Raw genomic sequence first — 115,343 nt, 5'->3', positions numbered from 1 at the left:
ATTATCCCATTGTTTTCACACAAATTTCACAAAAAGGGAAAACTAGTAGTTAAAAGTGGTTCACTTGTTCACCTATTCCGGTTCATCCCCACAGCTCGGGTATGGATTATTCCTGGGTTAAAAAGCGTTTTCACGTATTTCTTTTAAACTGACTGGCCCGCCACAGGATCTTGCTATGGTTAATTATCGTTTGTACCAGCCCAAAGTGCATCACAAGCACTTTAAAGCGGTCAATGAGCGATTGCCTGTGCTGCTGCACCGATAAGCCACCCACTAAATACCGGCATAGCGTGAAGGGGCTGAATTGAACTTTGGAAGCTGCTTTCAAACAGCGAATCTCCCAATCCAGATCGGCGCTGAGGTTGTTGATAGGATAGGCTGGAGCAATGGCCCGTCGGGCTACAAATGCCTGATGACATACTTTCATGCCGAGGGCCATATCGCACCACGTAAGGGTGTGGGGTAAGGTGTGCGGAGTAATCTGGCTTCGCAACCCAACCGGGCTGCCATCTTCCCGAACGAACAGCGCATCGCTGTAATAAACATCAGCGTCTGTTGACTTGATCTGGGCCAGCAGCTTTTGCAGCGTGTCCCGATCATATAATTCATCCCCGGCATTCATGAACCACACATACTCGCCCGTTGCCCGCTGCCGCCCTTTGTTCATGGCATCGTACAGGCCTCGGTCGGGTTCAGAAATCCAACTGGTAACGTGGCGCTCGTAACGCTTAATAATGTCCAGCGTACCATCTTTGGAGGCACCATCAACCACAATATATTCAAAGTCGGTAGCCTGCTGCGCCACAATGCTCTGAATCGTGCGTTCCAGAAACCGCTCAGCATTGTAGGTAATGGTGATGATGGAGATGGTTGGGGGCATGAGTAGAAGCGAGGAATGAGGAGTAAGGAGTTGCTGACGCGAGGGTATTACTGGCATCAGCAACTCCTTACTCCTAACTTCACTAATTGGCTATATAATTCCACATGTTGCCGTGCCACTACGTCTTCTGAGAAACTGGCTTCGGCGGATTGCCGGGCGTTTTGTCGAAGGGTATTGGAATGAGCATGCGTCAGAATGAACGCCAGGCCATCCGCCAGTTGCTGAGCGGAACCAACATCGGCGAGGTAGCCGTTTGTTTCGTGATCGATCATTTCCGGAATGCCACCCGTTCGGAAGCCGACGACGGGTGTTCCGCAGGCCATGGCTTCGACAACGGTGTTGGGCAGGTTGTCTTCCAGCGAAGGCACAACCAGCGCATCGGCGGCATTATAGGCGGCTACAATGTCGTCTTCTGTTGTCAACAAACCCAGATGCCGTACCGGGTAGGGAAGTTCGTTGAGCAAATACGAACGTCCTTTTCCAAAAACCAGAACTTCGGGCGTTAGGGCAGGGTGTTGCTGATGAAGGAGCGTGAGGGCTTCGGCAAAATAGCGGAAGCCTTTGCGGGTGTCGGTTATGTTCGCGCTTCCGAACAACAGGCGCGGCTTACCGGTATCGGGTAAGTCGAATCGATTGGCGGCCTCCGTCCGGTCGATGGGTCGATACAGGTTCTGATCGACGGTATTCGGGATGACGGTAAACGGAGAATTGCCCAACAAGGTGCTGCTCCGTCCTTCATCGGCCAGCCAGTGGCTCGGCGAGACGAAGTGAATGTTCGAGTCTGCAAACAATCGCAATTTCTTCTCGAAAATTTGGTAGGATAAATCCTGCGCCCCCGGCTTTTTCAGGTAGGGGCAGTGATGGCAGTGAGTTTGGAAATTAGGGCAACCGTGGGTATAGTGACAGCCGCCCGTAAAGGTCCACTGGTCGTGCAGTGTCCAGACAATGGGTTTACCCAGATCAATCAGTGCCCGAAGCCCGTTAAGCGACAAAAACCCGAAGTTGATCCAGTGCAAGTGGATGACATCGGTTTGCTGAATAGCCGGGTGGAAGGTTAGCCCGGCACCGAAACGGGCGGGCGAAAACTGAAACCGTACGGAGGGGTCTCGTTCGTAGGGCAGAAACGCCAGCCGCTCGGCCACAAATCGGCCAAAGGCGGTTTGTTCTGCCAGAAAGTTATTCGCTAAGAAAGAAACACCGGGGGCGGGTTTGTGCGTATCCAGCCGATTGGGTGTGCCAATCAGCATTGTGCTTTCTACCACTTCATTCGGCTGCGCTGCCAATGACGTCGGGTATTTCTGCAACGCACGATGCAGCCGGGTTGCCGCTACTGCAGCCCCCCCGAAGGATTGATAGGTACTGAGCAGGGTAACTCTCACCGACCGAGGAGTTTATCGAATTTCTTAACGACCTCGGGCCAGAATCCAATTTCGAGAATGCGCCCCCAAACCCGCCGACGGGAGTATTTTTCCATCTCGTCGAAAATAGGGTCTGCAAAACGGCTTTTGGCTTTTTGGGTCAGGATGAGCGCAAAGCCGTGCTGTTTGAGGGTTGTGGCAAAAACCCAGCCCAGCAGCAGGTTCCGTTGTGTGAGGGCAGCTTCGTCGGCAAAGCGGTTCAAGTACGTCATTTCGCCCCATGCCGCGCTGCTTTTCAGCGAAAACAAAACGAACTTCTTGAGGAGCGGATTGGTCGTAAAACTGTCAAGTAGGGCCGGGGTGATGCGGGGCGAGCCTTTCGGAATCAACTCCACCAGCCAATGGCTGTTCTGCTCTTCCATAAAGCGCAACACCTCATGGAGCTTGTCTTCACCATCGTAAACGGATAAAATGCCCGGCTCGAACTCGGCCGTCAGCACCCGTTTGGACCGGGCCTCACCGAGATTTCGGAATAGCCGGAGATCGGTGCCCTGCGAATCGGTTTTAAACCAGTCTACCCGATCGATATTCAGGCTATCGAGGGTGGAGCGGAGACTGCGCGTTTTCAGTTGAACGACCTTTGATAGTTCAAATTTCGGCGCGAAGGCGTACTCTTGAATCAGGTCGGGGCGAGGAGGCAGCAGGCTGGAACAGTGGGGCGATGCCGTCAGGTAAAAGTTGGAGCTTTCTTTATCCTCTTCCGCCGATTGCGGCCCGGTAACGATATTGTTGAACGTATATAGCTTCCTGAAATGCTTCGATTCACTTTCAACGTACCCAAAGTCGCGGTCGTCGGCGTCGAAGGCGATGCAAACGGCGTATTTGGCGAACGCCTTCCAGCGGCCATGCAATTGCCCCGATGCCCCAATGTCGACCAACACAGGCGGCTCAGTCTGGAACTCAGGGCGGGAAAGTATTTTGTCGATCATTTTACTGCTTAGTTGCGATAGGCAAAGATATTCAATTGCAGGTCCATGCTGTCGCTGCCTTTGTATCGATGGTTGGCGAGGGGCGCATGGCGGTGCTGACTGGTGTTGATGTAATATCGAAAACCGCTGTCTTCCAGTACTTTCATGACCGGGGCCAGGGTTTGGGGATGATCCAGGTAAGCGTGGAATTCAACGAATAGACTCTGAACATGAGCGAGTGCATCGTGGCAGTCGGTGAGCACGGCCGTTTCGGCCCCTTCGATGTCCATCTTGAGCATGTCTATTCGGGTTTCGCGCAGGAGATAGTCCCGCAGCCGGACCGACGGCACCAGCTTCCGGTCGGTCTGCGAGAAAATAGACGCCGAATCGGCCTGATCGCTGCCGAACCAGATGCCTTCGTCGTTGGTCCAGACGGCTTTGGTAATGACCTCAACGCCCGAAATCTGGTTTTGCCGGAGATTTTCCTGCAAGGTGACGCTGATCTGCTCGTCGGCCTCAAAGGCAATAATCCGGGCGTTGGGGTACGTCTGCCGGAAATACGCGATGCTCGTGCCGATGTTGGTGCCGCAGTCGAAAATGACCGGATTCGCACTGGTCGTATTGAACCGGTAAAATTCATCAACGAATATCTCCCGAAACTGCCAGACAAACGACAGAGCATCGGGCACACGAAACCGGTATCGGCCAAAGGAAACATCAACCGTTTTGTTGCGCGGCTTACTGCCGTAGCGGAACGCGAGCCCCAGCAACCGGCGACCTTCTGCCGAACGCAGAAGCCGGGCAGCCTCGGTAAATAAGAATCTAAAAACCCACATAAGATTGTTACGTAGAGCTACACAAAGAAAAACTCAGTGTAGCTCTGTGGCAAAGTTTTCATTTAGTTATAAATCGTTTTTTCAGCCCGTCTACCATTTGGTTAATGTCAGGCGATAGTTTTAAGGCCAGCACAGCCCCTCCAAACAGCCCGGTAATCAACGCCGACCGCCAGCCTACATCCAGCATAAAACGCCACTTGGCAGCTCGTGCATTAGAATACGGAAGTTGAACCGATAGCCACCACACCGCTAAGCCAAGCCCGATAACTACCAGATTTCGCCAGGTAAACGGCTGCATCTTAAATGCAAACCCCACAAACAGCGTCCGGGCGAGGTTAAAGAGCAGGGTAACGAAGGCGGCCCCTATCGCGGCACCGTTGATCCCGAAACGCGGTATCAGGTACAGATTGGCACCAATGGTAATAAAAATGAGTATCACCACAAAAAATGAGTCGTAGGTATAATAGCGCGACGTGTTGAGGATGGTGCCGTTGATACCCGTTGCCATATCGAACAGTTTACCTAAACCCAGCCATAGAATTACGTAATAACCCGCCGAATAGCTCGCGGGCAGAAACTGGAAAACGTTAGGCAGATTAGCGGCCACACCCACAAAGACAAGGCAACCTGCAATTAATTGATTAAGACAGCTTTTTCGATAAATATTGGCAATATTCTCCAGGTCATTGACTTTCCACGACTCGGCAATGAGCGTACCGGACACTTTGTACAGGGCCGTAGCCGGAATGGCAATGACGGCGGCAAAATAAGAGGCTGTTCCGTAAATACCCGTATCGCCCAGCCCCTGCTTGCTGTTGATCATCATCTTGTCGATGGTAATGACAACCTGAGACGACAGGGCCGAAGTAAAGGTCAGGCTGGCGTAACGGATCAAGTTTCGCCGTAAGTCCGGGTTGACGGATACAAAGTTTCGGCTGAAAAATAAGGCTTCGTCGCGGGCTACGCTGATAATCATGAACAGCAGCGGCAGCAGGAAAGCCAGCAGCCAGACGCCCAGAAATTGTGGAAACGTAACCCAGCCGAGCCAGTACAACCCACCGGCCAGCGTGACCAGCAACCGCTGAACGAACTGTTGCAACAGCGTTCCGGTAACGGGGTCGTAGAGTAAGCGCGAATAGTTATCGAAAACGGTAAAATAAACCGTACAAAACGTCAGCGGAATGAGCAGATAGTAGTATTCGACAAACAGCGCTGACTGATCCTGGTACAGGTAGACGATCCAGGGCCGCGCCAGCCACAACGCAAGCACACACAGACAGAAACCCACGAAAGTAGCCAGACTGGCAATGAGCAGGAAGCCATTATGCTGCCGTTCTGCATCACGGAAATAGGGAAAGAACCGCCCGCCTGCGCCGTTGATGCCTACGTTCGACGCCTGCGCCAGAATCAGAGACAACGAAATCAGAAGGGTTAGCAAGCCAACCTGTTGCTCACTGAATAGATTCGGAAACCAGATTCCCTGCGTCAGAAAACCGACAACCACACCCGCATAGGCGTAAATTGAGCTCTGGATGGTTTGCCGTTTTATAATACCCACGTAGTGAATTGTGAATGAGCGAATGAGCGAATGAGTGAATAAAGAACGACCAGCCGGTATTCAGTAATTCGCTCATTCAGAATTAATGTATTAAATCCCACGCCAAAGCTGTTCCGGCGGGGATGTTGGTGGTAGCGGTTTTGCCGAGGATGTCGTCGTAGTAGCGGGTGTGAAGGCCGTTGGCCGGGCGGATACTGCGTACGTTGTCGGGGGTGAAAGGTTCGCCCGCGCTCATGTCGCGTACCACATAGAGGGAGCGCTTGAATTGCAGGCTTTTTTCTTCTTTGGGAGTTAGTGTGTAGCTCACCTGCCCCATGGACAGTTTGGCCCGCTCGGTTTCAATCACGAGGCTTTTCAGTTCTTCGGGCTCTAACGAAAACGCCGAATCGACACCGCCATCGGCCCGGCGCAGGGTCACGTGTTTTTCCAGCACCACGGCTCCTAACGCAACAGCCGCAACAGCCGCACCGATACCCATGGTATGGTCTGACAGGCCAACGGGCACGTCGAACAACTGGCTCATGTGCGGGATGGTAAGCAGATTCGTGCTTTCGGGCGTGGCGGGGTAGGTGCTGGTACACTTGAGCAGTACAAGCTCCGTACAGCCGTTGGCCCGCAGCACCTTCACCGACTCGTCGAGGTCGGCAACGGACGCGACACCGGTGCTCATAATGACCGGCTTCCCCGTTTGCGCTACTTTTTTGAGCAGAATATGGTCGGTATTTTCAAAGGATGCAATCTTGTACAGCGGCACGTCCAGCGATTCCAGAAAGTCGACGGCCGTGGTGTCGAACGGAGAGCTGAACGCGATCATGCCGCGTTTTTTGGCATGGTCGAAAATCGGTTTGTGCCATTCCCAGGGCGTATACGCATCCTGATAAAGTTTATACAGGTTTTTATCAGCCCAAAGCGATTTGGCATCCCGAATATAAAACTCCTCCGATGCTCCGTTGAACGTGATAGTATCCGGTGTATACGTCTGGAGTTTCAGCGCGTGGGCACCGGCATCCGCCACGGCGTCCACGATTTCCAGCGCCCGTTCCAGTGACTGGTTATGGTTGCCCGACATCTCGGCAATAACAAAGGGACGATGTGCCGATCCGATGGTAAACTGGGCAACCTGAATGGGTTGAATCATTAGTAAGTTGAGGTTTTTGCTGGGTAGTCGGGCATTGGCCTGCAAATTCCTACCTGGTTTCAGCACCCCAAATTTACCACTTTTCGGGAAGAATTGCCTAATTGGCACTAAGGACTAGTTGGCCGCCAAGCCCATAGGTTACTTGAGCGGCTCCATTAATGTAAACTCGCAACGCGTTAGCAAGGTATGAACTCGGTACACGTACAACATGCCGTACCTGCACCGCGTCGGTAGCTTTGGGTATGCAGCCACACGACCAAACGGCAGGGTCGTTCCAATCACCGTTCCGAAGCGAAACAAATGGCTGAGCCGTAATCGGATTAAGGGTAAAGTCGGTCTGGCAAGTGGTAGCCTGGTATAAAACACGCACCTCGGCATCGGATAATATGCCCCTGTAAACCCGCACGTCATCTATATCGCCGTGAAACGGTTGAATGAGAGTGCCCTGCGTTGGTCGTATGCCGATGCAAGCCTGTAAGGGACATGTATAGCTCAAGGGAGCTGTGGGGTTAATTGGGACCGTTTGCGCCCGCTCGCCATTGATGTAAAAAATCAAGGCATTCTCGGCCCGAATAGCCGTCAAGTGCGTCCAGGTATTCGTTTGCACTGATTGAGTGGTAATAACAGAACCCGTTGTATTGTACGAAAAGAAGTTCCAGACATTTCCGCCATAAACAGGCTGATTGGTCAATGTCAGGCACTGGTTGGGCTCACTAAACGAGAAGATTGTGAACGCATCCGCCTGAGCCGGAAACGAGGCCAGTCGCACCCAGGCAGACAGGGTATAGGTTGGGTTGGTAAATGGAGCAGCCGGTAAATTGATGTAAGCGTTTTTATTGAAAAAATACGCACTGTTAGGCTTTCCGAACCGGTCGGTAGTCAGCGTTGCGTTGACAACCATACCATTATTTGGGCCAAAGCCGTCCTGCGCATTACCCGAGAAAGAATAGCAGGCGACCAGCTGGTTAGCGGCCTGACCAAAGCAAAGGACGGTACTTAGCAAGCACAAAAGTGTTACTGGTAGTATACGGCAAAGCATAGAGAATAGGGTAGGAGTTGACTAATAAGTAGCTTGGATTAGTTCAATTCATATACCCGTTTGGCTTCGGCATCAGACAGGGCACGGTTGTAGATCCGTACATCGTCGATAGCTCCTCTGAACGAGTAAGTTCCGTCGAAACGCTGACCAATAAGTGTCCGGACAGTACCCTCGTAGAATGGTTTGCCGGTCATGGTCTGTGAAGAACTTAAGGCCCCGTTTACATAGATATTCAGCTGATTTTTACTACGGCTGGCCAGGATGTGATACCACTGATTGGTGTTAGTTGGCAAGCTCCCGGAGTAGGCGAAATTGAAGTTGGCCCGGTCTTCGGTGTAGGACCACATGCCCCATCCTAACACGGTTGTATTGGCCAGTACCATAGCATGGTCGCCCCGGTAGTTGCCGGTGTCCATAATCGTGAGCACATCGTAGGTCTGCGGAACATACGCCAGTTTAACCCAGGCGGCATAGGTAAATTCATCCGTAGCAAATTTGTTGGGAGGAAGTTCAATGTAACTGCTGCCGTCGAAGGCGTAGGCTGATTCTGTGGTGCCGAATCGGTCGGTTGTAGGTGTAGCACCAACAATCTGAGCGGTATTATTATTGCCGCTCAAATCTTTAACACCTTTTGTAAAATCATAATAAGCAACCAGTCCTGCAACCGGCTCGGGGTCAATCGGCTTTTTGCAGGCAACAAAGACAAAACATAAACCCGTTAAAAGAAAAGCAAGGTAGACTTGTTTCATTCTTATAAATGAAGGTGTGTTGATTTATGTAAATATATGAAATGACTTTGTTTAGTGTGCAGGGAATTGTAGGGGACCGCATGGTCCTTTCGGCAAACAGGATTAGCTGCCGTAAATCTTCACCCGCATAATGGTCCGGTAGGCTTCCCACTCTGGTTTTAAGAGGGCTAAACCAACGACATCCTGCCAGGCACCGTCTTTTTTGACGTGTTGCCGATAATAGGCTTCCCGGCGAAAACCGAACTTCTCGTGCATCGAAATGACCTTGTCGTTAAAGGTTATGACTTCGCACCGAAGTTTATTGAGCTTCAGTTCGTTAAAGACGTATTCGAGTACGTTGAATTCGATTTTAGCTCCTAAACCACCGCCCCGAATGCTGGTATCGCCTAAATAAAACGCCCAGTAGCAACTACTAAGCGTTTGGCTGATACCCGTTAGCGAGGCCAGGCCTATTTTTTTGTCATTGTACTCGATCAACCAGTACCGGGAAGACGAGTCCTGCTGAATGCGGTCGAACCAGGCCTTTTGCTGCTCGGCGGTTATAGGCTCGCTGGTATACATGTATTGGGCAACTTCGGGCGAGTTGCGCCAGGTTCGTACCAGTTCAATGTCGGTTTCCGTTAACGGCGTGAGGGTAATATCCATAAGTTGACTAATTAAGTTAGCAGCAATGTTCGGAAAAAAGCCGCGATTCGCTCGCCTGACCGACCATCAAAATAGCGTTGCTGATTAATCAGCGTATTATTGACCGTCGAAACAGGCAAGGATAGAGCCGCCCGGAGTTCATAACCGGTGAAGGCTTTTTCGAGTACCGCCAGGGCAATGTGGTTATCCTTGTAAAAGGTTCGGAGAATGGCCTGGTTGTCGGCCGTTAGTATACCGACAAACGGTTTGCTCACGGTGGCAACTTCGTACGAAATGGTACTGCACGAGACCACAGCCACATCGCAGGATTGAATGACCTCCACCATCTCCACGGGCGATAGATTTCGCCGAATCTGCACCCGATCTTCTGCGTAGTTGGCAAAGCTGTTCCTGTGCGGATTGGCGGCACCCAGTACGACAACGATCTGCTGAACGAGCGGTTCGTTCAGCAACGTTTCGACAACCCGATGGCTTATGTTGTCGGGATCGGCCCCGCCCAGATTGACCAGTACTCGCCGGGGTTGAAATGTGGTTAGCGTATGAGTAGAGCGCTGAATACCCGCTTCCAGAAACGGCTTTCGGAGCAGGGCGTAGGCTGTTCCGGTCAGGAATTGGGTGTAGCTTTCTGCCTGGTAATCCACTGCCTGTATAGTGCCGCCATGATTAATGACAACATCGGCGTATTGGTGCCAGGCTATCAGGTCATCAACGACAATGAGTTTTTTGCAGTGCTGTTTGACGGTTTGTTGATAGTCAGCGCCAAAGGAATAGCCATCGAGCAACACGAATTCATGGCCCGTCAGATGGCTGCTGAGGTTTTGGGCATCGGCTGCATAATCGGTTGTTTGGGGTAAACTAATTATGTCGAAGGATGCCTGTGTCAGTAAATCCCGAACCGCGTCCGACGGCTGTTGAATGGCAAAGGAGAGGCTGAACGCATCGTTCATCATCTCGGCAATGGCCAGGCAGCGCATGATGTGGCCCAGCCCAATTTGAGCGCCACCATCGGCCCGAAAAACCAGCCTTGGTGCGTTGACGTCAGTCATTCGGCAGTAAATCGTTTAGCAGTCGATACTTGAATTCGGCTACTTTCCAGTCCGATTCGGTATCGATGTCGTGCGCGTGCATTTCGTCGATTTCAATTCCCCCGGCCGTTAAACCCGGCAGTTGCCGATGCGTCCGCAGCCGGTCAACGTTGAACCAATAAAACTGTCCGGCGTCGTGGTACATGGGTTCCAGGTCCTGCGAACGCAGCAGAAAAGCATCCGGCTGTGCCCAGCTTAACAGGCCGTCATTCAGCTTAAAAGCCCGTTGAATTGGAAACGAAAACGCCTGAATGGGATATACAATATCGACTTTTTTATCGAGCAGTAACCGATGCGATGCCGTCAGTAAATCAGCCGTAACGAAGGGAGCCGTGGGATACAGGCAGCAAAGCGAGGTAAATGTTTGCCCAATGTGTTCATATTCGTCCAGCACCTCCAGCAACACATCGATGGTCGACGCATAATCGCCCGAGGTTTCCGGCTTTCGCAGAAACGGTACGGATGCGCCGTGCTGCCGGGCAATGTCCGCAATTTCGGCATCGTCGGTCGACACCATCACCTCGTCGAACAAGCCGGACTGCAAGGCCGCGTCGATGACATACGCTATGATGGGTTTACCCAGAAACGGACGGATGTTTTTGCGGGGAATCCGCTTGCTGCCGCCCCGAGCGGTAATGATGGCTACGTTGCTCATACGCCTGTGAATTCCTTCACCGAATCAATGACATACGTCTGTTCGTCGTCTGTCAGGGTTGGGAACATGGGCAGACTCAGGCAACGGGCGTAGTACCGTTCAGCATTGGGGAAGTCGCCCGGCTTCCAGCCGAACTGCCGATAGTAAGGCATCAGATGCACCGGTATGTAATGCACCTGCGCCATGATGTTCCGGGTTCGCAGAAAGTCGTACAGCCCCTTGCGGTCGTCAACCTGAACGACGTACAGGTGATAAGCATGGCTGACGCTGGCGGTCGGAACGATGGTGACCACCGGTGTTTCGGCAAAAGCGTCGTCGTATCGTTTCGCAATTTCCTGCCGACGGACCAGCATGGCATCAGCGCGCACCAACTGGCTGTTTCCCAAAGCGGCCTGCATGTCGGTCAGGCGGTAATTATAGCCGAGCTCCTGCAATTCCATGTACCAGCCCCCGCGTTCGGGTTCGCCGGGATAGGGTTCGGTAAACTCGTTGGGCTTGTTGGTAATACCGTGCGTCCGGAGCCGCATCAGGTGTTTATAAAGTGCTTCGTCGTTGGTCGTAATCATGCCGCCCTCACCGGCCGCAATGTGCTTGACGGGGTGAAAACTGAAGATAGCAAGGTCGGCCAGTGAACCGTCTCCACAGCGGTGATTGACGCCCTGGCTATCGGTAAAGGAACCACCCGGCGAGTGGCAGCTATCTTCCAGAATCCAGAGCCCATGTTCATCGGCCAGTTCGCGGAAAGCGGCCAAATCGACCGGGTACCCGGCAAAATCAACCGGAATTATACCCGAAAAATAGCCTTTTGGATGCTGTTCAATGAGCATCCGTACGGCATTTATATCCAGCAGGGCGGTTTCGGAGTCAACATCGGCAAAGACGACTTCGCCCCCGCAGTAGCGAACGCAGTTGGCCGAAGCTGAGAAGGTAATGGGCGTGGTAATAATGCGGGTTCCTTCGGTTACGCCGAGGGCCATGCAGCAGAGGTGGAGCGCGGCTGTTCCATTCGCTACCGCCACAGCGTACTGGCAGCCGATGTAGCTGGCAAAAGCCGTTTCAAACGCACCGATATGCGGGCCCTGCGTAAGAAAAGGGCCACGCAGGACGTCGGCAACGGCTGTAATATCCTCGTCCGTAATATGCTGCCGACCGTAGGGGATTGGTTGATTCATGGTTAGTATAATGGGATGCTACACCGAAAATTCAGGGTCAACATGTTCCCGAATCTGCTCACGCAGTTGGTCGACGTTGAGCCATTCGGTGTTGGTGCCGGAGTTGTATTTGAAGCCCATTTCTACCGGCCGCCCGTTAAACGCTTTCATATAATCGTCAATGCTCCATGTGGGTGTTGAGGGCGTAATGACGTAGTATTTATCCGTTTCGACCGTATTGAGCGAATCGGTTTCGGTAATCATTTCTTCATGGAGTTTCTCGCCGGGGCGAATACCAACCAGTTTCTGTTCGCAGTTGGGGCCAATGGCCGTGGCAACGTCGGTGATACGGTAGGAAGGGATTTTCGGGACAAATATCTCACCGCCCCAGGCGTGTTCGAGCGCATGAAATACCATTTCGACCCCTTCTTCGAGTGAGATGTTAAAACGGGTCATGTCGGCGTGCGTGATGGGCAGCACGCCTTCTTTACGCTTGTCCAGAAAAAACGGAACGACGGACCCCCGCGACCCGATTACGTTGCCGTACCGGACGACCGAGAACTGCAAATTGCGGCTGCCTTTCATGTTGTTGGCGGCTACAAACAGTTTATCGGAACATAGTTTGGTCGCTCCGTAGAGATTGATCGGCGCGGCTGCTTTATCGGTCGAAAGGGCCACGACGCGCTGTACGCCATTATCCATGGCAGCATTGATGACATTTTCGGCCCCGAACACATTGGTTTTAATGCATTCCATCGGGTTGTACTCAGCCGCCGGAACCTGCTTCATGGCAGCCGCATGCACAATGATATCGATCCCCTCACAGGCCCGCTTGAGCCGTTCGCCGTCGCGTACATCGCCAATGAAAAACCGGATGGATTTGTATTTCGATTGCGGGTAATACTGCGACATTTCGAACTGCTTCAGTTCATCCCGCGAATACACGACCAGGCGTTTAATATTGGGGTGGCGCTGGTACACCATCTCGACAAATTTCTTGCCGAAAGAGCCCGTACCACCCGTAATCAAAATGGATTTGTTCGTTAAATCAAGCATCGTTTTAGGTACTCAGTTGACCGCCGTGGGTCAGTTAAAAAGCTGTCTAATTGGTGTTTCCTTTTTCGCGGACGGTTTTCAATAACGCGGCCAGTTCAGTGGTTAGCTGCGGGTTGCTCCCGGCCAAATTTTTTGTTTCGCCAAGATCGGTTTGCAGATTATACAACTGCGGTCGTGGTGAATACCCGGTTTCGATATTGGTGTCACGGTTGAGTACCGGGCCGCCGGAGGGTTCAATGTACTTCCAGTTGCCGCGTATCAGTGATAGCGTACCATTGATCGCATGTTCTATAACGTATTCGCGACTCTTTTTAGTTGTTCCTAAGAGCGTCGTCAGGCTATTAAAGCTGTCGGGAGCTTCGCCTTTGGCCAATGGCTGGCCTACCAGTGCGGCAAAAGAAGCGGCCAGGTCGACCTGGCTAAACAGCGCATCGGAGGTGCCGGGTTTCACTTTCCCGGGCCAACGCACGATAAACGGCACGCGGGTTCCGGCATCGAACGCGCTGTATTTGCCTCCACGCAGAGGTCCGGCGGGTTTGTGACCGTTCAGTTTTTCCACCGCCTGATCTTTGTAGCCGTCGTCGACAACCGGGCCGTTATCGCTGCTGATAATTACCATCGTGTTGTTTGTTAAACCCAGCCGGTCAAGGGTTTGCATGACTTCGCCCACGCACCAGTCCAGCTGCAAAATAGCATCTCCACGCGGCCCCATGCCACTTTTACCCGCAAAACGAGAGTGGGGCATACGCGGCACGTGAATGTCATGTGTGGAGAAATAAACGAAGAACGGATTGCCCTTACTGGTCTCGATAAACTGATTGACCTTTCCGGTCAGCACATCCGCCATTTCTTCGTCGACCCACCGGGCCGACTTTCCCCCGCTCATGTAGCCAATTCGACTAACGCCATTAATGATCGTTTGATCATGACCGTGCGAGAACAGCATTTTGAGCAGTTCGGGATGCTCTTTGCCGGTTGGCTCGCTTCCAACCGACTCTTTATAACTCACCTGAACCGGGTCGGCCGGGTCCAGGTTGACAATGCGATGATTTTCTACGTACACGCAGGGCACACGGTCGCCGGTGGCGGGCAGAAGATAGGAGTACGTAAAACCAATTTCCAGCGGGCCGGGCTTTATGTCGCCATTCCAGTCGGGACCTCCTTTGGGGCCAAGTCCCAGATGCCATTTGCCCACGACGCCCGTTTTATAGCCCGCTCTTTGTAAGATACCGGGCATCGTGACGCGGTCGGTGGGAATGAGCAGAGCGGCATCGCCGGGCGCAATGCCGGTGCCTGTTTTCCGCCAGGCATAAGCACCAGTCAAGAGGGTGTAGCGCGAGGGTGTACAGGTCGACGACGACGCATGGGCGTTAGTGAAGTTCAGCCCTGCTTTGGCTACCCGATCGATGTTTGGCGTGCGAACTTTTGTTGCGCCATTGCTGCTGATGTCGCCGTAGCCCAGATCATCGGCATAGATGAGCACGATATTGGGCTTCTGCTGCGCTACCACGGCCGATTGGCCGAGCAGACATAAGCTACTGAATAAGAGGAGAATGGCTGGTTTCATGATGGGTTTAGGGACTGGACTACTCGTTCGTGATCGACTCGCTGGTGGCTTGCCGCTCAAAGGCGTCAATATAACTTTTGGCACTGGCATTTATAATCTGAACACCCTGGTAATCGGCGTAGTCACGCAGTACTTCATAGCCGCGAAAGGCTTTATGTAGCGAGAGAAACTGCGCGGCCATAGAAAACGTGCGCTGCCGCTGGGCATCCAGATACACCGGCTGGTGCGTAAGGTCTTTCGGCTTGTCGTAAAAATGGATCTGCTTGATCAAGAGCTGGTTTTGATCGTTTAGCCGGATTTGTTCATGCCAGGACGTATCCGCACCGAACAGGTAAATTGTCTTGAACTTTCGGTTTATCATCAGGGCCAAAGCCGCGATGATAACGGTTTGGGCCTGCGGCATACCAAACCCTTTGGCATAAAGCCAGTAGATTAACCTCTTGAATCCACGGAGAACCGTGTAGTTGAAGTAAACGACGGTGATCAGCGGGTTACCCTGCTCAATTTTACCGAGCAGATACGTCCCTTTGGCAAAATGCGGAACGAATAACGTCATGGGCCAGTCGACTTTTTCCAGAAAGACCGAAAGCGTTTTCCGGATATCGTCGCGGTCGGTGGTATGTTCGTTGAAAACGAAATAGTTAGGGTCTAAAATAACGTAATCCTGCGGTCGAAGCTGGGTAAAAGCCTCGGCATGGGCGAAGTTATTGACGCAGACAATCTCGGTTTGCCGGATAAAATCGAATTGTGTCGCCAGCGACTCCGTCAGGGAAGGGCCGTTCCCCAGCACCGAGCAAACCGGCAGCTGAGGATTAGGCAGACGAGTAGCGTGCCGAATACGGATAGCAACCTTTGCCAGCGACACCAGCGATGCGACAAGGTTGCTCAGAAATTGACTTATAGAATTAAACGCAGCTTCGACCATGCAAACGGCACCGAGGACGTACCTTTTTTCTACAAAACAACGAAAAAAACACCAGACCGGCAGATGTTTAACTGGATTACCAGATTACAGCTTTTTTGATGGCGTATGCTGTAAGTAGGGTAAATCATACTGATCAATTCTTCGTTCGAGGGTATATTTTGGTGATTCCTGAGCACCCAGATTACGTTTAAAGCGTAACAGACTGGGCTTGGGTTGGCGGCTGGCGTCGAGCGACACCCCCAAATCGAGCAAGTGAATTCCGTGTTGCTGGCAGTGGCTATAAAGCCCATCAATGAGCAAGATCATCGGGCTGAAGGCGTGGTAAGCCGGGTCGGAAGCGGGCAGAAACGTATAAAGAATATCGTGTCTGACGCGTACCGTTATCATGACGGCCGCCAGCGAAGGGCCGTTGGTTACTGTAAAAACGCTGAATTGTTCAGGAAACGACTGTAGCAGATCGATCAACTGCTCCGGCTCCAGGGGCAGCGGGTAGCCCTGCTGCTGCCGGGTTCTGCGGATAAACGTTACAACGTCGCCCACGTTTGTTGGTTGCTGATGAGCGAATATAAATTCGACCTCCCGGCATTTGCGAAGCCGCCGACGAGCGGCCGGAGCCAGTTTAGTTACGAAGGGCTCATCGTCAATTGGCAGAAAAGAACTGGTGTTTGAGTCGGCAATTACAAACTTATGCTTGGCCAGTACCCACAGCAGGTGGTCGCTTTGTAGGGGGGCGTAACAGCGCGGGTAGGTTAAGAGCCTGATTCGGGTGCTTCCCAGCTTATGAGCGGTTGTTATTAAAACAGCTACAAAGGTGCTCAGTACGGTGGTTGGGAGCGTTTCGCTCAGTTCAATGGAGCCAAACGGGGCAGCCGCAGGACTAAGCGCGTCGGTCGAGTGGATAAAAAAGGCACAGCGGGCTTCGGCTTTTTGAGTAAACCGGTTTACCGCCGAGATCAGGTAAAACGAACCATTGTCCTGTTGCCTGAGGTGGGCGTATTCGTTGAAGAAAAAGCCCGGCTGACAAAAAGTGGGGATGTCGGGTGGGTGGGGCGTGTGTTGTACCAGAAACGTGTAATCGATTGGGCGGGTGTGGGTCATGTGCGTAATGACGGCCAACCTCTGAGTAAAGTAACGGATTGTGTCAAAAGTGTACTCTATTCTGTGCAGATGCCCCAGCCGTCCGGTTAGGTGGTGTTATGGTCAGTTTTTTGTTAAGGAACTGACCCCACCATCAGCTCGAAAGGTACGACTGAATGGTATAAAAAGTCCCCGGCCAGCTGCTGCCGACCGGGGACGTGATGAAGAGATGCAGTCTTGGAAAAACTTATTTACGCTTGCAGATTTGCGCGTAGACCTGTTGGATAATTCCGTCTTTCAGGCCCAGATCCGGGACGATAATTTTATCAGCTCCAGCCCATTTCATGACAGATATATAGATGTCGGCGGCTGGTACGATCACGTCGGCGCGGTCGGCATTCAGGCGGAGCTTATTAATTCGGTCCTCCTGACTAAACCCGGCTATGTAATTGCGGATACGTTCAATTTCGGCTCGGCTTGTTTCACTTTCCGCTACTTTGGAAGCCAGGTTAAAGAGTTTACTGATGTTGCCCCCGGTACCTACAGCCGTAATTTCCTGAGACGAATCGACATTTTCTTCTACCCAATCCTCGATCTTACGCCACGCTCCTTTGGTTTCTTTGCCTTCCAGTAGTCGAACCGAGCCAATTTTAAAGGATTTGGAGTTTATTTTCTGACGGTTGACGTACACATTCAGTTCCGTACTGCCGCCACCTACATCAATGTGTAAGTACTGGCGGTCGTCCAGCGCGTGAACAACTACATCATTAATAAGCTCGGCTTCTTTACGACCGTCGATAATATGAATTTTTATGCCCGTGGAGGCTTCAATGCGTTTGGCAATCTCCTGTCCGTTGGAGGACTCCCTCATGGCCGAGGTAGCACAGGCCATGTAGCCTTTTACCTCGTGCAGTTCCATCAGGAGTTTATACGCCTGCATGAGTTTGGTGGTACGCGCTTCGCTTTCAGGTGTGAGAGCCCCAAAGTTGAATACGTCGTGTCCTAGCCGCAGCGGGAAACGTACATATTCAACCCGCTTGAAGCTAACCAGGTTGTCGTTGTGTAAGACCGTCGAAATTTGTAGTCGTGCTGCATTAGAGCCGATATCAATAGCTGCCAGTTTCACTAGTTGAAGTGCTTTGTGAGTGGGCCAAAGGTAGATTTTTTACGTGTATGTAAGACGTTTCACCGTTTATTTCCAGTACATGGGTTTCGTTACTGGTTTGTTATTTTCGTAGAGAGTTGCGTCATGATTATACCAATTCATTAATAATGAGTACTATTAGTGAATAATATTAACGGAATATTGAAACTTACACAATAAAAGAAAATAAGGACGTATTTTAGAGTGTAAGAAAGTCCAGTACCTAAATAGCCCGGAGCCCGGAGCTCTGGAAGTCGATCACCATGTTACACACCAAAAATTGGATTAAAGGAAGTATACTCTCACTAATAAGTTTTGTTTTCAGTTGGTTGGCACTGGAGGGGGTCTGCAACCTCATGTTACGCTGGAAACACCATATTAGTCAAAATTCGATACAGCAAAGTTTGCCCACAGCCACAACAACGCAAAACAAACTTACCTTAATAAAGTATGATAGCCTGGGTATAATCAGACCAGCACCCGGCCAGTATGAGGTAGTTTATTCATTAAACACGGGGCAGGAAAGTAAAGGAAAGCCGACTTCGGCGGGAAAAACAGTATCTGTTACATACCACATTGATAGTCTGGATCGACGGGTTACCCCATTCGACGATAGGCAGGCTGTTGGCAAGTACGCGTTGTTTCTGGGGTGTTCATTTACCTACGGCGAGTCGGTGGCCGATACGAGTACCCTACCGTATTTTTTCGGAAAAGAAACGGGTTACCGACCTTACAATTATGGCGTATCTGGCTACTCACCAGCTCATATGCTGGCCCTGATGCAGGCTGTCAATATGCGCAGTGAAGTACTCGAAAAGGATGGTGTTGCTTTCTATACCTATATTGAAGATCATCTGGCCCGGGTAGCTCCCAGCACAAAGTGGATCTATAACTCAAACGGATATTGGCCTAACGTTGATCCGGGCACCATGACCGTAAAAGGTACATATGCTGAAAGGCATCCGGTCTCTTACAGTCTGATTCGTGGAATGTATAAAAGTAATATTGTCAACCTCTTTAATATTAACTTCCCCCGGCGATATACCGTTGGTCAGTATCAGCGGTTTGTGGACATAGTCAAGAAAACGGAAGAGCGGTACATACAGCAGTTTGGAAACGATAACTTTTATGTGGTGGTGTTTCCGGCTTATCCAATGGCCCCCGAATTGCGCCAGCTTTTTGAACAGGAGCACATAAAAGTTATCGACTACTCAGCGCTCTGTTCATGGAAAACGGCTTATGATGGTATGCATCCGGATGAAGCATGTTACCGACACGTGGCCAGCAACTTAGCTAAAATGTTTAAATGACAAACTATGTCTGATTATTATACGAAATAAAGTAACTAAATGCATTATAATTCCTCTTTTTCATTTTATAATAATAAACTGTGTGATCTGAATCGTGTGAAAAAAGTCTAACAATAAACCCGTTCGGTAAGTAGCGCCAATTGCTATGTTATATTTGATAAAAAAACCGTTACTTTTGGCGCATTCTGATCAGTATTATAGTTCATGACCATATTAGGCATCTCTGCTTTTTATCACGATTCGGCAGCAGCATTAATTGAAGACGGAAAAATTATTGCCGCTGCTCAGGAAGAACGATTTACCCGAAAAAAGCATGATCCAGGGTTTCCGGCTGAAGCAATAAAATATTGCCTTCAGTATAGTGGAGCAGATCTCAATAAACTCGACGCTATTGTTTTTTACGATAAACCGTTACTCAAATTTGAGCGGTTACTGGAAACGTATTACGCCTTTGCGCCCCAGGGGCTTCGGTCGTTTTTAATGTCAATTCCGGTATGGCTTAAAGAGAAGCTGTTTCTTAAACGACTTATTCGGGAAGAACTGGAAAAGCTGGGCTACAAGTCGGCAAGTAAGGTTAAGATCCTTTTCCCGGAGCACCATCTTTCGCACGGGGCCAGTGCGTTTTACCCCTCACCGTTCGAACGGGCGGCTATTCTAACCATCGATGGCGTGGGCGAATGGGCTACCGCTTCGATTGGCTTGGGTGAAGGCAAGAATATTTCTATCCTGAAAGAAATGCGGTTTCCGCACTCGCTCGGCTTACTGTATTCTGCTTTTACCTATTTCCTGGGGTTTCGGGTAAATTCGGGGGAGTATAAACTAATGGGGCTTGCTCCCTATGGCGACCCCAACTCGCCCGATGTTGCCCGCTATATGACCACGATCAAAGAAACGCTGGCCGACCTTCGGCCCGATGGCTCGATCTGGCTTAATCAGGACTATTTTGACTATGCCACGGGCCTGAAGATGGTGAACGAAGGCAAATGGGCTGACTTGTTCGGTTTCCCCAAACGCCAGCCGGAAGATGAACTGCTGCCTCAACATTGTAATCTGGGCCTGGCTATCCAGTACCTAACCGAAGAAGTGGTGCTGAACATGGCCAAAGAAGCCAAACGGCTTACCAATGCCGATGCGCTGGTATTGGCGGGTGGCGTGGCCCTGAACTGCGTATCGAACGGAAAGCTTCAGGCAGCGGGCCTTTTCAAGGACATATTCATTCAGCCAGCCGCTGGTGATGCCGGTGGTGCCCTGGGTGCAGCCTTGGCCGCTTACCATATTTATCATGGCAAAGAGCGGGTCGTAACGACCGAGCGCGATGCCATGCGGGGTTCTTATCTGGGACCAACGTTCTCGGATCTTGATGTGGAGTTAATGGCAAAGAAATACAAAGCCGTAGCTACTCATTACACCGATTTTGCCGACCTGAGCCGCGATGCTGCCAAACTGCTGGCCGGAGGCAACGTGCTGGGCTGGGTACAGGGGCAGATGGAGTTTGGGCCGCGTGCATTGGGTGGGCGCAGCATTCTGGGGGATCCCCGAAATGCAGAAATGCAGAAAAAGCTGAACCTGAAAATCAAATACCGCGAGTCGTTCCGGCCGTTTGCGCCGTCGGTACTAGCCGAAGATTGTGCCGAATATTTCGATTATGACGGTATTTCGCCCTATATGCTGCTCGTTCATCCGGTAGCGCAGAAACGGCGCACACCCGTCCCGGCCGATTACGCCAGCTTCCCACTCCGGGAGAAACTGTATTACCAACGCTCCGATCTGCCTTCTATTACGCACATCGACTACTCGGCCCGTATTCAGACGGTTCATAAAGATACCAACCCGCGCTACTACCAGTTAATAGATGCTTTCAAACAGCTAACTGGCTATGGTGTTATCGTAAATACCAGCTTCAACGTGCGGGGTGAGCCCATCGTTTGTACCCCGGATGACGCCTACCGGTGTTTCATGCGTACCGAAATGGACTATCTGGCCGTCGGTAACTACCTGTTCGACAAACGGCAGCAGCCTGAATGGCAAGAGAAGGATAACTGGAAGGAAGAATTTGTTTTAGATTAACGAACGACCTGTTTTAATGCAATCAAAGCTCTTTTCCAGTGTTGTTCGCCTGCTTCTACTTGGATTTTTACTCTTCATTATCTTTTACGGCGACCATTTCGGAGTTAGTTTCGACTATCCGCATAAAGGATTATTTGACAACGTATACGTCCGGCTCGCGAAATGCGCCCTGTTTCTGTTACTCATCATTGAGTTGCTGAGACTCTATTATTACGGTGTCGTCAAAAATCCGAGTCCGCCGAAATTGCTTGGTAACATCGCAACGCTGCTGGTGCCAACCATTGTGGTGCTCATCTTCGTTGAGATGGCGTTTATGTTTATCTCCCAGAGTCAGGAAGGGGGGCTAACGCTGGCGTCTAAAATCTGGTTTGAACGCTACTGGCCACCCATGACCGGCGATTACCGCGATACACCAAAGACGGATACAGTGGGCAAAAAGAAAGTCCTTATCGTGGGCGATTCATTTACCGCCGGGCATGGTCTGAAATCGGCCGATGAACGGTACGGGAATGTGCTGGCCGAGAAGCTCGGAACCAGCCAGTATGTAACGTATAATCTGGGAATTTCCGGTTCTGATACGCGTGACGAACACGCCCGTCTGGTGAAGTTTGGTAAAAAGCCCGATATTCTGATTTTACAGTATTTTCCGAACGATATCGAAAAAGTGGCCGCCGATCATGGGGTGATACCCATCGGGTTTCGGCCTTATTCTGACCTGCCACGGCCTGTACAGTCGTTATTCATTAAGTCGTACCTGTTGAATTATCTGTACTGGCAGTTTCCTCACGGTAACTTTGCTCCGTTCGATGTCTATGCCCGGAAAGCCTACGGAACGCCCGCCATTATCAACGACCACCTGAGCGACCTCAACCAGTTTATCACCTACGCCAAAGAAAATAATTCGCGTTTGTACGTTGTCATGTTCCCGTTTTCGCACAACATCGAACAGACGGCTGAGTATGTAAAACCGGTAGTTAACTTTTTTCAGTCTAATAAGGTACCCATGCTTGATGCCGGCAAGCTCATGCTCGATCTCCCCATGGAAGACCGTGTGGTGGGACGCAACGACGGACATGCCAGCCCGATTGTTAACCAGCGGGTAGGCGAGGCTTTGTTCAACCTGATTCAGTCTAACCAGCGGGCTCAACTAACTTTTAGTACTAATTAAACTTTAATAAAACGTATGGAATTCTTACATGACATTTTTCAATTCATGAAGCAGCGCAAGAAATGGTGGCTGGCTCCCATGATCGTTCTATTGCTTCTAATTGGTGTTTTGATCGTTATTGGCGGTGGTTCAGCCGTTGCTCCGTTTATCTATACTCTGTTCTAACGTATGGATATTACCGAAAAAGTGAAAGCCCAACTGGTTATCGTAACCGGACTTGTAGTACTCTATTTTATCTTTAAATCGCCCTGGTGGCTTTATGCGGCTGCGGCAGTAGGTGTGCTGAGTCTGGCCGTTCCGGCAGTAGGCGATCTCATCGTAAAGGCCTGGTTTAAATTGGCCGAGATCTTAGGAAACATCAACGGAAAGATCATTCTGTCGGTCTTGTTCTTTGTCTTTCTTTTCCCCATTGCCCTTTTATACCGCATGACAGCCAAAAACCCGTTGGCCATCAAACGTACGGACGAGAAATCGTTTTATAACGAACGAAATCATCTGTACACAAAAGAGGATTTAGAACAGATGTGGTAATGATAGTATCACATGGACTCATTTTGGGTGTTCCGCTTGCCGGGGCACCCATTTTTTGCTTAATTTTGTCACTACTTATCCAGAAAGACGGAGGGAACGGACCCGATGATGTCTTGGCAACCAACCAGCTCAGGGAATGGTGCCAATTTCCTCCCGCCAACGGCGGGATAGATAAGGTAGCCTTGTGCTTTCTGCCTTTCTGCGAATAAGCCGTTTTGCTTTTTGGACTTTTTTTAGTGCGCCCGTTGTTGATTTCCAACAAGTACGCGTTGCAACACTGCCTTTGAAAACGATATACGAACTTCTTCACGAACGCATCCTCGTCCTCGATGGGGCGATGGGTACGATGATTCAACGGTATAACCTGACTGATGCCGATTATCGGGGTGAACGATTCCGCGATTGGCCGCACGACCTGAAAGGCAATAATGATTTGCTGTCGCTGACGAAGCCAGAAATTATTCAGGCAATTCATCGACAATACCTCGAAGCAGGGGCCGACATCATTGAAACCAATACGTTCAGCGGCACGTCCATCGCTATGGCCGATTACCGAATGGAAGATCTGGCTTATGAACTGAACTTCGAGTCGGCCCGGATTGCCAAAGAAGTGGCCGTTGAAATTACCAGCCAGAATCCCGCCAAACCGCGATTTGTGGCCGGTGCCATGGGACCAACCAACCGAACCGCTTCGCTTTCGCCCGATGTCAATAACCCGGCCTATCGGGCCGTCACGTTTGATGAACTGGTAAACGCCTATTATGAGCAGGTAAGCGGACTGGTCGACGGTGGGGCAGACCTGCTGCTGGTCGAAACCATTTTCGATACGCTGAATGCCAAGGCGGCTATGTTCGCCATTGATAAATATTTTAACCTGAACCCGCAGAAGACCGTTCTGCCCATCATGATTTCCGGCACCATTACGGATGCCAGCGGGCGGACTTTGTCGGGGCAAACAACAGAAGCGTTCCTGTATTCGGTTTCGCACCTGCCGTTGCTGAGCGTTGGTTTAAACTGTGCGCTGGGTGCCCAGTTGATGCGGCCGTATATTCAGACGCTCGCTAAAGAAGCGCCTTTTTTTACATCGGCTTATCCAAATGCGGGACTGCCCAACGAGTTTGGTGAGTACGACGAAACGCCGGATATGATGGCGTTGCAAATCGAGGACTTTGTTAAAAGCAACTTTGTCAATATTGTTGGGGGCTGCTGCGGCTCTACACCCGATCACATCCGGGCCATTGCCGATGTGGCCGCCAAATACCCACCCCGGCAATTACCCCAGCCAGAGCCTTACCAGAAACTTAGTGGTCTGGAGCCACTGAAAATCACTGAGCAAACCAACTTCCTGAATGTTGGCGAACGTACCAACGTAACGGGTTCCAAGAAGTTTGCCCGCCTGATTAAAGATGGTAATTTCGACGAAGCCCTGAGTATTGCCCGAGGGCAGGTAGAAGGTGGCGCGCAGGTGATTGATATCAACATGGACGAAGGCATGCTGGATTCGGTGGAGGCCATGAAAACCTTCCTGAACCTGATTGCGGCCGAACCCGATATTGCCCGTGTACCCATTATGGTCGACTCCTCCAAGTGGGAAGTCATTGAAGCCGGTTTGAAATGCGTACAGGGAAAAGCCATTGTCAACTCTATTTCGCTCAAAGAAGGGGAGGAGGCATTTATTGAACGGGCTAATCTGGTGAAACGCTACGGGGCTGCCGCCGTTGTGATGGCATTTGACGAAAGTGGCCAGGCGGATTCTTACGAACGACGCATCCAGATCTGCGAACGTGCTTACCGGATTCTGGTCGATAAAGTCCAGTTTGCCCCGCAGGATATTATTTTCGATCCGAACATCCTGACGGTTGCTACGGGTATCGAAGAACATAATAACTACGCCGTCGACTTTATCAATGCTACGCGCTGGATCAAGCAAAATCTGCCGCTGGCCAAAGTGAGCGGTGGCGTATCCAACATCTCGTTCAGTTTCCGGGGTAACGACGTTGTTCGGGAAGCCATGCACTCGGCGTTTCTGTACCACGCCATTCGCGCCGGGCTTGACATGGGTATCGTGAATGCCGCACACTTGGAGGTATACGACAGCATTCCTAAAGACCTGCTGGAGCGTTGCGAAGATGTATTACTCAACCGCCGTGACGATGCCACCGAACGACTGGTTGAATTTGCCGAAACGGTAAAAGCGAAAGGAAAAGCCATTGTTCAGGACGAAAGCTGGCGGCTCGAACCCGTTCGCGAACGGCTCAAGCACGCGCTGATCAAAGGAATTACCGACTACATCGACCAGGATGTAGAAGAGATTCGCCAGCAGGTGGAACGCCCCCTGCACGTGATTGAAGGTCCTCTAATGGATGGCATGAACGTAGTTGGTGATCTGTTCGGCGCGGGTAAAATGTTCCTGCCTCAGGTTGTTAAATCGGCCCGTGTCATGAAGAAAGCTGTGGCCTACCTAACGCCGTTCATCGAAGCGGAAAAGTCAGGCACCGGCTCATCGAACGCGGGTAAGATCTTGCTGGCAACGGTAAAGGGCGATGTGCATGACATCGGTAAAAACATCGTTGGGGTGGTGCTGGGTTGTAATAATTACGAAATCATCGACTTGGGCGTGATGGTGCCCACCCAGAAAATTCTGGATGCCGCCCGTGAGCATAACGTCGATATCATCGGTCTGAGCGGCCTGATTACGCCATCGCTGGACGAAATGGTTGGCGTTGCCAAAGAGATGGAACGGCAGGGCTTTAAACTTCCATTGCTCATTGGTGGAGCCACCACCTCCCGCATTCACACCGCCGTTAAGATTGATCCGCACTACTCCGGTCCCGTTGTTCATGTGCTGGATGCGAGCCGAAGCGTACCCGTAGCTGGTCGGCTTGTCAGCGAAACGGATGGTACCAAGGAAAAAATCTTTACGGACATCAAGGCCGAATACGTCAAACTTCGGGAAGAGCACACCAAACGACAGAAAGAAAAAGCCAGCCTGACGATTTCTCAGGCGCGTGACAACCGGACAAAAATCGACTGGAGCGCGTTCGAGCCAACCAAACCGGCGTTCCTGGGTAATCGCTATTTCGACGATTATTCAATTGCCGAACTGGTTGATTACATCGACTGGACCCCGTTTTTCCAGACGTGGCAGTTGCACGGCAAGTACCCCGCTATTTTCGAAGATGCTGTGGTGGGTAAAGAAGCCAAACAGCTGTTCGACGACGCCAATCGACTTTTGCAGGAAATCGTTGATAAGAAACTGCTCAAAGCCAAAGCTGTGGTGGGCTTCTTCCCCGCCAACTCAGCTGATGACGATGTGCTGCTTCATGATTTTGAAGAACATGTACGTGAAACCGCCTGCGAACGCCACGGCTCTCACCAGCATATCGAGTATAAAATTAGCAAGGCTCAATCGCAAGCGGCCGTTAGCCCGGCAGGCGAGTTGATTTACGACACCAAAACGGTGCTGCACTTCCTGCGTCAGCAGAATCAGAAAGCGCCCGGCTTACCTAATTTCTGCCTGTCGGACTTTATCGCTCCGCTGGAAAGTGGCCGCGAAGATTACATTGGTGGGTTTGCCGTAACGGCCGGTATCGGTATCGAAGCCTTGCTGGAAAAATACGAACGTGACCACGATGATTATAACAGCATCATGGTTAAAGCCCTGGCCGACCGCCTGGCCGAAGCCTTTGCGGAGCGAATGCACGAGCGGGTTCGGAAAGAGTTCTGGCCGTATGCTGTCAGCGAAAATTTGTCGAACGAGCAACTGGTTAAAGAAGCCTATCAGGGAATCCGTCCTGCGCCGGGCTACCCGGCCTGTCCCGATCATACCGAAAAGGGCACGTTGTTCAACTTGCTGGATGCCAATAAAATTGACATTGAACTAACGGAAAGTTACGCCATGTATCCGGCCTCATCGGTGAGTGGGTTCTACTTCTCGCACCCCGAGTCGAAGTATTTCGCGCTTGGCAAAATCAACAAAGACCAGATTTTGGACTACGCCCAACGAAAAGATATGCCCGTTGAGGAAATCGAGAAATGGCTGAGCCCGGTGCTGAGCTACGATGCATAATAGAATCGTAGAGTCATAAAAAAAGACGGTCGCCTGTACGACCGTCTTTTTTGTTATTAACGCTTAAATGACAGCGCACTTAGTCTGTTATCGCTAACTGAGCCTGGTAAAGGCATTGTGGAAAACTCAGCAGGCAAGTGTTTACGGTCAGGCTACGACTCCCCTTTCACGTATTTCTGCCAGTTATGCTGCTCCTTAAAGCCCAGAACTTCACGGATTTTACGATTTGAAAACAAGGCTTCATACTCCCCCAGTTCGCGGGTGACCGGCACACCAGGGAAGAATCGTTCAGCCAGTTCTTTGCTGGGAATAACGGCCCCGTTCTGATCGTTTCCGGCATTAAAAACCTGATAGCCCAGGTTGTCTTTTTTCAAACATAAGTCCACGATCTGGCCCAGATCACGTGCATCTATATAACAGAAAGCATTCCTGCGTCGCACTTCAGGATTCATAAAATAATGGGGAAACAGTTCAGCGTATTCGTGCGGCTCAATCACATTGCCGATTCGAAGGGCATAGATATCGAAGCCTGACCGTCGCTGGAAACTGCGTGCCGTTTTTTCATTGACAACCTTCGATAATCCGTAGCTGTCCATTGGGTCAACGTCGTAATCCTCTTCCAGTGGCAATACATGAGGGTCGGTTTTACCATCTGAAAAACAGATGCCATAGGTAGTCTCTGACGAAGCAATAATTATCTTTTTAATACCTAGCTTAACTGCTGCTTCAATCACATTGTAGGTACCTATGGTGTTGACCCGAAAGGTTTCATTATCGGGCTTTATTAAGATTCTGGGTACGGCCGCAAAGTGGACTACAGCATCGAACCTTGGTACACCGTTACCCGGTTCCAATTCATCTAATCCGGCATACGAACTCATGGCATTGAATAGTTGCCCGGAATCCGTAATATCAGCGATCAGATTATCTACCCCCGGATGATGCAAGGGGGTCAAATCTACATTCATCACTTTATGGCCCTGGTCGAGGAGGTAAGGAATAACGTGCTTTCCTGCTTTTCCTGACCCCCCTGTAAAAAATATGCGCTTTTTAGACATGCATTCTTCTGGTTAATAATGGTTTTTTCGGCTACTATCTGGTACCAGATGGAGCGTATAAAACTACCTGTTTTAGGCCAAAAAACGAACTTAACAACCGTCTCCATTAGGCTGCTATCGTTAAGCATATATTATAAACGCAAACATGCCCGACCGTTCGGCCGGGCATGTTTGCGTTGGGTAAACCAGGTGTGCCTATTACGGCATCAATACCGTGTCGATTACGTGAATTACGCCGTTCGACTGGTTCACGTCGGCAATTGTAACGGTCGATGTACCTCCTTTGGCGTCCATCAATTCAATCTTTTTGCCTTTCTGCATGGCCGTCAGCGTACCGCCCGATACGGTTTTCAGCGTAGCTTTTCCACCTCCATCTTTAATGGCTTTCATCAGGTCGGCGGCACTCATTTTACCGGCTACAACGTGATAGGTCAGTATACCCGTCAGTGTTTCTTTGTTTTCTGGCTTCACCAGCGTTTCGACGGTGCCTTTGGGCAGTTTATCGAAGGCTTTGTTGGTTGGGGCAAAGACCGTGAAAGGACCGGGGCCTGATAGCGTCTCAACCAGACCGGCTGCTTTAACGGCGGCTACCAGTGTTGTGTGATCTTTAGAATTTACGGCGTTCTCAATGATATTTTTTGAGGGATACATCGGTGCGCCACCAACAGTTACTGTTTTTTCCTGCGCGAACGAAACCTGACTGATAGCCGATAAAGCAACAATTGAGAAAATTAATTTAAGCGTTTTCATGTCGTTATTTTTTTTGACTGGTTGAAATGTGTATTGAATGTGATACTGTGTTTGTCGACAACATGAAGACTTACGGAAGGGCGATACTATTTGGATTTAATTTAATTGAAAATATTTTTACTGACTTGTTAATCAGTAGTTTATGTCTGATTTGTTGTTTATGTATGGTAATTTATTAATGCTTAATTTAGCTGTAAATGATTAACAAAAATGTTTTAAAAAAATGATGACGTTTTATGGTATGGTAGTTTTTCTGATTTATCATTTTCTCCTTTTTACATATAAAAAATGCGAAGTATCGACTGATATTTTTTAGTCAATACTTCGCATTTTTTATATGAAATTTGATCAATATAATTGCCCCATTGAACTAGCTCTTCAATACCGTCAGCCAGCGTTGATAGGCATCTCGGTACCCTTCCTGCGCCCGCATGTCGGGCTCGATGGTTTTGGTAACATGCAACCCGGCGAAGGCCTCCTGTGCATTTTTATAGAAACCAAGCCCTAAACCAGCGCCACGGGCAGCTCCCTGGGCACCGTCTGTATTGTAAAGCTCAATAGTGGCGCCTGTCAGGTTGGCTAATGTATCGCGGAAGAGCGGACTTAAGAACATATTGGCTTCTCCGGCGCGAATTGTTTGCAGTCCTACACCTACGCTTTCCATGACCTGGATACCGTAGTAGAGCGCAAAAACAATGCCTTCCTGAGCCGCCCGAATCATGTGCGGCAGACCATGCCTGGTTAGTTGAAGACCGTGGAACGATGCACCCAGATCGGCGTTTTCGAGCATCCGTTCGGCACCATTGCCAAAGGGTAAACAGACCAGTCCATCGGCACCAATGGGGGCTTCGTGGGCCAGCACGTTCATGTCGGGGTAACTCACCGACCGTTGCAGCATCTGATTCCGCAACCAGCTGTTCAGAATGCCCGTACCATTCACGCACAGCAAAACACCATATCGGGGCGCTTCGGCTGTATGGCTCACGTGCAAAAAGGTATTAACTCGTGATTGTGGGTCGTAACTTGCCTGATCGCTTACGCCATATACTACACCCGAGGTGCCCGCAGTAGCCGCTATCTGTCCCGGCTCCAGTACGTTCAGCGACAGGGCATTGTTGGGTTGGTCGCCAGCGCGATACGTAACGGGTGTTCCGGCCGAAAGGCCCAGTTCGGTCGCTGCCGCTGCTGTTAATTCACCTTGGGGGGCGAATGTTGGCTTAATGGTGGGGATCAGCGACGCATCGAAACCAAAGTAGTCCAGCAGAAACTGAGCTGGTTCGTTGTTCTGGAAGTTCCAGAAAGCACCTTCTGATAAACCGGATGCCGTTGTCACGATGTCGCCGGTCATGCGGGCGGCCAGGTAATCGCCGGGAAGCATGAACTTGTCGACTTGCGCGTACACATCCGGCTCGTTGGCTTTCACCCAGGCCAGTTTTGCCGCAGTGAAATTACCCGGCGAATTGAGCAGGTGGTGCAGCGTACGGTCGTGGCCCAGCGCGTCGAACGCTTTATTGCCATACGGAACGGCGCGGCTGTCGCACCAGATAATGGAGGGCCTGAGTACGTTAAAATCCTTATCGACTACAACCAGGCCGTGCATCTGGTACGAAATACCAATAGCTTTTACGTCGGTGGGTTGAACGTTGGCTTTTTGCAGGACAGCCTTACTGGCCAGACAAGCATTTTTCCACCAGTTTTCCGGCTGTTGTTCGGCAAAACCGGCTTGGGGGGACTCAATAATCATTTCCGTTTCCGGAAAAAAAGCTGATGCAACGGCTTTGCCGCTATCGGCATCAACTAAACACGCTTTGACCGACGAACTGCCGAGGTCGAATCCAAGTAAATACATGCGGTTACCAGAGTTAGGGAATCTGCTGCGAAAGTACAAAGGGGAGCTGGAAAAGTAAGCCGCTTGCCTATTGGTAAGTCTTGTTAGTTGTCTGGCTAAACACCTGGCTATACCGAAGAGTTACAGAAGAGGTATATGCTCATTATCACCTATTTACTGCACTGTATGGCCGACAAACGTTTACTTTCTTTTCTGGTTGCTTTCTTAGTTGTTTATTCGTTTACTATCAATCTGTACGCCCAGACAGACGCCGATCCGCTATTTGCGAAGAAACAGGCTTTTCGTTCACTGTCCGACCGATGGGAGCTTGACTCGACTACTCAAAAAGGAACATTTCTAGTGACTGCTTATAAACCCCTGTACGTTACGGCAGGCCGCTGGTCAAATGATCCTAACGAACATCCCATCAGTGAAAACCCTGATTATACGTATCCATTTTTTATCGATCTGGGTAAGTACGAAGCCCGTTTTCAACTAAGTCTCAAAGTCAAAGTAGTACAGGGAATTTTTGGGAGGCATGGTGATTTATGGGTTGGCTATACTCAGAAGTCGCACTGGCAGATTTACAATACAAAATTTTCTCGTCCTTTCCGGGAGACCAATTATGAACCGGAGCTGATTCTGAATTTCGCCACGAAATTTTCGTTTCTGGGCATGAAAACCCGGATGCTGGGCATCGCGTTTAACCACCAGTCGAACGGGCGGGCCATCCCACTTTCGCGGAGTTGGAACCGGGTTATTCTGCAAGCTGGTTTTGAGCGAGGCAAATGGGTAGTGCTGCTTCGCCCCTGGCTTCGGCTTCCGGATGCCGAAGATGAGAATCCAGCTATAACTGACAACATTGGCCGGGCCGATGCGACTGTTATCTACCGAACAGGACGCCAGTTATTTTCGATACTGGGCAGCCATTCCCTACGGAGCGGTAAAAAGAATCGGGGGCAGTTTCAGTTCGACTGGACATTTCCAGTAACGGGCAATCTGCGGGGCGACCTCCAGATTCTGCACGGCTACGGCGAAACGCTCATCGACTACAACCACAAGCAAACGACCATCGGGTTAGCAGTGTCGTTGGTTGATTGGTTGTGAGCGTGAGGCCGGTCTGAACTTCATATGCAATGCCGACCGTATCGGTAGGGAAGTGTGCGTATGATTCTTCTTTGCCGAACAAAAAGTTTAATAGGGCAGAAGAATCAAAGAAAACGCCCGGAAAATTTAACTTGCAGTGCTATTTTCAAGCCCTTCTTCTTTATGACCTGGTTTCGTTTTCTTTTCCTTATCGTCCTGTTCCCGGTAAGCACGTTTGCCCAAACTCCAACTACCCCCGACTGGACTAACCAGTACTGGCCCGCCCGCTGGATTCTGCACCCTACGGCCCCGGCTCGCCAATATGGTATTTATCACGTTCGGAAAGCTATTGAACTGGCACAGAAACCGGCTCGCTTCGTCGTACATGTCTCGGCCGACAACCGTTACCGGCTGTTTGTAAATGGTAAAGCCGTGGCTATGGGGCCAGCCCGAAGTGATACCCAAAACTGGAACTACGAAACCCTCGATCTGGCACCGTATTTACAGGCGGGGCGCAATGTGCTGGCCGCTCAGGTTTGGTACATGGGCGAGGGTGCCCCCTTTGCGCAGATGAGCTACCAGCTTGGTTTTCTGATGCAGGGCGATGGTGAAACCGAGAAAATAGCGAATACCGACGCTAGCTGGAAGATCTACCATAATCCCGCCTATTCGCCCATCAAAAACGACATCCCTAAGCTCAGAACCTACATCGTTGCCGGAGATGGCGACCGGGTCGATGCGGCCAGATACCCGTGGGGATGGGAGCAACCCAACTTTGATGATAAAGCTTGGGTTGCCGCCAAACCACTTGGTTTTGCTACCAAACCACGGGGCTTCGGCACGGACGGTAACTGGCAACTGGTACCGCGTACCATTCCGATGATGGAAGAAGGTGTTGTGCGCCTGGCAACTGTTCGGCGAGTGGAAAAAGGAAAAATGGACAATGCCTTTTTGCAGGGGAAAGCACCCGTTACCGTTTCGGCCAATACCAAAGCTGTGTTTCTGCTCGATCAGGGCCATTTGACCAATGCTTATCCCGAACTGACCGTTAGCCAGGGAAAAGGGGCTACTATCACGCTGGCCTATGCGGAAGCGCTGATCGATGCTAAAAATAAGAAAGGAAACCGCAACGACGTAGAGGGACGTACCCTGCTTGGCTTTGAAGACCAGTTTGTGGCCGATGGAACCAGCAAGCGCACCTTCCGACCACTCTGGTTCAGAACGTACCGGTACCTGCAACTGACGGTCGAGACGAAAGACGAGCCGCTGGTGCTGGACGACTTGCTGGGACAGTTTACCGGCTATCCGTTTCAGGAAAAAGCCCGGTTTGCTGCCAGCGATACAACGCTTAAAGCCATCTGGAACGTGGGCTGGCGAACGGCGCGGCTCTGCGCGGGCGAAACCTATTACGACTGCCCCTATTACGAACAACTGCAATACACGGGCGATACACGCATTCAGTCCATGATCTCGCTCTATGTTACGGGCGACGACCGGCTGATGCGCAAAGCCATTATGGATTACGACCACAGCCGGTTCAATGATGGCCTCACACAGAGCCGCTACCCGTCGGCCGATTTTCAGGTTATTCCCACGTTTTCGCTGTTTTGGGTTTGCATGATCCACGACTACTGGATGCACCGGCAGGACGATACCTTTGTAAAGTCCATGCTGCCCGGCATCCTGAGTGTGCTGGAATGGCACGAAAAACGAATTGCCAAAACGGGTCTCAACGGGCCGATGGAGTGGTGGAATTTTGTGGATTGGTCGGCCTGGAAAAATGCGAAAGAGGAAACCAGTGGTGGTGTACCGGCCGGGGCACGAAAAGGCGGGTCGAGCATCCTGTCGCTGCAACAGGCCTACACCTATTTCCGGGCTGGTGATTTGCTGGCGCATTATGGGCAAAACGAACGGGCCGAACATTACCGCGAGATGGGCCGGAAGCTGAACAAAGCGGTTTTTGCTCAATGCTGGGATGCCGAACGCGGGCTATTTGCCGACACACCGGAAAAAACGTCCTTCAGCCAGCACGCCAACATTCTGGGGGTATTGACCGATGCCGTTCCTGCTGCCCAACAGGCGGCACTGGTGCAGAAAACTATGACCGATACCAGCCTGACACAGGCTACATTTTACTTTAAATTTTATCTGTTCGAAGCGCTTAAAAAAACCGGTCTCGGCGATCAATTTGTGGCGCAGCTAAAGCCCTGGCGCGACATGCTGGCGATGGGTCTGACGACCTTCGCCGAGAATCCGGAACCCACCCGGTCTGACTGCCACGCCTGGAGTGCATCGCCCCTCTATGAATTTTTGTCTACCACCTGCGGCATCCGAACTGCCGAGCCGGGTTTCAAATCGGTACGTATAGAGCCATACATGGGTGATCTGACCAGCGTAGACGGGAAAATGCCGCACCCGTTAGGCGAGATTGCCGTACAGTTTCAGAAAACAGCTACGGGTGGTTTAACGGGTAATGTGACACTACCCGCGAATCTGACAGGAACATTACGCTGGAAAGGCAAATCGTTGCCGTTGAAGGCTGGGCGGCAGACGATTAGTTTGTGATTACTCCGTTGATCCGTAATGGGTTGGATGGGTGCCACGGTTCTAAACCGTGGCACCCATCCAACCCATTACGTCCGTTTTTACAGCTGTTTGGCCCCAACTATCTGTCCGTTATCGGTTCGCTGAACGTACACCAGCACAGCTGTTTGATCGCTGGTCAGGCCGGTGGGCAAGGGGAGGGTTACACTACCTGCTTGCTCGGCCTTGTCGATGGTTTTAAATTGCCGCACTACGTTGGTGTTCACCAGCGTTCGGCCGCCGTTTTCGCCATTTCTTACATCGGTGCGGGCCTCTTTCTGAACCAAAGCTACATTGACGCGGTAGGGCCCGGCGGCAGAGAGTGCGTAGCGGACCGTTACTTGTTTTGTGTCCTGGGAAACGCTGCCATCGACACCCACAAAATTCGAGGCAGGCTGTTGCTGAATCGCTTGAATGGCCTGTTCGATCTTACCTTTCTGGCCGCCAATTATGTCCTGCCGTCCGTTAATAACCAACTGAGGAGTATAGGTCTGGCTGTTTAAAGCCCGGTCGTACTGACGCTGGCGGTCGGTAAAAAGTTTGTTGCTGAACGGGTCCTGCCAACCTAGCCGGTTCCAGTAGTCGACATGGAACGACAGGCCATAAACCTGTTGCCCGGAACGTGCCGCCTGCTGGGTTATGGCCTGCAGGGCCCGGTCGGCGGGTGGGCAGCTGGAGCAGCCCTGCGAGGTGAACAGTTCCAGCACCACAACGGGTTGCGATGCGGGTTTTACGGGACTTTTGAGTAGCCCGGTACCGACTAAAGTCAGAAAAATAAGTAGGTAGTTCATAACGGTTTTGGTCGGTACTACAACCCTACATAATAATCATAGCCGCGCTCGGCCCAGAAGTCGGGCGGGCGCTGGTCGGAGAAGAACATCCTGCCAATACGTTTGAGGTTTTTGACGCCGTACTTGACCGGAATGATCAGCCGCAGGGGCGCGCCATGGGGCGCGTTGATGGGTTGGCCGTTCAGTTCGTAAGCCAGCAGCGTTTGCGGGTGCATGGCGCTTTCGATGTCGATGCCCACATAATACCCTTTGTCGGGCGTTTCCATACCGACGTACTTGAACAAATCGTCAGTGTTGTCGGGGGTAGGTGCGTTACCGCTTTTGCTGCCTAGTTTGTAGTGTTCCAGAAAATCGGACAGGCGGGCACCACCCCAGTGCTGCACCTGGCTCCATCCTTCAATGCATTTGAACTCGTACACGATTTCGTGCTTCGGCAGTGCTTTGATGTCGTCGATGGTCAGCATCAGCGGTTCGGCATTGGGGCGGTCGATCTGAAGTTTCCAGTCTTCAGGAACGGGCGTTCGAATGCCATCATAACCATTGACACGAGCCTTCTTTTCGGCTTCTTCGACCGGAAATGTTCGCACCAGATTAGTGTTGCTGAAGTAGGTCCGGGCTACCTGCTCATTGGCGTCGAGCACCTGTCGAAAAGGCTTCTTTATGCCCCGCAGTTTGGGGCTGTGTGTGATCCACTCGTATACGCCAACGGGTACGGCAGCCGCCAGCGCAAACAAACCAAAGGATTGCAGTAGTTTCCGGCGAACGACCGATTCAGGAATGTCGCTTTCCGGGAGTTTGGGTTCTGTTGACTGGCTCATGCTAAAGTTGGAGTAGTAGGTGTTGGAGTGGGTTCTACGGGCTCGCTGATGGGTTCGGGGGCTACCGATGGGTGCTCCGGGTCGTTTCGTTTGATAACCTCGAAACCCGTTACCATCGACTGAAAGTTATTCCAGCCCGCCCGGATTACCTGACCAATGTGGACAAAGAAAAAGAGCACATAGCCGACGGTCAGAACGAAATGTTCCAGTCGGGCGGCTTTGTAGCCACCGAGTAAGCTCGTCAGCCACGAAAATTGGGTAGGCTTATAGATCGCGAACCCCGTCAGTATGGAGCCAACGCCCATGAGCATAATGGAGAAATAAGCAATCTTCTGCGCGCCATTGTACTTAACGAAGGGCGGCTGTGTTTTGCGGAGCCCCAGATCGTAAAGCGTTACCTGAATCGCTTCGCGAAACGAATTTCGGTTGGGCACCAGATGCCGCCATTCGCCGGAGGCAAACGTATAAATCACATAGGCCAGCCCGTTCAGCATAAACAGCCACATGAACACCCAGTGCCAGGCCATACCTTCGGCCAATCGGCGCGGGACGCCCAGGAATTTATAAAATCCGTTCGGGAAAAACGAGACGAGCGTATAGCTGCCAATGGTGATTTTGTAGGGATCATACGCCCAATAGATCAGCAGCCCGCTCCAGATCATGACAAACAGAACCGGAAAGTTGATCCAGTGAAACCAGCGAATAGCCAGCGGGTGCTTGTGAACAATTCGTTTCATGTGATAAGGCTTAGGGGAGTGAAAGGTTGATTGCGTCAGACAATTATATAACGAATAATCCGGAAAGTTCGATTCCTTCTTCAGCCTTTGTTATAAAACAGGGCTATATTTCTCCGACCGTTCAGGCAGTAAACATACGTTAGAGCGATGCTTCGGCCGCGGCTTTCAGCAGTTTCGCCGACATTCGCTCTTTAAAGTTGGGGTTAATGTATTCAAACTTAATAACACCCTGTTGATTTAGCAGGAAAACGGCGGGTACCGGCAGCAGTTTTTCAACGTTCTTGCCTCCGCTGCCTTTTTCCAGGGTTGAACTGTAGGAGACGGGTGCTTTGAAGGCGATGCCAAACGCTTTGGCCGCCGTTACATCCGCATCGGACAGCAGGGTGTAAGTAAGCTCCGTTTTGTCGAGGGTGCTTTGAAGGCTGGCGGGGCTGTCGGTACTGACGGCAATAAGCTGATACCCCATTTTAGCCAGATCGGGTTCAAGCGTGCGTAGCTCGGCTAATTGTCGGCTGCAATAAGGACACCAGCCACCTCGGTAAAAAACCAGAACAGTTGGTTTTCTGGCTACTTCGCCTGATAGGGAAACCGACTTCCCATCGACTGATTGTAGACGTATATCCGGAATCGTTTCTCCAATTAGCAGGGGACTAATATCTTCCGGCTTTTGGGGGATGGTATCCCCCACGGTGGAGGCAAATAGAAGGGCGGCTATGGCCACAGAAAAAATAGATTGCATGGTTGTTTTGACGTTGGTTCATGATTGATATCCGGCTGGACACAAATGCCAGCCGGATTGGTATTGACCGCTAAACCTCAATGATTTCCAGTACCGGTGCCGCCGGAAAATCGACCGGAATCTGGGTGAGGCTGTGGAGGTAATTTGAGATAATTTTATCGCCAACCATCAGAATAAGGTCTACAACGCTGCTTTTTGCATAGCCAGCTTCTATGTAGGCGTCAACCAGATCAGTAGCCGGATGGCCTTTAGTTTCGGTGATGGCTTTGGCAAGTTTAACCAGAGCATCGAGTTTGGGGTCGAAATCAGCATAACCCGCGCGGAGTTGCAGGATCTGTTCGTCGGAGAAACCGTTCATTTTGCCCAGTGCCGTGTGGGCGGCCAGACAATACACACAGTTGTTTGCCTGCGATACGACCAGATTGATGGCCTCCCGCTCTTTGGCTTTGAATGCGCCTTTGGTCTGGCTTTGCTGAAACGCTAAGTACGCACCGAGGCCATTGTCCGACAGGCCAAAGGTAGCGTAGAGGTTCGGAACGAAGCCGAGACCTTTTTGTAACGTATCAAATAACTGCTGGTTTTGCGCTGAAACCTGATCCCGGGTGGGTACTGTGAAGGATGCCATGTTCGTGTCGTTTTTGTTTGTCGTTTCGACTCTGCAAAGGTGCCGCATCTAAACGCGCCTGAAAATGACTGGACTGCCCGCCCTGTTATCAATTCTTCCCGACCGACGAATAAGCCGCCAGGTTGTGTTTGAGCTGCTCCTTAAACTCCGATGGGGGCAGATTAACCTGCTTCTTGAAAAAACGGCTGAAATGCGGGACCTCCTCGAAGCCCAGCTCAAAGGCAATTTCTTTGGTCGATTTATCTGTATATAAGAGTAACCGTTTGGCTTCCAGAGTGATCCGTTCGTGAATGAGTTGCAGCGGACTTTTCTGATTATACAGCCCAAACAGGTTAGACAGCGTTTTGGGGGATTTGTTAAGTAGATCGGCGTAGTCGCTCACGGCGTGCAACCGGCGGTAGTGAACCTCAACCAGCAGATTGAACCGGCGGACAATATCGAGGTCTTTCTGGCTTAATTCGGGGTCAAGGTACTGGTCTTTGGCTAGGCGGGTAAGCTTAATGATCAGGCGCTTCAGCAGCATTCGGAGCATTTCACCCTGAATGGTATCGTGGGTCGAAAACTCATCGAAGAAAACCGTCAATAAGGCATTGAATTTCCGCTGTTCGCTGTCGTCCAGGCGAAGGAACATGGGGTCTTTGGCGCCATAAAACAGAAACCCAACGCAGGAGACTTCTTTGTCGTGATCAACAATGCAGTAAAACGCCCGGTCGAACTGCCAGGCCACAACGTCGGCAGGGCGTTCGAACGAAACCGTTTGGCTGATCATCAGGGGCAACACCGTTTGCGGGGGAAAGCGGTGTTCGATGCCGTCGATCGTCACCGTTTGATCGCTGCCGATATTCCAGACAATGGTCAGCAGTCGGCTTTGGCGTTCCTTGAAGAACTGCCGCCCGAAGTCGGCTTCCTGGCAGACAAGATTCAGCGTGCCTTCGGTTTTAGGTTCGTGATAGGTGTAAAGCATACAGTAGTGAATTAGCCGTTGAACGTATTTTTTTGCCAAAAAGTAACCGGACACATATTGCGGTTCAGAAAGCTGATCGTCAACGTGTTCCAGGGCTACTACAGACTATGCACCGTATATGGAGTAGGCGATAGAGCCACGCGAAGGAATGCATTTTTCGGCAATTAGCGGAAAAGTATAACTTGCCGAAAATCTCGTATATGACTATCAGACCCATTGATATTGGCCCCTTTAAACTGGACGGAGGGGCCATGTTTGGCGTTGTGCCAAAAACCATCTGGCAAAAACAATGCCCTGCCGATGACCGTAACCTTTGCGACTGGGCTTTACGCTGTTTACTCGTTGAAAACGGCAATCGGCTCATGCTCGTCGATACGGGTACAGGCGATAAGCAGGATGCTAAATTTTTTGGATTTTATGACTTGCCCAACGGAAAAACATTAACGGGTGCAGTTGAGCAGGCCGGTTACTCCGTAAACGACGTGACCGATGTGTTATTGACTCATCTGCATTTCGATCACGCGGGCGGGGCCGTCCGGTACGCCGATGCGGGGCGTACAACGCTCGAAGCGACCTTTCCGCAAGCCACCTACTGGAGTCATAGCGGGCAGTGGGACTGGGCCGAGAACCCCAACCCCCGCGAACGGGCCACCTATCTGCGCGAGAACTTTATGCCGTTGCAGGCCAATGGACAGCTTCGCTTTACGGACAAGGAAGACCTGCAATTACCCGGCGTTGAGCTACTATATATGGATGGGCACACCGAAAAAATGACGCTGCCCTTATTGCAACTTACAGGAAGTACGGGTCAGCCGCGCACCGTTGTATTTTGCGCGGATCTGATTCCGTCGGTCGCCCACGTGCCCGTTCCCTATGTAATGGGCTACGATGTCCGGCCATTGCTGACCATGGATGAGAAAACACAGTTTCTCAACCGGGCTGTCGATGAAGACTGGTTGCTGGTTTTTGACCACGACCCCGTTTATGAAGCGGCTACGGTTGAACGCACCGAAAAAGGAATCCGGGTAAAAGACAAAGGAACCCTGACAGAACTGCTGTAGTGCGGACGGTCGGCCGTTGCCGTGGAAACCTGCGTTACAAACCAAACCAGTATACGTACCGTTATCAAACCGGTTGTTGTTTATCCAGTCGTTGACTTATGAAAATAGGGTTAGTATTATCAGGGGGAGGAGCGCGGGGTATTGCCCATCTGGGTATTATCAAGGCCCTTCAGGAAATGGGGATACAGTTCGACCAGCTGGCCGGTACCAGCGCCGGTGCCATTGCCGGTGCGCTGCTGGCCCAGGGTTATACGCCCGACGAAAGCCTGAAAATCATCGAATCATCGTCTTTTATGCGTCATCTGCGGCCCGCCTGGAACCGCATGGGACTATTACGGCTGGATAACGTAGTTGAGCTTTATAAGAAATACATTCCCCACGATACGTTCGAAGGGTTGAAGATTCCGCTGCATGTTGTCGCCGTCGATCTGAACGCTGGCGAACAGGTGGTGTTCGAGACGGGTGAACTTATTCGCCCTGTTCTGGCCTCGTGCTGCCTGCCGGGTATTTTTGAGCCTATGCTTATTCATAAACGGCAATTTGTAGATGGGGGGGTACTCAATAACTTACCCGTCGATGTAATCGAGAATAAAGTCGACTTTGTGATTGGTTCGCATTGCAACGTGCTGGGACCGAGAAAGCCAATTACGTCGATGCGCGGGGTTATTGAGCGGAGTTTGGTACTGGCTGTGCAAAGTAAAACGCGAGATCGGTTTGCCAAGTGCAATGTGCTCATCGAACCTCCGCAACTAGCGCAGTATACAACAACAGATATCAGTAAAGCCAGAGAGCTGTTTCGAATCGGCTACCAATATACTCGATCTATGGCTGCTGAGATCAATAGATCGTTAGGTAAGCCGACGCTGGAAACATTATAGATTATACAATAGAAAGGTTAAAAATGCTGGACTACATAGTTCAGCATTTTTTGTTTGAAGTGTTCGAGGAAAAAATATAAAGTTCTAATGATAGAAATGAAATCATTAAACTTTATTGGAAGCCATATTTCAGTGTATATACTATTGCAAAGTCATACTGTTTTATTTGTTTAAGTATAAATACGGTCATTTAACACAATTTTAATGCTGTAATAGATTGAATAGAGCCTATAAAAACAGAATAATATTTTGATATTAAATACTATATATTATTTATAATATGTAGTACTGCTTATAAGGAAAATTTTGATAACTGTGGCGCTTGATATACTTTTGCCGAAAGTACTCATTTCTTAACTTACTAAACAGCTTTATTTATGAGGAAAATTTTACTGATGAGCTTACTTCTGGTATGCTCATTCTGGCTTCCAGCCTGGGCTCAGGAGCGAACAATTACAGGAAAAGTGCAAGCCGCTGAAGATGGTAGTCCTTTACCGGGTGTATCTGTTGTACTGAAGGGTTTGGCGCGAGGTACGAACACCGATGTGAACGGTAAGTATTCGCTAAGTGTCCCTGCGAAAGGGGGAACGCTGGTATTCAGCTTTGTTGGATCGGCTTCGCAGGAAATAGAAATTGGCAACCGTACTACTATTGACGTTAAACTGGCCAATGATGCCAAGCAGTTGGGCGAAGTCGTTGTAACGGCTTTGGGACAGCAGCGGGATAAAAAAGCGCTGGCATATGCCGTCTCCAACGTAAAAGGAGATGTGCTTCAGCAACGGTCGGAGCCGGATCCACTACGGGCCCTGTCGGGTAAAGTGCCAGGGGTGAACATCACCGCTGGTAACGGAGCACCGGGTGCGGGTACACGCATTACCATCCGGGGTAATAACTCCTTTACGGGCAACAACCAGCCGCTGTTTGTTGTCGATGGTATTCCCTTCGATAACTCGGTAAACACGCCCCAAAACGGTAGCCAGGGGTATAACACAAATACGGTAACGACAAACCGGGCTTACGACATCGATCCGAACAACATCGAAGCCATGACCGTATTGAAAGGTGCCGCTGCATCGGCTCTATATGGCTCACGGGCTGCCAATGGCGTAATTGTGATCACGACCAAAGCGGGTAGCAAATCGGCACGGAAGGGTCTTGAGATCAACTTCAACTCGTCGTACTCCGTCGAAAATGTATCAACGGTTCCGGATTATCAGGACACGTATACGCAGGGTTCTAACCAGACCTACAACGGTGGGTTTATCGGAAACTGGGGAACCGTTTTCCCCGCAGAGGTTGATCGCATCAATGCAACTTTGGGTTTTGAGCGATATTCTAAAGTAGTCGATCCGGATTATCCGGCGGGTACCATTCCTCACCCACTGGTCGACGCAACAGTTCCTTACGGTGCTGCACGTTACCAAACAGCTTTCCCCGAATTACTACAGGCAAATGGCCGGGGTATTGCCGTGCCACTCGTACCTCACGACATCATCGGCGGCTTTTTCAAGACCGGTAAAGTGATGGAAAATGGCATTCAGATCAACTCGACCGGCGATAAGACGTCGCTGAACGCTTCGGTTTCGAAGACCCGCAACGATGGTATCATCCCGAATTCGTTCACAGACCGTACAACGCTGAGCTTTGGTGGTACTGCTCAACTTACCAACGGTATCAACGTAGGGGGGAGCGTAGCCTATACGAACACCAATCAGCAAAGCCCACAGTCGGGAGCTGGTTATTATGCTGACTACGGCGGACTGGCTTCTGCCGGTTCTATCTACAGCCGTTTGTTTTATCTACCCCGTAACTACGACCTGAACAGCTATCCGTTTGAAAACCCCGTAGACGGCTCGAACGTATTCTACCGGGCGCTGGACAACCCGCTTTGGACGGCTAAGTACAACCTTTACAACTCCGCTGTAAACCGGATTTACGGAAACATGACGTTGAGCTATGACATTACGCCCTGGCTGAACTTTACCGCTCGTGGTGGTATCAACACCTACTCCGAAACGCGTAAAAATGTCCTCCGTCCCGGTGGCTCGTTTTCTCCGCTCGGTGCAGTATCCCGGCAGGATCTGACCAAGACGGAAATCGATTTTACCTTCCTGGCTACGGCACAGCATGATTTTTCGGAAAAAATCAATGCCAAATTGCTCGTTGGTTTCAACCCGAACCAGCGCAGCTACACCGAATCTGCTATCGCTGGCGCACCCGTTATTGATCCGAACATTCTGACAATTGGCGGTACGCTAAACCAGACCGCGGCCGATTATCGGAACCAGCGCCGGTTATATGGAATTTTTAGTGAGTTGACACTGGGCTACGGTAACTTCCTGTTCCTGACGGCTTCGGTTCGGAATGACCAGTCATCGACGTTGCCAGCCAGTAACAACAGCTACTATTATCCGGCCGTATCTGGTTCGTTCGTCTTTACCGATGTCCTGAACCTACCCAAGAATATTATCAATCTTGGTAAACTCCGGGCCAACTACGCCAAAGTGGGTAAGGATGCCGATCCCTATCAGGTATTTACGGCCTATAACCTCGGACGTACGTTCTACAACGGCACCGCCATATCAACGGCCACGCTGCCCAGCCAGTTGAACAACCTCAATCTGAAGCCTGAGTTTACATCGGAAGTAGAATTAGGTACTGAACTTCAGTTTTTCAACAACCGGATTGGCATTGACGCGGCTTATTTTGATCGTGTATCGACCGACCTGATCGTTACCCGGGAGCTACCCCGCACATCAGGCTTTGCTACCGAAATAACCAACGCCGGTAAAATCTCCAACAAAGGGTGGGAATTAGGACTGACATTTGTTCCGCTACGGATGGCCAATGGCCTGACCTGGACGTCTTACTTCGCTTATACGAGTATCAAGTCAAAAGTTGAAGATGCGGGTCCGGGTGGTGAAATCTTCATTGGTGGTACCGGCCTCACGTCGCTGGGAACCATTTTCCGGAATGGCCTGCCTTACGGCCAAATCATTGGATCGAAAAACGCCCGCGACGATGCCGGTAACCTGCTGATCAACCCAAGCACGGGTTTGCCCATTCGGGCTGCCAAGTCAGACATCATTGGCGACCCGAATACGAAATACCAGGTGGGCTGGACCAACACGGTAAACTTTAAAAATTTCTCGCTGAGCGTATTGATGGATTACAAAGCCGGTGGAAGCCTGTTCTCCAGCACGGCAGCCTCGCTGCTGTTGCGTGGCCAGCTCAAGAACTCCGAAGATCGTGAAGGGATGCGGGTAATTCCGGGTGTACTGGGTGATCCGGCGACCTACAAGCCACTTGTCGGTGATAATGGTCAGCCGATTAAAAATACCATCGCCATGTCGGCCTTCCAATATCACTTTACGGATGGCTATGGTGCCTACGGTGCTGACGAAGTAAACATCTACGACGCTACGGTTGTACGCCTGCGGGAAGTATCGCTGGGCTATAGCGTACCCAAGGCTTTCCTGAAGCGGTATGCGAAAGTATTTGGTAGCCTCCGTATGTCGGTATCAGGTCGTAACCTGTGGTTCTATGCACCCAACATGCTGAAAGGGCTGAACTTCGACCCTGAAGTACTGTCCAACTTCGCCGATTCGAACATCCAGGGCTTTGACCTGGGCGCTTCGCCCTCGACACGCCGTTTTGGTATCAACCTCAATGCTTCATTCTAACTACGGTCAGGGCGATTTGTCTACTAAATCGCTCTCATTATAAATTCTAACTAAGCAGTTACAATGATTAATACTAAAAATAGTATCAGGACGCTGGCACTGGCTGGATTTATGAGCATAGTCAGTGCGTGTAGCTATACCGACCTGGATATCAATACAGATCCTAACAAACCAGCATCCGGTTCTTTGGGTCTACTGTTGCCCGTAGCGGAGAATGCGGCCCGTGATGCGTTCACGAGTGTCAATAGCAGTGCTATGGGCTTTGCGGGACTCTGGAATTCCAACGATTCTTACAACCTGAGCAACACCAGCTTCCAGGGAACCTGGAATGATGCTTACCGAAACATGCAGAGCATTGAAGAAATGCTGCGGGCGACGGAAGACGGTAAGAATCCGCGCTATCGGGGTATTGCCCTGGTGCTCAAGGCTTACTCGATGGGTAATTTTGTGGATATGTTTGGCGATATGCCGTACACTGAAGCCTGGAAAGGAAATACGGCTCAACCAAATACATCGCCTGTATTCGATAAGGATGCTGCCATTTATGAGGATCTGCTTAAACTGTGCGATCAGGCCATTGTGGAATTGGCTAAGCCTCAGCCAGTTGCGGTAATAAACGACTACATGGGTGGGGGTAATGCCACTACCTGGACACGGATTGCAAGAACGGTGAAGCTGCGTTTGTTGCTTACCTCACGCAAAGGCCGTACCAATGGCAATGCCGAATTAAAGGCGGCTTTCGATGCGGGCGGATTTATTTCAACCCCTGCGCAGAACTGGTCTTACCTGTATTCCAAGCAGATCTCGCCCGAACGGAACACCCACCCCTGGTTTATTACCTACACCGGAACCTCGGACCCAACCTACATCAACCACCAGTTGATGGGCGAAATGATGCTGAACAAAGATCCACGTCTGCCTTTCTACTTCTACCGGCAAACATCACGGATTCTGGACCAGAATAACCCAACCGACCGGGGTACTACGCCTTTCGGCGGATCGTACCTGCCGCTTCGGGCTTCATTCCTGGATGAATACAAGAACGCATTTGGTATCACGGGCGCCATTCCTGCTGCTGATCTGGCTTATATCGCCGGTTACTTCGGACGGGATCGTGCCGACGTATCGGGTGCTGCTGCCGATGGTCCACTACGGACTGCCCCTGGTACCTATCCGGCGGGTGGTGTGTATTCTGACCGGACTGTGCCTGCTGTAGCCCTCACGGGCCAGGCATCGCTGAACTTCGGTGGTGACGGACTGTGGCCGCTGATCCATAGCTGGAACACCAAGTACTATCAGGTGGAAGCTATTCTGGACGGAACAGGCGTAACGGGTGACCCTAAGGCGCTCTTTGAAGCAGCCATGCGTGAGCAGATTGCCGTGGTTGTCGCTCAGGGTCTTAAATCAGATCCTACCCGGGCCAAAGCACCCGCGCAGACCGAAATTGATGCCTATGTGAAAGCATGGCTGGACCTGTATGATGCAGCTACGTCTGCCCAGTCTAAACTGAACGTGGTGGCCAAGCAGATCTGGTTCTGTTCATGGGGACAGGGCATGGATATGTGGAACCTGCAACGCCGGACGGGCTACCCCATTCAAAGCCAGTTTAAACAATTCTCAGTAGGGATTCAGGCGCCGATTTCGAAGCCACCCCGTCAGTATGCGTTGCGCTTACCCTATCCGCAGTCTGAAGGTGCGCTGAATCCGAATGCAGCTAAATACGTTTCCGACGTGATTTTCGACCGGGATCCGATTTTCTGGGACAAGGTAAAAGTTAAGTGGGAGTACTAGGAAAATCATAGCCACTGGCTACGAACATGCCTAAGCACGTAGCCGGTGGATTAACCAGATAACGACAGCAATGAAACAACTATTTTTATATTCATTAACGGCGGCAGTTATGCTGCTGGTCGGTTGCCAGGATGAGTCACTTAACCCAAACAAACCCTGGGAGCCAGGTGTACACGCCCTGGGTGTTTTTGACGGAGTAGCCGAAACCGCTAAAGCCAATTTTGCGGCCAATGCCAGAAACTTTCCGCTTACGGGGCAGGATGCGTCAAAAATTGACTTCAAAATCCGTTGGGTGTCGCTTGATAATAAGCTCACTGTGAGTAAGATCGTTATCAAGGTAGATATGATCGAGTCGTACACTGACCCTGACGGAAACCCAAAGACAGTATCGCTGGGTGGCGGAGGTAAAATAGTGAAAACGATTGACGCTCCCACGGCGAACCGCCAGTGGAATGCGTTTAGCCTTTCTCCTGCCGATATCTATACGCTCTACAAAGATGCTACCGTCAAATACGACAAGGTAAACGCAGTGAAGGTATTTGAAAACCCTGCCCGTCCCCGCCCCGCTGGCGCTCGTTTGCAGGGCGCACAGGTGGTAGGTGGTAAAACCGTTGCAACTGCCGATGCGTTTGTGATTACCTGGGAGCTTACAACGACTGATGGCCTGGTGTTTAAAGTGTGGAACGAAGACAGTATCTGCCTCGATCCAACGCCGGTATCACAGGCTAACTCCAATTGCCGCCTGAATTTCACCGTGCGGTAATAACGCCACCAGTTCAATGACTAGCAGCAGCGGGTTAGCCCGCTGCTGCTATTTTTGTATATTCGAATCCAATGAAGAAGGGGCCATTTGAAATCGCATTGCTTTGGCTGTTGACAGCTCCTTGGCTGCTGGCACAGACCCCCACATATACAGCCAATATTCAGCCAATTCTTGCTCAGCACTGTGCACCCTGCCACCACCCCGGCGGGTTAGGACCGTTTAGCCTGCTGACTTACGAAGACGTAGCCAAACGAGGTAAGTTTATTGCCAAAGTCACCCAGATTCGATACATGCCGCCTTTCCCGGCTGACCGCCAGTTTCAGCATTATTCCAACGAGCGGGGCCTGTCAGAAACCGAGATAAGTACCATTCAGGCCTGGGTGCAGGGGGGCATGGTACAGGGCAAAGGGGTACGGGTAAGGGATAACAGGGTGAAAGAAAGGGCAACTCAGGCCGACCCCAATGCCCGAACACCCGATCTTGTGCTTCGTATGAAGCCTTACAATATTAAAGGCGACGTGCAGGAGGATTTTCGGTATTTTCACGTACCCATGGGCTTAACGCAGGATGTTTGGGTAGAAGCCATTGAGTTTGTGCCTGGTAACCGTAAGTTACTCCACCACAGTCGGCTAATGATCGACTCTACGGGCACGATGGCCGGTATTGACGGCATAACTGAAGAGGACTCTCGCTTGCAGGAATTTCAGAAAACACCGCTGGCCGACGAATTTCTGTATGGGTGGGTGCCGGGTAATGACCGGGTAACATTTCCAGCTGGAGCCGCCAAGCTAATTCGGGCGGGCAGCGACCTGATTCTTAATATACACTATTCCCCGTCGGCAAAGGCCGATCAGGACCAGTCTGAAGTGCGGTTGTATTATGCACGGAAACCAGTGGAACGGGTCGTAAAAACACTGACTCTTACAGAGAATAACGTGACCAATCAACCCTTTCAACTGCCTGCCAATACAAAGCCGACGTTTTTTATGAATTACGGCCCGCTACCTGACACCGTCCGGCTTCTATCCGTTTTACCCCACATGCATCGATTGGGAAAGTCGGTTCGGGCGTTTGCCATTACCCCCGATGGGGATGTGATTAATCTGATAAAAATTGATGCCTGGGATTATAACTGGCAACTGTCTTACTTCTTTCAAACCCCGCTTGTGTTGCCTAAAGGGGCCACCATCATTGCCGAAGCCAGTTACGACAACACCGACCAGAACCCACTCAATCCAAACCGGCCTGCCCGAACGGTGGGCTACGGGTGGAACTCGACCGATGAAATGATGAATCTGGTCTTCTATTACATAAAGTAGCGACTTCGTTAGTTCAATAAACAGCCAACAACCTCTGTTCGGGCTGTTGTAACGGCCTGATTGGCCAGCAGCGCGTCCAAGGCTTGCTGAAGATAAGCACTCGTCATATGGGGGCGGTGTTTGCCCAGCGAAATATACCAATCATCGATAGCGCCCTGGTATCGTACGGTGCCATTTGCTTGCATGACCACTACTTCGGGCGTAGCACGTACCCGAAATTGTCGGGCCAGTTGCGCGCCACCATCCGGGCGGCCAGCAAAGGGAAGGCCATATTCGGAACGGAATCGTTTGATCCGTTGGGGCGAATCAGTAGACAGAGGGAACATGGCTACAAATCGAACCCCCACTGGGCTATACCGCTGATGCAGCTTTTCCAATGTCCGAACGTATTGCTGACTAATAGGGCATTCGGTGCTAAGAAAGGCATAAACCGTTATCCGTGATGAAGCGGGCTTTAACTGGATAAACAGCAGAAGAATCAAGCCTATCCCTGACAGACCTTTAAGGCTCCAACAACTCTTTTCGCGCGATATTCGTGCGATTACACCAGGTTGGATAGCCTGATAAATCCAGCGGCTGTAAAACGAATCCAAGCCCTTTGCCGACTGGCTTAAATTACTCATACCCGTCTATTTGTCTACAAATTAAAGGCAATATACTTATTATAAATGAGTCAGCTATCAGTCTGGCTATCGATCTACAACGCATACAAATACCCCAATCACGTATTCAATACCGTTCTTCTCTATCTGGAGTAGTACAGCCAAAAACTGTATAATTTCAAGAATACGCGTATGCACATATAAATAAAACAAATAGTTAAAATGATATTAAAAATTTGTACAAAATAATGAAGATTAATGTTGGTAGGGTCATGCTTTTTTGTGAAGATTTTAGCACTATAAAAAGTAAACGTTATAATATTTGAGTATATCGTTATACTATGTTAGAATTACTCATATACATATTGTTTCGATTTTGCTAAAAATGGAATAATGTTTACGATTAAAATTATCTTTTATAGTAATAAGTAGCAAAATATAATTTTGTTTTATTCGCCATGTGGCATACTTTAAATTAACTTTGATCAAGTGGGGCTAATTTCTTATTGAATTATTTTGATATTAGTTTTGTGGTTAAGAACTTCTTTTTAACCTAACAAACAACATCTAAATGAGTAGAATTCTAATATTGAGTTTGCTGTTGGTAGGCTCGATCTGGTCTACAGCGTGGGCTCAGGAACGGAGAGTAGTCGGCAAGGTTACGTCGGCAGAGGATGGGTCCGCTTTACCCGGTGTTTCGGTGGTAGTAAAGGGATCGACAAAGGGAACAACCACGGATGCCAGCGGTATTTATACCCTTACAGTTCCCTCCGGAAAAGGGACAATTCTGGTATACAGCTTTGTAGGTGTTACCACACAGGAAGTTAAACTCGGTAGTGAATCGGAAGTGAATGTGAGCCTGGTGTCGGACTCGCGTCAACTGTCGGAAGTCGTGGTAACGGGGGTTGGGGTGGCTACCTCAAAAACCAAGTTAGGTATTGCCGTGGAATCTGTATCGGCGAAAGACCTTCCGGCTGCACCAACGGCTTCGATCGATCAGGCTCTGGTTGGTAAAATTGCCGGTGCTCAGATCGTGAGTGCCAATGGTACACCCGGCTCAAAAGCCAATATTCTGCTGCGGGGTATCAATACAATTAACCGGGGTACATCGCCAATTGTCTTGATGGATGGTGTGCAGGTGGGTTCTACCGACATCAACAGCCTGGATCTGAGTACAATTGAACGGGTTGAAGTTATCCAGGGTGCGGCTGCCGGTACACTTTACGGAGCGCAGGGTGCCAATGGCGTTATTCAATTGTTCAGCAAGCGGGGTAAAGATGGCCCGGCTCAGATCAGCTTCTCAAACAGCTATGCCAGCAACACATACATTAACAAAGGTGGTGTGGCCCAGGCCGATAAGCACGCGTTTGTAACGGATGCCAGCAACAACGTAATTGGTGTATCTGGTAAGCCCCTTGCCTTCGATCCGGCTACCAGCACCTGGAGCGAAAACGTACAGTACAATGCTCTGGATGTAAACAGCCAGGCCAACAAGCCGTACGACCAGAACCTGAAGTTCTACGATTATTACAAGATGTTTTTCCGGCCTTCGGAAACAATCAACAACTCGTTGAACATTTCGGGCGGAAGTGGTAAAGCTGATTACAGCATCACGGCATCCAATAGCTACCAGTCGACCATTCTGAAAAACAATGGAGCCTTTAATCGGAGCAACCTGGTTAGCAACATTGGGATGACCCTTGCCAAGAATTTAACCTTGCGCAGCATATCCCAACTAGTATACACCAAGAACACGATCAATACCTACGACCGGGCTGTCTGGTACGATATTAACAACACTCGTCCGTTCGACAATTACGATTACGTCGATCCGGACGGAAATTATGCCGCTTATTTTGGTAGCGCGTCGGGCGTAAACGGGTACAACCCGAACTACCGTCTTCAATACCGCAACCACGCCGACAACAAGGTAGACGTTATTCAAAGCGTTGAACTGGATTACAAACCCATCAAATATCTGGACCTGAACGCCCGGTATGGTTTAAATTACACGCAGGAAGGCGAACGCTACACATATGGTAATCAGACGTTGAATCGGAATATTGTCGCCAACGGAGCCGGTTATGCTACTTCGCTGAACGCCAGTGACGCCAAAGGGGAAATCTCGACCTACGATTACAAAACCGTATTTCAGAACTTCCTGGCCAGTGCCTTCATCAAAACGGATTTTCAGGAAGATTTTAAGCTGAATATCCCCATTCGGACATCAACGCAAATCTCGTTCGACTATCGGAAAAACAATTACAAGGAATTCGATACCTATGCGCTTGGCGTACCTACCTACAACCCCTATACAGCCGCTCAGGCCAGTACTTACCGGGTTTCGCTTGACAACAGCACGCCCTTCGTAACCTACGGATACCTGATCAACCAGCATATCGAATACGGCGAACTGCTGGGTGTTACCGCCGGTTTCCGTTCCGATTATTCATCAGCATTCGGACGTGGGTCGACGCCGTTTACCTTCCCGCACGCCGATGGATATATACGCCCTTCGTCGCTTACGTTCTGGCAGAATAGCGCATTGGGTACGTATGTGCCTGAGTTCAAACTGCGGGCGGCTTACGGTCAGGCGGGTATTCAGCCCCGGCCATTCGACCGGTACGTAACGCTGGGTACGCGTACGTTCGGAGCTAACAACGTGTTTTATAACACCGTTACACAAAGCAACCCGGATCTGGGCGTAGAGGTGTCGAAAGAACTTGAACTTGGAACAGACTTCACGATTAAAGGCGGCAACGGCGATTGGCTCCGCAAGCTGAACTTCTCGTTCAGCTACTGGGATCGTTCCACCGACAATGCGATCTACAACGTGAACTCGGCTCCATCTACGGGTATCGGAACGGTTAAGGACAATGCCTTCTCACTATCGTCTAAAGGAACGCAGTTCTCCTTAAATGCAACTGTGTATCGGGGCCGCAGCTTTACCTGGAATTTCACAACGAACTTTGGCCACCAGAGCTCGCAGATCGACGCCGTAAAAGGTAATCAGCAGATCGTTGTGACGTCCAGTGCCGGCAGCACCAACTACGTGCTGAAAGCCGGTCAGAAAATTGGTCAACTGTTCGGATTCTTGGCTATTCACAGCCTCGATCAGGTGTTGCCCGATGGCACGCCCGCCATTGCCGAAAGTGCCAAAGCCAACTACGAAGTGGCCAGCAATGGCTACGTGGTTAATAAAACAACTAAGCAGCCTCTGTTTAGCTCGGCTCAGTACAGCTTTGGCGACCCGAATCCTACGTTTGTATCGTCGTTCATCAACGATATTTCGTTCCGCGACATCGTGACGCTGAACTTCCAGTTTGACTGGACGCAGGGCAGCCACATCTACAACCAGACGAAAGAATGGATGTACCGCGATGGTATCCATAAGGATTACACCAATCCGATCACGATCAACGGGCAAACGGGTGCCTGGACGGCCTTCTATCGGGGTGTTTATCAGGCGGGTGCCAACAACGGAACGAAGGATTACTTCTACGAAGATGCTTCGTTTGTACGGCTTCGGAACGTGGCGCTGGGTGTAGAGTTGACCAAGCTCATCAAGTTGCCGATGCGCCGTTTGCAGGTTGTCTTCAGCGGTCGTAATGTGCTCACGTTCACGAAGTATACAGGATTTGATCCTGAGGTAAGCTCCGGTCAGACAACGGGTAACGAAAGTTCGGCATGGGATCGGGGTACGGACCATAACACGACGCCAAACAACCGTTCGTATCAGGTTTCTCTCAATTTTGGCTTCTAATTTTTTATCAGCACGAACAACTTCATGAAACGATATATAAAAACAACAATCCTGTCTCTGGCGCTGGTTAGCCTGCTTGGCGCCTGCAAGGAGCAACTGGATGTCAAAAATCCTAACCAGCCTACGCCGGCCAGTGCCTCGACCGAAACGGGCGTTATTGCCCTGGCCCAGGGTAGTGTGTACATCAACGGATTCAGAGACGGCATCAAATACAGCGATGGTATTCCGGGCTATTTCTGGACCGGTGCCGTCGGGTTCCATGAACTGATGGGCGATGTAGTGGGCGAAGAAGCCGCTAACGTGTATGGTAATCAGATTGGTATGCCCGACATGGTAACGCTGGACGATGGTACGAAGGTGGCCAACCCAAGTGCCATCAATACCCAGCTCGCCCTGCTGCGGACTGTTAACACTAACGCCAATGCCGGTGCAAACCCGTTATTCTACGAGTGGGGGTACATGTACAACCTGAACAACGCCATGAACAACGTGATTGACATCGTTAATTCAACTACGTTTTCGGGTACGTCGGCGGCTGCTAAAAAGAACACCGTTCTGGCCTGGGCTTACTGGTGGAAAGGCTATGCCTATTCGCGCATTGGGTCTATTTATTACGCAGGGTTGATCAATGATAAGACGGGTGCTACCAACGCCAACTATGTGGCCAAAGAGAAAATCATTGCTGAAGCCAACAAAAACCTCGACCAGGCCGCTACGCTATTGACGACACTGGGTACTGACGCGGCTTATACGGCAACGATCACGGCGCTGGTTCCTCAGTTCAATCAGGTGGGTAAAGGTGTTCCGCCAACAACGGATATGTGGAAACGGAGCATCAACACGCTCAAAGCCCGCAACATTATGGTAAATACAACGGCCGCTACCATGACGCCTGCACAATGGGGCCAGATTCTGACTCTGACTAACGATGGTCTGAAATCGACGGATAACGTATTTACCGGTCGCTCGACCGATAACGCCGATTTTATCTCCAGCGTTAACGGCAGCATGGCCGCTAAATCGACGGGAACGCCGGGTACGGTTACCTACAAAATCAGCGAGCGCCTGATCCAGGATTTCCCGGCTGGCGACAAGCGGTTAACTAACAACTTTACCCAATTGGCTGCTCCGGCCTTGTTCAACTCCGACCGGGGTAACTCGTTTAACACCCGCTGGCAGTTGGTGAGTGGTGGTAAAGGACAAGCCGGTGTTGTTGTGCTGAGCAACCTTACCGTTGGCGCGTATGAGCTGTATCTGGCAGGTACCTACGAAGAAAACGAACTGATGAAGGCCGAGGCTAAACTCTACACGGGCGACATTGCCGGTGCCCTGGCTTCGATTGATGCGGTTCGTTCGTTTCAGGGGGCTGGCTTAGCTCCTCTGAGCGGGCTGACGCTCGATGCTGCCAAGGAAGAACTTCGCAAAGAGCGTCGGGTAGCCCTGGTTTTTCGCGGACTTTCGTTCTACGATGCCCGTCGTTGGGAAGTGATCTCGAAAGGCCGTACCGGTGCCGTTGTTGTTGACAAAGCTGGTAAAGTGAATACGAATGCAACTATTACGTATAACTTCCTCGATTACTGGGACGTACCCGATAATGAGCTGGTCTACAACCCGGCAGCTGCAGGAAGTGCACCCGTAAGAAATCCAAAGTAACAACCTGTAGTTGATGGTAAAGCGAGGCTCCCCGGAAAACCGGGGAGCCTCGCTGCGTATAGAGTAAAAACTGCCGTTCAAAAAATATTGTCACTGAGTATATATAATGCATCAGATCGAGCGTTTTTCACGTACCGAAGAGTAAATGATTTGCTGAAAGGCAGATAACGCAGGACGATATTTTACCCTGCCACCTGAATCGCCTGTTGAAAGAAACGGCGTCTGCTCTTACTGGTTTAAAACTATTGAGTTCATGGAATAATGGTGTATTTTCATGTAAAAAATAGTAGCTTGCCAGTAGTTTTCGGCTGTCATTTTCCTGTAAATACGTAGTTCAATCTCAAAAGCTTTTGCCTAGCGTATAACCTATACATGAGAAAATTTTGTGGTACTATTTTGGGGCTGGCGCTGCTGGTTCTGCTGCCGGGTTATCTGTTTGCTCAGCAGCTGCGTATAACGGGTAGAGTAACATCACAGCAAGATGGACTGCCGATACCTGGCGTTAACATCTCCGTTCGGGGAACAACAAACGGGGTTAGCACCGATGCCAATGGTAATTACACGATCACGGTTCCGGGCAGTTCGGCTGTGCTTCTGTTTACTTCAATCGGATTGGTGCAGCAGGAAATAACCGTGGGCAACCGTACCGTTATTAACGTGCCCATGCAGGAAGCCGTTAATGAACTGAGCCAGGTGGTCGTTACGGGCTATAACACAACTCAGCGAAAAGACATTACCGGTTCCATTGCCTCGGTCTCTCCCGATAAATTCAAAGATATCCCCGTTGCCAGTTTCGACCAGGCCCTGCAAGGGCAGGCGGCCGGTGTTCAGGTGACGCAGTCGTCGGGTACGCCGGGTGGCGGACTCACCGTGCGCGTTCGGGGCAATACGTCCATATCAGCCAGTAACCGCCCGCTGTTTATTGTCGATGGCGTACCTATCGAAGATGGAGGAAGTACTGGTTTATCGGGCCGTGATTTTGGTGGACAAACGGATAATGCCTTTGCCCTTCTCAATCCGAACGACATCGAATCCATGCAGGTATTGAAAGATGCCTCGGCTAAGGCCATTTATGGATCACGGGCGGCCAATGGTGTGGTACTCATCACCACAAAACGGGGGAAAGCCCAAAAAACCAGCTTTACGGCCGATGTTCAGCGCGGAATAACGGACGTTGTGAAGCGGCCGAATCTACTTAATTCGGTCGAGCTGCTGGAGCTACAGCGCGAAGCCATTACCAATGCCGGACTGGACCCCGATAAGCTGGGTCTGATTAAAGGCGTTACCGATGGTCAGAATACAGACTGGATAGATGCTGTACTTCGCAAAGGGGTTTATCAGCAATACCAGTTATCGACCCAGGGGGGTAACGACCGTACGCAGTTTTACCTCAGCGGCAGCTACCGCGATGAGCAGGGTGTACAGTTGAACAACCAGTTTACCCGCTTAACCGGCCAGTTGAAACTGGATCATAAAGCTACAGATAAACTATCCTTTGGTACCAACCTGACCCTATCCAGGGCTCTCAACAAGCGGGTGAAAGGCGATAATTTTCTGGATGGGGTTTATTCCGGCGCCATAAAAAGTCTGCCCTACTATTCGCCTTATAATGAGCAAGGGCGACTCTACGGCCCCGCCGACGCCGAATATGCGGGTTTTCCTAACTTTAACCCGGTGGCTCAGGCTGTGTTGCCGCGGTTTAATGCGTACACGGTGAAAATACTGGCGGGCCTGTATGCCGAATACGAAATCCTCCAAAACCTCCGCTTTCGATCGAAAGTAAATATTGACTACAACAACGTAACCGAAGATCAGTTTGAACCGTCGACAACGGCCATCGGTGGCTACCTGCCCAGCGTGGGCTATCAGGGGTATGGGGTTTTTATCAACCAGTCATACTCTACGTTTGTTAATACCAACACGCTGACTTATAATTTTCAGCTAGCCGAGAAACACCAGTTCAATGTGCTGGCAGGTTTTGAACTGCTTCAACATACCTTGCGGGATGGCAATGTTCAGGGTCGGTTATTTCCCAGCGATGACTTTACCTACATAAATTCAGCAGGTATCGTCGATCAGGGCGGCTCCTCCGTAACGAACAACGGGCTATTATCGACCTTTGGTGAAGTCCGCTACAGTTATGATGAAAAGTATCTGGCGACGATTACTGCCCGCTACGATGGCTCGTCGCGTTTTGGGCAGAGTCGCCGGTTTGGGGTGTTTCCATCAGCCTCCTTTGCCTGGCGTATTTCGAGCGAGAAGTTCATGGAGCGCTTCCGGTTCCTGAGCGACCTGAAATTACGGACGAGCTACGGCTTTACGGGCAACGAGCGCATCGGCGATTTTCAGTTTCTGGGCACCTGGTCATCGGTTACCTATAGTGGCGCAACAGGGGTAGGGCCAACCAGGCTGGCCAATGCAAACCTGCAGTGGGAACGCACCCGTGAAGCGAACATCGGTCTGGATGCTTCCTTCTTCAACGGTCGATTCAATATAATCCTCGATGCGTATGACAACCTCACGGATAAGCTCCTGTTTGCCCAGCCGATCCCGCAAACCACTGGCTTCAGCACCGTGCAGGGCAACATCGGGAAAGTATCCAACAAAGGTTTGGAACTAACCATTTCGACGGTGAACGTCAATAAGGCTGTTCGCTGGAGTACGGATTTAAACCTGTCCCATAATGTGAACAAAGTGGTGGAGCTGGCCAGTGCAGAGCCGGTTTTTCGGGGGTATCAGGGCAATGGCGTTTCCAATACCAACGTCGTGTTACCCGGCCAGCCGCTGGGAACATTCTGGGGGCTTAAATTTCTGGGGGTTGACCCCGCCACCGGCGATGCTATTTATGACGACAAGAATGGTGATGGGCGCATTACCCCCGCCGATGGACAAGTCATTGGCAATGCCCAGCCCAAAGTGTACGGCGGGTTGACCAACAAGGTCTCCTGGAAAGGCATCGACCTGAGCGCGCTGCTCCAATTCTCGTACGGCAACAGTATCCTGAATTTATCCAATGAAACACTGCTCAACTCTGGTGCCGACATTCAGAATAACCAGACACGGCAAGCACTCAAACGCTGGCGCAAAGAGGGTGACATCACGAGCGTACCCCGTTACGAATATCAGAATACATATAATAACTACACCAGCAGCCGGTTTGTGGAAGACGGGTCTTACCTGCGGCTGAAAAACGTGTCCCTAGGCTATAATATTCCCAAGACCTGGATCAATAAATACAAGGTGGCCAACGCCCGTCTGTACGTCTCGGCTACGAACATCCTGACCTGGAGCCGGTATTCTGGCGCGGACCCGGAAGTAAGCACACTTGATGGGTCTACTACGGCGCAGGGCATTGACTTTTTTACCTTCCCTCAGATCAAAACGGTATTGGTAGGGGCAACCCTTAGCTTTTAATTTGCTTTACGATGATTCGCTTTCTACGATATAGCCTATTGATTACACTGGTCAGCCTGGGAGCCTGTCAGGAGGTGCTGGAACCTAAACCGGTTACCCTGCTCGTCGATGAACTGGTGCTGAACGAACCCAATGATGTGCAGCCGGTACGGATTGGTTTATACAGTGCGTTTCGGGGTATGGCTTCGCCTACTATCATAGCCGGAGACTTTACCGCCGATTACATCCAGGCAAACGGTACGTTTACGGATAATATCGAGTTCGGTACCAAACGAATTACAGCCACCAATGGAGCCGTGGATGCCCTTTGGGAGGGCATTTATAACACGGTATACGTAGCCAATTTTATACAGGAGCGGCTGCCTGCTGTAGCTAATGTGTCCGAAGCTACCCGCAAGCAAGTGCTGGCCGAAGCCCGTTTTCTGCGGGGTTGGGCCAACTTCATCGGGGCTTATACATTTGGCGATATTCCTAAGGTGACCTCCACTAACCAGGTGGCCAATACGACGATTACCCGCACGTCAAAAGCGGATATTCTGGCTTCTGTTCTGGCCGATTATCAGGCAGCGCTGACCGATCTGCCTAATGTAACCTCGGCTTCGACGAATGCAACGACCAATGCCGCTTACATCAACAAGATCAACTGCCAGGCAGCAATGGCCCGCTTTTACCTGTACCAGAAAAACTGGACACAGGCTGAGCAACTGGCTACCGTTGTGATTGGCTCAGGCGTGTATTCGCTGCAAACCAATTACTCAGACCTTGTTACGAAAGACTTTACCAATGAAGCAATCATTGAAGTAGGCTATACCCTGACAGATGATCCTGGCACAGGAGCTTACAGCCTGAACAACCTGCTGGTTGGTCGGCGGGAAGTCATTCCATCCAACCAGCTTGTTAGCTCGCTCCTCTCTGCCGAGTCTGGTACCCGCAGTGAAACCATTACCTTCAACGCCCAGCAGCAACGGGGAAATGATAATGGCTGGACGGTGCGGAAATACGGAACGGCGTCGGAAGACAATAACAACATTGTACTAATTCGGCTGGCCGAAATGTACCTGATCCGGGCCGAAGCAAGAGCGCAGCAGGGTAAACTGACGGGTGCATCGGGGGCTGTTGCTGACCTCAACGTACTCCGTACCCGGGCAAAAGCACCAGCCATAACGGCAGCCGCCCAGGCAGATGTACTCCTCGCCGTAGAGCGGGAACGGGTATATGAACTGGCGTTTGAGGGCCATCGCTGGTATGATCTGGTCCGGACGGGCCGGGCGCAGGCCGTGATGTCGGCGTTCTCACCCAACTGGAACAGCCGCTTTGAACTCTGGCCGATACCACAGCGGGAAATTCAGCAAAACACAGCCTTAACCCAAAATCCGGGCTATTGATTGGTTATTGTTATAAGGTAATTTGTTGATCGACAGTTGACAGTGCTGGAAATGGTAGAAAACTGTCTTGTTCTGGACTATGGAAAATAAAAAGAAATATTCAATAGCTGCTGGTCGCTGGATGCTTGGTCTGTTGGCGATTGCCCTGATTGGGTGGGGAGTGAGTGCCTGTGAGCCACAAGATTTGGACCGGACGTTTGAGGGCCCTTACTTCGTACGGTTTACGGACACCACCCTAACGTATAAAGAAAGCTACAGCAAGCCTATCTCCCTCAGTATACACAACGCAGGTCCCATACTGGACCAGCCCATAACGGTCACATACAGCATCAGCGGTACAGCGCGTGAAGGCAAGGATTATACCATTGCCGGAACGAAAGGAACGGTAATCATTCCGGCAAAGTCCAGTACGGGCAGTATTAAGCTTCAGTTGATCAACAATGCCAACAACATCCTCGAATCGCAGTCGCTCATCTTCACGCTGACAGGCGTTCAGCCCAGTACATTACAGGTTGGGTTTGGCAAGGAGGGCGCTTTAGGCAAGCAGTTGAAATTTACCATTCAAGACGACTGTTTGTTTGGTGGTTTCTATACGGGCAGCGGCCGGGTGGGGGCGCAGAGCTACACCGCGTCGGATGTGGAGATTACCAGCACCGACTGCAAACAGTATATTCTGAAAAATTGGAATATCGGCCTTCTTGATTTCAACGCCACAAAACCAACCCTTACGTTTATAGACAATGGCGATAACTCCCTGACGATACCGCCCCAGGGTAACCCCGAACTCAACTCAACCGATCAGATTTCGGGTCGAGGAGCTTGGAACCCCATCGACCGAAAGATCTCACTAACGCTTCAGTTCAGGCTTAGAATGAGTAATGGCCGGGATACCACCCTATCCTATGCCCAAACCTATACACCGCAGTAGTTTGGTTAATGAGTTATTAAGTTATTGATACATTTCGATCATGCGATATCTTATACGTTTAGTACTTATTCCGGTTGTGACAGGGTGGCTCTTTGGCGGCTGCTCCGAGAAGCTGGAGCCCAAACCCGCCACTTATTCGCAACTGCTGACGGGTACAGAAAAGAAAACCTGGAAGATGGTGTCCCTCCAGATAATTGACGATGGCACTCCATCGGGCGTAATCCCGGTTTCGCAGTCAGGTATTAATCCCTGCATTTATGACGATCTACTTACCTTCTACGCCAATCCCGAACACAAGTTCGAAGCAAGCGAAGGGGCCACAAAGTGTAACGCGTCAGACCCGGATATTTACGTGACCGACACCTGGACGCTGGTCAACGCTAATGCAAGCCTGGAGTTCTACATTCCTGCACTCGATGGTAAATATCCCTGGACGATCAAAAACCTGACCGCCAGTGCCCTGACGGTACAGTACTACTTCCCGGATATTAATGCCAGCTATCAGTTTACGTTTAACTCGGTTACTACTAAATAAGCGTATGTTCCGACTACTACTCAGCTTATCACTACTTGTCCTGTTGACATCAGGAGTACGCGCTCAGACTGCCCAGCAGTGTGCTACGATGGAGATGGATAGTCTGCTCCGCGCTCGTCATCCTGAGCTGGGCACCCTCAATGACTTTGAGCGGGCCTTGCAGCGTAAAATGGTCGAGATCAAAAAACAGATGGCTAGTGGCCGGGTAGGCTTAGCGACGGTCATTACCATTCCTGTCGTAATCCATGTTGTTCATAATGGCGAGGCTGTCGGAGCCGGGCGTAACCTCAGCCGGGCGCAGGTGCAGTCTCAGCTTACCACACTCAACGAAGATTTTCGGCGGAAGGCGGGCACACGGGGGTTCAATGATAATCCATTAGGCGCCGATATTGAAATCGAATTCTGCCCCGCCATCGTCAATCCACAGGGGCAGTCGATGGCTGAGCCGGGTATCGACCGCTACAACGGCAACCGGGCCAACTGGAACCGAAACGATATTGAAGGTATTCTTAAACCCAGCACCAACTGGAACCCCGACAAATATTATAATATCTGGGTTGTCGATCTGAATGATGCCGTAGCCGGTGGTGGGCAGCTTTTGGGCTACGCACAGTTCCCGAGCCAGTCCAACCTGCCCGGCATCCCCTCCGATGGTCCTGCCAGCACCGATGGTGTTGTGATTGACTATCGTTCCTTTGGCAATGCTGAGAAAGGGACCTTCCCCACCATGCGCGATACGTATAACCTTGGTCGAACACTCTCGCACGAAACGGGCCACTGGCTTGGTCTTCGCCATATCTGGGGCGATGCCAACTGCGGTGACGACTTTTGCGCCGATACGCCCCCGCAGGCATCAGAGAGTCGAGGTTGCCCGATTGGTCGGGTGAGTTGTGGATCAACTAATATGGTGCAGAACTACATGGATTACTCCAACGATGCCTGCATGAATATTTTCACGCTGAATCAAAAAGACAGAATTCGGGCCGTTATGGCGCTCAGTCCCCGGCGGGTAAGTCTTTTGTCGTCCAACGTGTGCGGTACCCTGGTGGCTGTTCGGCCGGTGTCTAACTTCCGGGCCGATAATCAGCAGGTATTATTAGGTGGTCAGATCAAGTTCAACGACCTCTCAGATGGATTCCCGACGAGCTGGCTATGGACGTTCGAGGGCGGTACGCCATCCACCTCAACGGAGCAGAATCCTGTTGTTACCTATACCCAGCCGGGCAAGTTTAAAGTAACGTTGGTAACGACTAATGCCGTTGGGCAGTCCGATCCGGTTACGCGTACCGAATACATTGAAGTGCTCAATCAGGGACTTTGCAATACGGTTAGCAACTTTAACGGCACACCAACGGTGTTACAGGAAGTGGGCGGAACGGGTTATGTAGCCGGGCAGAACAGCCATAAGAGTAAAGCCGTATCGGAGTTCTTCGCCAATAAGCTGGGCTATACGAATCTGGCCGGGGCATCGCTTAAGTTTGGCGTGGCCAAGGCCGCTAGGGGAGCCTCGACTGAATCGGTAGTGACCGTAACCGTCTGGAACGGGCGCGGTTTCCAAGGTGGCCCTGGTGCGGTGCTGGGTGAGAAAGATGTACCCCTGCGGGTGATTCTGGACGATGTAGCGAACAACCGCCCCACCACCGTCACCTTCGATCGGAACGTACCGGTAAGCGGACTGGGTTTCCATGTGGGGGTTACGTTCCCGTACACCACCGGTGATACCATTGCTGTTGTGACGACGAAAAACGGTGAATCGCTGGGGGCAACGTCCTGGCGGCAGAACCAGCAGGGCAACTGGCTCCGGTACGCCGACAGCCTGGGTCTGAACGTAGCGCATAATATTGTGGCCAACGTGGGCCAGAAACCATCGGTGCAGATAGCGGCCTCGTCGCTATTCATCAACCCCGGCGAAACCGTTACGCTGAATGCCCGTGGAGCCGGTATTTACAACTGGGCAGGAAGCGGGTTGAACACGACCTTAGGGCCGCAGGTCCTGGCGCAGCCTACCCAAACGACCTCGTATACGGTTACCGGTTCGGGTCTGGATCTGTGCAGCACCACGGCAGTGGTCACAGTCAACGTGCGGGCGGGTACCGTGACGGGCAATGTACCCCTTGCCGAACAGGCTCTGCAAGTAACGCCAAACCCCAGCGATGGGCAAATGATGGTGCTCTTCAGCGGTCCGCAACGGGGCACCTTAACGCTGGGCGTTCGAAACGTAACGGGTGTTGAGCTATCCCGGCAAAATCATCAGAAAACAGCCGACCTCTTCCAGCAAACGCTCGATATAAAAACCGCCCCGCCCGGCGTGTATTTTGTGGAGGTCAGGATAGGCGAGCAGGTGTTCAGACGACGAATTGTGAAGCAATAGACGAGCAAAGGGGCGGATTTTTCAATCCGCCCCTTTGCTCGTCTATAACCAGGTTTTGGTCAAATTCAGAGGTAAAAACACAAATGTCTTTATGCTCAGGAAACGGTGCTCAGTGTTTCGTGCTTACCTCGGACTGTGACCTCTCCGTCAAGAAGTTGTTGCTTCTCCTGCGCTATTTTGACGGGGCTCCCAAAGATGAAAAACAGTTTCCGGCGCCAACCACTGGCTTTTTTTACGTCGGAAATAATATCTGCCACTTCATGAAAATTAATCATCAGCGGATTGGCTTTCTGGTTAATATTCGTTGTGATGCCGTAAACGGGTGGCTCCTCCTCGGGCTGGTAGGTGCCAAAAATCCGATCCCAGAAAATGAAGGTTGCCCCAAAATTCTTGTCGATATACTTCGGTTGGGAGCCATGATGAACCCGATGGTTTGATGGGGTGGCAAAAATAAATTCAATCCACTTGGGTAAACGGCGTATGTACTCGGTATGTACCCAAAATTGGAACAGGACCGCAATCTGGTTCGTGGTGAAAAAGATTACCGGGTGAAAGCCAAGGAGGGCGACAGGTAAAAAGAATATCGTTTTCAGATTCTGAATCCAGCTTAACCGGAAGGAGACGCTCAGATTGTAGTGCTCTCCCGAATGATGAACTACGTGCGTTGCCCACCAGAACCGCTGTTCGTGCGAGATGCGGTGCGCCCAATAGCTGGCCAGGTCGAATAGTATGTAGCACGGAATAAACGTCCACCAGTTTAAAGACATACGCCAGGGAAGTTGGTTGTAAAGCCACACCGTTCCATAGATAAGCGCAAATTTTATCGATGCCCCAATCACCAGAGAGCCTAGCCCTACCAGCACAGACCCAATCGTTTCCTGCTTATCGTAATAAGGCTTATCCTGTTTGTAGGCGACGAACATTTCGAGCCCGGTAAAAAAGAAAAGTACCGGAGCAGCCCAAAGGATTAGATTTGGGGCTGCTTTTTCTAACATTGAGAGATGCTCCAGCGGAATCTGAGGAGCGCCAAAGAAAGTTTCTTTCATGCATTGAGGTTGTTTTATGAGCCGGTTTGCCAAAAGGATTAGCTGAGTTCGTATCCTCCAGTAGAAGAATAACTCAACTAGGATTGCCGGTGCAAAGGAGTACAGGCACGTTAAAATGAGCTTACAGAATTCTTAGATTTTACTTAGAATTCCGTTTTGGCATTACCAATAGGGCCCTGTACTTCAACCTTTATTCTCAATTGTATCCCATTTATACGCAGTCGAATTATGAATTCTAAGGATATTCTAAGCTAATCTTAAGGAAATACTAAAGAAGGAAGAGGTATTTGCCAGTGGACAATATGTTAGAACCCTGTAACGATATGATAGCCAATCTCCTTGGACTTTTAGTGTCAATTCTAGTGGTTAGCCTGTCTTTGCTAACGTTTCAAGCCTTTAAATCCATTTTAATGCTATTGAAAAGGATTTATGTGGCTGACTTTATCCGGTATTGATCGGGAGCTTACCTATAAAATGATAGTGTCCGATCACCTTTAGGCCATTAACACGCACTAAAGGTGATCGGATACATTACTGGCTACTCGTTACCGGTAGCTCAAGAATGATTAACTCGGGTACAAAGGCGTACAGGCTTCTGAAAAGTTAAGCTGGTGAATACTTTTTCATTGTTGAGGTTGAAGGACCGCTACTTAAGCTATGATCTTGAGTAGCGGTTTTGTGTTTTTGTAAGGTTACTGTTATTCGACCCCAGACTAGAAACGATCCGTTCACAATTTCAAAAAGCCTTAAAAGCCCAGGGTGGTAAGACCTGGATCACTTAGGCCATATTTCCAGAAAGGAGTTGATTTGGGTTGCTCCGCATGTATATCTGGACGAATGGACAGAACGGGTACGCGTGCATTATGAATAATCTGTTGTGAAAAAGGACCAATGTGGAAGTTTGACGGTGTAGTTCCCAGGCCCGCTGTTATAATCAACAGATCAGCAGTCAACTCAGCTGCCTTTTCCAGAACGGTTTCCATAATTTGATCTGTCGGATGAAACAACACAGTATGCTTCACCTCATCCTGATTCAATTTACTGTTAAGGGTTAACAGTTCGTCCTGTAATTCACGGATGCTAATTACCTCGTCGGGTGCCGCCATTGCCAGCACCGTTAGCTGCGCATCATTGTTAACACTAATCATGCGGGCAAATTCATATTTGTTCAGAGCACCCGTAACAGGCCGTACCGGGAATAGGATGTGCCTGAAGGAAGTCCATCGCTGTTGGTCCGGAACGGTCAATACCGGGCAGGGACCTGCTTTCAATACATTGTACGCATCTGAGTTGAGACGAAAGGCGCGTGTATCTGAGCCAATATGTGTATCCATAATGACTAAGTCGGCGCTGATCTCATTGGCTGCTGCAACCAATTCATCAATCGTTGGCCCCATTCGGCAACTCCCTGTGCAGTTGATCTGGTATTTCTGAGCCATGCGGGTGGCCAGGGTCTGAATTTTTTCTGTCTCTATCCCGATAGACTCGTCTAGGCCGTAAACCGGGGAGTGCTCCATCCGATCAGGGTCCAGTATACAAACCAGATGAATAGTAGTGCGTTGCTGATAGCACAACAGCATAGCCACATCAAGCGTATTGAGAGTAGGTGATAAATGATTTACTGGAACGAGTATGACAGACAGGGCATCCATATCAATTGAGTAAGAACCAATGAGTAAGAGCAGATAGCCAGGCGTATATGATGGCAATAAAAGGTAAGTACGTAACCTCAAATACAGTGTATCAGTTTGGAAATAGGCAGATTACCTTGTAAAACGGCGCTGGGGCAACCCTCACTCGTATGGCATGATAGCAGCCGTGAAACCATTCTTGGCTCGGCGGGTTTGTAAAGCACACCCCACATATCCGTCTGATGACAACCCGGCTTGAGCAATACTGGCAGCAACTTAAAGAATCATTGTGGTTTGTGCCGGGCCTTATGGTACTGTTTTCCTTTGGGCTGGCCTATGGGTTAATTGAGTTCGATGTGCATACTGCCTGGAATGGGCAGAAACGGCTTCCTCTCCTGTTCGGTACCGGAGCCGACGGAGCCCGGGGTATGCTGTCGGCCATTGCGAGTTCAATGCTTACGGTAGCTGCTCTGGCCTTTTCCCTTACCCTGGCCACCATTACCCAGGTGAGTAGCCAGTATTCGCCCCGCGTGTTGCGAAATTTTATGCGGGATCGGCTTAATCAGCTGGTCATGGGCTACTTTGTCAGTGTCTTTGCCTATTGCCTGATTGTACTGGGTACTATTCGGGGAACCGATGAGATAAAATTCGTTCCGGCCACGGCTGTGCTGGTCGGTTTGTTATTGGCTCTGGGCGGGGTGGCTGCTCTGATCTTTTTTATACACCATATTGCCGAATCGCTCCAGACAGGCACCATTGTCCAGCATATTTTCCATGAAACGAGTAAAGCCATTGAGAGCCTCTTTCCAGAACGATTTGGTGAACCGATCGATGACCCTGAGAAAGCCGAAGCGGCTTTACACTATACAGAAGAACAAAAGGGCTGGCACCCGGTCAGAACAAGTAAGTCGGGTTATCTGCAACGCATCAACACCGATGGGCTGCTGAACTGGGCTGCTGAAAACCATGTGGTGCTGCGTATTGAAAAAGAAATGGGAGCGTTTGTGGGCGAGGGAACTATACTCTTTAGCGTTCGCAGTGGCATGGAGCGCCCTGACCCGGCTGAAGCCGACTGGCCCGGTGATCTGATGAAGTACGTAAGCATCGGACGGCACCGCAACGTAGAGCAGGACGTTGCGTTCGGTATTCAGCAATTGGTGGATATTGCTCTCAAGGCACTTTCGCCGGGTATTAACGATACAACTACAGCCATAATGGCGGTAGATTATCTTGGTGCTGTTTGTGAACGACTTGCCCGGCGCGAGTTTCCATCCCGATTGCGTTCAGACGGTAAACACCTCAGGGTTTTGATTCGCAGTACGAGTTTTGATGACTACATCAGGCAGGCGTTTGATCTCCCCCGTATCAATGCCAAAGGAAACCACGCCGTGTTTCGTCGATTACTACGGGCACTGGCCCTGGTAAATGACGCGGCCTGTTCCGTAGACCGCAAAAAAATCCTTATAAAGCAGGCATCGCTACTTGTGACCTACTCGGAGCAGACGCTCAATAGCGATTATGAAAAGCAACAGGTACTCGACTTGTACGCCCATCTCAAAAAGACGTGGTCATAAATACGTATCTGGCTCATGGAAGAATTTATTAAAGCGGCCACTTTACTATCGGCCCGGTGTATAGAAGCGGGTGCCGCTCTGGTCATTGCAACGGCATCGGTGCGGGCATTGGGAAGTTTCTTGCTGGCAATGGCTACAGACCGGAGTTTAGCGGTTCCAAAAGAGGAAATTAGGCTATCGTTAGGTCGATCGCTGGCGCTGGCTTTAGAACTGGAACTAGGCGCCGATATTCTAAAAACGGCCGTCGCCCCTACCTGGAATGACATTGGCCTGTTAGCGGCCATTGCTGTATTGAGAACAGCCCTTAATTACTTTCTGGAACGAGAATTGCGTAATGCCGAACAACGGGATAACGCACAGCAACAATTAACATCTTCTCGTCTGGAGACAACTAATGGGCCACAATAAATGACCGCGTACGTGCCTTTTCTATGAAGGCTTGTGTATTGACACTTGACCAGGATAAAGATTAGATGCGTTTTGTCGTGTTCAGGAAATGTTGCTTGCCGATCCATCCGGTAAGGTGACAATCTCCACGAACAAAAAAAGCAGGGTATTTCCTTTACCAGCCGTTTTCCAGCTTATTTGCTTCAAAAGGAAGATATTTATTTTAATGCCAAGGCGGTTTATGAACCTTCGGCCCCTGTAACAGCCCCCAACAAACGGCTGGGTACGCTGGTCATGTTTTATAAACCGATGCCTGTTTTGCCTGTAGCTAATCCATAACACGTACGGGCCATTACCTGAGTATCTACATACTTCTTCCTCGTGTTTGGCGAAATTATCGTGGCCGTGGTAATTAGTGGGCTAAGTGAGTTTGTGCGTAGCAAAACGTCTTTGTCCTACGGTTTATCGATGGGGCTGGTCATGTTCCTGCTAGTGGCGTTTATTGGGGGTACAATCTGAGGGTTGGCTCCTACTTTTAGCAGATAGGCCGACGCTGGTAGCTTTTTTTAGGACTTTTTATCGAAGTAGTTAGCTCGTTTTTGTTTGATTATTAGCGTAAAGAAGCAATTGTCTCTTGGTTCGTAGTAGCTAGTTGTTTACAGTTTATGCCTTTCATTAGTATATTTTGTGATTTTTATATGACATCTTGATATTAAAGTATCTGGATTCGTAATTTTGTTGGTTTATGGACTTAATAGATCAACAAATGAGAAACTTTTTACTACTTCTGTTGGTAACCTGGGGTTGTCTGATAGCGACGAACGTCAGTGCGCAGCAGGAGCGGCAAGTGACCGGAAGAGTCACTTCGGCCGAGGATGGCAACCCGCTGCCGGGGGTGTCTATTGTTGCTAAAGGGACAACCCGGGGTACGCAGACGGATGCCAATGGGAGTTATTCGCTAAGTGTACCGACCACGATCGGCACGCTGGTGTACAGCTTCGTGGGTGTGGTTACGCAGGAGGTGTCTATTGGAAACCGCTCGGTGGTCGATGTAGCCTTGAGTAACGATACCCGCTCCCTCGATGAGGTAATCGTAACCGGGTACGGTGCCCAGTCGAAACGTAATCTGACCGGTAATATCGCCAAAGTAGCTGCCCGCGATATTGAGAATATCCCTGTTCCCAGCGTTGAACAAGCCTTACAGGGTAAAGTAGCCGGTGTCCAGATCACCTCCCTCAACGGTAAAGTCGGGCAGGGGTTACAGATTCGGGTGCGGGGCTCCTCGTCCCTGACGGCCAGCAGCCAGCCGCTTTATGTGATCGACGGTATTCCGCTTACATCGTCCGACCAATCGTCGACAACGGCCCCAACCAACCCCATTGCCGATTTAAACCCCAACGACATCGAATCGCTGGAAATCCTGAAAGATGCGTCCTCAGCGGCTATTTACGGCTCACGGGCGTCGAATGGTGTTGTACTGATCACAACTAAGAAAGGGCGTGCTGCTAAAACAACCTTCGAAGCATCGGCCCAAATGGGAGCCAGTAACCCAACGCACCTGCGTCAGTGGTTAAATACGCAGCAGTATGTAGAGCTGTTGCAGGAAGCGCGGGCCAATACAGGCGCTACCTCGGCTACCTCGCTGGCCAATCGGTTTACGCGCTATGCGGCCGGTGATCCCGCAGGCTGGCAGGGTGAAAATCCAAAATACAATACCGACTGGCAGCAGGAAGCCTTCCAGAAAGCACCGTCGCAACAGTATGACCTGAGTGCACGCGGTGGTGATGCCAAAACCCGATTCTTTATTTCGGGTCAGTATTTTGACCAGAGTGGAATCATCATCAAAAACCGATTCCGTCGCCTGAGTGGCCGGGTTAACCTGGACCATACCGCCACGGATAAACTGACGCTGGGGGTGAACTTCAACCTGTCGCATTCCATCAACGACCGGGTTTCGAACGACAATGCTTTCTCAACACCGATGCAGATTGTGGCCCTGTCGCCCATGACGCCGGTTGTCGATCCACGTACCGGTCGGGTGAGTGGTGCTGACCCTGATCTTTACCCAAGTTTCCCACTGTACTACAACCCGCTGATCAACCGCGATTTTGCCAATTTACAGGCGCGGGTGTACCGGATGATCGGGAATGTATATGCCGATTACAAACTGCTGCCCGGCCTGTCGTTCCGTACCGAGTTTGGTACCGACCTCCTGAGCCAGCAGGAAGAAGAATATTACGGCCGCGAAACGCGGGGCAATACGGGCGCACCCAATGGACTGGGGTCAAACACATTCCGTCAGGTGGCCAACTACACGACCAACAACTACTTTTCCTTTGGCCGGACGTTTGCCGAAAAGCATGACGTAGACGCAACGGTGGGTATGTCGTACCAGGAGTCGCGCAACAATTACAGCTCAGTAACGGGTCAGCAGTTTCCCAGCAGCGCGTACAAGCAAATCACATCGGCCGCCCGAATTACAGCGGGCGACGGGCAGGAAACCAGCTTTAGCTTTCTTTCTTACTTTGCCCGTGTCAACTACCGCTTCAATAACCGCTATTTACTGGGGGTATCGGGCCGGATCGATGGGTCGTCACGTTTCGGAACGAATAACCGATACGGGTTTTTTCCGGCGGCATCGGCAGGCTGGATTCTTACCGAAGAATCTTTCCTGAAAAATGTCAAAGCCCTAAGCCTGCTTAAACTGCGGGCCAGTTATGGTTTGACCGGTAATGCCGAAATTGGTAATTTCAGTTCACTAGCTCTGTATGCGGCCACGAACAATGCGGGTACATCGGCCGGGTACGCTGGTGTGCCGGGGCAGGCGCCATCGCAGATACCAAACCCCGACCTGACCTGGGAGAAGACCTTACAGACCGATATTGGGCTGGAGTTCGGTTTCCTCAACAATCGCTTCACCGGCGAAATCGACTATTACCAGAAGAATACGAGTGGATTGCTGCTCAACGTAAACGTACCGGGCTCATCGGGCTTCCGGACGCAGTTGCGCAACGTGGGTAAGCTGGAAAATAAGGGAGTCGAATTTGTGTTCAACTCCAACAACTTTAACGGTCCCTTCAAGTGGACGACCTCGTTGAACCTCGCTTATAATAAAAACGTGATTACCGATCTGGGCGGTACGACCATTACGGGCAGCTTTTTGAACCGGGCGCAGGAAGGACAGCCGCTGGGCGTGTTTGTGGGGCCAGAATATGCCGGTGTCGATGTGCAGAATGGCGACGCGCTGTATTACCGGAACTCGACCAAAGCCGACGGTAGCCTTGACCGGTCGACGACCAATAACTACAACGATGCGGCCTATGTGCCTCTCGGAAACCCAGCGCCTAAGTTCATCGGAGGTATCACCAACACCTTCAGCTATGGCGGTATCGACCTGAGCGTGTTATTCAACGGGCAGTTCGGTAACTACATTTACAATGGGGGCGGTAAATTCCAATCGGCCAATGGCGATTACTTTGATAACCAGTCCACTGATCAGCTTAACCGCTGGAAAAAGCCAGGCGATGTTACCAACGTACCGCAGGCTCGTTTGCTGGGAGGTAACGGCACCGGCGAATCGTCGCGTTACCTCCAGAAAGGTGATTACGTTCGGTTGCGGACCATTACCTTAGGCTACACACTACCCAAAGAACTGCTGACGCGTATTCACCTGAGCCGGGTTCGGATTTTTGCTACGGGGCAGAATCTGCTGACATTCACGAAATACACGGGCTGGGACCCCGAAGTTAACTCGGATGCCTACACCGGTAATCCGGTTAACCTCGGCATTGATTTCTACTCAGCTCCGCAGCCGCGCACAATCATTGGTGGTTTACAAATTGGCTTTTAAGCGACGAACACAACTTATGAAAACGAATAAATCAATAATACTGGCGTCGGCGCTGTCGGTTGGCTTATGGCTGACTTCCTGCAACAGCCAATTGGACATTAAGCCGGTCAACTCGGTCGCCACTAGTCAGGCGCTGACAACGGCCGATGACCTGAAAGCCCTGCTCGTGGGTGCTTATGATGGGTTGGGTGGTGTTAACCTGTATGGTGGTAGTTTGATTCGGGATGCCGAATTGCTGGGTACGGTACCCGGTACCGGCGACATTCTCTGGACAGGCACGTATGTAGGGCCGCAACAGATCTATACGAAGAATATACTGGTCAACAATGATCAGGCCGACGTAACCTGGACGAACGGTTATCGCACGATCAACATCTGCAATACCGTTCTGGCCAATCTGAAGCTGGCTACCGCGGCCGATCAGCCCCGGCTTGAAGGTGAAGCCAAGTTTATTCGAGGTTCCGTTTATTTTGAGCTGGTTCGGCTTTATGGCCGGGACTGGAATGATGGCGACCCGAATGCCAACCTCGGTGTACCTATTGTAACGACCCCAACGGTCGATCTGGATGCTAATTCAAACGTGCCACGCAGTACTGTAGCCGCAGTGTATACGCAGGCACTTGCCGATCTGACCGATGCAGAAGCTAAACTTCCGGCCACAAACGGCTTCTTTGCCACAAAAGGGGCCGCTGGAGCGCAGTTGTCGCGGGTGTATCTGCAAAAAGCGGATTACACGAATGCGGCTAATGCGGCCAACCGGGTCATTACCAGCGGGCGCTATCAGTTAGTCGATATCGAAAGCGTGTTCGACACCCGGGAGTCCCAGAGCGGAATCAATACTGCCGAAACGATTTTCGCGGTTCAACTGACCGACCAGGATGGAACCAACGACCTGAATACGTTCTATGGCTCCAGCGATGTAGGCGGTCGGGGTGATATTGAAGTTACCGAAACGTTCATTAATCAGTTTGAGCCAAACGACCTTCGGTCGCAGCTGTTCTACGACGATGGTGGCCCAATCCGGACGCTTAAATACGTAAATCAGTACGGTAATATTCAAGTACTGCGCCTGGCCGAAATGTACCTGACCCGCGCCGAAGCTAACTTCCGGATGGGCACAACGGTAGGTGATACCCCGCTGAATGACATCAACGTAATTCGGACCCGTGCCGGTGCAACCCCATTGACAACGGCTCAGTTGACATTGGCGTCTATCTTGAAAGAACGCCGGCTCGAACTGGCCTTCGAAGGAACTTATATTCACGACCTCCGCCGGACCAAGACCAACGTAGGTACGTTGCCATATAACTCGCCAAAACTGATCTTCCCCATTCCCTTACGGGAAATTACGACCAACCCCGCCCTGGTGCAGAATGCCGGGTATTAACGGGTGGCGGTAACTAATACGTAAACGAAAGGCGTGTCATGGGTCCGAACCGTGGCACGCCTTTTCGTATATTGGTTCGCTATGATCAGACTACTCTTCTTTATGGTGTTATGGCAGTACGCGTTCGGCGTATCGGCCCAATCAACAGCTTATACGTCCTGGATTGTGGGCGATACGGCCGATGTGCAAACCCGGCCGTTGGGGGGCGTTGTACTGGCGGGTGGCAGCACGGATGTTGACGCGGCCATGCACTGGTTTTTGCAGCGGGCGGCTGGGGGCGATGTGCTTGTTCTGCGGTCGTCGGGCAAGGACGGCTATAATGACTACCTCTACCAGAAATTAGGTGTTCCGGTCAACTCCGTGGAAACGATCATGCTCGATAATCGGGAATTGTCAACCAACCCGGACATTATCCGGAAAATACGGAATGCGGAGGCTATCTTCTTCGCCGGGGGCGACCAGGGAAATTATGTGAATTTCTGGCAGGGTACGCCCATTGCCGATGCCCTGAACGAGCGTATTCGGGCTGGCGCTGTGCTGGGTGGTACCAGTGCGGGTTGCGGTATTCTGGGGCAAGTCTATTTTACCGCTAAAGAAGGCACCGTAACCTCCGCCCAAGCGCTGACAAATCCGTACGACAAACGGGTCGATCTTCGCCGGGATGACTTCCTGAAACAGCCCCTTCTGACCAATACCATTACTGACATGCATTATGCCGCCCGTGACCGGCAGGGGCGGCATCTGGTGTTCATGGCCCGTGCTTTTCGTGATTGGGGCTTGAAAATGCGCGGGATCGGAGTCGATGAGAAAACGGCCGTTTGTATCACACCCGATGGGAACGCTGTTGTCTTCGGAAAAGGCAACGCCTATTTCCTGATATCAGGTAAACGAAAGCCTGAAACCTGTCAGGCCAACCAGCCGCTCACCTGGAGTCGAAAAGGGAAAGCCGTATCTGTGACAACGGTTGCGGGGTCCGAAGCAGGAACACCTGGATTTAATTTGATGAACTTTCAAGCCAACCTTAGATCCGAAATGGGCTATTGGTCTGTCGAAGCTGGGGTGAGGAAGTGAAAGCCAGACTTGGTTACTTTAAAACCGACCGTCCCGGTCGAGTGCGTGAACAGTCAGTTTACACACTCGACCGGGACGGTCGGTTTTACAAATTGCAATCAATACCCCGGGTTCTGAACCAGTTTTTTATTGGTATCAATTTCCCGCTGCGGAATTGGCAGTACCAGGTTGTTGGAGTTGAAGGGCGTCGTACCAACGGTACCGGCTGTACGTTTGATGTCGGGAAGCTGCTGGCCTTCAAACGCCAGCTCCAACCGACGTTCGAGCAAGATAGCGGGCAGATCGATGGTGGTGAGCGGTGTCGCTTTAGCCCGGTTACGAATCCGATTGATATCGTTCAGAGGGGTGTCGCCCGTGCTTGTCCCTAACCGGAAGTTAGCTTCGGCACGAACCAGATACATTTCAGCCAGACGCACTACCGGCACATCGCCATAGCGGTCATTAAACTTGCTGGTAAAGGTATTTTGCCCGGCGGTGTTAAAGAACGTACCCCGTACATCACCGGCTGCATATAACGCCCGGAATTTGGTCTGTACCCGCACATCGCCACGCCCCTGATTCAGAGCTGATGCATAAAATGTGTTCATGTCGTTAGATCCGTCCTGATCGGTAACGATGATTTTGAAAATAACTTCCGGCCCTTGAGTGGCATCATTGAACGCATCGGCGAAATTAGGCACCAAGCTAAAAGTGCCTGAGGAAATGACGCGGTTAGCGGCATCGCGGGCAGCCGCAAAGTTCTGCTGTTGCAGATAGATGCGCGCCAGTGTAGCCGCAGCGGCTCCTTTAGTAGCTGCTCCAAAGCCAAGAACGCCGGTCTGCGCAGCAGGCAGTAGGTTTTCGGCTTTTGTCAGATCGTCAATTGCCTGGGCATACACTTCAGCAACTGTATTGCGGGCTTTGTAATCCGTATCCGTAACACTGCTGGTAGGCGTCAGCACCAGCGGAACACCGGGGTTTGCGGTGGGTGATCCATCGTTCCAGCTTTTGCCAAAGGCTTTTACCAACTCGAAGTAAAGAGCACCCCGCACAAACCGGGCCTGCCCCTCGAAGTTATTCCGTTTGGCTGCCCCGACTTTATCTAACGCGGCCAGTATGTTATTGGCCCGGTTGATGGCGCTGTAGCCATCCAGCCAAAAGTCGCGCGTTACCGTGTTCGAGGCCGTCACAGTCTTCCGCCAGATTTCGTCGATGGTAGCATAAGTTCCGCCAAAAAGAACATCGCGGTTATCACCCATCAAATCGCCGATGTATTGAATGCCCCCACCGTATAGATTGACGTCGCTCAGACCGTCGTAAGCGCCCGTGAGCGTAATCTGAACATCCTGCTCCGTGCTCAGTGCCTGACTGGCTTCAATGCTCTGCGTAGGTGTAACGTTTAGTTTGTTATCGCAGGCCATAATCGAAAGACTAAGGGTTCCTGCGTATAACCACTGTTTTATAGATGAATTCATAAAAGAAAGTGCGTTTAAAATGTCTGTTGACTCACGTTGATGTACGTATTAGAAACCAATGTTAATACCGCCCGTAATGGTACGTGCCTGGGGAGCCGTGTAGAAATCATACCCCTGCGCAATGTTCGACACAATGTAGTCGGCGTTGACTTCAGGGTCCCATCCGGCATAGTTGGTAAACGTCAGCAGGTTTTGTCCCGTAACGAACAAACGGACGCTATTCATCTTAACCCGGTTAACGAGCGTTTTGGGCAGCGAGTAGGACAGAGTAGCTGTACGTAATCGGACGAATGAACCATCCAGAATGAAACGGCTGGAGGACTGGGCGCCGTTGTTGTAGAACAGGCGGGCTTCCGGAACATTGGTGTTAGGGTTCTCTTTCGTCCAGGCTGCCAGTTGGTTGACCGTCTGGTTATCCTCGAAACGACCGTTGGCCGACGAATAGCGGCCTACGCCGTAGAAGTTGATCTTATTGCCAAAGACACCGTTGAACAGTACACTCAGCGAGAAACCTTTGTAGCTGAACGTGTTAGTGATACCACCCGTCCACTTGGGTAACGGGCTGCCAGCAACCACCCGCTGTGCCTGGTTGTAGGTTTTGGTGGTGCTACGGTCAAGGGTGCCGTCGGTATTGGTGGTGTTTTTATACCAAAGGGCATCGCCATTGGCCGGATCGACACCGGCATACTCCTGCGTGAAATAAACGCCCAGTGGCTGACCTTCTACCGCACGGCTCATGGCATTGATACCGCCTTCGATAATCTGGCTCTGTAAGTTCGTGATCTTGTTCTGGTTCGTGGCTGCGTTGAAGCTCGTTGTCCAGCGGAAAGCACCCGTCAGGTTTTCGGTATTGATAACGATTTCGACCCCCTTGTTTTCGAGGCTGCCTACGTTGCGGAACTGCGTGGCAAAGCCTGTCGTTCCCGGCACGTTTACATTGAGCAGTAGACCCGACGTTTGTTTGTTGTAATAGTCGATTTCACCATTGATGCGGTTGTTAAGAATACCGAAGTCAATACCAATGTCGAACTGATTGGTTGTTTCCCACTTCAGGTCCGGGTTGGCAAGTTGCGATGGGCGCTGACCGGGCAGGGTGCCATAATTGGCATCGCCGGTAAAGAGACCCAACTGCGGAAAGTTCTGGATTTCTGCATTACCCGTCTGTCCGTAGCTGGCCCGAAGTTTCAGGAAACTGATGGCCGTTGTGTTTTTCATGAACTCCTCCTCACTGAGTACCCAGCCTGCCGAAACAGATGGAAAGAAGCCATATCGGCTGTTATTACCAAAGCGGGATGAGCCGTCTACCCGCGCACTCATACCAAGCAGGTACCGGTCGGCAAATTTGTAATTGGCCCGGGCGAAATAAGACAGGAAGCGGTAATCCGTTTGAGAAGAGCTACCGTCGGTTTTGCGGGCCGCGCTGGCAATCATCCGGTAAGCATCAGACGGAAAATCCTGTCCTTCGATAAAATTTATTTTCTGCTGCGATTGCTGATACGACATTCCCGCCGTTGCATCGAGGTTACTCCGGCCAAAAGCGGTGGAATAATTGAAGAAGTTGTTCGTTGTATAGTTTTCTACCCGAGCGAAACGGTTCTGGCCCAGGCCAAGCGGTGAGCCGAAGTTCCGCTGCGTTTTGCTGTTGTAGTACAGCTCTTCCTGCTGATTCAGTACATCGAGGCCAAACTCCGTCCGGAATGTTAGCCCTTTCATAATCTGCAACTGCCCAAATACATTGCTGATGTTCCGGTAAACGGTGGTGTTGAAATACGCATTGCCGATGTTAATGAGTGGGTTGTAATAAACAGGAATGCTGATGTCGCCGGGAGGGGAGCCCACGGGGAGCCCCGTCGTGGCATCCGTTGCGGGTGTCATTGGCGGCAGGGCCACCATCTGCATGGGATTATCGAACTGGTTATCGCCTGAGATGCGTTGGTTCAGGGTACGGGTCAGGCCCATGTTAAAGCCTACTTTGAACCGGCTGGATACCTGGTGCTCGATGTTCAGACGGCCGGCATAACGCTGTAGGGCATTGCCAACCAGAATGCCTTTTTGATCCAGCAGTTGGCCTGAGAGATAAAACGTCGTTTTTTCGTTGCCGCCGTTCAGGTTCAGATCATACTGTTGATAAGGAGCATCCTGATAGGCCAGATCGCCCCAGTTGGTACTTGCCTGGTTAGGCGTGCCGTAGGTACCTAATCCCTGCGTCTGGTAGAAATCCTTCATGTACGTGGTGTACGAATCTGGATCGCTCGGGTCGAGCCCCTCAATACGGTCGGAGTTGGCCGCTGCTTGATTGTAAAACTTAACGTACTGTTCCGTATTTAGGAACTCCAGCTTACGGGTTGGCTTGCTCGACCCGTACTGAGCACCAAAATTAACGTTGGTACGTCCGGCTTTGCCGCGTTTGGTGGTTATCAGCACGACACCATTGGCCGCCCGGGCTCCGTAGATAGCTCCAGCCGACGCATCTTTCAGAATATCGACCGACTCAATATCCTGAGGGTTAATATCGGCTAAAGGGTTGGTGGCTGAGCTGGTGATACTCAGGTTGTCTGTTGTGACGGGAATACCGTCGATTATATAGAGCGGTTGGTTCGATGCCGATACCGACGACTGGCCCCGTACCCGTACCTGTATTCCCTGACCCAGTTTGCCGGAGCCGGAATTGATCTGAACACCGGCCGCTTTGCCCTGCAACGCCTGATCGAAGGTCGTTACGGGCTGGTCCTGAATATCGGCGGCTTTAACTTTCGCGATGTTACCGGTTAGATCCCGCTTGATCTGCTGTCCATAGCCCGTTACAACAACCTCGCTCAGGTTGCGTACATCGGTTCTTAACTGGACATTGATCTCTGACCGATTCGCCACCTTTTCTTCCTGAGTCGTGAAGCCGATAAAGCTAAAAACCACTACTGCGTTGCTGCCAGCGTTAATGCGGTAGTTACCGGAGGCATCGGTTAACGTTCCCTGCGTTGTTCCTTTGACACTGACAGATACGCCGGGTAGGGGACTACCGTCGTCTGATGATGTAACTCTACCTGAAACGGCCTGACCCTGTGCGTAGGTTGCCCATACGGTTATCAAAATCAGGAAACTTATTTGTAGTAATTTCCTCATAGTAGTATGTTGAGAACATGTTAAGTGAATGACAAAATTACAAGTTAGATATTACTATTAAATAGCAATTAAAAAATTATAATTTGGGTAACATATATAAAATCAATAGAATAAATTAGATCTTAGCCTATAGGTAATATAATATTATTATTAATGCGCATAATATCATATACGCTATGTGTTTTATATAAATGGTTAAATATAATTTTTTTCATATTCTCTTTCCAGGCCAAACAGGTTACGGATGAGTATTTCTACGTTGGTGAGCTGATCGTTGAAACGGTAGTGTAGCTGTTGTAATGGCTTGCCGGAAGGTAGGAGCAGATCGTTGGCTGGAATTTTAAGAAAGAGCGATTAAACTCTGGAACAGCTGCCATTGTCTAAGTGTTATCCAGTACGCATTTGTATACGCGCTTTAGCCACCAAAAGACACGGCCAGCGGTGTTCCCGAGTTCGTAAACTAGCTGGCGCTTATAAACCACAGGGAAGGGATTCGTACAGTAGGTTAGTAAACACAAACTCAATGAAAGTCAGACTTTTCACGATCATTTGCCTGTTGCTTGCCGCTACAGTGCAGGCACAGGTTCAGTTTACAACTGAAAGTCCGCGTGTTGATGATATCAACGACACCGACGTTACAATTCAGCGTATTGAATTGACGGCGCAATACACTATCATATACATGAAATTCCAGGCCCGGAAAACGGGCTTCAATGGTCGGTCTTTCCCGTTTGATATGCCCATACCGAATAGCCGGGGGTGGGAACAATTGGAATCGACAAGTAATATTGGGTTTCAGCCAACATCCCGTTTGTACGTAAACCAGGGCGAACGCTCCTACAAATTCATTCGTGCCGAAAACATACCTGCAGAAACGCGTCGGCAGGTTCGGCCAGGGGAGCGGGTCGACTTCATTGCTTATTTCGAACGGATTGATCCGGGTTATACAAAATTCGATCTCTTTGAATGCCGGGATAGTAAAAACTATGTGTGCTTCAATTTCTGGGGTGTTCATATCATCAACCCGCCTAAGGATAGCTATTCTCAACGGAAGCCGCCCGTTCAGCCCCGGCAGCCGCCCCCCCGAACGGCTCCCCGCCCACAACCGCAGCCGCCGACCGATAACACCCCCGTTCCTGTGCAGCCAAAGGTGGTGCCTGCGCCCGCATCGGTAGCCATCAACGGCATTACGCGCGATGCGAAAACCAAACAGCCTATTGCGGCAACGGTTACGTACCGGCTGATATCAGGAGCCGAAGCATCGGGCGACGAACCCGCCGATTCGTTGCAGAGTGGTAGTCTGACCGGGAAATATCGGATCGAGATCGACCGCCGGGGCGTTTATGCGGTTACGGCATCGGCAAAAGGTTATTTTAGTCAGAGTGATACGCTGGTAACAAACCGGGTCGATGTGGCCCGCGATTTTAACCTGGTTCCTATTGAGGCCGGGGCAAAAATTACCCTTAAGAATATTTATTTTAATGTCTCCAAGTATGACCTCAAGCCTGAGTCCTACCCGGAGCTGGATCGTCTGGTAACTGTGATGCGGTCGAACCCGACAATGCAGATTCGGCTCGAAGGGCATACCGATACTGTTGGCGAGTTCGATGCCAATGTGGAGCTATCCCGCAATCGGGTCAACGAAGTAAAACGCTATTTGGTCGATAAAGGAATTAGTGGTAGCCGCATTGAAACCGTTGGCTACGGTCCATCAAGGCCAATAAACACCAACAAAAGCCTGAAAGAACGTCCCGAAAATCGGCGGGTGGAGATGGTGATCGTGAAGGTATAAAGTAGTTTAACCGCAAAGGCGTAAAAATGGCGTGAACAACGCAACAAAAAAAGTTTGCGGAGTTCACGCCATCTTTACGCCTTTGCGGTTAAACATACATGAAACCCAACTTCGATCTCAACGTTGTTTTAGCGCATATTGAAACGGCCATCCGGCCATACCCGAAAGCGGCCATGTTCGATCTGTTCGAGCGGGGTTACAACACCCTTTTCGAACAACTGATTTCCTGTATTATCTCCATCCGTACGCTCGATGAAACGACTATTCCGGTATCCCTGCGCCTGTTTGAACGCGCTCGTACTCCCGAGCAGCTCCTTACCCTCGATGTAGCCACGCTGACAGAATTACTCTACGGCACCACTTATCCCGATCAAAAAGCGTACACCATGCTGGGCATTGCTGATCGTATTGTGAACGAGTTTAACGGCGAGTTACCGGCTGATTACACTACCCTGACATCACTAAAAGGAGTTGGCCCGAAGTGTGCTAATCTGGCACTGGGCGTTGCAACCGGGCAGGCTGCTATTAGTGTAGATGTGCATGTGCATCGGGTGGTCAACCGCTGGGGATATGTGCATACCAAACAACCCGAACAAACGCTGAAAGTGCTGGAAACGCAGGTGCCCCATGAGCAATGGGTCGACATCAACCGGCTACTCATGCCTTTTGGGAAGCACATATGTACGGGTACCCTGCCATACTGTTCCACCTGCCCCGTGTTGGCCTGGTGCGAACAGGTGGGCGTAGAGCGGCATCGCTAATCACTACTCCGTTGTCATAACCTTTTTCAGGCTAGCCAGCGTGCTGCGGCAGGACTTGTCAATTTGCTGGTATAAACTGGTCTGATCGGCAACGATCTGTTCGAGCAGGTCACGGTTCTTAAGCGACTTATCGGCGGCTGCAGCCATCTCTTCAACCGTTGAGCTAGTCGCCCGAACAGGTTGTGTACGGCCGTTGTCGTCGACAATCAGATCCGTTAGAGTAGCCCGGTACCGGCCAAATTTTGTCTCAATGGTAAGGGTGTAGCGTACAGATTGCTTACCGATCTCGTAGAAGGTTCTGACAAACAGAATGTTGTGCTCCTGGTCGAACTGCTGCTCTGCTTCGCTGGCTTGTGGGTAAAATTGGTTAGCCCAGGCCCGGACTTGTTCCATAAGCTGGCGGGCGGGCCGTTTGCTATCCGGTACCCGTACAAGTTCCTGATACTGAACCTGACCTAACTCGTTTGTTGGTAGCTGTACCTGGGCAACTGAAGAGAAGGATACTATTAAAAAGAAGAATAAGGCGTATTTCATGCTGAGTCAACGGTATGTTCCGGTACCGAACCAACGACACCAGGTGGAAGTCAACACGAAGATAAAGTAAAAATAGTCAGTAAGTGGCTGACGCATCAGTAACTCGTGCGTCAGCCACTTACCGACTTACTACGCCAATGTGTCTTCCAGTGTTTCCTGGGCTTTGCGGGCTGATTCTTTTATCGAGTTGCCAACGTACTTCGATGATTTTTTTGCCGAATTAAGTGCCTTACCTGCTTTGTAGCGGTATATGGCCTGCTCAACAGGTGTGCTCCGACGGTAGGCCAGGTACAGCCCCGCTATAACGCCGGCGGCCAATCCAACGCCCATAGCCAGGCTGGTAAGCTGACTTGTCTGATCGTCGGATTCATCTTTAGGCATCATGTCTTTACGGGCGTTAGCGGCAACCATTGGGTCGGGAAGGATGTGCGCCATGGCCACTTTAGCTTTGTTCTTCCAGCCCGCCACCACATGGTCTTTACCCTTCATGAGTGCCTCGTATCCTTCTTTGGCCACATCGGCAGGGTCAGCTGTTTTTGACGGATCGGCCCCTTTAACATGGGCGGCACCAGCTTTATTGAAAAAATCGGTGTTGGTAGCGCCCGGCATCAGTACCGTAACGGTGATGTTCGTATCGATCAGTTCGTTACGGATTGCTTCCGAGAAGGACTTGATAAACGCTTTTGTCGCGCCATAAACTGCCATCATCGGGTTTGGGCTTACGGACACCTCTGAGCCAAGCATCAGGATTTTACCCTCATTCCGGGCCACCATATCTTTAAGATACAACTTCGTCAGGTGCATCAGCGACACGGCATTGATCTGTACAATGTCCAGTTCCCTTTGCAGGTTGGTCTCGGTGGCAAATTTGCCGTATTCGCCCATACCCGCATCGTTGACCAGAATATCTACCGTGATGCCCTGTTGCCGGGTTTGCTCATAAATAGCGTCAGCGGCTTTGGGATCAGCTAAATCCTGGGTGATAGTTGTGGCTTTAATGCCAAACTGCTGCTCGTACTCATCCGCAATAAGGCGTAGACTATCGCCCGAACGGGCTACCAGAACAAGGTTATAACCATCTTTAGCAAAAAGGTTGGTGAGTTCACGGCCAATGCCGCTCGTAGCGCCTGTGATCAGGGCTGTTTTCCCGGTTATGTTTTCCATCGTTGAGTTATTTGTTTTTTCTGATAAACGGGTAATCGGTTGTGAACCGGACGGTCACATCCGATCTACACCGAACTGTCTAAGGCATATCATCGGGCCTGGTCATTAAGCCTACCGCCACGCCGAACGCACCGATGGCGAGAAAGGTATTTCGGGCGCGTTTGTTTTTCGAAAAGCCAAAGAGCCAGGGAGCCGCTAGTGAAAACGCACTTACGGTAGCATCAGCCGCCAGGTGAGCTTTGAACGGTATAATCTTCCAAAGCCCCAATTCATAGCGGGTTAATAAGCTGGTAGCCAGTACACCACCACTGATGATTCGGGCTAGCCGGGTGGCCGTTGGCTCATCGTCGAAACCTAGTAAAGAAGGTGCCGCAGCGACCAGCGGAACGTAGCTATAGTCGGCAATGCCGTGTTGTTTACGCGAAATTGGCTGTTCCATCGTCTTGTTGAGTTAGTTGAAACGTAGGTAAGTTTCTTACCTGTCAGGGCTTCAACACGACTTTAGTGCAATCGTCCTGTTTTTTCTTAAACATATCGTACGCTTTTGAGGCATCGGCCAGCGGGAGCGTGTGCGAGATAATGTCGTCGAGAACAACCTTGCCCTGCACAACTAGATCCAGCAGGTGGCTCATGTTCTTGTGAACGAACGACTGCCCGAAGCGAACCGTGATGCCTTTGTCGAACATGCGGCCAATGGATATATTGTCGAAGGGCGTGCCATATACCCCAACGACGGATACGATACCACCCCGACGAACGGCCTGAAAACACAGTTCCAGTACTTTAGGCGTTCCTTTCTCGAAGTTGATAACAGCTTTGGCTTTTTCCAGCAGTGACCGGTCGGCTTCCATACCCACAGCGTCAACACAGAGGTCGGCTCCGCGCCCGTTGGTCATCTGGCGAATGGCTTCAATAACGTCGACCTCATCGGGGTTAAGCGTTTCAACGTTGTTGACGCGCCGGGCTTTCTCCAGGCGATAGTTGACCGGGTCAATCGCAATGACGCGGGCAGCTCCCTGTATCCAGGCTGATTTCTGCGCCATCAGACCCACCGGCCCCGACCCGAAAATAGCGACGGTTTCGCCACCCTTCAGTTCGCCCCACTCGATGGAACTCCAGCCGGTCGGGAAAATATCGGTCAGAAACAGAACCTGCTCGTCTTTGAGTGATTCGGGTACGGTATGAAGGCCATAATCGGCATAGGGCACCCGGACGTATTCGGCCTGACCGCCGTTGTAGCCGCCATACAGATCGGTATAACCGAACAGGCCGCCCCCTTTTTCGGTGAGTAGGCCGCCATCGGGGCCGTAGTGTTCGGGGTTGGAGTTTTCGCAGTGCATTTGCAGGTTCTTCTGGCAGAAATAACACTTGCCGCAGGCAACCGTAAACGGCACAACGACCCGGTCGCCTTTTTTGAGGTTGGTCACTTCGGAACCCACGTCCTCCACGATGCCCATGAATTCATGGCCGAGGACTTCATTTTTGAGCTGGGGAATGAAGCCGTCGTAGATGTGCAGGTCAGACCCGCAGATGGCCGTCGACGTGACCCGGATAATGGCATCCCGCGACTGTTCGATGCGCGGGTCGTCGACGGTGTCGACCTGAATGTCGCCAATTTTGTGGAATACGGCTGCTTTCATTCGTATCTGTTGAGTAAGTTGTAGATGCCGGTAGACCGGTTTCGATAAAGAACTAAAGTCTATAGATTTAGTTTTGTTAATTTGTTCCGGGAAAAAGTAGTCACAATGATTTGTAGACCTTCTTGCTTAAGGTGGCTTTGGCTCATGCTATTCGGCAGTGCCACGACTTATGCTCAGAAAGACATTACTATTCAGTTGAGTATAATAAGCCGGGAATTGTTGGCCACAACGGGTCAGGAAGCGGGGCTTTTACTGGATGTTAAAAATCAGACACCCCAGGATGTGGCTCTGTTTACCCCGTCTGGCGACTTAATACCTTATGTCAGGTACTACAAATTGAACACGCTGACCAATCGGTACACGGAGATCAAACACCCGCTTTACGAAGAGATAAAGAAAGAGAGTGCATTGCAAGACAGCCTTTTTAAGGCAACTGGCGCTGTTTTTGATTTCTTTGGCCGGGAAAATTACAATTCGAAATCGGGCTTATATCGGCAGTTTGTACGTGACGATTCATTGTGGTACGATCATCAATACAGCACAAGCCAGTATGCCCAGCGCATCAGCGAGACGGATATGCAGCACGTCCGACAAGTGACAGGGCCAAACACGGAAGCCGTTTCGTTTACGCTGATAAAGGGCGGAGAGCACTATCAGGATTTCTGTGCTATCAGCTTTCTTTATCAGCAACGGGGCGATTATAAGATTGTTGTGGAGTTGCCTCCGCTTGATTTACAAGGGGTAACCTATCAGCTTGGTACCTTCCGGGTGAAGGAGCCCGGTAGCGTTAGCGCTAATGAGCTGTATCTGCATGTGCCCTGAAACCAGATACATAGCCCAGGTTGATGATTATTCATTTTCCGTCATTTTACAGTCTGGCGAGTTAGTCGGTTGTTAGTAGGCTGTTCAACAAGTCCGTTAACTGACCCATATCTACAGGTTTTACCAAATGTCCCGTAAAGCCGGCTTCTCGGGTGCGCTGCCGGTCTTCCGCTTGCCCATAACCCGTCAGGGCGATTATTACCGTAGCCCTGCCCCAGGGTTGCTGACGGATTAGCCGACAGGTTTCGTAGCCATCCATATCGGGCATACCAATGTCGAGTAGGATGGCCGCTGGCTTCAGACTTTCTGCGGCTTCGAGACCCGCCTGGCCGCTGTAACGGGTATGAATCTCATAGCCTTTTAACTTCAACAGCATGGATAGGGTCAGGGCCGCATCGGCATTGTCATCAATGATCAGAACGCGCCGGAGTGTTGTGGGGGTGTTCGCTTGCAGGGGGGCTTCGGTAGGTAGAACAGCGTCGGCAGATAACGTGGGCAGGTGTACGGTAAAGGTACTACCCATGCCCGGTCCCTGGCTCCAGGCTGCTATCCGTCCGTCATGCAGGCTCACCAACTCGTTCACTACGGTCAGCCCCAGTCCTAAGCCGCCCTGGGCGCGCGCCAGCGATTGGTCTGCCTGTACGAACGGCTCAAAGATAACCGAAAGCTGATCGGTCGCCAGGCCAATTCCGTTATCCCGCACCTGAAGAATGGCTTCGTGATCCTGTTGCCTTAGACTCAGCCACACTTCACCTTCCTCTCCACTGTAGCGAACACCATTGGTTAAGAGGTTGATCATGATTTGGTTGAGCCGGGTGGCATCGCCATCCATGATAATGGGAACGGCGGGCAGGTCGACATGAAGCGTTTTGTTCTGTTGCTGAAATTGAGGTTGTATGCTGTCTGCTGCCTGCTGCGCCAACTGTACGAGATTGAGCTGTTTCTTCCTAAGTTCAATTTTGCCCCGAGTAATGCGGTTCACATCCAGCAGCTCATCAACCATACGCACCAGATGATCCGTTTGCTGGTTTATCATCGCTACCGTCGACTGATTTACCTCATCGGTGCAGGTCATTGTCAGGACTTGTAGTCCCGAGCGAATAGTGGCCATGGGGTTGCGCAGTTCGTGCGCCAGCATGGCCAGAAAGTTGTCTTTGCGCTGAATGGCCTCCTGGAGGGCTTGCTGAGCCCGTTTATTATCGGTAATGTCGATGACGAATTCCACCATTTCGTGCTCACTGAGTCGTTTGCCGGCAGACAGGCCCCACCACTTCGACCCATCCAAACGGACATACTCTTTTTCGTAGGGTACACTCTGGCCCTGGGTGAGCAACTCATTAAGGGCATTCAGGCTGACGGCTCTGAATTCGGGCGGGGTGATTTCCGCCCAATGCACTTTGCCGCTCACCAGATCCTCATGCCGCAAACCCGTCATGTGCTCAAATGCGGCATTGGCATCGTGAATGACACCCTGCCGGTCGAAGAAAATGACGCCTACCGTTTCAATGGCGATGGCGTTCTGCAGCCGCTTCTGCGACTGGTACAGCGTTTCTTCGGCACGAGCCCGTTCTATCCTGAGCCAGATGCGGCTGGCAACTTGCTGTAACAATTCGATTTCGTCCGGGAGCCAGATAGAAGGGGTGCTGCGGGTTACGCCCAGGTCAAATACCCACCGTCCGTTATGGACAATTGGGGTGTTGACCAACGATGCCACATCGATAGCCCTGAACGAAGCTATTTGTTTGGCTGAACGGTTCCCGGCCAGAATATCGTTTACAATCATGGGTCGCCCTCCGGCCAGCAGTCTGTTTTCCTCGTCGGTATGAAAGTCGGCCAGTTTGAGCGTGCCGGTTAGCATAGCGAGTTCTGTGTGGGAGCTGTCGTGAAGAACCGTGCATTCATCAGCCTCCGGGTTGATTTCCACGAATGTGCAGTGCGACAGCCGGAGATGCTCCACAATGCGCCTGCCCGCCATGTCCATAATCCTGTCTACGGAGTCAAGAGGGGCAAAGTCGACCATCAGGTTGGCCAGAAACGCCAGGTTGGCTTCCTGGCGTTTCTGTTTCGTGATATTCTCAAACACATTCGCTACCAGCACGCTCCCCGCACCACCTATTCTTGAGGTATGCGTTCGATACCATTGCTGAAGATCTGCATGGTAATTTTCATAGCGGAGAGGCTCACCGGTTTTTATTACCCGATCGTAGGTGTCGAGCCAGTATTGTTCCGTTGAGAAAATGTCGCTGCCCAGCTTACCGGCTACGTTTTTTAAACCAGTAATTTTTTCGAACGCCGGGTTCACCTCCAGCCAGCGGAAGTCGATCGGTTTGCCGCTGTCATCATAAACCAGTTCCAGTACATTCATGGCTTCCTCAATGGCGTTGAACAGCGAATAGTACCGATCCGTCGCTTTTCGGGCCACTTCATCGTTCAGGCGAAGAACTTCCGCTTCGGCTTGTCGACGTTCGGTAATGTCTTCTGTCGTTACCAGCACCATACTGTCCATTGGAACGGCAATCACACGAAACCAATGGTGCATCCCGTCGCCTTCGTACCACAGTTCAAAGTCCTGTTTTTCCTTCTGCTCCGATACTTGCTTTAGCCGGGCCAGTAAGCCATTATCCTGAGCGGAGGGAAAGGTTTGGGTAAGCAGCCGTCCTGTAGGGTTGATACCGGTGGTTTGCTGCGTGAAAGCATTGGCAAGGGTAATTTTGAAATCGACTAATACATCATCTGCATACACGGGTGTGTAAGCTGTAATTGAATTGGGAGAGGTATCAAAAATGGTCTGGAGGAGGGCTTTGGTTTGGGTAAGCTCCTGTTCTACCCGATGGCGTTCGGTGATATCCTGAACCAGGCCAATCAGTTTCACTGCCTTGCCGGTCTGGTCGCCCACAACTCGGCCATGCGATTCCAACTGACGGAGTTCGCCGTCTTTGCGATAAATCCGGCGTCGATAAGAATAGGGTTGCAGGGTGGCAATGGCTACTGTCAGAGTTTGCCTGACCAGTTGCATATCCTGAGGATACGACCGGCTTTCAATCCAGGCCAGCGAAGGGTCGACCGCTCCCGGTTCTTCGCCAAAGAGCCGATACATGCCGTCGGAAAAGCGCAGGGTATTTTCCTGCAGGTCTGCTTCATAGCTACCCATTTGGGCCACTTCTTCGGTAGACTGCAACAGGGCATTACCTCGTTTACCCAGAGAGGCCTGCAGCTGTTGGATCGCTTCGTCGGCCTTCTTTGTATCACTAATGTCGATCGTGAGAGCAACCCACTTTTTAACTGACCCATCGGGATAGAGAAGTTGGGTCGCCCGCACATTGGCCCACCACCAGCCACCATCGGGGCTGCGCAACCTGAACTCTGCATTGAAAGGGACTCGCTGTTTAATGGCTTCCTGCCACTGGCTGAGGGCATCGGCTCGGTTCTCAGGGTGAACCGCTGCCGCCCACCCCTCGCTCAGCCACTCGTTGAGGGACTGGCCGGTGCAGGCTCGCCAACTGGGTGAATCAGTATGAATTATTCCCTGCGGATCAGCTTCCCAAATGGCTTGTGCAAAAGACGCTATCAACGCGCTGTATTCGTCAACCGCGAGTTGAGGGAATGTGGTTGCAGACATATAGGCATAAAAAAGGTAGAGTACCAGATCGCGGCAACCGGGTAGTCGTACACTAATGAGGTGTTGAGTAAGGTGTTTTAAGTAAACCTGAAAGGTTAGGATTGGGTCCGTATGCTTAAAGGCTTTTCGGCTGGGTTGTGTGGAAAGACAGTTGCTAAGTGGATAGCTTGGAGGTACTGGCCAGCGAGCTGCCCTGATGGCTCGGCGATAGCCCGTTGCTGACAGACCTCAAAACGGGCGACTGGCAACGGTGGAGTTACACCCCCTTTGACGAACGCAGCCAGACAATAAAATCGGTGACGGGGGCTTCCTTAAGCATGGGCCGGATGAGCTGCACCACCTGCCCCCGGTGGTAGGCCGCGTGGTGGCTCATGTGGGTGAGTATCTCAAGCAGGGAACTCTGATAGGTAACCTCTTGGGAATTAGCATACTCAATCAATTTGGTAACCTCCGCTTCGTTGAGGGTCGATACATAGCCAGTAATCTGGCGGTGCTGACGCTCGGCGGTTTCGATCATCCAGCTCACTGGAATGTCTTCCCAGATGGCTACAAAGGCGTATTCATGGATTATCCGGCCGAACCAAACGTGTTGCGCCGACAAAATGTGTCCCATAACGGCCACCGCCCGCGACGGTGGATTGCGGAGGGTGTCGAGCGCTTCGATAACCCGCTGGTTGGCCCAAAGTTCATAATCCAGTAACTGAGTCAGATACTCTTTCATCACAGTCCACGTTTGGTTGCCTGATACAATGCTTCGACAATGTTGGTGCGGGTATTTAGATTGCCAAGTTTAGGGTTATTTCTCGTAGGATAAACGCGGTTGCACAAAAATATGTATGTTAAATTATAGGCTGGGTCGGGTTCAACCCAGACAAACGTGCCGGTATAGCCCGAATGCCCATAACTATCTTTCGTAGCTGACTTAGGCGCATTGCCTGTGTAGGCAAACGACGGTTTGTCGAAACCAAGCCCTCGCCGGTTGCCCAGCTCTGGAAATTGGTACCGGGTAAACTCGGCAATGGTCTTTTCGGAAATAAACCGCTGACCACCATAGCTTCCTTTCTGGCGATACATCTCGTAGACTTTCATCAAATCATTGGCATTGCCGAATAGTCCTGCGTGCCCCGATAAGCCGCCTAACATAGCCGCGCCCTCATCGTGCACACGCCCCCAGATGAGCGTTTTGCGGAACAGCGAATCGTACTCGGTAGGAACGATCCGGGTGAGCGGATAGAACCGGCGGGGCAGGAAGGTAAGTGTACTCGCGCCAAGGGGCTTGTAGAAGGTCTTTTTGAGATAGTCTTCGAAGTTCTCGCCGGTCAGTCGTTTCACGATCTGGGGGTACAGAATAAACGAAAGGTCGGAGTAGACATATTCCTTTTTCGCGTTCAGTGGGGAGTCTCTGATCTGCTCGAAAATCGTTTTCGGATAGTTTTTGAACTCAAACAGGCTGTCGGTCACCTCAATGGGGTACCGGCCAGAACGTTCTTTCTGAAAGGTTTTGGGTTTCCAGGAGCCATCCGGGTTTTTGGTGTCCATCCAGAACGGTATCCAGGCTCTCAGTCGGGCCTGATGTGTCAGCACATCGCGCCAGAGCAGATCGGCTTTGTTGGATTTCTTGAAACCGGGCAGGTAATCGGCCATTTTACCGTTCAGGTTGAACTTGCCGTCGTCGACCAGGTGCATGAGGGCAGGGGTGGAGGTACTCACCTTTGTTACCGAGGCCATGTCATACAAATCATCGAGCTGTACTGGCAGGGGTTCGGCTCCCAGCGAAGCATCGTAGGTGTGCTTGCCGTAGGCTTTCCGGAAAATCACCTTGCCATCTTTCGCCATCTGCACCACGCAACCCGGGAAAGCGCCCTGGCTGATGCCCACGTTTACCAGCGAGTCGACCTGTTGGGTGAGAAACTTGCTGCTGATACCCACCTCTTCCGGAATGGTATATTTCATCCGACCAATGGCTCGAACGGGCAGTCCATCACCCAGCCGGAACCGCTGGTTGACCGTAACGGGTAATTTTCCGGAGGCACCAATGGCCCCGAAAATCAACTGAGCCGACAGTTCTTCAGTATAGGGTGTCAGCTGGTACGGCATGACAATGGCCCGCGCCTGTTCGATGTTGCGGCTGGGCTGAGCGGTATCCATCGGAAAGGTCAGTTTGTCCAGCGCATACACATTGCCGAACACCGTAACGACCGCTTTACCGGTAGCTACCAGTTCGCCAACGATGCCCGCCGTTTTGGGTTGCAGACCGTATTTAACGGCGGGGCGGATATTGTTCAGGTGAACATCGACCAGAATCAGGTTGTAGTTGCTGAGCGAATCGCGGATCTGCGCCCAGGTCGAATCGGCCGATTTGGAGGTTACGTTGAAATGGTCGATTTGGGTGTAGTTGGACGCCATCTGCTGGAACGCCGTGATCTTGTCGCTCTCCACAGCTACTGACGCAATCCGGAGTGTGTCCAGGTCCTGTAGCGGAAGTACATTCCGGTCGTTCTTCAGCACCGTCAGGCTACGTTCGGTGAGCTTGCGGTTGAGTAGCTCGTCCTGAACCGGGTTCAGGTCTTCGACCAGGTTCTCCATTACAATGGGTTTGTAATTGTCCAATCCGGCCCACGCTTTTGCCTGGATTACTTTCAGGCAGCGGGCGTCGATGGAGGCCTGCGTAATTCGTCCGTCAATAATGGCCTGTTTAACCTGCGCCAATGCTGCCGGAACATCTTCGGTAAATTCGAGTACGTCCATTCCCGCTTCCAGACCCAGTTCATCGGCTTTGCCGGACGGGTAGAATTTGGTTACGGCCTTCATATTCATGGCATCCGAAAAGACCAGCCCTTTGAAGCCCAATTCATTCTTAAGAAGGTTGGTAACAATGGCAGGCGAGAGCGTTGAGGGGCGATTTCGGGTGGTATCGAGCGAAGGAATGTTGAGGTGCGCGATCATCACGCCCGTAGCGCCCGCCCTGATCAACTCCCGGAACGGATACAGTTCGAGCGAGTCGAGCTGTGCCCGGCTTTTAGCAATCAGGGGTAAGTCGTAATGGGAGTCGGTGCCGGTGTCGCCGTGGCCGGGAAAGTGCTTAATGCTGGTTAGCAGTTGGTTATCCTGCATGCCGCGCATGTAGGCCAGGGCTTTGCGGGCAACTGCGTATTTGTCTTCGCCGAACGAGCGGAAGTTGATGACGGGGTTGTTTGGGTTGTTGTTGACATCGACCGAAGGGGCAAAGTTCACGTGCATCCCCAGTCTACGCGCCTGTTTAGCCAGGTTGGCGCCCATCTGGTAGATGAGCGAATCGGAAGCGGCCCCCTGCATGGCGCCGAGGGTCATCTGATAGGGGTAGCGAACGGTACTGTCCAGACGCATGGCAATGCCCCATTCGGCGTCCATCGCAATGAGGAGCGGAACGGGCGAACCGGCCTGTAACCGATTGGTAAGCTGTGCCTGTCGAACGGGCCCGCCCTGAAACATGACGACGCCACCGAGTTTATTAGTCTGAACAAGCCGTATCAGCGAATCTTCATAGGCCGGTTTCCGGTTCGAGTACCCGGCCACCATAATCAGCTGGGCAATACGGTCGCCGGGGGCCATGTTCGTAAACACCGAATCGGCCCAGCAAGCCTGGCGGGCATTGAGTTTAAGGAAGGAGGGCGATGTTGTTTGCGCAAAGGTCGTTACGGACAGAAAAACGCTAACTAAACTAAAAAAAACAGACCGACAGAAGGGCATGAGCAAGTGAATTGGGTCGTGATAGGCCAAAAATACAAAAAAGTGTCCTCGCTATTTCATTAAAAGAATAGCGAGGACACTTGCGTAAAGGCGCGAACCAACTACCGGCGGTAGCGGCTGCGGTATTCGGGACCAACACCAAAACCGTAGCCTAGGGTTAGTGTAACGGTTGAGTTGTTTATATTCTGACCGTCATTGAGGGTAATGTCGCTCAGACCGTAGCGGTAGCGGGCGTCGATCAGAAACCGCTGACGCTCGCCCAAGCCTTTGAAGTTAAGCTGAAAACCAGCGATAAGGCCTAGATCCATAGCGCGGTAGGCATCGGTATTGTCGCGGTCCGCCTGGCTGATGCCTCTCTCAAGGATATCAGTCCGTTTAGCATTCAGCTTAAAACCGAGCGACGGGCCAAAGAATACGTTGGGGCGAAAATTGCCGTTCAGCGTTAGGAAATACCGCAGCGCAACCGGGATTTCTAGGTAATTGATATGCTGTGTGTAGGAGTTTACCGGATTGCTGTTTGGGTCTTTGTGCTTAGCACCCATTTGCGAGTAAAGAATATCACCCGAAATGCCAAAATGATTTAACGAACTGTACATCAGAAAGGCTCCGGCAGTTACACCGGGCTTCATGGTGTAGTCTCTGGCGTCCATGCCAAATGTGGATAAATTTAAGCCAACGCGTGGCCCCGCACTAAACCGTTGCTGGGCAAAACTGCCTGATAAACAGCCAGTAACTAAGATAAACGATAGGGTGATAGCACGTAGTGAATTTGCGCGAAACATAGACTATACAATAAGTTGATATGTCCCGTTAACGTGCAGGGTTTTGTAAATGTTTTAGCCAATTGACCGAATGGCCGGTTTTTTATGCACTTTTTGCCTTCAATTCGACCGAAACATGTACCAGTGAATAAACTCATCAGGACATATAATACCAACTGGCTGTTGTTGAGGGCAGGCTAGTGGTTACTGGATTTGTGGGCTTTAGTTTAGGCTTTGGCGGGTGCTTCGGTGCAAAAAAGATGAAGTAAATAGCCATTGCCAGCATGAACAGAATGGCGGCCGTGGTGGTAGCGATCCAGAGCGGCCAGAGTCGCTTCTGATTTGCCGATGCGTGAATACGCTCGTGAAGCGCATCCCGCAGCCCGGCCAGTTGCTCGGCTGTAGGCTGGGCGGTACCCTGCTGCATGGCTTCCAGCCCCGCCAGTGCATCGGCATAAAACGGGTTTTCGAGCAGCAGTCGCTCCACCCGGTAACGTGCCGGGCCGTTTAACTGCCCAGACTGGTAGGCCCGTAACTCATCAAAAGTTAGTTGATCGATCATTGTTCCTTACTTACTCATACAAATTTTCAACTTCCGACGCCCATTTTGCAAATAACTTTTCACCTGTTTTAAGTCGTAACCAGTCAGGTCGGCCACTTCGGTATAGGTTTTTCGTTCCAGGTAAAACAATCTCAGACAGGTTTGCTGCTCTGAAGGTAGTGTTTGCAGACAGGTTTCCATCAGGGTCAGGTCTTCTTCCAGTTCCGCTCGGTCTTCGTCATCGGCCGGAAGCCGCATAACCGGCTCGTCGTCCAGGTCGGCCCCGTTACCGTTCACCAATGTGGCTTTAGGATGAGCCTGTTTTTTTCGCAGTTGCATTAGGCAGTAATTACGCGCTACACTATGAAGCCACGGCCCAAACTGTTGTACGTCGTGTTTGCGAAGGTCGGTCACCAGTTGTTCAAACAGGTTCATGACGGCATCCTTGGCTTCGTCCTCATCGCGCAGGTAATTGAAACAAACGGCATACACCAGATCCATATACTGCTCATAGAGTTCACCCAGCACCGCCAGATCGCCGGTAGTGCGGTAGGTAGTAATATAATCTGCCGGGTCGTTGCGGGAACGTTCCGGGCCGGGCCGGGACTTACGAAACAGTTTAAGAAACATACTTTGCTGGACTGCTTATCCGGTAGATGCAGAAACCGGCGAAATTCCATAATCAATCGGTAACTCCTTTACTAACAACGACCTGTATGGCCAATGACGTTGCTGAACGGGCTCACTTACTCATTAACCCGACATAGGTATAACCAATTGTCGGCTCAGGTCGTTACAAAGGCATACAAACTCAACGAGATTATGAAACGGTTCTTGTTTGGCTTACTGGCTGTGGCTCTGAGTACAGGAGCCTATGCACAAAGTAATCAGTCGCCTACAATGCAGCAGTCGACCTCAACGACCGATACGCGACAGGCGAATCCGGCGCAGCCGAAGGTTAAAATGAATCGGCAGCAGCGGGCTAAGATGGCAGCGGGTATGGACTCGACCTTACCTAAAAACCGGAAGCAACGGCGGCTGCCACCCGATTCGCTACGGCGGGGAGGAGCTACCAAGGTTGATAGCGTTCGGCGGTAGTTATCGGTATAGCATGTTCAATGAAAACTCAACAAAACGTTATGATGAAACTAGTGATAGGTGTCATGCTGTTGGCCACGACGGCAATGGCTCAGACAACACCCAAAGGATCAACAGCAGGATCGAGTTCACCGAAATCGACGACGGCGAATGCGACCAAACCCAAAGCCATGTCGACCGCATCCGCGCGATCGAACAAACCCATTCCTCCGCCATCGCACAAGGATAATATGGAAAGCAAAGACAATGCGATTCCGTCCTACAAGATGGAAAAGGACGCGGGTGTTCAAAAGACCCGAAACCGTTACGCACCGCGCCGAACCGACTCCGGCGCCCGGAAGGATACCCTAATTGACAGAAGAAAAAATCAATAGTAATATAACGTGAATGCGGGCTTAAACAACTTGTTTTTCGGCCCGTATTCACGTTAGTATAGGTACCAACCATCCTAGTCGGTACTACTTTTTCTCGCGTTCGGCCTTTCGCTTGGCCCGTTTTGCTTTGCGTTCAGCTTTTCGCTCGGCTCGTTTCTCTTTCCGTTTGGCCTTCCGTTCCGCCCGTTTCTCTTTAAAATCTTCCTTTACATTTTTGAGCGCGTCGCTCAGGGTGATGTTGTTGTCGAACTCTCCTTTAAAAGCTTCGATATACGCATTGCGTAATACGCCAAAAATAGTTGGCCAGACAAACGTTTCAATGTTATCGACTGTGCCACTCAGCGGCACACGAGTGGCTACCTGATCGTGTTTCTGGTTTTTAAGGATGGCGGTTCCACCTTGGGCCAATAGTTCGGTAAAGAAGCGCCCCACCGAACGCCCTTCGTGCTCGTTGAGCTTAAAAATCTGCATCCCCTTGGTGAGGGGCTTGAGGTAGCCATTCAGCTTGCCATTGAGCATCGCCATCTCACTGTACACACTAACTGTTCCCCGCTCGAAGTCAAGATTGGCATACTCCTTTGCCAGCGGGTTGAGTTTTACCAGTTGAAGATCGCTGAATCGGAGGTTATAGTCGAAATCGGGCATCTCTTTCAGCAGATTCATATTTGCCGAAAAATTCATGGTGCCGCCGTAGCCCGGGACATCGCCCGACGCCACAACCGGCGAGGGGAGTTTCTTGTTCTGATCTTCAACATTCCGGATGTTCCGGATTTCGCCCTGTAATTTTTGAATGGACAGATCGGCGCGGGGCTGCGTAATCAGGCTCGTCAGATCGACCCGGCCATTGAATACCGCGAAACGGTTGATGCTGATGGGCAGCAACTTTTTTAAGTAAGCGGTCCAGTCTACGTCGGCCCCGGTCTGGCTGCTGGCTTCGCTTTCGCTGAATGCAAAATTCACTTCGGGTTCGTAGCATTCCACTTCACTGACCAGTTTCCCCTTGAACAGCGACTTCCACTCGACGGATAAATCGGTTTTAGGAATGTAGATAAACGGCTCTTTTAGCTTGCCATTAACCTTGCGGATACGCAGCCCGTCAATCTGATAAGCACCCCGAATGAGCTGAATATTAATATCTTCGACATGGCCCGTATAACTTCCCATGTCGGCCAGTGTCTTGTTGACATACCGTAGCACAAAGTAAGGCAGCAACAGGCGGGCAATGATCAATAGAACGACAAGCGCAATGAAAATTTTAGTAGCTCGTTTCAAAACGTTGAGTGGTTGGTATAACGTTTTGATAAACTCAATAATAGACCTATAAGGTTTTGAAAACCTTATAGGTCTGGTAAACAGTTACCTACCGTTCGGCGAGAACTTGCGTCCGTCGAGGGTAGTGTATTTAAAGTCGGTAGAGCCGCTAAACCGGGTATCGTCGAAATTTGTACCACGGGGCAGGTGTGTGTATTTGAAATCGGCGGTGCTGTTGAAGCGAGCCTGACTGAAATCCACACGCTCATCGAACTTTGTGTACTTAAAATCGGCGTACCGCTCAAAAGCTACTTTTCTGAACGACGACGACTCATCGAATTTGGTGTACTTGAAGTCGGCGTAGTCGCGGAAGGTAGAGCCGGCAAAATCGGCTTCGTTACGAAATTTGGTGTATTTGAACAGCGCCCCATTCCGGAAGGTGTTGTTGGTAAAAATAGCCCGCTGGCTGAACAACGAGTATTTAAAGGCCGCATCGTCTTCAAACTGGCAGCCGTCGAAGGTAACGGCTTCGGCGAAGTCTGTATTATAAACGATGTTGCTTACCTTGATAAGCCGCCGGTCCTGATCTTCTGTCCGGTAGGCCAGTACTTTGCCCGTAAAGGTGCAGTTCTTAAACGATAATGGTGCTTCAACCACACTCAGATACTGACGCGAATCGCCCCAGTTGCCTTCCCGTGACTCTTTCCGGTTGGCTAAGTTAGTCAGGTCGATGTCGCCACGAATGGTAGCATCCTGATAGGAGACACTTTCTTTCCGGTTTATTTTGTCGATAATATCTTTAGCGTCAATGGTTTTCTGGGCCAGCGCAGGAGCCAGAGCCGCAAGGGCGAACAGCAGTGGGAGGAGAATAGCTTTCATGTGTTTCTGGAATTTCAGGTGACTTTTCATGAAAGATGCAGACTGGCGGAGAAAGGTTGCACGGGACCACATACAACTTATCACCCGACAAAACCTCACCCAACTCGCTACCGGCGCCCCAGGTACCAGCCCCCGGTCAGCAGAAAGGCATTGATGCCGGCCTTATCACGACGAAAGAAACGAGCGCGCCGAGTCGGGCGGGCCGCAGGAGTGGCCCAAAGAACTGGCCGCGCGAATGCAGACGATTCGAACGTTTGTTCGCAGGAAGGTTCGCCCGTGAGCGTTGTGCAGGTGGATGCTCAGTTCAGATTAATTCGTCGTCGTCCTCATCATCTCGAACGGGGCTGGAGGGCGCAGATACGTACGGGTTAGGGGAAGGCGGTGCGCCTATGGCTATTTTTGCATAATTATAGATAAAATCCTCACGATACTGATCACCATCATCCCAGCCCTCACCCACATAACCAGCGTCAACGGTTACCAAACCAACCGGAAGCCCCGTACTTCGATCGGTTTCCAGAAGCTTTTTAAGATCTTCCAACGCTTTGTTGCACTTTTCACCTTTACCTTCAAGTTCTTTAGCCGTGGCTACTTCTCCAACTCTGTAGACCGTTAAGGGATGTGCTTCCAGTACTTTTTTCATTTCTTTTTTCCAGCCTTTTCCTTGTTTTTCGAATGTTTCATAAGCCTTTTTGTAAGTGTAGTACCACTCACGTATATAGTTCTTTTCTACTACTAAGCCCCTGGCGGCTATCATTTCTCTCAAGAGGGTTAACGCTTTTCTTGGTTTCGGAGCAAGCTTACTATCCAAAAGTGTTTGAGGATCGAAGCCCATTTCTATTCCCACGTCAAATACGGAGCGCTTGAATGCGTGAGCGAGTAGATGGGGTCCCTGATCCGTTCTTTGCCGCTTTCCATCTACAGGCGGCTTCAGATAACCATACGCAGTAGAGGCACGTTCCTCATCGAAATGGCTACGACCATAGTTCTTGGGCCGTTTCCTTGAAGTAGCCCGATCCATTGAACTACTCCACTTTTCGCCAAAAGAATAATAATCGCCTGAAGCTTGACTATACTTGTCGTTTTTATCTGGCGTGATGCCCTCAGCGGTACAATAATCTTCTGGTGAAGCATGTGTTGTATTACCATCATCGGGGTATTCTTTTTGCCAGGCCGAACCCGTATACCGCCAAATAGTTCGCTGGACAACGGGTTGCGGCCCGACTGGATTTTGAGCCCTTTTCCGTTGTACCGGACTTGTGGCTACTACCTGTTTGGCAGCTTTTAGCTGTTGAAGGCGAGGGCTGGTGTTGACCATGTCCTGAACCTTCAGTTGAGCAGCAGATTTAGCGGGGCCACTTTTTAACTGGAAGGGGTCACTCTGTTGCCGTGTAAAATCCGTACCAACAACAGGATTTTTACCGTTTTTTATTTTTGAAACTCTATTTCTCATTGCTCATGATTATAGAGCAATTATATGTATTTTGGTGTTTAAAGTATAGTTAGGCAGGGCTTTATGTTTAATTTTTTTTGCAGAAGACAGGTAAACCAGTAACGATACCGTAAAATGCATACCATGAGTCATTCCAAATTCACGTTAAACTACTAAGTGGCTGTCGCACGAGTTGTTTCGCGACAGCCACTTACTACTTAAAAACTTATAACTCAGCCAACCTCACTCAACCCACATCACCTTGTCATACGCTATTTCGTAGTCCATTTCCTGGAGGGGGGTAAGGCCGACGAAGTGGCCGGTTTCGTTGGTTTGGATGGCGTTCCACAGGCCCGACGCATCCCGCAGCAGCAACCGGTAGCCATAAAGCGGATGCAGGGTGTTGCCGTCTGTCCGATGGTCCCAGCCCGTTTGGAGTTCAATAGCAAAGGCAATGCGATCCATTACCTCACTCATCTGACCCGCCAGACTATCGGCGCCGTCCAGTTCTTCAATCCACAGTACCAGCCCATCGGTACCCCAGTCAAAGTGGAGTTCGGCAGGGGTAAGGGTTATAATGGAAGCGTTCATAACGATTGTTGATTTAGGCAATCATACTCCAGGCAGGAGCCATTGGCTGCTCCGCAACCTGCTCATCCCGCCATTTTCGGAGCCAGAAGCGGTATTTCTTCCGGCCGTAGTCGATAAATCCCGGAATCGACGTGGCGTCAACGGCAAACAGGCGATAAGGGCTTTGCTTCATGATACCAACAAACACAAATCGAAATTGCTTCGTTGTGTGCCATTCCCGACTGTCGGCATGACGCAGACTGTCCAGGTAAAAAGCTGCCTGCCGGTCGTAGTCGTACGTGTAGCAGGATTCCAGAAACTGCGCCTGTGTGCGGGCCGACGTTGTTTTTAAGTCAATAATAAGCGCATTCCGACGCTTGGGACTTGTGTACACCATATCCAGACGGGCTTTGCAGGCCACGCCGGTTGTTGGTTCTGTCGACAGTACAATCCGTTCCCGCTCCGAAATTCGTAGATAACGCCGACAAAAAGCGTCCTGCCGAATGGTTTGCATCAGGGTCTGTAACTGCTTTTCCTGAGCGGGGGCCAACGTATTAAGTTCCGGACGGCCCGAGGGGTCAACCAGATCAGGCAGCAATTGCGCCAGTACGGTGCCCACCGTTTCGGGTTCGAGCAGGTGCTGGTGAAACGCCCGGCCAAATGCCTTGGCTTTTTCGGGAATAAACCGGGCCGAGGGCACCGACCAGTATCCCAGATGTTCTTCCTTGAGCCGGGTCAAATCCGAATTCGATATCCTGGGCAGCGCCCGGTAGTCGTCACCCAGTGTATCGCCACCCAGTGTAAAGAGTGGCTGTTGTGCCGTTGTCAGCAATTGAGAAATCATAAGCGAACAGAATAAGGATGAAATTATCCGGCGGCCAGTAAAACAGGCTCATCTACAGGGTTGGCAAAAGGATTATAGTAGTTCATAGCCGTTTTGATGTTAGCAATGTCCGTCAGGGTTTCCTGCCGAAAAACCTTAACCTCCTGCGCAAACTGTTTCAACTCCTTTGTTTTTTCAACATCAGCCATTTTGTAGGTGAAGTTGGCGATGTAATACACCCCTTTGGGCTGAATCTTGTTATTCTCTTTTTTCTCGGCTACGGCCGTAATCACTACGTCGGCCAGCGTCAGGTCATCGTAATAAAGCGGTTCGATGAGCCGGAAAATATTGTCGACCGAGTAACCGTGAAAAAGCACCGCTGATACACAGTTTTTCTCGTCGATAAAGAAAATTTCTGCCCAGTTTTTGGTACCCATATTCAGAATATTATCCGTAAAAATCCGCCAGGCAATTGGCTGAAACGTGAGCGTCCGACCAAGCTTTTCGTTCCCGTTGATATTGAAGACACCTTCCTTCGCGTCGAACCGATATTGTCGGGGGTGTCCTTCCAGATATTTATATCTATTTACAACTTCGCCGGTCAATTCATGAATCTTTTGATACGGTTTAAGTGAACTACCGCTTTGAATTGTCTCGATTTGGCTTTTGTTTTGTGTGTTCATTAGTATTTGTTGTTTACTGTTCAAGCAGGGGGCCCATTTTGAGGTCCCTTTTGCCTTTTTAAGGGGTCGTGTTTACTGACTTAAAGTTACACAAAACTGTGTAAAAAACAAGCCCATTTTATAAGTAATTCATACCCCTGAAGGCATCCGGAACAGGCTGAACTGGTTAGAGTCCATTAGGCTGAAAAAGTTCCTCATAGGGCTGCTTTTGGCGCTTATTTTGCCGATTTATCGGTCGCCAGCGGGAACTTTGGGAAAAGGTGAATCCGTTTCTAGTACATCCAGCCCATTTAGCCTGCATTCCTGTTTATTTTTACATAGAAAAGTGTAAGTCATGACCATTCATCTCCGGCTTCAGCAACTAATTGATTCGCTTGGCATCAGCGTTCTTGAATTCGCCAGACAGTTAGGCGAACACCGGGGCGAAAAAGTTTATCATATTTTACACGGTCGGTTAAAACCCCGTTACGATACCCTCGAAAAGATTCTGGTAGCCTATCCGCAGGTGAATGGCGACTGGCTGCTGCGGGGCGAAGGACTGATGTTTAAAGTGCTGAGTTCGCCTTCGGCCGCTATCACCACCGAAGAACGATTGCGGAATATGGAATTCCTGCTCTTTCAACTGAACGAGCGGATAGCCCTGCTGCAACAAACCAACGATCAACTGCTGGCGGAGATGAAAAAGTCAGTAAGTCAGTAAGCGGCTTACTGACTTACTGACTAAAAAGACTTACTGAGTTACTAAAAACAACACTCCCTGTTTCTGGGTTATAGCGTAAAATAACACTTAACGCTATGGCAACTACATCACCATTCGATCCCGACAAACTCGATCCTGATTTCTATTCGAAAGACCCTAACCAGCATGGCGATTCCGACTATGGTCGTGAGTCGGAAGGGGTTGGTACGAACCAGATCGGCACAACGTCAGGTATGGATATGGATACCGAGAACAGGAACCAGACCCACGATACCCGCGAAAGCAATACGGGAGTAGGCAGGGTAGGCGAACCACTTGGCGAAAGTCTTGGCGGAACTCAGGAATGGGACGTCGATGCCGATGCCATCTCAGAAGCACCTAAAGGCCGTATGATGAGCGATGAAGCGGCCAAAAAATTGAGCGAAGTGGCTGAAAACCCATCGGATGATGCCTTGCTTCACCGATCTGACGCAACGTATCTGGAAGAGGGTGATGACCCGAACAAAGGATATGATCCGCATAACGTTGGTTATACTGGAAAAGACAAGGAAAGCGTGCAGAAAGACGATGTCAAGTAGTCACTTATTTTAAACAATCAATATACGTGAGCGACCGGAAAGTAAACCGGTCGCTCTTTTATTATCCTGTGAACGACGCATTCTATTTTAGGATGCCAATTCTTTCGTAAACTTGTCGCTTAATCAATTAGCCAGCGGAGATAAGCTTCGCTATACTGTTTTGCTCATCGAAACCCGCGCTTATGCTCGGGCGGGCCTGCTAGGTAACCCGTCCGATGGATTTTTTGGTAAAACCATTGCGATCACCGTCCGGAATTTTGGAGCGTCTGTTACGCTTTACCCGTCGCCCGAACTGCACATTGAACCCCAGCCGCAGGATACCAACGTATTTCGAAGTCTGCACCATTTGCGCGATTCGGTGAGTATGCTTGGGTACCACGGAGGAGTGCCGCTTTTAAAAGCTGCTGTTAAAAAATTTGCGGAATACTGCGAATCAGAACATATCCGGCTTCCCAATCAGAATTTTTCGATTCGCTACAACACGTCCATCCCCCGGCAGGTGGGTCTATCCGGTTCCAGTGCCATTATTGTGGCTACGTTTCGAGCGCTTATGCAGTTCTATAATGTAGAGATTCCACTGCCGGTATTACCCAACCTGGTACTGGCTACCGAAGCAGAAGAACTGGGCATTACAGCCGGGCTTCAGGATCGCGTTATTCAGTGTTATGAGGGATGCGTGTACATGGATTTCGAGCGCGAAACGATGGAACGCCAGGGATACGGCCAGTATGAACCCCTCGATTCACGGCTGCTGCCCAAACTGTACATTGCTTACAATACCGATCTGGGCAAACAATCCGGACGAGTACACAACGACGTTCGGGCGCGGTGGCTCAAAGGCGAGCCCATTGTGGTCGACACCATGAGCGCCATTGCCAACGTAGCGCGTGAAGGTCGGGAGGCCATGCTAAATCAGGATACCAAGCTACTGAACGACCTGGTTAACCGTAATTTCGATTTGCGGTCTCAGATTTATACCATCACCGACCGAAACCGTAGTTTAATCGAAACGGCCCGTGCCTGTGGCGCATCAGCATCCTTTACGGGTTCAGGTGGTTCAATCATCGGTCTTTATCGCGACGACGCCATGCTCAACCGGCTCTTTGTCGAACTGAAAAAAATAAATGCCCGAGTTATCAAGCCTTATGTAGTTTAATTATGAGTGATTGAATGCCTCAATGATCGAATAGCTGACGCAAAAATCATTGAAGCATTCAATCATTCAATCATTCAGAAATGATCAAGAAAGCCGTTATCCCCGCTGCCGGACTTGGAACCCGGTTTTTGCCAGCCACCAAGGCTCAGCCGAAAGAAATGCTCCCGATTATTGATCGCCCCACGATTCAGTATGTGGTGCAGGAAGCCGTTGATTCGGGCATTGAAGACATACTTATCATTACGGGTAAAGGCAAGCGAGCCATTGAAGACCACTTCGACCGCAACTACGAACTCGAAATGCGGCTCGAAGAAAAGGAAGACCAGTTGCTGCTCGACGAGATGCGTCGTCTATCCGACATGGCAAACCTGCACTACGTGCGTCAGCGGGAACTGAACGGCCTGGGCGATGCCATTCGCTACGCCCGTCACCATGTAGGCAATGAACCCTTTGCCGTGCTTCTGGGCGACACCATCATGGACTCGGTAATTCCGGTTACCCAGCAATTGATCGACACCTATGCGCAGTTCGGCGGCTCGGTTATTGCCGTAGAGGAAGTCCCCCACGATAAGGTGAACCGGTACGGTATTGTAGGCGGCAAATCGCTGGGCGACCGGATTTTTGAACTCGATACGCTGGTCGAAAAGCCGTCGGTCAGTGAAGCCCCGTCGAATCTGGCCATTGCCGGTCGGTATATACTGACCCCCGAAATTTTTGCTATGCTGGAACAAACGCCGGTTGGTAAAAACAACGAAATTCAATTGACGGATGCCATGCTGCTATTGCTGAAGCGGGAGAACTTGTACGCCCACCGCATTGAAGGCAAACGCCACGACATCGGCAATAAACTTGATTTTCTGAAAACAACCGTCGAGTTTGCCCTCAAGCGCCCCGAATTCGCTGACAAGTTTCGGGCGTTCCTCGAAGAAATTGTAAAGAAGTAAAAAACAGCCCCGTGATGAACGGGGCCTTTTTTTTGGGATATGTCTGAGCCAGGCTCTGGCCTGGCCTTTTAAATTAGACCTTATAGATTTGGTTGACTACTTACCTCAGGCGTAAGCTAATGGACGCTTCATCATCCTCCCCTTTAGAAAATCCATTGCCCGGTGTCGAACCGGAGTCTGCTTCACGCATGGCTAAAATCTGGGCCTTCAGCGTGCCGCTACCCGTGGCTTGCCAGTTGAGCATGATTGTAGCCAACTGGCCCGAAGCTAGCTGATTGATATACCTTTTGTAAGTCTGCGCATCTACCTGTACCCAGCCCGATTGGCTGGCCGGAAGAGCCACTCCGTTGGGCAACACCACCTGTACCAAAATTGACGAAGCCGATGCCCCACCGCCGTTGCTGACCGTCAGGCTGGTGCTGATGAGGTTCGACGAGGTTGGGGTAAGCTGGACATACGTAAGTCGACCGTAACAGGCTACAAAAGGATCCTGCTTATGCAGTTCGGTTCCCTAACCTGTATTAAGCAATAATTATATTTTTTATGTATTTATAGATTACTTAATCCGCAGGCTCAACCGGGCCTCATCATCTTCGCCTTTCGTGTAGCCATTGCCCGGTGTGGAGTCGGTGTCAGAAGGTGACGCGCCAGCTACCTGAGCTTGCAGTGTGCCCGCCTGGGTTATCTTCACCACGAGCACCCTTGTGCCTGTGCTACCTGCTGCAATGGACCCAATGGTACCGCTTACGGTTTGCCCGTTGACCGTAAGCCCCTCTGTTGTCGTTAATTGCCAGCCCGTAGGTAAAAGTGCCTGTACGGATACATTCGTCGCATTTGCCCCGCCCGAATTGCTTACAGTTAAGGGAATGTTTACGACCTGATTGGCTGAAACTACCAGCGAGTTGGTAGCAATGGCCAGACTCAAATCGGCTTTGGTATTGTCCGCTGGGGGTTGGCTGGACTGAACGGGGGGTAGGGGTACCTGGCCTGGATTGGGGGATACGCTGATGAACGCACCAGAATCGGGTGTACGCAAATCGACGGTGGCTTCGTCATCCTGTCCATCGCCAGTACCCGAATTGGGCTGGCTGTCGGGGTCGAACTGATTGCTGGCCGTAATTTGAGCAGACGTAAAAAAGGTACCGTTTTTGGTAGGTTTAACCCGAAACGTAAACGATTTGCTGGCTCCATTGAGCAGATTGCCGGCATTGATGGATACAGTGTTCGCGGCTGTACTAATGGCTCCCGATGCCGCATCTACAAAATTCATCCCATCGGGAAGTATGCTGCTTGCTTTTACATTTGTCGCGTCCATTGGCCCTGCGTTGGTTAGTACAACCGTTAACGTAACGGGCTGACTGGTCAACGATGCCCGGTTACTGATGGCCATTTGCATGGACAGATCGGCCCCGGCACAAATGGAAAACGACTGGCTGGGAGCGCTGGCTACCGCCGGATTGCTGGCTACAACCCGAATACGGTAATTAGACCCCACAGGAAGCGTTGGCGACAGGTTGACCGCAATAGGGCTGGTTGTTCCGGTGCCAATGGTTGTTTCATTGGTAAACGAGCCGTTGGCGTCCGACAATTTGACACTGAAAACATTGCCCGTCTGCGGGGCACTTTCGGCGACGTCGACGGCTACGGCAAAAGAGCCAACCAGACACGGCGTTACCGAGTTGGTGATGGTAAGCACTGGCGGAACAGCGCCAATGGGCTCCATGGGATAGTATAGAATATTCCGACCGTCGAGTAACGTCAGTTCATACCATAAGCCCGGCCCGGTACTGCCCTGCCGACGTATCGAAAAACGGTATCTCCCTGGAATTACGCCACCAACTCCTCCAGCAATAGGCGGGTAATTACGGATATAGTTGAAGTCAGCGAATTGATCATAATCAGGTGCCTGAGAACTGGGAGGAGCAAGGTGCCAGTCAGAATCATTGAAACCGCTGCCGTCTAGACTCTGCAATCGAACTTCTACCGGCGAAGTAGCCTGAATCAGCCCGTAAAATGAATGGGAACCTGTTTCATAACGATACCCAAAACGTCTGATGGTTGTATCGGCCGTTCCTCCACTAACGGGTAGTCGCTGTATAGGGGGCTGAGGTCGGGGGGTGGCATCCTGCTGCACATTGAATGGTTCGCCCAAGGTGCCCAGCACAACGGGATGAGTAGAGCGGGTACGTAGACGATATTGCCCGTTTGCCAGTACAAACGGTAGCACCATCGAGATCGGATTATCGGTAGTTGGACTGGATTCCTGCATCAGCATCCCATCACTGGCGCGAATAATCTGGGCAACATATTGATTGTCTGATTCATGCGCATCACTGCGGACAGAAGCAACCGCAATCGTCTCGCCCGGCCGTCGGGTAAGGGGTATGGTGTAACCGCTCGTAATCAGCGACGCCGAGTCGGTTGGCATAACGGGAAGCGCATTTTGAAAAAAGGAGGCTGTCAGGCTCTCATCCCAGGCACTGGCAAACCGATAGAGCCCATTGCCGCCAAAATGCAGATCGTCGAATCGGTTGTCGGGGCCGGTAATGCCATCGGTAGCGGGCCCGGCAAAGACATTAAATACATTGCTGATAAGCTGGTTCTGTGCTGCGATAACAGAGGGACTGGTTTGCCCAAAAATATAACTTGCCCGTGAAACACTCCAGGCCAGGGGTTTCCCGCCAAGCTGCTGCCGACTTTTTTCAATGACATATTTAATGTTATCGAAATATGTCTGTGTTGACGAATGAAGATCACTTTCTCCCTGATGCCAAAGAACAGCCCGGGCCCCGGTTCGGGTAACATAATGAAGTAAAACCGCCCCCATTCGCCGATAAACGGCTGAATTACGACCGGTGCCCATATTACCAGCTGCGGATTGCTGCCAGTCGGCGCTGCTGGTCCCGCCTAGGGCCGCGCCTAAAAACAGGATGGGGACATTAAGTCGCTGGGCAAGTTTATCGCCTAAAATGCTGTAAATGTGGGGCGGCTGGCTGGGGCCAATGCTGGTGCCATAACTGATGTGGCTGAATTGTAAAGGAATCAGCTGCTCACTGAGGCTATCCTGCCGAAAATCGACGCACATGACCCGGTCATCTACAGAACTGGGCGGCCGTTGAAACCCGCCTTCGGCATTCGACTGCCCGGCAATAATAAACACCTCGCCCACACCGACGCGGTTGACCTGGGTTTGGGCGGTGATGGTTCTTCCCGACCGAGACCGCACATCCAGTCGGTACCAGCCTGCCGATACAGTCACCTGCCCATGAAAGGCCGTCGACTGAGGGAGAAATTTCAAAGGCGTCCAGTCCGTAACATTTCCCTGACCAACGGCCATCGGGACAAAACGAGCTTCTATGGTTGTTGCTGAAGAAGAGGCAATTCCGGTTATACTAACACTGGCTTCATTTGCTAAATTGCGCTGGAAGACCATTCTGGGTACAGGGCTGGTGATGGTGAGTTGTGAGAACGCCAGACCAGAGAAAAATTGCAAGACAATAACCCCAATCCATCGGAAAGGAAATGGCATAAACGAAAAGTTAACAGTTGTATAGATTGTATAAAGCGTAGTAAAAAGTCTGTCTGATGTATTTTTTGGTAAAATCGAATTATCAACAAAGCAGACATAAGTATAGATAGAAACAGAATTGGTTTATAAAACGGCCAATAAGTTTCATAAATATATTAGGAGTTAACCTAGTATTCGTTAATTATTCATTAAAGAATACACATTTATTTTTGCATGATCATTAGCCTGAAGTCATTATTGAGTAGTATCCTGGCATTGCTTTGGGCGATATATACTGTGTTTTGCAACACTAAACCGACCCATTTCACCAGCAGTTCTGGGCAGAAAGCAAGGGCTGCAGACAGTCGGCCAAACATTGTTTTGATTGTTGCCGATGACCATGGCCGGGAGGTTTTAGGCTGCTATGGGGCACCTACTGTCAAAACGCCACACATCGATCAGTTAGCCGCCGACGGGGTGCGCTTTTCAAATGCGTTTTGCACAACAGCCAGTTGTAGTCCCAGCCGCTCTGTGTTATTGACGGGTTTGCAGAATCATACCAATGGAATGTATGGCCTTGAGCATCAGGAACACCACTTTGCTTCCTTTGATACCGTACAGTCACTGCCCGTTCTGCTTGAAAAGGCTGGATACCGCACCGCCCGAATTGGAAAACTGCACGTAGCGCCGGAGAAGGTATACCATTTTCAACAGGTACTCAAAGGGGGTGGAGTAAACGATCCGGCCTCTATCGGCCGAAGTCCGGTCGAAATGGCCCGCTTCTGTTATCCTTTTCTGGAGGCCAAAGTATCAGCAGACCAACCGAGCGCAACTCAATCGAACATAACTCAGCCCTTCTTTCTTTACTTTGCCACGGATGATCCGCACCGCAGCAACACAGTGGCAGTCGATGGATCGCCGGTGTTTGACGGGACAAAACCGAATGTATTCGGGAATCGGCCGGGAGGGTATCCGCAGGTGGGCGACCATTTCTATCAGCCTCGGGATGTACGCGTGCCGGCGTACTTACCCGACACAAAAGCGTGCCGGGCCGAGCTGGCACAGTATTATGAAGCCATCAGCCGACTGGATGCGGGTGTTGGCCGACTGATCGACTACCTGAAAGACACTGGACAGTACGATAATACCCTGATTGTTTATCTGTCAGATAATGGCGCACCTTTCCCGGGAGCAAAAACAACTCTGTACGAACCGGGTATGCGGTTACCATGCATTGTCAAGTTGCCAATACCCAAAAAACGGGGATTTGTTCAGGATGCGATGATTTCCTGGGCCGATATAACACCTACACTCCTGGCTTTTGCCGGTGTCCAGCCCGGAAACTCGCCGAAGCAGGGGCGCTCCTTCAAAGACATTATCGAGCAGGAACAGGTAACGGGTTGGGATGAAGTATATGCCTCGCACTCGCTGCACGAAGTGACCATGTATTACCCCATGCGGGTGGTGAGGGAACGCCGGTATAAACTGATTTACAACATTGCCTATCAACTGCCTTTTCCCATGGCGCTCGACTTATACCACTCCTTTACGTGGCAGGATGTGCTCCGGACGCAGCAGCAATTGTACGGCAAACGAACGGTGAACGCCTATGTGCATCGCCCGCGGTTCGAATTATACGATCTCCAAACGGACCCGGATGAAGTGAAAAATCTGGCCGCTAATCCCAAATTCAAAGCGGTGTTGGCCCGAATGCAAGCTAAGCTCAAACGGTTTCAGCAGCAAACCCGTGATCCCTGGATGAGCAAATGGGACGTTGAGTGAAGTACGTAAATACTACCCCAAAACGTAGTAACCACAGAGGCCACAGAGCAAGAAAACTCTGTGGCCTCTGTGGTTAAATCTATTTTACTTCGCTATCGTTGCAATTTTCAGTTCGTTCAACTGCGCTTGTGAAATAACAGAAGGCGAATCGATCATGACATCGCGGCCCGAGTTGTTTTTCGGGAAAGCGATAAAGTCGCGGATGGAGTCGGCCCCGCCGAAGAGCGAACACAGGCGGTCGAAACCAAAGGCAATACCGCCATGTGGAGGAGCGCCAAACTCGAAAGCATCCATCAGGAAGCCGAATTGTGCTTTTGCTTCCTCGTCCGAGAAACCCAGAATGCTGAACATACGGGCCTGCAAATCGCGGTTGAATATCCGGATGGAGCCGCCACCCACTTCGGTACCGTTAATAACCAGGTCATAGGCGTTGGCTCGAACGGCACCCAGATCGGTATCCAGTAACGGGATATCTTCTGGTTTGGGCGATGTGAACGGGTGGTGCATGGCGAACCAGCGATTTTCCTCCTCGCCAAACTCCAGCAGCGGAAAGTCGAGCACCCACAATGTACTGAACACGTTCGGATCGCGAAGACCCAGTCGGCTGCCCATCTCCAGGCGCAGCTCGCTCAGTTGCTTCCGGGCTTTGGCACAATCGCCTGAAACGATCAGCATCAGGTCGCCGGGTTTAGCCCCGAAGTGAGCGGCCCAGGCTTTCAATTCAGTCTCGGAATAGAACTTGTCGACGGACGATTTCAGGGTACCATCTTCGTTGTACCGGACATAGATGAGACCTTTAGCACCAATTTGCGGACGTTTGATCCAGTCGGTGAGTTCATCGAGTTGTTTGCGGGTGTAGTGCGCGCAGCCCGGTGCATTAATGCCCACAACCAGTTCGGCCGAGTCAAATACGCCGAAGCCTTTACCCGAGGTCATATCGACGGTGTCGAAGGTACCTTTCAGTTCAACGAATTCCATGCCGAAGCGCGTGTCTGGCTTGTCGGAGCCGTAAAACTTCATGGCGTCGGCATAGGTCATGCGGGGAACCGAAGCCATGTCGATGCCCTTAACGGCCTTGAACAGGTGGCGAACCAGCCCCTCAAACATGTTCAGAATATCTTCCTGCTCCACAAACGACATTTCACAGTCGATTTGGGTGAACTCCGGCTGACGGTCGGCGCGGAGGTCTTCGTCCCGGAAACATTTGACAATCTGGTAATACCGGTCAAAACCAGATACCATCAGTAACTGCTTAAACGTTTGGGGCGACTGGGGCAGGGCATAAAATTCGCCGGGATTCATGCGGCTGGGTACCACAAAATCCCGTGCGCCTTCGGGCGTCGATTTAATCAGAACCGGCGTTTCCACTTCAATGAAGTCCTGCCCATCCATGTATACCCGCGTTTGCTGAGCCATACGGTGGCGGAGTTCGAGGCTCTTGCGAACGGGATTCCGGCGTAAGTCCAGATACCGGTATTTCATACGAAGGTCATCGCCCCCGTCGGTTTCGTCTTCGATGAGGAAAGGGGGCAGTTTGGCGGGGTTCAGCACCTCCAGCGAGGTTACTTTCAGCTCAATGTCGCCAGTTGGAATATTCGGATTTTTCGATTTCCGTTCGATAACTGTTCCCGTAGCTTTCACCACAAATTCGCGGCCGAGGGAGCGGGCTGTCGTGAACAGTTCAGGGGCTGTTTGGCCGTCTTCGAGTAAAAGCTGGGTAATGCCGTAGCGATCACGGAGGTCAATCCATAGAACACCGCCTTTATCGCGGATGGTTTGAACCCAACCGCAAAGAGTGGCTGTGGTGTTGTGGTCAGTCAGGCGGAGTTCTCCGCAGGTGTGCGTCCGAAGCATTAGGTAAAGAGCGAAAGAGTGAAAGAGTGAAAGAGCGAAGCGTGTCGACGGGTACGGTTCCGCTCTTTCACTCTTTCACTCTTTCGCTCTTTGAATTCTGCCGCAAAGGTAACAATTCAAACCTATAAGGTTTTAAAAACCTTATAGGTTTAGTCGTCACTTCCGGTAATCCAATGCCGGTTTTCGATCGCCGAGCAGGGCTTCGTATTTAAAGTCGGCACCACGCTTCTGAATCCATTCGGCGCGGGCTTTCTCGATGAGGGCGGGCGACTTATACAAATCCAGCGCTGTCAGGGCCAGCGTCTTGGCGGCTACGATCATGCCTTTCTGACCAATACTCATGCCACTGGCCGCCGTCGACTGCCAACTGTGAGCTGATGAGCCCGGTACCCAGGTGGCCGTCGACAGCCCAACCGTTGGTACTGTCCAGCTTACATCACCCACGTCTGTAGAACCACCACTGGTAGCACTCTCCGACGCGTCACGAAAATCTTTCACCAGCGCAGCATTAGTAATAGGCACTTTCTGTTCGCCAAATGTTTCGCTGATCTTTTCGGCAAAGGCGGTTTCTTCAGGTGTGTATTTCACGCCACCAACGGTCTTCAGATTCTGGTGCATCACTTCGGCCAGTGTTACGTTGGGTAACAGGTTGAAAACCCCGCCCAGTACTTCCCACTCCACTTTGGTGCCTGTGCCTTTGGCAGCTCCTTCGGCTGCGTTTTCAATCCGTTTCCAGACACTTTGCAAAATGTCGCGGTCTTTGTGTCGGGCGTAGTAATAGACTTCTGCAAATGCCGGCACCACGTTGGGTGCCTCGCCCCCTTTGGTAATGACGTAGTGAATCCGGGTATCCTGCGGAATGTGTTCACGCATCATGTTAACCATGTAGTTCATAGACTCGACCCCATCCAGTGCCGACCGGCCACGCTCGGGCGAAGCGGCTGCGTGGGCGGCAATGCCCCGGAAACGGAATTTGGCGTTCTTATTAGCCAGCGATGTACCGGCATCGGCGGCATTCTGCGAACCTGGGTGCCAGTGCAATACCACATCGACATCGTTGAACAGCCCTTCGCGCACCATGTATACTTTGCCCGCACCGCCTTCTTCGGCCGGGCAACCATAAATTTTGATCGTTCCTGAATGTCCTGACGATTTGAGCCAGTCTTTCATTTCAACCGCAGCGGCCATAGAGGCCGTGCCGAACAGATTGTGGCCACAGCCATGCCCGCCACGCTGCCCCTGAATGGGGGTGAAATCAGGTTTGGCTTCAGTAGCCAGTCCGGGCAGGGCATCGTACTCACCCAGAATACCGATAACCGGTTTGCCGGTACCGTAGGTTGCCACAAAGGCTGTCGGAATACCCGCCACGCCCGTTTTTACGTCGAAGCCCTCCTTTACAAGCTGTTCTTCCAGCAGTTTCGAGCTTTTTTCTTCCATATAGCCCAACTCGGCAAAGTCCCAGATTTTTTTGGAAATACCGGCGTATTCGGGCGAGCGCTTGTCCAGATTGGCAATAATGGCCTGTTTGTCTTTGTCAGGCCCGGCGGGTGCAGCGGTTTTCTTGTTTCGGCCGGATTGGGCGAAAACCAGCACGGGCAGTAGCAGTGCTGCTGTGAGGAGTTGTGTTTTCATGCGGGTGTATTCAGTAATCGGGAGTGAGAATCGATAAAAATAGGCGAAAAACATAAGCCCGGCAATGCTGTCGGTGCAATGTTATACTTTCCCAATTAATAATACTTGGCTAAAGCCCCAGCAGGACGTGTTCGCGTAAGAGGGTGAAGCCGGTAGTTGAAAGCTCCACACGTAAGGCCCGCAATCCTGAACAGGTTCAATGTACGAAACTGGATTTCTGCGTGACGGAAGGGGTTTCTGGAATTGGGGAAGACCCGTAAATCGGCTTGAGCCTGCCGCAGGCGGTGACTTACTGACAAGGTGGTTAACCCATTGAGATACCAAGCGTACTCAACTCGTGTTGCTGGCGAATCCAGATTGTTTCCCGTTTTAACTCGAATGACTTCGTTACTTCCAGAATCTCCTGCTCTACGTCGGTGAATTTGGCCTGGCTGTTCAACTGGCTATGCCGGTGGTTGGCTCTGATTTCCTGAATCGCCTGACTTTCGGAGCCGTAATGCTGCTTCCATTCCTGAACATGCCGCTGAAGTACATGCAGCCAGGTAGGCGCTTTGTCGGGAGAGCTTGCATTAACGGCGGCAGTACTCTGGTCAACTACCTGCTGACGATATTCGTTGAATAGGTGGTTAAAACGATCGCTCGTCATAATCAAATGCAGTGGATATGGATAATGCGTATGGTGGTAACGAAGTACAAATTAACGGGCATTGACTAACGTATCGCACTATCTGTACAATAGTTTTCTATTTAAACATAAAATTATTTATTAAAAGGTTCGTTAATGTTGCGTTTGTTTTGATTCGGTAACAAGGAATTTGGCCTGTTCTCAATAGTTGCGAACAGGCATCGGGTTACAAATTCACCTGCCGGGGCCAGGATAGTGGTGGGTTGCTAGATGGGTTGTTTGTTTTTATCCACCAGCATTTGAATGGTTGTTTTCTCATAAACGGCCAGATTAGCATCGCGAACCCGGAGCATGATTGGGCGGATGGAACAGGTCTCTTCGTCGGCGCAGTCGTCGCAACGCACGTAGAAGTTCAGCGAAACACAAGGGGTAGGCGCAATGGGCCCGTCAATGATCCGGATCACCTGAGCCAGATTGATTCGTTCGGGATCTACCCGCAACAGATATCCGCCCCCCTTGCCTTTCTGACTTTGCAAGATGCCATGATTACGCATTTCTAAAAGAATGCCTTCCAGAAATTTGTGAGGGATATTTTCGCGTTTAGCGATGTCCGTAATCAGAATAGGACCGGTCCCGTAGGATTCGGTTAGCGCTTTGAGAGCCTTGATGGCGTATTTTGCTTTTTTCGAGATCATACATCACTTTGTTTACAGAGAGTACCCGATGGCTTAGGTATACTAGTCCTTTTGTCCTATAAAATTTGTATAGTAAATTGGAAAATAAAAATTATGACCGTTATTTTACTCATCGGGTTATGGTAAAAGGTATTTTTTGCTGCGTTCAGCGTAGGTTGCTACTCCCATTGACTCATCAGAAGACCGATTTTGGTGAGGTCTCTTACCGTTAGTATATGCGTATAAAATCCCTTGACCTTTTACGGCAGGAAGCCGCTCAAAGCGGAGACTCAACCCTTAAACGTTCGTTAGGCGCGTTCAATCTGGTTGCTATTGGTATTGGTGTTATTATTGGAGCCGGGTTGTTTTCCCTGACGGGGCTGGCCGCTGCCAACCATGCCGGGCCTGCGGTAACGCTTTCATTCGTTGTAGCCGCTGTTGGCTGTGCCTTCAGTGCGTTGTGTTATGCCGAGTTTGCGGCTATGGTGCCGGTTGCGGGCAGTGCTTATACGTATGCATACGCTACCCTGGGTGAACTGTTCGCCTGGATCATTGGCTGGGACCTGGTACTGGAGTATTCGGTTGGGGCTGCCACGGTAGCCATCAGCTGGTCGCAGTATCTGACTCGGTTTCTGAGTTATTTTGGGCTGCACCTGCCGCCCCGGTTCATGGCATCGCCGTTCGAAACGGTTCTAGGGGCCGATGGAACGGCCGTTTCGGGTTTCGTCAACCTGCCCGCCGTTCTCATTGTGGTGCTTATTACCGGCATTATTATTCGGGGTACATCGGGTTCTAC

General features: G+C 50.9%; 90 protein-coding genes and 1 riboswitch (1 of these 91 cut by a window edge). Of the genes, 37 read left to right on the top strand and 53 right to left on the bottom strand.

The genetic code is table 11. From position 1 onward, the window contains the following. Positions 1-130: 130 nt before the first annotated feature. The 17 genes from NT073_RS32545 to NT073_RS32465 all read right to left on the bottom strand — a co-directional run bounded on the left by NT073_RS32545 (position 131) and on the right by NT073_RS32465 (position 17,813). Entirely contained in the window at positions 131-880 is a 750-nt protein-coding gene (locus NT073_RS32545; RefSeq protein ID WP_297382421.1) for a glycosyltransferase family 2 protein, read from the bottom strand. Positions 881-936: 56 nt separating this feature from the next. After that, positions 937-2,259, bottom strand: a complete 1,323-nt coding sequence (locus NT073_RS32540; protein WP_297382418.1) for a glycosyltransferase family 4 protein — start codon at positions 2,257-2,259, stop codon at positions 937-939. Next, complete coding sequence (locus tag NT073_RS32535) at positions 2,256-3,227, bottom strand: hypothetical protein (protein WP_297382416.1); 972 nt, start codon at positions 3,225-3,227, stop codon at positions 2,256-2,258. The genes NT073_RS32540 and NT073_RS32535 overlap by 4 nt, the downstream gene beginning before the upstream one ends. A gap of 8 nt (positions 3,228-3,235) precedes the next feature. Beyond that, positions 3,236-4,042 carry an FkbM family methyltransferase gene (locus NT073_RS32530; RefSeq protein ID WP_297382414.1) on the bottom strand — a complete coding sequence of 269 codons (807 nt, stop codon included), beginning with the start codon at positions 4,040-4,042 and terminating at the stop codon, positions 3,236-3,238. A gap of 58 nt (positions 4,043-4,100) precedes the next feature. Next, complete coding sequence (locus NT073_RS32525; protein ID WP_297382412.1) at positions 4,101-5,600, bottom strand: polysaccharide biosynthesis C-terminal domain-containing protein; 1,500 nt, start codon at positions 5,598-5,600, stop codon at positions 4,101-4,103. A gap of 82 nt (positions 5,601-5,682) precedes the next feature. Then, positions 5,683-6,738 carry a pseudaminic acid synthase gene (gene pseI / locus NT073_RS32520; RefSeq protein WP_297382410.1) on the bottom strand — a complete coding sequence of 352 codons (1,056 nt, stop codon included), beginning with the start codon at positions 6,736-6,738 and terminating at the stop codon, positions 5,683-5,685. A gap of 97 nt (positions 6,739-6,835) precedes the next feature. Next, positions 6,836-7,741 carry a LamG domain-containing protein gene (locus NT073_RS32515; protein WP_297382408.1) on the bottom strand — a complete coding sequence of 302 codons (906 nt, stop codon included), beginning with the start codon at positions 7,739-7,741 and terminating at the stop codon, positions 6,836-6,838. 74 nt (positions 7,742-7,815) lie between these two features. Beyond that, positions 7,816-8,526 carry a LamG domain-containing protein gene (locus tag NT073_RS32510; RefSeq protein ID WP_297382406.1) on the bottom strand — a complete coding sequence of 237 codons (711 nt, stop codon included), beginning with the start codon at positions 8,524-8,526 and terminating at the stop codon, positions 7,816-7,818. A gap of 102 nt (positions 8,527-8,628) precedes the next feature. Next, positions 8,629-9,171 carry a UDP-4-amino-4,6-dideoxy-N-acetyl-beta-L-altrosamine N-acetyltransferase gene (pseH, locus tag NT073_RS32505; RefSeq protein ID WP_297382405.1) on the bottom strand — a complete coding sequence of 181 codons (543 nt, stop codon included), beginning with the start codon at positions 9,169-9,171 and terminating at the stop codon, positions 8,629-8,631. A gap of 11 nt (positions 9,172-9,182) precedes the next feature. After that, positions 9,183-10,217, bottom strand: a complete 1,035-nt coding sequence (pseG, locus tag NT073_RS32500; protein WP_297382403.1) for a UDP-2,4-diacetamido-2,4,6-trideoxy-beta-L-altropyranose hydrolase — start codon at positions 10,215-10,217, stop codon at positions 9,183-9,185. Next, complete coding sequence (gene pseF / locus NT073_RS32495) at positions 10,210-10,911, bottom strand: pseudaminic acid cytidylyltransferase (protein WP_297382401.1); 702 nt, start codon at positions 10,909-10,911, stop codon at positions 10,210-10,212. Before pseF ends, pseG begins: the two co-directional genes overlap by 8 nt. After that, on the bottom strand, positions 10,908-12,083 hold the full coding sequence (gene pseC, locus NT073_RS32490; RefSeq protein WP_297382399.1) for a UDP-4-amino-4,6-dideoxy-N-acetyl-beta-L-altrosamine transaminase: 1,176 nt from the start codon (positions 12,081-12,083) through the stop codon (positions 10,908-10,910). Before pseC ends, pseF begins: the two co-directional genes overlap by 4 nt. Positions 12,084-12,101: 18 nt before the next feature. Continuing rightward, complete coding sequence (pseB, locus tag NT073_RS32485) at positions 12,102-13,118, bottom strand: UDP-N-acetylglucosamine 4,6-dehydratase (inverting) (protein ID WP_297382397.1); 1,017 nt, start codon at positions 13,116-13,118, stop codon at positions 12,102-12,104. A 46-nt stretch (positions 13,119-13,164) separates the two neighbouring features. After that, positions 13,165-14,685 carry an arylsulfatase gene (locus tag NT073_RS32480; protein ID WP_297382395.1) on the bottom strand — a complete coding sequence of 507 codons (1,521 nt, stop codon included), beginning with the start codon at positions 14,683-14,685 and terminating at the stop codon, positions 13,165-13,167. Positions 14,686-14,704: 19 nt separating this feature from the next. Next, positions 14,705-15,610 carry a hypothetical protein gene (locus NT073_RS32475; RefSeq protein WP_297382393.1) on the bottom strand — a complete coding sequence of 302 codons (906 nt, stop codon included), beginning with the start codon at positions 15,608-15,610 and terminating at the stop codon, positions 14,705-14,707. 84 nt (positions 15,611-15,694) lie between these two features. Further along, positions 15,695-16,708 (bottom strand): GNAT family N-acetyltransferase, encoded by a 1,014-nt coding sequence (locus tag NT073_RS32470; RefSeq protein WP_297382392.1) that lies wholly within the window; start codon positions 16,706-16,708, stop codon positions 15,695-15,697. Between the two features lie 226 nt (positions 16,709-16,934). Then, the gene (locus tag NT073_RS32465; protein ID WP_297382391.1) at positions 16,935-17,813 is read right to left on the bottom strand and encodes a phosphatase; all 879 of its coding nucleotides are present in this window, start codon (positions 17,811-17,813) and stop codon (positions 16,935-16,937) included. Positions 17,814-18,187: 374 nt separating this feature from the next. Here NT073_RS32465 and NT073_RS32460 point away from each other — a divergent pair, with 374 nt between their 5' ends. The 6 genes from NT073_RS32460 (at position 18,188) to metH (ending at position 26,976) form a co-directional block, all read left to right on the top strand. Beyond that, entirely contained in the window at positions 18,188-19,141 is a 954-nt protein-coding gene (locus tag NT073_RS32460; protein WP_297382389.1) for a hypothetical protein, read from the top strand. Positions 19,142-19,345: 204 nt separating this feature from the next. Next, positions 19,346-21,208, top strand: coding sequence for a carbamoyltransferase (locus tag NT073_RS32455; protein WP_297382388.1), 1,863 nt, complete (start codon positions 19,346-19,348; stop codon positions 21,206-21,208). Positions 21,209-21,224: 16 nt separating this feature from the next. Further along, positions 21,225-22,376: an SGNH/GDSL hydrolase family protein gene (locus NT073_RS32450; protein ID WP_297382386.1), complete on the top strand. Its 1,152-nt coding sequence runs from the start codon at positions 21,225-21,227 to the stop codon at positions 22,374-22,376. A gap of 15 nt (positions 22,377-22,391) precedes the next feature. After that, positions 22,392-22,541 (top strand): DUF5989 family protein, encoded by a 150-nt coding sequence (locus NT073_RS32445; RefSeq protein WP_297382384.1) that lies wholly within the window; start codon positions 22,392-22,394, stop codon positions 22,539-22,541. 3 nt (positions 22,542-22,544) lie between these two features. Next, entirely contained in the window at positions 22,545-22,907 is a 363-nt protein-coding gene (locus tag NT073_RS32440) for an SxtJ family membrane protein (protein ID WP_297382382.1), read from the top strand. A gap of 72 nt (positions 22,908-22,979) precedes the next feature. After that, positions 22,980-23,085, top strand: a riboswitch (SAM riboswitch). 105 nt (positions 23,086-23,190) lie between these two features. After that, positions 23,191-26,976, top strand: a complete 3,786-nt coding sequence (metH, locus tag NT073_RS32435) for a methionine synthase (protein ID WP_297382380.1) — start codon at positions 23,191-23,193, stop codon at positions 26,974-26,976. Between the two features lie 152 nt (positions 26,977-27,128). Here metH and NT073_RS32430 read toward each other — a convergent pair whose 3' ends face one another. The 3 genes from NT073_RS32430 to NT073_RS32420 form a co-directional block, all read right to left on the bottom strand. Then, on the bottom strand, positions 27,129-28,034 hold the full coding sequence (locus tag NT073_RS32430; protein ID WP_297382378.1) for an NAD(P)-dependent oxidoreductase: 906 nt from the start codon (positions 28,032-28,034) through the stop codon (positions 27,129-27,131). Positions 28,035-28,232: 198 nt separating this feature from the next. After that, entirely contained in the window at positions 28,233-28,784 is a 552-nt protein-coding gene (locus tag NT073_RS32425; RefSeq protein WP_297382377.1) for a fasciclin domain-containing protein, read from the bottom strand. Between the two features lie 370 nt (positions 28,785-29,154). Further along, positions 29,155-30,633 carry an FGGY family carbohydrate kinase gene (locus NT073_RS32420; protein WP_297382375.1) on the bottom strand — a complete coding sequence of 493 codons (1,479 nt, stop codon included), beginning with the start codon at positions 30,631-30,633 and terminating at the stop codon, positions 29,155-29,157. Positions 30,634-30,798: 165 nt separating this feature from the next. Between NT073_RS32420 and NT073_RS32415 the strand changes: the two genes are divergently transcribed. Together NT073_RS32415 and NT073_RS32410 are read left to right on the top strand one after the other, a co-directional pair. After that, the gene (locus NT073_RS32415; protein ID WP_297382373.1) at positions 30,799-31,719 is read left to right on the top strand and encodes a phospholipase A; all 921 of its coding nucleotides are present in this window, start codon (positions 30,799-30,801) and stop codon (positions 31,717-31,719) included. 162 nt (positions 31,720-31,881) lie between these two features. Further along, positions 31,882-34,263, top strand: coding sequence for a family 78 glycoside hydrolase catalytic domain (locus NT073_RS32410; RefSeq protein WP_297382372.1), 2,382 nt, complete (start codon positions 31,882-31,884; stop codon positions 34,261-34,263). Between the two features lie 80 nt (positions 34,264-34,343). On the opposite strand, the gene NT073_RS32405 is transcribed toward NT073_RS32410, so the two are convergent. The 6 genes from NT073_RS32405 to NT073_RS32380 form a co-directional block, all read right to left on the bottom strand. Then, positions 34,344-35,072 (bottom strand): DUF1223 domain-containing protein, encoded by a 729-nt coding sequence (locus NT073_RS32405; RefSeq protein ID WP_297382370.1) that lies wholly within the window; start codon positions 35,070-35,072, stop codon positions 34,344-34,346. A gap of 17 nt (positions 35,073-35,089) precedes the next feature. After that, on the bottom strand, positions 35,090-35,890 hold the full coding sequence (locus NT073_RS32400; protein WP_297382369.1) for a molybdopterin-dependent oxidoreductase: 801 nt from the start codon (positions 35,888-35,890) through the stop codon (positions 35,090-35,092). Next, positions 35,887-36,627, bottom strand: a complete 741-nt coding sequence (locus NT073_RS32395) for a cytochrome b/b6 domain-containing protein (RefSeq protein WP_297382367.1) — start codon at positions 36,625-36,627, stop codon at positions 35,887-35,889. Before NT073_RS32395 ends, NT073_RS32400 begins: the two co-directional genes overlap by 4 nt. Before the next feature lie 139 nt (positions 36,628-36,766). Further along, the gene (locus NT073_RS32390) at positions 36,767-37,366 is read right to left on the bottom strand and encodes a peroxiredoxin-like family protein (RefSeq protein WP_297382366.1); all 600 of its coding nucleotides are present in this window, start codon (positions 37,364-37,366) and stop codon (positions 36,767-36,769) included. Between the two features lie 70 nt (positions 37,367-37,436). Further along, complete coding sequence (locus NT073_RS32385) at positions 37,437-37,991, bottom strand: carboxymuconolactone decarboxylase family protein (protein ID WP_297382364.1); 555 nt, start codon at positions 37,989-37,991, stop codon at positions 37,437-37,439. Between the two features lie 88 nt (positions 37,992-38,079). Beyond that, positions 38,080-38,955 (bottom strand): helix-turn-helix domain-containing protein, encoded by an 876-nt coding sequence (locus NT073_RS32380; protein ID WP_297382362.1) that lies wholly within the window; start codon positions 38,953-38,955, stop codon positions 38,080-38,082. 200 nt (positions 38,956-39,155) lie between these two features. Between NT073_RS32380 and NT073_RS32375 the strand changes: the two genes are divergently transcribed. The 6 genes from NT073_RS32375 to NT073_RS32350 all read left to right on the top strand — a co-directional run bounded on the left by NT073_RS32375 (position 39,156) and on the right by NT073_RS32350 (position 48,450). Next, complete coding sequence (locus NT073_RS32375) at positions 39,156-40,016, top strand: MBL fold metallo-hydrolase (protein WP_297382361.1); 861 nt, start codon at positions 39,156-39,158, stop codon at positions 40,014-40,016. A 98-nt stretch (positions 40,017-40,114) separates the two neighbouring features. Beyond that, the gene (locus NT073_RS32370) at positions 40,115-40,894 is read left to right on the top strand and encodes a patatin-like phospholipase family protein (RefSeq protein ID WP_297382359.1); all 780 of its coding nucleotides are present in this window, start codon (positions 40,115-40,117) and stop codon (positions 40,892-40,894) included. Positions 40,895-41,271: 377 nt separating this feature from the next. Then, entirely contained in the window at positions 41,272-44,577 is a 3,306-nt protein-coding gene (locus NT073_RS32365) for a SusC/RagA family TonB-linked outer membrane protein (RefSeq protein ID WP_297382357.1), read from the top strand. A gap of 63 nt (positions 44,578-44,640) precedes the next feature. Continuing rightward, positions 44,641-46,368 (top strand): SusD/RagB family nutrient-binding outer membrane lipoprotein, encoded by a 1,728-nt coding sequence (locus tag NT073_RS32360; protein WP_297382353.1) that lies wholly within the window; start codon positions 44,641-44,643, stop codon positions 46,366-46,368. Positions 46,369-46,438: 70 nt separating this feature from the next. Beyond that, positions 46,439-47,131 carry a hypothetical protein gene (locus tag NT073_RS32355; RefSeq protein ID WP_297382352.1) on the top strand — a complete coding sequence of 231 codons (693 nt, stop codon included), beginning with the start codon at positions 46,439-46,441 and terminating at the stop codon, positions 47,129-47,131. 71 nt (positions 47,132-47,202) lie between these two features. Continuing rightward, positions 47,203-48,450 carry a hypothetical protein gene (locus NT073_RS32350; protein WP_297382351.1) on the top strand — a complete coding sequence of 416 codons (1,248 nt, stop codon included), beginning with the start codon at positions 47,203-47,205 and terminating at the stop codon, positions 48,448-48,450. Between the two features lie 8 nt (positions 48,451-48,458). Here NT073_RS32350 and NT073_RS32345 read toward each other — a convergent pair whose 3' ends face one another. Next, a complete protein-coding gene (locus NT073_RS32345) occupies positions 48,459-49,073 on the bottom strand; it encodes a redoxin domain-containing protein (protein WP_297382350.1) in 615 nt (204 codons plus the stop codon). 550 nt (positions 49,074-49,623) lie between these two features. Between NT073_RS32345 and NT073_RS32340 the strand changes: the two genes are divergently transcribed. From NT073_RS32340 to NT073_RS32310, 7 genes are all read left to right on the top strand, one after another. Continuing rightward, positions 49,624-52,815 carry a SusC/RagA family TonB-linked outer membrane protein gene (locus NT073_RS32340; RefSeq protein ID WP_297382348.1) on the top strand — a complete coding sequence of 1,064 codons (3,192 nt, stop codon included), beginning with the start codon at positions 49,624-49,626 and terminating at the stop codon, positions 52,813-52,815. Between the two features lie 24 nt (positions 52,816-52,839). Then, positions 52,840-54,468, top strand: coding sequence for a RagB/SusD family nutrient uptake outer membrane protein (locus tag NT073_RS32335; protein WP_297382346.1), 1,629 nt, complete (start codon positions 52,840-52,842; stop codon positions 54,466-54,468). A 372-nt stretch (positions 54,469-54,840) separates the two neighbouring features. Then, positions 54,841-57,882 (top strand): TonB-dependent receptor, encoded by a 3,042-nt coding sequence (locus NT073_RS32330; RefSeq protein WP_297382344.1) that lies wholly within the window; start codon positions 54,841-54,843, stop codon positions 57,880-57,882. 11 nt (positions 57,883-57,893) lie between these two features. Then, complete coding sequence (locus NT073_RS32325) at positions 57,894-59,267, top strand: RagB/SusD family nutrient uptake outer membrane protein (RefSeq protein WP_297382343.1); 1,374 nt, start codon at positions 57,894-57,896, stop codon at positions 59,265-59,267. Between the two features lie 79 nt (positions 59,268-59,346). Beyond that, positions 59,347-60,195, top strand: coding sequence for a hypothetical protein (locus NT073_RS32320; RefSeq protein ID WP_297382341.1), 849 nt, complete (start codon positions 59,347-59,349; stop codon positions 60,193-60,195). 40 nt (positions 60,196-60,235) lie between these two features. Continuing rightward, positions 60,236-60,730 carry a hypothetical protein gene (locus NT073_RS32315; RefSeq protein ID WP_297382340.1) on the top strand — a complete coding sequence of 165 codons (495 nt, stop codon included), beginning with the start codon at positions 60,236-60,238 and terminating at the stop codon, positions 60,728-60,730. A 4-nt stretch (positions 60,731-60,734) separates the two neighbouring features. After that, the gene (locus NT073_RS32310; RefSeq protein WP_297382338.1) at positions 60,735-63,101 is read left to right on the top strand and encodes a M43 family zinc metalloprotease; all 2,367 of its coding nucleotides are present in this window, start codon (positions 60,735-60,737) and stop codon (positions 63,099-63,101) included. 95 nt (positions 63,102-63,196) lie between these two features. Here the strand turns inward: NT073_RS32310 and NT073_RS32305 are convergent, their stop codons facing one another. Then, the gene (locus NT073_RS32305; RefSeq protein ID WP_297382336.1) at positions 63,197-64,147 is read right to left on the bottom strand and encodes a sterol desaturase family protein; all 951 of its coding nucleotides are present in this window, start codon (positions 64,145-64,147) and stop codon (positions 63,197-63,199) included. Positions 64,148-64,893: 746 nt separating this feature from the next. Next, positions 64,894-65,799: a universal stress protein gene (locus NT073_RS32300; protein ID WP_297382335.1), complete on the bottom strand. Its 906-nt coding sequence runs from the start codon at positions 65,797-65,799 to the stop codon at positions 64,894-64,896. 221 nt (positions 65,800-66,020) lie between these two features. On the opposite strand from NT073_RS32300, the gene NT073_RS32295 reads away from it, so the two are divergent. The 5 genes from NT073_RS32295 to NT073_RS32275 all read left to right on the top strand — a co-directional run bounded on the left by NT073_RS32295 (position 66,021) and on the right by NT073_RS32275 (position 74,047). Beyond that, positions 66,021-67,352 (top strand): DUF2254 domain-containing protein, encoded by a 1,332-nt coding sequence (locus tag NT073_RS32295; protein ID WP_297382333.1) that lies wholly within the window; start codon positions 66,021-66,023, stop codon positions 67,350-67,352. 15 nt (positions 67,353-67,367) lie between these two features. After that, positions 67,368-67,760 carry a DUF1622 domain-containing protein gene (locus tag NT073_RS32290; protein WP_297382331.1) on the top strand — a complete coding sequence of 131 codons (393 nt, stop codon included), beginning with the start codon at positions 67,368-67,370 and terminating at the stop codon, positions 67,758-67,760. A 745-nt stretch (positions 67,761-68,505) separates the two neighbouring features. After that, a complete protein-coding gene (locus NT073_RS32285) occupies positions 68,506-71,589 on the top strand; it encodes a TonB-dependent receptor (RefSeq protein ID WP_297382329.1) in 3,084 nt (1,027 codons plus the stop codon). A 16-nt stretch (positions 71,590-71,605) separates the two neighbouring features. Further along, positions 71,606-72,976 carry a RagB/SusD family nutrient uptake outer membrane protein gene (locus tag NT073_RS32280; RefSeq protein ID WP_297382327.1) on the top strand — a complete coding sequence of 457 codons (1,371 nt, stop codon included), beginning with the start codon at positions 71,606-71,608 and terminating at the stop codon, positions 72,974-72,976. 81 nt (positions 72,977-73,057) lie between these two features. Then, positions 73,058-74,047, top strand: a complete 990-nt coding sequence (locus NT073_RS32275) for a cyanophycinase (RefSeq protein ID WP_297382325.1) — start codon at positions 73,058-73,060, stop codon at positions 74,045-74,047. A 98-nt stretch (positions 74,048-74,145) separates the two neighbouring features. Here NT073_RS32275 and NT073_RS32270 read toward each other — a convergent pair whose 3' ends face one another. Both NT073_RS32270 and NT073_RS32265 read right to left on the bottom strand, forming a co-directional pair. After that, positions 74,146-75,501: a RagB/SusD family nutrient uptake outer membrane protein gene (locus tag NT073_RS32270; RefSeq protein ID WP_297382323.1), complete on the bottom strand. Its 1,356-nt coding sequence runs from the start codon at positions 75,499-75,501 to the stop codon at positions 74,146-74,148. 48 nt (positions 75,502-75,549) lie between these two features. Then, positions 75,550-78,621, bottom strand: coding sequence for a TonB-dependent receptor (locus tag NT073_RS32265; RefSeq protein ID WP_297382321.1), 3,072 nt, complete (start codon positions 78,619-78,621; stop codon positions 75,550-75,552). A gap of 523 nt (positions 78,622-79,144) precedes the next feature. Here NT073_RS32265 and NT073_RS32260 point away from each other — a divergent pair. Both NT073_RS32260 and nth read left to right on the top strand, forming a co-directional pair. Continuing rightward, positions 79,145-80,413, top strand: a complete 1,269-nt coding sequence (locus NT073_RS32260) for an OmpA family protein (RefSeq protein WP_297382319.1) — start codon at positions 79,145-79,147, stop codon at positions 80,411-80,413. Between the two features lie 98 nt (positions 80,414-80,511). Beyond that, positions 80,512-81,174 (top strand): endonuclease III, encoded by a 663-nt coding sequence (gene nth / locus NT073_RS32255; RefSeq protein ID WP_297382317.1) that lies wholly within the window; start codon positions 80,512-80,514, stop codon positions 81,172-81,174. A gap of 3 nt (positions 81,175-81,177) precedes the next feature. Here nth and NT073_RS32250 read toward each other — a convergent pair whose 3' ends face one another. From NT073_RS32250 to NT073_RS32235, 4 genes are all read right to left on the bottom strand, one after another. Beyond that, entirely contained in the window at positions 81,178-81,708 is a 531-nt protein-coding gene (locus NT073_RS32250) for a hypothetical protein (RefSeq protein WP_297382315.1), read from the bottom strand. Between the two features lie 129 nt (positions 81,709-81,837). Next, on the bottom strand, positions 81,838-82,872 hold the full coding sequence (locus NT073_RS32245) for an SDR family oxidoreductase (protein ID WP_297382313.1): 1,035 nt from the start codon (positions 82,870-82,872) through the stop codon (positions 81,838-81,840). Between the two features lie 79 nt (positions 82,873-82,951). Beyond that, the gene (locus NT073_RS32240; RefSeq protein WP_297382312.1) at positions 82,952-83,311 is read right to left on the bottom strand and encodes a hypothetical protein; all 360 of its coding nucleotides are present in this window, start codon (positions 83,309-83,311) and stop codon (positions 82,952-82,954) included. 43 nt (positions 83,312-83,354) lie between these two features. Beyond that, positions 83,355-84,512 (bottom strand): zinc-dependent alcohol dehydrogenase, encoded by a 1,158-nt coding sequence (locus NT073_RS32235; RefSeq protein ID WP_097127676.1) that lies wholly within the window; start codon positions 84,510-84,512, stop codon positions 83,355-83,357. A 144-nt stretch (positions 84,513-84,656) separates the two neighbouring features. Between NT073_RS32235 and NT073_RS32230 the strand changes: the two genes are divergently transcribed. Further along, the gene (locus tag NT073_RS32230; protein WP_297382308.1) at positions 84,657-85,334 is read left to right on the top strand and encodes a hypothetical protein; all 678 of its coding nucleotides are present in this window, start codon (positions 84,657-84,659) and stop codon (positions 85,332-85,334) included. Between the two features lie 61 nt (positions 85,335-85,395). On the opposite strand, the gene NT073_RS32225 is transcribed toward NT073_RS32230, so the two are convergent. The 6 genes from NT073_RS32225 to NT073_RS32200 all read right to left on the bottom strand — a co-directional run bounded on the left by NT073_RS32225 (position 85,396) and on the right by NT073_RS32200 (position 94,614). Beyond that, positions 85,396-88,953 (bottom strand): PAS domain S-box protein, encoded by a 3,558-nt coding sequence (locus NT073_RS32225; protein WP_297382307.1) that lies wholly within the window; start codon positions 88,951-88,953, stop codon positions 85,396-85,398. A 256-nt stretch (positions 88,954-89,209) separates the two neighbouring features. Next, positions 89,210-89,674 (bottom strand): DinB family protein, encoded by a 465-nt coding sequence (locus NT073_RS32220; protein WP_297382305.1) that lies wholly within the window; start codon positions 89,672-89,674, stop codon positions 89,210-89,212. Next, positions 89,674-92,682, bottom strand: a complete 3,009-nt coding sequence (locus tag NT073_RS32215; RefSeq protein ID WP_297382303.1) for a glycoside hydrolase family 3 N-terminal domain-containing protein — start codon at positions 92,680-92,682, stop codon at positions 89,674-89,676. Before NT073_RS32215 ends, NT073_RS32220 begins: the two co-directional genes overlap by 1 nt. 101 nt (positions 92,683-92,783) lie before the next feature. After that, a complete protein-coding gene (locus NT073_RS32210) occupies positions 92,784-93,464 on the bottom strand; it encodes a porin family protein (protein WP_297382301.1) in 681 nt (226 codons plus the stop codon). Between the two features lie 136 nt (positions 93,465-93,600). Continuing rightward, on the bottom strand, positions 93,601-94,005 hold the full coding sequence (locus NT073_RS32205; protein ID WP_297382299.1) for a hypothetical protein: 405 nt from the start codon (positions 94,003-94,005) through the stop codon (positions 93,601-93,603). Positions 94,006-94,011: 6 nt separating this feature from the next. Continuing rightward, entirely contained in the window at positions 94,012-94,614 is a 603-nt protein-coding gene (locus NT073_RS32200; protein ID WP_297382297.1) for a sigma-70 family RNA polymerase sigma factor, read from the bottom strand. Positions 94,615-94,806: 192 nt separating this feature from the next. Between NT073_RS32200 and NT073_RS32195 the strand changes: the two genes are divergently transcribed. Both NT073_RS32195 and NT073_RS32190 read left to right on the top strand, forming a co-directional pair. After that, the gene (locus NT073_RS32195; protein WP_297382296.1) at positions 94,807-95,082 is read left to right on the top strand and encodes a hypothetical protein; all 276 of its coding nucleotides are present in this window, start codon (positions 94,807-94,809) and stop codon (positions 95,080-95,082) included. Positions 95,083-95,123: 41 nt separating this feature from the next. Continuing rightward, complete coding sequence (locus NT073_RS32190) at positions 95,124-95,456, top strand: hypothetical protein (RefSeq protein ID WP_297382295.1); 333 nt, start codon at positions 95,124-95,126, stop codon at positions 95,454-95,456. A gap of 84 nt (positions 95,457-95,540) precedes the next feature. On the opposite strand, the gene NT073_RS32185 is transcribed toward NT073_RS32190, so the two are convergent. From NT073_RS32185 to NT073_RS32160, 6 genes are all read right to left on the bottom strand, one after another. Beyond that, the gene (locus tag NT073_RS32185; RefSeq protein WP_297382292.1) at positions 95,541-96,728 is read right to left on the bottom strand and encodes a DUF748 domain-containing protein; all 1,188 of its coding nucleotides are present in this window, start codon (positions 96,726-96,728) and stop codon (positions 95,541-95,543) included. Between the two features lie 84 nt (positions 96,729-96,812). After that, positions 96,813-97,586 (bottom strand): pentapeptide repeat-containing protein, encoded by a 774-nt coding sequence (locus tag NT073_RS32180; protein ID WP_297382291.1) that lies wholly within the window; start codon positions 97,584-97,586, stop codon positions 96,813-96,815. A 304-nt stretch (positions 97,587-97,890) separates the two neighbouring features. Continuing rightward, the gene (locus NT073_RS32175; protein WP_297382289.1) at positions 97,891-99,039 is read right to left on the bottom strand and encodes a hypothetical protein; all 1,149 of its coding nucleotides are present in this window, start codon (positions 99,037-99,039) and stop codon (positions 97,891-97,893) included. Positions 99,040-99,261: 222 nt separating this feature from the next. After that, on the bottom strand, positions 99,262-99,609 hold the full coding sequence (locus tag NT073_RS32170; protein ID WP_297382288.1) for a hypothetical protein: 348 nt from the start codon (positions 99,607-99,609) through the stop codon (positions 99,262-99,264). 13 nt (positions 99,610-99,622) lie between these two features. Next, a complete protein-coding gene (locus tag NT073_RS32165) occupies positions 99,623-100,432 on the bottom strand; it encodes a PD-(D/E)XK nuclease-like domain-containing protein (protein ID WP_297382287.1) in 810 nt (269 codons plus the stop codon). A 23-nt stretch (positions 100,433-100,455) separates the two neighbouring features. Next, positions 100,456-101,094: a hypothetical protein gene (locus NT073_RS32160; protein WP_297382285.1), complete on the bottom strand. Its 639-nt coding sequence runs from the start codon at positions 101,092-101,094 to the stop codon at positions 100,456-100,458. Between the two features lie 334 nt (positions 101,095-101,428). Here NT073_RS32160 and NT073_RS32155 point away from each other — a divergent pair, with 334 nt between their 5' ends. From NT073_RS32155 to galU, 4 genes are all read left to right on the top strand, one after another. Continuing rightward, the gene (locus NT073_RS32155) at positions 101,429-101,794 is read left to right on the top strand and encodes an XRE family transcriptional regulator (RefSeq protein ID WP_297382283.1); all 366 of its coding nucleotides are present in this window, start codon (positions 101,429-101,431) and stop codon (positions 101,792-101,794) included. Positions 101,795-101,889: 95 nt separating this feature from the next. Then, on the top strand, positions 101,890-102,372 hold the full coding sequence (locus NT073_RS32150; protein ID WP_297382281.1) for a hypothetical protein: 483 nt from the start codon (positions 101,890-101,892) through the stop codon (positions 102,370-102,372). Between the two features lie 160 nt (positions 102,373-102,532). Beyond that, positions 102,533-103,528: a GHMP kinase gene (locus NT073_RS32145; RefSeq protein WP_297382669.1), complete on the top strand. Its 996-nt coding sequence runs from the start codon at positions 102,533-102,535 to the stop codon at positions 103,526-103,528. 80 nt (positions 103,529-103,608) lie between these two features. Then, on the top strand, positions 103,609-104,472 hold the full coding sequence (galU, locus tag NT073_RS32140; RefSeq protein ID WP_297382279.1) for a UTP--glucose-1-phosphate uridylyltransferase GalU: 864 nt from the start codon (positions 103,609-103,611) through the stop codon (positions 104,470-104,472). 100 nt (positions 104,473-104,572) lie between these two features. On the opposite strand, the gene NT073_RS32135 is transcribed toward galU, so the two are convergent. Then, complete coding sequence (locus tag NT073_RS32135; RefSeq protein WP_297382667.1) at positions 104,573-104,974, bottom strand: hypothetical protein; 402 nt, start codon at positions 104,972-104,974, stop codon at positions 104,573-104,575. Between the two features lie 54 nt (positions 104,975-105,028). Continuing rightward, on the bottom strand, positions 105,029-108,001 hold the full coding sequence (locus NT073_RS32130) for a sialate O-acetylesterase (protein ID WP_297382277.1): 2,973 nt from the start codon (positions 107,999-108,001) through the stop codon (positions 105,029-105,031). 360 nt (positions 108,002-108,361) lie between these two features. On the opposite strand from NT073_RS32130, the gene NT073_RS32125 reads away from it, so the two are divergent. Next, positions 108,362-109,762, top strand: coding sequence for a sulfatase (locus NT073_RS32125; protein ID WP_297382275.1), 1,401 nt, complete (start codon positions 108,362-108,364; stop codon positions 109,760-109,762). Positions 109,763-109,846: 84 nt separating this feature from the next. Here the strand turns inward: NT073_RS32125 and aspS are convergent, their stop codons facing one another. The 4 genes from aspS to NT073_RS32105 form a co-directional block, all read right to left on the bottom strand. Beyond that, positions 109,847-111,616, bottom strand: coding sequence for an aspartate--tRNA ligase (gene aspS / locus NT073_RS32120; protein ID WP_297382273.1), 1,770 nt, complete (start codon positions 111,614-111,616; stop codon positions 109,847-109,849). A 156-nt stretch (positions 111,617-111,772) separates the two neighbouring features. Further along, positions 111,773-113,248 carry an amidohydrolase gene (locus tag NT073_RS32115; protein ID WP_297382272.1) on the bottom strand — a complete coding sequence of 492 codons (1,476 nt, stop codon included), beginning with the start codon at positions 113,246-113,248 and terminating at the stop codon, positions 111,773-111,775. A 304-nt stretch (positions 113,249-113,552) separates the two neighbouring features. Continuing rightward, positions 113,553-113,894, bottom strand: a complete 342-nt coding sequence (locus NT073_RS32110; protein WP_297382270.1) for a hypothetical protein — start codon at positions 113,892-113,894, stop codon at positions 113,553-113,555. A 245-nt stretch (positions 113,895-114,139) separates the two neighbouring features. Continuing rightward, positions 114,140-114,568: an Rrf2 family transcriptional regulator gene (locus NT073_RS32105; protein WP_297382268.1), complete on the bottom strand. Its 429-nt coding sequence runs from the start codon at positions 114,566-114,568 to the stop codon at positions 114,140-114,142. A 215-nt stretch (positions 114,569-114,783) separates the two neighbouring features. On the opposite strand from NT073_RS32105, the gene NT073_RS32100 reads away from it, so the two are divergent. Continuing rightward, positions 114,784-115,343, top strand: the 5' portion of a protein-coding gene (locus tag NT073_RS32100; protein ID WP_297382266.1) for an amino acid permease. The gene runs 880 nt beyond the window's last position; the window shows 560 of its 1,440 coding nt (coding positions 1-560); the start codon lies at positions 114,784-114,786; its stop codon lies off the right edge, out of view.

Origin of the sequence: Spirosoma sp., assembly GCF_026391055.1 — a bacterium.
GTDB lineage: Bacteria > Bacteroidota > Bacteroidia > Cytophagales > Spirosomataceae > Spirosoma.
This window is presented reverse-complemented; position numbering and strand designations above follow the sequence as displayed.

Excerpts from the sequence above, each read along its gene's own strand:
- NT073_RS32545 (WP_297382421.1), bottom strand. The coding sequence starts at position 880 with ATGCCCCCAACCATCTCCATCATCACCATTACCTACAATGCTGAGCGG.
- NT073_RS32535 (WP_297382416.1), bottom strand. The coding sequence starts at position 3,227 with ATGATCGACAAAATACTTTCCCGCCCTGAGTTCCAGACTGAGCCGCCT.
- NT073_RS32530 (WP_297382414.1), bottom strand. The coding sequence starts at position 4,042 with ATGTGGGTTTTTAGATTCTTATTTACCGAGGCTGCCCGGCTTCTGCGT.
- pseI (WP_297382410.1), bottom strand. The coding sequence starts at position 6,738 with ATGATTCAACCCATTCAGGTTGCCCAGTTTACCATCGGATCGGCACAT.
- NT073_RS32510 (WP_297382406.1), bottom strand. The coding sequence starts at position 8,526 with ATGAAACAAGTCTACCTTGCTTTTCTTTTAACGGGTTTATGTTTTGTC.
- pseH (WP_297382405.1), bottom strand. The coding sequence starts at position 9,171 with ATGGATATTACCCTCACGCCGTTAACGGAAACCGACATTGAACTGGTA.
- pseG (WP_297382403.1), bottom strand. The coding sequence starts at position 10,217 with ATGACTGACGTCAACGCACCAAGGCTGGTTTTTCGGGCCGATGGTGGC.
- pseF (WP_297382401.1), bottom strand. The coding sequence starts at position 10,911 with ATGAGCAACGTAGCCATCATTACCGCTCGGGGCGGCAGCAAGCGGATT.
- pseC (WP_297382399.1), bottom strand. The coding sequence starts at position 12,083 with ATGAATCAACCAATCCCCTACGGTCGGCAGCATATTACGGACGAGGAT.
- pseB (WP_297382397.1), bottom strand. The coding sequence starts at position 13,118 with ATGCTTGATTTAACGAACAAATCCATTTTGATTACGGGTGGTACGGGC.
- NT073_RS32480 (WP_297382395.1), bottom strand. The coding sequence starts at position 14,685 with ATGAAACCAGCCATTCTCCTCTTATTCAGTAGCTTATGTCTGCTCGGC.
- NT073_RS32475 (WP_297382393.1), bottom strand. The coding sequence starts at position 15,610 with ATGGTCGAAGCTGCGTTTAATTCTATAAGTCAATTTCTGAGCAACCTT.
- NT073_RS32470 (WP_297382392.1), bottom strand. The coding sequence starts at position 16,708 with ATGACCCACACCCGCCCAATCGATTACACGTTTCTGGTACAACACACG.
- NT073_RS32460 (WP_297382389.1), top strand. The coding sequence starts at position 18,188 with ATGTTACGCTGGAAACACCATATTAGTCAAAATTCGATACAGCAAAGT.
- NT073_RS32455 (WP_297382388.1), top strand. The coding sequence starts at position 19,346 with ATGACCATATTAGGCATCTCTGCTTTTTATCACGATTCGGCAGCAGCA.
- NT073_RS32450 (WP_297382386.1), top strand. The coding sequence starts at position 21,225 with ATGCAATCAAAGCTCTTTTCCAGTGTTGTTCGCCTGCTTCTACTTGGA.
- NT073_RS32445 (WP_297382384.1), top strand. The coding sequence starts at position 22,392 with ATGGAATTCTTACATGACATTTTTCAATTCATGAAGCAGCGCAAGAAA.
- NT073_RS32440 (WP_297382382.1), top strand. The coding sequence starts at position 22,545 with ATGGATATTACCGAAAAAGTGAAAGCCCAACTGGTTATCGTAACCGGA.
- NT073_RS32430 (WP_297382378.1), bottom strand. The coding sequence starts at position 28,034 with ATGTCTAAAAAGCGCATATTTTTTACAGGGGGGTCAGGAAAAGCAGGA.
- NT073_RS32425 (WP_297382377.1), bottom strand. The coding sequence starts at position 28,784 with ATGAAAACGCTTAAATTAATTTTCTCAATTGTTGCTTTATCGGCTATC.
- NT073_RS32420 (WP_297382375.1), bottom strand. The coding sequence starts at position 30,633 with ATGTATTTACTTGGATTCGACCTCGGCAGTTCGTCGGTCAAAGCGTGT.
- NT073_RS32415 (WP_297382373.1), top strand. The coding sequence starts at position 30,799 with ATGGCCGACAAACGTTTACTTTCTTTTCTGGTTGCTTTCTTAGTTGTT.
- NT073_RS32410 (WP_297382372.1), top strand. The coding sequence starts at position 31,882 with ATGACCTGGTTTCGTTTTCTTTTCCTTATCGTCCTGTTCCCGGTAAGC.
- NT073_RS32405 (WP_297382370.1), bottom strand. The coding sequence starts at position 35,072 with ATGAACTACCTACTTATTTTTCTGACTTTAGTCGGTACCGGGCTACTC.
- NT073_RS32400 (WP_297382369.1), bottom strand. The coding sequence starts at position 35,890 with ATGAGCCAGTCAACAGAACCCAAACTCCCGGAAAGCGACATTCCTGAA.
- NT073_RS32395 (WP_297382367.1), bottom strand. The coding sequence starts at position 36,627 with ATGAAACGAATTGTTCACAAGCACCCGCTGGCTATTCGCTGGTTTCAC.
- NT073_RS32390 (WP_297382366.1), bottom strand. The coding sequence starts at position 37,366 with ATGCAATCTATTTTTTCTGTGGCCATAGCCGCCCTTCTATTTGCCTCC.
- NT073_RS32385 (WP_297382364.1), bottom strand. The coding sequence starts at position 37,991 with ATGGCATCCTTCACAGTACCCACCCGGGATCAGGTTTCAGCGCAAAAC.
- NT073_RS32380 (WP_297382362.1), bottom strand. The coding sequence starts at position 38,955 with ATGCTTTACACCTATCACGAACCTAAAACCGAAGGCACGCTGAATCTT.
- NT073_RS32375 (WP_297382361.1), top strand. The coding sequence starts at position 39,156 with ATGACTATCAGACCCATTGATATTGGCCCCTTTAAACTGGACGGAGGG.
- NT073_RS32370 (WP_297382359.1), top strand. The coding sequence starts at position 40,115 with ATGAAAATAGGGTTAGTATTATCAGGGGGAGGAGCGCGGGGTATTGCC.
- NT073_RS32365 (WP_297382357.1), top strand. The coding sequence starts at position 41,272 with ATGAGGAAAATTTTACTGATGAGCTTACTTCTGGTATGCTCATTCTGG.
- NT073_RS32360 (WP_297382353.1), top strand. The coding sequence starts at position 44,641 with ATGATTAATACTAAAAATAGTATCAGGACGCTGGCACTGGCTGGATTT.
- NT073_RS32355 (WP_297382352.1), top strand. The coding sequence starts at position 46,439 with ATGAAACAACTATTTTTATATTCATTAACGGCGGCAGTTATGCTGCTG.
- NT073_RS32350 (WP_297382351.1), top strand. The coding sequence starts at position 47,203 with ATGAAGAAGGGGCCATTTGAAATCGCATTGCTTTGGCTGTTGACAGCT.
- NT073_RS32345 (WP_297382350.1), bottom strand. The coding sequence starts at position 49,073 with ATGAGTAATTTAAGCCAGTCGGCAAAGGGCTTGGATTCGTTTTACAGC.
- NT073_RS32340 (WP_297382348.1), top strand. The coding sequence starts at position 49,624 with ATGAGTAGAATTCTAATATTGAGTTTGCTGTTGGTAGGCTCGATCTGG.
- NT073_RS32335 (WP_297382346.1), top strand. The coding sequence starts at position 52,840 with ATGAAACGATATATAAAAACAACAATCCTGTCTCTGGCGCTGGTTAGC.
- NT073_RS32330 (WP_297382344.1), top strand. The coding sequence starts at position 54,841 with ATGAGAAAATTTTGTGGTACTATTTTGGGGCTGGCGCTGCTGGTTCTG.
- NT073_RS32325 (WP_297382343.1), top strand. The coding sequence starts at position 57,894 with ATGATTCGCTTTCTACGATATAGCCTATTGATTACACTGGTCAGCCTG.
- NT073_RS32320 (WP_297382341.1), top strand. The coding sequence starts at position 59,347 with ATGGAAAATAAAAAGAAATATTCAATAGCTGCTGGTCGCTGGATGCTT.
- NT073_RS32315 (WP_297382340.1), top strand. The coding sequence starts at position 60,236 with ATGCGATATCTTATACGTTTAGTACTTATTCCGGTTGTGACAGGGTGG.
- NT073_RS32310 (WP_297382338.1), top strand. The coding sequence starts at position 60,735 with ATGTTCCGACTACTACTCAGCTTATCACTACTTGTCCTGTTGACATCA.
- NT073_RS32305 (WP_297382336.1), bottom strand. The coding sequence starts at position 64,147 with ATGAAAGAAACTTTCTTTGGCGCTCCTCAGATTCCGCTGGAGCATCTC.
- NT073_RS32300 (WP_297382335.1), bottom strand. The coding sequence starts at position 65,799 with ATGGATGCCCTGTCTGTCATACTCGTTCCAGTAAATCATTTATCACCT.
- NT073_RS32295 (WP_297382333.1), top strand. The coding sequence starts at position 66,021 with ATGACAACCCGGCTTGAGCAATACTGGCAGCAACTTAAAGAATCATTG.
- NT073_RS32290 (WP_297382331.1), top strand. The coding sequence starts at position 67,368 with ATGGAAGAATTTATTAAAGCGGCCACTTTACTATCGGCCCGGTGTATA.
- NT073_RS32285 (WP_297382329.1), top strand. The coding sequence starts at position 68,506 with ATGAGAAACTTTTTACTACTTCTGTTGGTAACCTGGGGTTGTCTGATA.
- NT073_RS32280 (WP_297382327.1), top strand. The coding sequence starts at position 71,606 with ATGAAAACGAATAAATCAATAATACTGGCGTCGGCGCTGTCGGTTGGC.
- NT073_RS32275 (WP_297382325.1), top strand. The coding sequence starts at position 73,058 with ATGATCAGACTACTCTTCTTTATGGTGTTATGGCAGTACGCGTTCGGC.
- NT073_RS32270 (WP_297382323.1), bottom strand. The coding sequence starts at position 75,501 with ATGAATTCATCTATAAAACAGTGGTTATACGCAGGAACCCTTAGTCTT.
- NT073_RS32265 (WP_297382321.1), bottom strand. The coding sequence starts at position 78,621 with ATGAGGAAATTACTACAAATAAGTTTCCTGATTTTGATAACCGTATGG.
- NT073_RS32260 (WP_297382319.1), top strand. The coding sequence starts at position 79,145 with ATGAAAGTCAGACTTTTCACGATCATTTGCCTGTTGCTTGCCGCTACA.
- nth (WP_297382317.1), top strand. The coding sequence starts at position 80,512 with ATGAAACCCAACTTCGATCTCAACGTTGTTTTAGCGCATATTGAAACG.
- NT073_RS32250 (WP_297382315.1), bottom strand. The coding sequence starts at position 81,708 with ATGAAATACGCCTTATTCTTCTTTTTAATAGTATCCTTCTCTTCAGTT.
- NT073_RS32245 (WP_297382313.1), bottom strand. The coding sequence starts at position 82,872 with ATGGAAAACATAACCGGGAAAACAGCCCTGATCACAGGCGCTACGAGC.
- NT073_RS32240 (WP_297382312.1), bottom strand. The coding sequence starts at position 83,311 with ATGGAACAGCCAATTTCGCGTAAACAACACGGCATTGCCGACTATAGC.
- NT073_RS32235 (WP_097127676.1), bottom strand. The coding sequence starts at position 84,512 with ATGAAAGCAGCCGTATTCCACAAAATTGGCGACATTCAGGTCGACACC.
- NT073_RS32230 (WP_297382308.1), top strand. The coding sequence starts at position 84,657 with ATGCTATTCGGCAGTGCCACGACTTATGCTCAGAAAGACATTACTATT.
- NT073_RS32225 (WP_297382307.1), bottom strand. The coding sequence starts at position 88,953 with ATGTCTGCAACCACATTCCCTCAACTCGCGGTTGACGAATACAGCGCG.
- NT073_RS32220 (WP_297382305.1), bottom strand. The coding sequence starts at position 89,674 with ATGAAAGAGTATCTGACTCAGTTACTGGATTATGAACTTTGGGCCAAC.
- NT073_RS32215 (WP_297382303.1), bottom strand. The coding sequence starts at position 92,682 with ATGCCCTTCTGTCGGTCTGTTTTTTTTAGTTTAGTTAGCGTTTTTCTG.
- NT073_RS32210 (WP_297382301.1), bottom strand. The coding sequence starts at position 93,464 with ATGTTTCGCGCAAATTCACTACGTGCTATCACCCTATCGTTTATCTTA.
- NT073_RS32205 (WP_297382299.1), bottom strand. The coding sequence starts at position 94,005 with ATGATCGATCAACTAACTTTTGATGAGTTACGGGCCTACCAGTCTGGG.
- NT073_RS32200 (WP_297382297.1), bottom strand. The coding sequence starts at position 94,614 with ATGTTTCTTAAACTGTTTCGTAAGTCCCGGCCCGGCCCGGAACGTTCC.
- NT073_RS32195 (WP_297382296.1), top strand. The coding sequence starts at position 94,807 with ATGAAACGGTTCTTGTTTGGCTTACTGGCTGTGGCTCTGAGTACAGGA.
- NT073_RS32190 (WP_297382295.1), top strand. The coding sequence starts at position 95,124 with ATGATGAAACTAGTGATAGGTGTCATGCTGTTGGCCACGACGGCAATG.
- NT073_RS32180 (WP_297382291.1), bottom strand. The coding sequence starts at position 97,586 with ATGAAAGCTATTCTCCTCCCACTGCTGTTCGCCCTTGCGGCTCTGGCT.
- NT073_RS32175 (WP_297382289.1), bottom strand. The coding sequence starts at position 99,039 with ATGAGAAATAGAGTTTCAAAAATAAAAAACGGTAAAAATCCTGTTGTT.
- NT073_RS32170 (WP_297382288.1), bottom strand. The coding sequence starts at position 99,609 with ATGAACGCTTCCATTATAACCCTTACCCCTGCCGAACTCCACTTTGAC.
- NT073_RS32165 (WP_297382287.1), bottom strand. The coding sequence starts at position 100,432 with ATGATTTCTCAATTGCTGACAACGGCACAACAGCCACTCTTTACACTG.
- NT073_RS32160 (WP_297382285.1), bottom strand. The coding sequence starts at position 101,094 with ATGAACACACAAAACAAAAGCCAAATCGAGACAATTCAAAGCGGTAGT.
- NT073_RS32155 (WP_297382283.1), top strand. The coding sequence starts at position 101,429 with ATGACCATTCATCTCCGGCTTCAGCAACTAATTGATTCGCTTGGCATC.
- NT073_RS32150 (WP_297382281.1), top strand. The coding sequence starts at position 101,890 with ATGGCAACTACATCACCATTCGATCCCGACAAACTCGATCCTGATTTC.
- galU (WP_297382279.1), top strand. The coding sequence starts at position 103,609 with ATGATCAAGAAAGCCGTTATCCCCGCTGCCGGACTTGGAACCCGGTTT.
- NT073_RS32130 (WP_297382277.1), bottom strand. The coding sequence starts at position 108,001 with ATGCCATTTCCTTTCCGATGGATTGGGGTTATTGTCTTGCAATTTTTC.
- aspS (WP_297382273.1), bottom strand. The coding sequence starts at position 111,616 with ATGCTTCGGACGCACACCTGCGGAGAACTCCGCCTGACTGACCACAAC.
- NT073_RS32115 (WP_297382272.1), bottom strand. The coding sequence starts at position 113,248 with ATGAAAACACAACTCCTCACAGCAGCACTGCTACTGCCCGTGCTGGTT.
- NT073_RS32110 (WP_297382270.1), bottom strand. The coding sequence starts at position 113,894 with ATGACGAGCGATCGTTTTAACCACCTATTCAACGAATATCGTCAGCAG.
- NT073_RS32105 (WP_297382268.1), bottom strand. The coding sequence starts at position 114,568 with ATGATCTCGAAAAAAGCAAAATACGCCATCAAGGCTCTCAAAGCGCTA.